Here is a 115,343-nt window from a genome sequence, read left to right as displayed (position 1 = left end):
CGTCATCTTCACCGCGGCCACCGCCGGCATCCTCGGTGCCTCGTTACTGGCGGAACGGTTGGCCGACAGGCATTCACAGCGCGCTCTCATCATGAGCGGCTTCGTCGTCACCCTCGCCGGCATCGTGGTACTGCTCCTGTTGGTGCGTGCGTGGACCAGCGCATGGGCGTTCGCTCCTGGCCTGTTACTCATCGGCGTCGGGCTGGGTGCGATGCTCACTCCCTCCGTCAACGTCGTGCAGTCGGCGTTCCCGGAGGAACAGCAGGGTGAGATCTCGGGTCTGTCGCGCTGCGTGTCCAATCTGGGTTCGTCCCTGGGCACTGCCGTGGCAGGTACCGTCCTCGTCGTCGGCCTGGCCACGCCGAACCGTTCGTATGCGGCCGCGATGATCGTGCTGGCATGCGTCGGGCTCGTCGGACTCGTCGCGTCCGCTCTCCTTCCCGCGACCTCGAGTGCCACGCCTTCCGCCTCCGGAGCACAGTGACGACCGTGTCGCGAGGAGATGGCCGGAAGCATACGGAATACATTCTCTCTCAATACATTCAATGCATGACCGGTACGAGCTCAGGTCGACGGCGGCCGGCGGGTCGACCAGTTCTCCGGCTCGACCTCCCCGACGTCCACGTCGTGCCCGAAGAGCTCACGGGCGAGCGCACGCGCACGATCCCGTACCTCCGCCGAGGTGAGTTCGTCCGCGAGCACCAACGACAGCCTCGCCAGACGGTCGGCCGGCTCGCCGATCCTGTGTACCGTGCACCTCCAGTCGCCCACGAGCCCGGTCCCATCGCATCGATCGTCGCGTCGGAACGGTCGTAGTCACTCGAACCGGATGCCGCACTCGTATTTCAGGATGCGAGAATTCGCGCCTTCTCCCTCTCGAACTCGGCCTCGGTGAGCACGCCCTGCGCCTTCAGTTCGGCGAGGTCCTTCAGCGCGGCGATGCGGTCCGTTCCACCCGGAGGTGGGGCGGCCGGAGGAGGCGTGGGCACGGGTTCGGGTTCGGGCGCGTACTGCGCCGGACGACCGTAGACGGCCTGCCCCTGCGATGCCCATCGCTCTCCCTGCCGACGGGAGACGCGGTTGGAGACGGCCGTCGCCGTCCCCGCTACCACTGCGGTGCGAGCCACCCCGCGGAGTAATCCTGGCATGTCGATCTCCTCCTGTATTTCGTTCGCTGGAATCACATTTCGACGTCTAGCTTCTCCAGCGAAGCCAGGATGCTCTGAACCGGGATACGCCCGGACGCGACGAGTTCGGCGCCGTTGCGACGCAGTGCCCGCGCCAGCGGAGCAGCCCAGGTGTTCTCGTAGACGAGCACGGCCGCCGAGCAGCCCGGCTCGAGCGCCGCCCCCGCTTCGTCGAAATCGGCGTCGCCGAGCAGGCCCGACGACGCCTCCGCGAACAACGTCACGTCGACTTCTCCTTCGAGTCCGACCTCGGAGATGTCGATCCCGGCGACCGAACCGTCGGTGTCCTTGCGGACGAACGCGAGATCGAGCACCCGGATGATGCCTCGCTCGACGAGGTCGAGCAGCAGCGGTAGAGCAGAACCGTTCGGTGGTCGGTCGGCAGGGAATTCGATGACGAGATAGTCGACCGGGCCCATCTCGTCGATATCCGAATCGGTCACCTGAAGCCTCGTTTCGATGAAAGATCGTTCACGGAAGCCGGGAGCCGACTTCCGTCGGTGTCGTCGAGAACAGATCCCCCTTCCCGTCGAGTATGACCGCCCGACGGCCACTTCTGAAGCAAATAGAGTCCAAATTCCTGCCGGACCGATCCCATCGGCGCATACTGGATCCGGCCCCGAAAGGGGGCGATGCAGGGATGACCACGAACATCGGCGCGGGCGATGACGAGCCCCGACCGGGCCGGCTGGACGACGACGAACGCGCCGAACTCGATCGGTTGCGTGCGGAGGTCGCCACGCTTCGGGAGCGAGCCGCCGTCGAGGGCGAGCCCGCTCCCGAGCCGCGGCCCGCGAGACACGGATGGCGCTGGGCTGCGGTTGCGCTACTCACCGTGCTGGTCGCGGTTCTGGCCGTCCTCTCGGTCACCGCACGCTTCGTGCGCAGCGAGATCCTCGACACCGACCGGTACGTGACCACCGTCGCCCCACTGGGCTCGAACCCCGCGATCCAGACGCAGATCGCGAATTCCGTCACCGACGAGATCTTCACACGCGTCGACGTCGAAGGTCTGACGACCGACGCTCTGGTCGCTCTCACCGACGCCGTTCCGGCCACGGAGAACGCGCCGCGCGTCGACCGCGCCGTCGAGGGACTGGCACCGGTGATCACCGGACAGGCGCGGAACTTCGTCAACGAGACGGTGTTGTCACTGGTGCAGAGCGAGCAGTTCGAGGATCTGTGGATCCAGGCCCACCGCGCCGCCCACAACGCATTGGTCGCGGTGGTGACCGGCAACGTCGGGCCGTCGTCGGTGACGGTCGACGATTCGGGCACGGTGAGCATTTCGCTCGGCACGGTGATCGACAACGTGAGAGGCCGTCTCCTCGACCGCGGTTTCACGTTCGCGGAGAAGATCCCGAGTGTCGACAAGCAGTTGGTCCTGTTCCGATCACCGGAACTGGTCCGGGCGCAGCGAGCCGTGAACGCTCTCGACAACATTTCGGATGTGCTGCCCTGGATCACCCTCGCCGCGGCTGCCGGCGCAGTCGCCGTCGCGCCGCCGGGCCGTCGCCTACGCGCACTCGCCTTCGTCGGCCTCGCACTGGTCGTAGGAATGTTCGTTCTGGCGGTCGCGCTCATCATCGTCCGGTCGCTGTATCTCGACGATGTCCCGCCCGACGTCCTGTCGCCGGAGGCGGCAGCAGCCATCATCGATGCCGTGCTGATGCCGCTGCGGACCAGCCTTCGGGCGGTCGCGGTGCTCGGACTGGTGATCGCTCTCGGTGCCTACCTCACCGGTGGCTCGTCCTCCGCCCGGACTGTTCGGCGTGGGTTCGGCCGCAGCCTCGATGCCGTCCAGCGGCTACGTCGGCCCCGCCCGCCGAATGCGTTCGAAGAAGCGGCCTTCCGTGCCCGCGTCGCGATCCGGGCGGTCGTCATCGGAGTGGCTGCACTACTCGTGATGTTCTGGCGCTACCCGACCGGTCTGGTGGTCGCGTTCATCGTGCTGGGTGCTGTTCTGGTACTGCTCGCCCTCGAGTTGGTGATCAGGCCGGCCCGCACCGTCGAGGACCGACCGGCGACCGAGGATCAACCGACGACCTGATCGTTGCCGCGACCGGTCCTGCCGATGAAGGCGTCCACCGCGTCCTCGAGGGTGGGATGGAACCGGCTCGGGTCGAATCTGTCGCCCACCCCGAATCTGATGAGCCGGTCCTTGATCGGCCCTTTCATCTCGGCGAACACAAGGCGGATGCCGTTGCCTTCCAGATAGGCGTCGAGGTCGACGAGTTCGTCGACGGCGGTCGTGTCGAGTCCCGTGATCGGTTCGGCCGCGATGACCACCCATTCGACAGGCGCTTCGGTTCGGGCCACCACCGATCGCACGTACTGATCGAAGATCTCCCCGTTGGCGAAGAACAGCGGGGCGTCGAACCGGACGATCACCAGACCCGGGATACGACTGCCCTCGGGATGACGTTCTACGTCGTGGAATCCCGGACGATCAGCGGTCCGCACGAGCTCGGTGCGGTACGGCTGCCAGGCGCGCGCGACCACCGAGACGAAGGACAGACCGATCGCGACGAGGATGCCCTGCAGCACGCCCACCAGAGCGACCCCGAGGAAGGCCGCGACGGCCAGCCCGAACTCGACCGTGCTCATCTGCCACATCCGGACCATTCCCCGGATATCGACCAGGGCGGTGGCGGCGACGATCACCACGGCGCCGAGCGTCGCATCGGGTAGATAGGTGGTCAACCCCGGAGCGGCGAGAACGAAGACGAGAACTGCCACCGCTCCCACGACACACGCGAATTGGGTTCGCGCGCCGCTCTGCTCGGCGACCGGCGTCCGAGATCCGCTTGCGGAGATCGGGAACCCTCCGAACAGTCCCCCGGCGATGTTCGCGACGCCCACCGCTTTCATCTCCGTACTCCCGTTCACGTTCTCACCCCGTCGCGCGGCGAAGGTGCGGGAGAGCACTCCGGTGTCGGCGAAAGCGATCAGCGCGATACCGGCTGCAGGTCCGACGAGACGGGCGACGTCCGACCACTCGACCCCGCCGAACGACGGGAGCGGGAGCCCCGCGGGCAGTGCACCGACCATCCCGATGTCGTCGGTGAGATCGAGTGCAGCGGAGGCGATGATCGCTGCGACGACCGCGACCAGGACGCCCGGGATCCTCGGCAACCACAAGCGGAAGCCCACGATGACCGCGAGGGAGGCGAGCCCGATAGCCGCTGCGACGGGGTCGATCCCACCGTTCACGACGGCCTCTGCGATCTCCCGGATCTCTCCGAGGAGACCGGGCGCGTCGACCGAGAAGCCCAGCAGTTTCGGAAGCTGTCCTACGATGACGACGAGGGCGATGGCGTTCAGGTAACCCAGCCGGATCGGTTTGGACAGCAGTTCGGTGACGAAGCCGAGGCGCAGGAAACCTCCGACGAGCAGGATCACGCCGACGAGTACGCCGAGTACCCCGGCGAAGACCAGCGCGCTCTCCGGATCGTCCGCAACGGCGAGCGGAAGGACGGCCGCAGCGATGAGCGGTGCGAGTGAGGAATCCGGGCCCAGGACGAGGATCTTCGACGGGCCGACCACCGCATAGGCCAGGAGCGGAACGATGGTCGCGTAGAGCCCGGCATAGGCGGGCAATCCAGCCGCCTCGGCATAGCCCATCCCGGCCGGGATGAGCAGTGCGGTGAGCACGAGGCCGGCGGTGATGTCCGGTCTCAACCACTCGCGACGGTAGGCACGAGCCGTGACAATTCCGGGAAGCGTCCCCAGGCCCTCGATCCGTGACATGACCGGCCTCAGTGAGCACGAACAGGAGCAACCGCCGCCGGAGCGGGAATCGACAGATCCGGTGTGCGTCGGCGACGTCGAATCGCCTTCTCCGCTTCCACCACGACGGGAATGATCACCGACCAGCCGATGCAGACCAGCCATTGAGCACCTGTCAGTGACGTCGTCATGAGGAGGTCCTGAAGGAAGTCCAACTCCACGGCGAGCACCGTGACCACCACCGGAATCGACAGGATCCGGAGGGCACGCACGATCGGCGCGGAGAATCCGGATTCCGGATCGCGTCGCATGGACAGTCCTGCGAGAACGGATCCGAACGACAACACGACGAACGCGGTCGTCATCGCCACGGTCGGCTCCGTCGTGCTCATCCCACCCGGGGCGAGGAGCATCGCCGCGAGTGCAACGGCGAACTGGAGGGTTCCGTAGACCGACCATTGTACGAAGGCTGCCCTGTTGGCGATAGGCGTGTTCGGGTCGCGAGGCGGTTTGCTCATCAGATCCGGCGAGGGCGGGTCGAGCATGATGACGGCCACCGGGAACAACGTGATGAAGAAGTGCTGGAACAGCACCATCAACGGGGTCAGGGCGACGCCGTCGTTGATGTCGAAGATGCTCGCGACGAGGAAGAGCAGGACGAGCGACAACAGCTTCGACATCTGGTACCGGATGTAGGACACGATCTTCTCGTAGATGTTGCGTCCCAGGCGGATCGCAGTGACCAGCGTCCCGAAGTTGTCGTCGGTCAGCACGATTCTTCCGGCCTGCTTCGTCACTTCGCTGCCCGACCCCATCGCAACTCCGATGTCGGCCTTCTTCAGAGCTGCGGCGTCGTTGACGGCGTCCCCGGTCATCGCGACGACCGCACCGCCCTTCTGCATGAGATCGACGAGTCGGAGTTTGTCCTGGGGAGTGACCCGACCGAACACGTGCAGGTTCGGAAGTTTCGCCGCCAGAGCCTCGTCGGGCATCGCACGTAGGTCGGGTCCGTTGACGACGCCCGGTCCGAGACCGAGTTCGGCGCCGATCGCGGAGGCGGTGATCGCATGATCGCCGGTGATCATGCGGACATCGATACCTGCCGCGTGCGCGGTGCGCACCGCCTCGATCGCTTCGGGTCGAAGCGGATCGATGATGCCGACCATCCCGACGAAGGTGAGATCGTCCACGAACGACATCGGATCGATCCGCACCGCTTCCTCCTGCCCGTCGACGAGACGGGCCGCGAACGCCAGGACCCGCAGTCCCTTCTCGGACAGGGCTCGGTTCGCCGCGACGATGTCGTCACGAACCTCGTCGAGTGGCGCCGCTCGTCGTCCCGGACGGAAGGCGCTGCCGCACTGTGCCAGAACCACGTCCGGGGCGCCTTTGACGAGCTCGACGAATCGTAGGGCGCCGTCGACCGGCAGGTGATGGAACGACGCCATGAACTTGTACGCCGAGTCGAACGGCACTTCGGCGACGCGGGGATACGACCGGCGGGTGAGCGGGGCGTCGATGCCGAGTTTGGCGGCCAGCACGACCAGAGCCGCCTCGGTGGGATCTCCGACGACCACTCCGCTGTCGGACACCGTGGCATCGCTGTCGAGGCATAGTCCGTATGCGAGAAGAGTGAAGTCGGGCAGCTCGTCGCCGGCGGCACGCGTGATCCGCCCGGTCTTGCTGTATCCCTCACCGTCCACGGTGTACCACCGGGTGTGGAAATACAACGAGCGCACGGTCATCTGGTTCATCGTGAGCGTACCGGTCTTGTCCGAGTTGACCGCGTTCGTGGCACCGAGGGTCTCGACATCGGAGAGGTTCTTGACGACGGCCTTCGCTTCGGCGAGCTGCCGGGCACCGAAAGCGAGCATCGCCTGCACGAAGGTCGGCAGGCCGGTCGGGATCGCCGACACCCCCATGGCGATGCCCAGCAACAGCACCGTGGTCAGATCCTGCCCGCGGATCACGCCGATGACGACGATGACGGCAACCGCGGTCCAGGCGATGACCCCGAGCAGCCGGGTCAGCGAGTCGAGTTCGCGTTGCAGCGGTGACTTGCTCGGAGCAACGGCCGAGAGCATCGATGCGATCCGGCCCATTTCGGTGTCCATGCCCGTCTCCGTCACCACCATCCTGGCGGTACCACGAGTGACGGATGTGTTCTGGAACAGCATGTCGGAGCGATCGCCCAGGGGCACGTCACCGACGGGAAGGGCCGCGGGGTCCTTCGGAACGGGTGCACTTTCTCCCGTGAGCGCTGCTTCCTGCGTCTCGAGCGTCGCCGACGTGATCACACGTCCGTCCGCGGGCACGAGGTCGCCGGCTTCGAGTTGCACGATGTCGCCGGGCACCAGGTCGGTGGCTCCGATCTCGCTCAACACTCCGTCGCGGATCGTTCGCGCCTGCGGAGTCTGCATTCTCGCGAGGGCGTCCACGCTCGCACGGGCCTTCACTTCCTGCCGCGTGCCCAGCACCACATTGAGCGCGACCAGGACGATGACGACGAGTGCGGTGGAGATCTCCCCGATCACGATGCTGACCGCCGTCACGGCGATCAGCATCAGGTTCATCGGATCCCGTACCTGCCGCAGTGCGATCGTCGACGTGGACGGTGCGGGTTCGGACACGATCGTATTGGGTCCGAAGCGTCGGCGACGTTCGTCCGCCTCTGCCGTCGTGAGACCGGATCGTTCGTCGGAGGACAGTGCTGCGATCACGTCGGCGGCGTCTGTGGCATACCAGGACGGTTCTTCCCGATCGGGGACGAAATTCTTCGCTCGGTCCGGTCCGGATCTCGTAGTGGCCATCGCGGTTCGTCCTTCCTTACCGGAAGAGCCTCAGTAGAGCGTGGGTATCCAGTGAAGAGGCTGGGTCGGTGCCGTGTACCCATCGGCGTCCTGCCGCTGCGGCAGAACCAGATCGGGGCGCTCGAGCGGCTCGTAGGGGATCCGGTCGAGCAGATGGGCGATGACGTTGAGCCGACCACGTTTCTTGTCGTCGTTGTCGACGACATACCAGGGAGCCCAACCGGTATCGGTGAAGTGGAACATCTCGTCCCGTGCCCGGGAGTAGTCGTACCAGCGTGTGTACGATTCCAGATCCAGATTCGACAGCTTCCAGGTCTTACGAGGATCGTCGATGCGACTCTGCAAGCGCAGCGTCTGTTGCTCCGCGCTCACTTCCAGCCAGTACTTCAGAAGGATGATGCCGGAGTCCACGATCGCGCGTTCGACCGTCGGGATCATCTGGAGGAAATGCTGTGCCTCCTCCTCCGTGCAGAAGTTCATCACTCGTTCGACGCCGGCGCGGTTGTACCAACTACGATCGAAGATCACGACCTCGCCTCCGGCCGGCAGGTGGGGTACGTAGCGCTGGATGTACATCTGAGACCGTTCACGCTCCGTGGGTGCGGGCAGCGCGACGACGCGGAAGACCCTGGGACTCAATCGTTCCGTGATCGCCTTGATGACACCACCCTTGCCTGCGGTGTCGCGGCCCTCGAACAGGATGCAGATACGAACTCCGGACGATCTCACCCATTCCTGCACGGCGACGAGTTCGGCGTGCAACGGACGGAGCAGGCGACGGTACTCCTTGTTCTTCATTGGTTCGCGGACCGGCGATGCGCCCTGCTGCGGTGGACCGGGGGGACGAAGGGCGCCGGAATCGGAACGCGCGGTGAGCGACTTCGCCGGCGATCTCTTCCGATGCTTCTCGTGCCCCGTCTTGTGTCCCACGGTTCTCCCTCGGACGTCCACCCATTGTCCGCCTCCGACCCCGCGTTCGTGGGAGAACGATCGGTTCGGGCGATGGACGCGGTCCGGCCACCACGTAGCTCAGGTGTTGCCGAATCGTGCTCGGAAGCGGTGCATTCGATACCGTTTCGAGTCTTGACGGATCTCGGAGCCGACGTCACGCTTGACCGATGAGCGGTGACGACGAGTTCCGTCAGATCCAGCAGGTGACCGAACGCCTGATCGTTCGATATCCGCTCGTTCCCCCGGAGGACATCACACGTGCGGTGCACGGCGTCTATAGCCGATTCGCCACGAGCAGGATCCGAGACTTCGTTCCGCTCCTCGTCGAGAAGGCGGTGAAACGTGAACTCTCCGAACCTACGATTCTCGATTCCGTTCTTCCGCCCGCGATTCCGGAAGTCGGAAGGTAGGACGTGAGCAAGCACGAGCACGACATGCTGCTTGTGAGCGCTGCAGCATACGACCGCGTCGACGATGCCGTGGCCGACTTCGAGCGCCTCGCCGACCTTCGCGCCCATCGAGCAGAATCCCTGACCTTGCCGGCGGAAGAGCTCTGTACGAACCGTTTTCATTCCATCCGAGCCGCGTCGCCCGACCGGGTCGTCGCGTCGTGACCGGTCGCGGCCGTCGACGGTCGCGACGAGAGATCCCGCCACCCGACGAGCACCTCGTGTATGTTCTCGGCACCCTTCAGCGGCTCGGGTGGAGGGGGCAGCGTGGCCGGGTAGAGGAGGAAGGGCGTGCTCTGCGGGCCACCCATGCCGCCGTGCGAACCGATCTGCTCCTCGAATGCCGCGACCTCGTCGGTCTCCGGCCAGTAGGCTCCACCGACCATGATGTCGGCGACGTTGCCGAAAGTGTCGGTGCGCCGGATCTTCGACAGTGCGTCGAGTCCCATCACCTCGAGGGGGTTCCGGCCGGTGACCTCGCCGGTCGTCACGTCCACCCGGCCGTGGGGTCCGAGCACGACGGATCCGCCCGGAGCGGCAACGAGAAGGAAGCCGATTCCGGGATGCTCCCGGAGCCCGGCGAGCAGTCCCGGATGCGCCGCCTCGATGGCGTCGATGTCGGCGCGACCGGGCAGGTGCGGGAAGTAGATCAGGCCGAGATTGCCCGAGCCGAGAACGATCGGCTCACCGGCGGCCGGGCGCGACTGCTCGTCGGCGGCAACGTGCATGCTGGCTGCGGCGTAGGCGCGGCCCTCCGCTCCGGGTTGGGCGGCTTCCTCTCCCCCGCGCTGGTGCCTGTGACCGTCCGGCGCGACCGAACCGGATCGTGTCGTCAGCCGGACCACCAACTCCCTCAGGCTTTCCCCGTAACGCTGCAGGAAGGTCGCACCCTGACTCTGTCCGTGATCCGAGAGCACGACGACGCGATAGGACCGGTCGGACTGTTCCGCCACGGCGAGGAGCATCTCGATGATGTCGTCGACCTTCGTGAGCACGGCCAGCGTTTCGGGCCGAGAGATCCCCGAGTGGTGCGAGACTTCGTCGTAGCCGATCAGATCGAGGTAGACGACGGTACGTCCCTCGATCAGATCACCGACCACGGCGGCGGCGGTGACGTCGGTGGCGAGAACGGTCGCGAAGGCGCGGACGAACGGATAGATTCCGCCTCGCGGTACTCGTGGCCGAATGTCCTTCCGCTTCTGGCGCAGTGACTGACGAAGTTCCCGTTGCAGTTCCGCGATCATCCGGATGAAGGTGCGCAGTGCGCTTGCCGGGTCGGCGAAGTAGGCGCTGTAGCCGGCGCCTCCACCGAGTCGGGCACCACGCATACGACTGACGACCAGCACGTTGTCCTGTGCGCCACCGGTGAACAGGTTGCCCCGGCTCGCACCGTCGTGCGCGAGCAACCCGGGCCGGTCTGCTCGTTCGAGTTCGCGTTGTTCGTTGTCGGCGGGGTTGCTGAACACGGAGATGCGCCCGGTCGTCTTGTCGTACCAGCGGAATGCGGGCACGTTGTGATTGGAACCGTGCAGTACACCCAGCTGTGTCGCACCGGTCTGGCTGCTCCAATCCGTGTACCACGGCACCAGCCGGTGGGTCTCACGCACCAGTTTCGCCAGGCCGGGCGTGACACCGTCGGCGATCGCCCGCCGCAGGACGTCGTATCCGAGTCCGTCGATCTGGATGCACAACAGCCCCGGAGTCGCGTCCACGAGCGTCGCTTTGCGCCGCAGGCGGAACCGGTTCCGTCGCACCTGCATCAACCGATAGGCGGTATCGGAGCGGGAGGCGATCGCGCTCGAGACGACCGAGGTGACCAATGAGACCGGTGCGGCGAGGACGATCGCGTCGAGCGGGCGGTCCACCGTGGCGACCGGTACCAGGTACAACGTCAGCAGCATGATCGCGCCACCGGCAAGGAACACCCCGGCGAACAACAGCACCGGGCCGACCCACGACATCAACCGCATCATCACCGGCCACAGGGCCGCGTTCAGCAGACCGAACACCAGCGCGAGTACCAGTGCAGCCGGGAGCGTCGGTATCGGAGCGAAGCCGGACCGATCCAGGGTGATGCCGCCGAGGATGCGGTCGAGCACGACGAGCACGAGCGTCGACGATCCCCACAACACGAGGAACTCGACGAGTATTCGCAACAAGCTGCCCATCGTACGCATCGCGGGCCCCTTCCCACGTCTGGAATCGTAAGGTCATGAGCACGCCACCGCGGGGGAATGCCCCGGCATCCGGTCTGCGCTGGCTCGGACATGCCACCACGCTGATCGAGGACCTCGGGACGGTCGTCCTGACCGATCCGGTGCTCACCGATCGCGTCGCGCACCTGCGTCGACGCCGGGGCCCCACCCCGGCCGGACCGCGCGTGCTCGACCCGGATGCGGTCCTGCTCTCACACCTGCACGCGGACCACACCCACCTGCGGTCGTTGGGAAGGCTCGATCCGGACGTTCCGATCGTGGTCCCACGGGGAGCGGTCGATGGATTACCGGCATTGCGTCGGTTCGACGACCGGTTGGTCCCGCTGCGTCCCGGCGAGGCGACACGGATCGGCACGGTCACAGTGCGTGCCGTGCCCGCCCGACACGACGGTCGCCGTTGGCGGCGCGGCCCGGAGTTCGCCCCAGCGGTCGGATATGTCGTCGAGGGAGACCGGCGGACCTATTTCGCCGGCGACACGGATCTCTACCCCGGTCTTGCCGAGCATGTCGGCCCGGTGGATATGGCGTTGCTCCCCGTGGGAGGTTGGGGACCCACGCTCGGCGACGGTCATCTCGATCCCGCTCGGGCCGCGGTCGTCGCCCGACTGGTGGAGGCAGGTCTGGCCGTACCGATCCACTACGGCACGCTGTGGCCGATCGGATTCGACGCCGTTCGGCCCCGGTTGTTCTTCGGACCGGGCGCCGAGTTCGTCCGCCGGGCCCACAACGCCGGGATCGCTGCCGTGGAGGCGGCTCCGGGCGATTCACTCGGCACATCGGGTCCCGGCCGGAACGAGCGGTGACACGGATTCCGGTCGTGAGGAATTCGTCGTGATCACATCGAGCGCACGGGCGAGATCGGCGCGAACGGCCGGAACTCCTGGTTGCTCCCCCGAACGACGCCCGCGCTGGACTCGGGAACCTCCAGCCAGGCCCCTTCGAGATCCCGAAGGGGTTCGGACACCACGAAGCGGGTGTCGTCCCCCAGCTGGTACAGCACTTCCACTTCGGGATGCTGCGCCCGTATCGCCTTGATGTCGGCCGAGTAGAACAACGAGCGCGTCTTCCGCTCCGTCGAATACCGGAACACCCAGACGCTGCTGCCGTCGGTTGTGGCGATCGTTCCCTGTATGGGATTCTCGATGCTCATGCGTGCTCCGACGTCCTCCACGAAACCGACGGCCTTCGCCACGCCGGTGAACGGGTCGTCGGCGAGGCCGAAGGTGAGCGCGAGGTAGAACAGCATCTCCGAATCCGTCGACCCCCGGATCGCGTCGTAGAGACTCGCATCGACGGCCATCGCCAGATCCCGCTTCATGAGGTGGAATCCGTGCACCGCCCCGTTGTGCATCCACAACCTGTTCTCGTAGCGGAAGGGGTGGCAATTGGTGCGCTGCACCGGAGTTCCCGTCGAGGCGCGGACATGCGCGAACATCAACGGCGTACGGATCTGCGTGGCGAGCTCGCGGAGGTTGCTCTCGTTCCAGGCGGGTTCGATGCACTTGAACAATGCCGGCCTCGGGCCTTCTCCGTACCATCCGATGCCGAAGCCGTCGCCGTTCGTGGTAGTTGCGCCCATCTTGGAATGCAGGCTCTGATCGATCAGGGAGTGCACCGGCCGGAAGAGCAGGTCGTCCATCAGGACGGGATCACCGGTATACGCCATCCATCTGCACATCCCTCCATTGAAGTCGTGGGATGCGCCGGAATGTGCAATCGGAAGAGTTCAATTCGGCCACAATATCTTCCGCAATCGGGCGGAATCGAGGTGCGGGGGCGGCACACGCACTCCCGGACGGTTTCGGGGAACACGAACTCGTAGCGCTCCGGTGGAGATCGTGCATCGTACCGGTGTCGACAGCATCACCGACTCGCCGTCGACTCCGACCGGAATTTCCGGTACGTCCGCATCGACGACCACTTCTGTCGCCGTGCGCTGCAACAGTCCTCGGTCGTGGGTGCGGCGGAACAGGCCGACCGCCTGGCGTGCGTTCGCAACCGAGATCGCGACGACGCCGAGCCGGCCGTTGTCCAGACGGGGACGTCGGCCCATACCTGCCAGGTCGTCGAAGGCGTACGGACCGTTGCTGACCAACACCGCCTGGGGCCCGTCGACGGCCTCCGTGTCGATGTGTGCCCGCAAGCCCGGCCGGCCCTGCTCACCGAGCAGATCGGGCAGCATCTGCAGCACCGTCGCCGTCTTGTCGGCACGGTACTGCGGACTCCGGACCACCTCCGCGTAGACACCGAAGGACGCATTGTTGACGAACGGCCGCCCGTTGATCCGGCCGAGATCGACGCGCAGTTCGACCCCGTCCCGGAGGGCGTCCAGACCCGCGGCGGGATCCTCCCGATCCAGTCCGAGGTCGAGAGCGAAATGATTCCGGGTTCCGGCGCTGATCACCACGAACGGAAGCCGGTGTTCCGCCGCGACCGCCGCGACGAGGGCCTGTGTTCCGTCGCCACCCGCGACGCCCAGCAGGTCCGCCCCTCGTTCGACGGCCTTCTCCGCCAGTTCGGTGACGTCGAGTTGCTGCGGTCCGCTCAGCAACACCACTTCGGCGCCGAGTTCCTCGGCCTTGCGCTGCAGGTCGTAACGGACAACCTTGCCCCCGCCCGAGCGTGGATTCATGACGAAGAACGGGTGCTGTACGGGAACGGCCGGGAACTCCGGCTGCGGGCTCACGCGATCGGCCCGCAGGGCACGGCGTCCGCACGCGACCGCCACAGCGACGAGCAGCACCGACACGATCGCAACCCACAGGTGACCCGACGCCGCGAAGACGACGATCACGACCACCGGCGCGAGGACGGTCACGACCAGAGCCGCCCCGCGGATCACGCCCCGGTGGGTGAGGAACCAGTAAGCCGCGGCAACGGCCAGGGCTGCACCGGCCGCCGCGACCAGCAGCAGCGCGACGACACCGCGCAGACCGGCCTCGGCGATCGGAAGCCCGATGGCAACGATCAGCACCACCACGGCGGTCCACGCCCACCGGCGGGAATCGCCGGGTACCGGGTCCCGATGCGATTCGTGTTCCTCGGCCATCGACTCGACCTCGCAATCGTTCCTGCGCGCCCGGGTAGCCGACCTCGCGGGCCGGACGGACTTCTCGGGTCGAGGACCGACCACCTCTTCCGAGCTTGGCACGATCGTGTGCGGGTGAGGAGTGTTTTGCCGTTGCAGAATTTTCTGCGACACCGCACGTTTCGCCGTGCCGGCAATACCGGGCACGGGCCGGTTCAGCTCAGTACGAGAACACCGACGAGGGTGATCAGCACCACCCACAGGGTGGAGGCCGCAGCGAGCACGAACGGTCGCAGCCCGATCGAGCGCAGCAGTCCGACCCGGACCCCGAGACCCAACCCGAACATGGCCGTGGTCAACAGCGCTGATTGCACGAGCGCGGCGTGCTCGAGCACGACGTCGGGAAGCAGTCCGGAGGACCGCACCGCCACCGCTGCCAGGAATCCGATCACGAACACCGGCACCAGAGGCGGCTGCCGGCCGACCGTGTCCTCGTGGACGCCCGTCTCGCGACTGCGCCGTCGGCGGACCACGCCCAGATATGCCATCACCGGGGCCAGCATCAGGACACGGGCAAGCTTGACCACGGTGGCGACGGCGAGGGCTCCGCCGCCGATCATGCCTCCGGCGGCGACCACCTGCGCGACCTCGTGGATCGATCCACCGGCGAGGATGCCGGACTGCAGGTCGTCCATCCCCAGAACTCCCACCAGCAGCGGAATCCCCGGGATCATCAGTGTGCCGAAGACGACGACCAACGCGATCGAGGTGATCACCTCCTTGCGCTTCGCGTCGACGACTCCGTCTGCGGCAGCCACCGCCGCGGCGCCGCAGATCGAGAATCCGCACGAGATGAGGACCCGCTGAGTCCACGAAAGTCCGAGGACCCGCCCCAGGTACATCGTCCCGGTGATCCCGGCCGCGACGATGACCACGACGAGCGCGATGACACCCCACCCGAGGGCGAGGATGTCGTGGAAGACCAGATGGAGGCCGAGCACGGCGATGCCGAGGCGCAGCAGCCGTTTGGTCGAGAAATCCACACCTGGGCCGATCCACGCCGGGACGGGGATCAGATTGGCCACCAGTGCTCCGAACGCGATCGCGATCAGCATCGGGTTCACGGCAGGGAACAGCCGACCGAACCCGATCGCGATCGCAGCGCCGGCCGCGCACACCGCGATACCTACGGCGAGGGCGGCCGCTCGGGAACGCGGACCCACCGACGTCGTTTCCGGGCGGACGACGTCCTGTGGCGCCGACGTCACCTCGACCTCAGCCGACATCCGACGAACCCCGACTCGTCGACACCGTGCCCGTCGATACCGTGCCCGTCCGTACCGTGGCGACGAGTTCGCGTTTGAGGATCTTGCCCGTCGCGGTCGTCGGAAGCGTCGTGACGATCTCGATCGAGCGCGGATACTTGTATCCCGCCATCCGGTCGCGGCACCAGGAGATCAATTCCTCTTCCGTGATCTGCGCCCCTGCCTCGAGGATGACGAAGGCGCCGACCTCCTCGCCGTACACCTCGTGGGGAACGCCGACGACCGTCGCGAGTGACACCGCTTCGTGGGTGATCAGTACTTCCTCGATCTCTCGGGGGTAGACGTTGAAGCCTCCGCGCACGATCAGATCCTTCGCGCGGTCGACGATGTAGTAGAAACCGTCCGCATCCATGCGAGCGAGGTCGCCGGTACGCAGCCAGCCGTCCCGCATCGCTTCGGCGGTGGCATCCGGCCGCCCGAGATATCCCGACATGACGTTGTGGCCGCGCAATGCCAGTTCTCCGACCGTGTCGACTTCGGTGACTGTGTTCCAGTCGGCATCGACGAGGCGGGCCTCGACTCCCCAGACCGGGACGCCGATCGATCCGGGCCGCGGGTCGCGTTCCGGATCGCTGAACAACGCGAGCGGAGACGTCTCGGACAGCCCATAGCCCTCGAGGATCCGGACACCGAAGCGCTCGGAGAACCGGGTGAGGATCTCGACGGGCAGGGCGGCGCCACCGGAGATCGCCCGGCGCATCGTGGCGGCGATCCGTTGCACGTCGACCGTCTCGTCCACCGCATCGAGCAGAGCCCAGTACATCGTCGGGACCCCGGCGAAAACGGTGACGTCCTCCTCGATCATCAGTGTCAGTGCGGTGAGGGCATCGAAACGTGGCAGGAGGACCAGCGTGGCCCCTACCGACAGTCCCGCGTTCATGGTCACGGTCTGGCCGAAGGAGTGGAACAGCGGCAAGGTCACCAGGTACGTGTCGGGACACATCGGACTGCTGTCGAACAGACGGTTCGCGGTGAGCGCGTTCGTCACCATGTTCGAGTGGGAAAGGCAGGCTCCCTTCGGTTTTCCTGTGGTTCCGCTGGTGTAGAGGATCACCGCCGTGTCCTGCGGATCACGTACCACCGACGAGCGGACATCCGATACTTCCCCCAGCGCAGTACCGAGACTGTCCGCACCATCGAGTCCGCCGACGACGAACATGTCGCGACACTTCGGTGCTGCGGCGAAACCGGCACGACCGTGTTCACCGATGGGCAGGTCGGGTCCACCTTCGGAGCAGAAGAACGCCCGGGCGCCGGAATCCTGCAGATGGTAGGCGATTTCATGTCCCTTGAGCATGATGTTCAACGGCACCACGACGGCGCCGGCCTTGAGGATGCCGTAGTAGACGATCACGAACTCCGGCACGTTGGGGATCGACATCGCCACGGTGTCGCCCGGCGCGATTCCACGCGCGATCAACAGGTTGGCCACCCGGTTCGCTCGGGCGTCGAGTTCGCCGTAGCCCATCCGGGTCTTCCCCAGCACCAAGGCGTCCCGGTCGGGATACCGTCGGGCGGAATCCTCCAGGAGAACGGACAGGTTGAGCATCGTGGGTTCGCTTTCAGGATTCGGACGGAACGGGGGCGGTCTCGCGCGTTGTTGCTCCGGACCGCTGGAGCAGTTCCTGTAGGAACAGATCGGCGGCGGGCCAGTCACCGAAGCCGGAGGCCGGATTCAGATGCCCGACCTCACCGAGGTCGACGAACCGGCTGCCCCACGCTTCGGCCAGCCCCGCGACCCGGCACCGGTCCCCGAGTGGATCGTTGCTGCTCGCTGCGAGGATGCTCGGAAAGGGAAGGCGGCGCCGTGACATCGGGAGCCAACCGCCTCGACCGAGGTCGTCCGTGGTCGGATAACCTTCGGGGAGCGGCTTTTCGATATCGGCCGGTGTTGCGAGCAGCGCGCCGAGGACCGGTCTGGTCGATGTGTGGGCCCAGTGAACGGCAATCAGGACGCCGGCGCTGTGCGCGACCAGCACGATCGGACCGTCGACGTCGCTGACGACCGCGTCGAGAGCGGCGATCCGTGCGTTCAGGCTCAGTCGGTCGTGGTCGAGCGGGGGTACGGTGCGGACCCGGTCGAGCCGATCGGCAAGCAGTGTCTGCCAGTGGTCGACGACGTGGTCGCGCAGGCCGGGCACGATGATCACGGTCGGTTCGGTGTCGTACATCCTTCTCCGAAACTTTCCTTGGTGCAGAGCATTTCCCATCGGACGGGAGCCGAGGGGTGTCAGCCGTGGTGGGTGAAGCCGACCTGTCCCGGGCGGCGGTTGGGGGCGTAGCCGAGTTCGGCGAGCGTTTCGTCGGCGTCGCGGTAGGTCTCGCCGATCCGGTAGATCTCACGGGCTTCCTTGCCGGTGGCGACCTCACGGCCGAGTTCGTCTGCGAGACGGACCAGTTGCCGGATCTGCTCGACCGAGGTCATCTTCTCGCCCTTGCGTCCCCAGAGGGTGTCCTCGTTGCCGCAGCGGGTGTGCAGCCCCATGGCGATGGCCATCGTGTTGACCGGCAGCACCGAACGCATGAGGGTTTCGAGCGTCAGGCACGCGCCGTCCGGCACACGCTGGACGAAGTTCATGATGTTGTACGGGTTCGGTCCGTCGAAACCGCCGCCGATCCCCACCCAGGTCAGATTCAGTGGACCGGTGTAGATGCCGCGCCGGATCAGGCGTTCGACGGTCTCGAGCTGCGGAACGGACGACAGCTGGAAGTGCGGCTGGATGCCGGCGGCCTGCAGGCGCCGCAGGTGCTCCTCGACCCATTCCGGCCCGGCGGGCACGGTCATCTCCCGGTAGGTCACCGCGAGTTCCGGACGCTCCATGGAGGTGCCGGCGATGTCGTCCGCGGTCATGAGCTCCATGATGTTCATCTGGCTGGTGTTGATGGCGATGGTCACCTGGTCCGGCTTGGGATCCAGTTCGGCGAGCATGTGCCGAACATCGTCCGAGAGCCACTTCGCTTCGGCACCTTCACCTTCCGGCGCGAAGGAAATCGATCCTCCGACCTGCAGGATCATGTCCGGCACCGCTTCGCGCAGGCGGGAGAGCAGTTCGTTGAACTTCGACAGACGCTTGCTGCCCTTGCCGTCGAGTTCGCGAACGTGGATGTGCAGCACCGTGGCTCCGGCCTCGTAGCAGTCCACCGCCTGCTGGACGTGCTCGTCCATCGTCAGCGGCAGGTCTTCCGGGAAATCCTCCGGCTCCCATTCGGGTCCGTACGGGGCCGCGGTGATGACCAGCTTCTCCTGGCATTCGGGGAACAAGGCATCGTCGTGGAAGTGCATCGTGGTCTCCTGTGGATCGGGTCGTGCGTGATGAGGGAAGGAAGTTCTCGAAGGTCAGAAGGGACGATCGCCGGCGATTCCGGCGCGCTCCATCCTCCGGACGGCAGGCCAGTAGTCCTGGACCGCGTAGTGCTGGGTGGACCGGTTGTCCCAGATCGCCACGCTGTTCGGCGTCCATCGCCACCGGACCTGGTACTCGGGGATCGTCGCCCGGCTCTGCAGGTACCGGAGCAGCTCGCCCGCCCCGGGGGCGTAGTCGATACCGCAGCGGACGTTTTGTGCCGTATGGAAATTCGTGAAGTGTGTGGTGAAGCTGTTGACGAAGAGGACCTTCTCCCCCGTTTCGGGATGGGTGCGGACGACGGGGTGCTCCGCGTCCGGGAACCGGTCCTTCAGCGCGAGTCGCTTGTCGATCGGCAGTCGCGCACCGAAAGATGCCTCGATACTGTGACGCGCGCGCAGCCCGGCGATCTGTTCCTTCACGTGCCCCGGGAGTTGCTCGTAGGCGAGTGCCATGTTCACCCAGATCGTGTCGCCACCGACGGCGGGACCTTCGACGCATCGGAGCACCGATCCCATGGGCGGGTTCTCCCGCCAGGTGGCATCGCAATGGAAGGAGTTCTCGAACGCCTCGGGTGGGCTGTCGAGGTCCTTGTAGATGCGGACCAGGCCGGGATGTTCCGGATCGCTGCCGAGTACCGGATGGTCCTCGAGCGAGCCGAAACGCTCGGCGAGCGCGACGTGCTCGGCCCTGCTCATCTCCTGGTTCCGGAAGAACAACACCTTGTGTTCGAGCAGCAGCGCCTTCAGTTCTGCGAACCGTTCGTCGTCGCGGGCCACCTCGGCGAGGTCTACGCCGTGCAGTTCTGCGCCGATGCTGCCGGTCAGCGGTCGTACGTCCATCGAGAATCGGCGACATGTCTCGTCCCGGACGTGGGCGTGGTCGAAGGTGGTCATGACGGTCTCCTGAGCGTGAGGGGGTGGATCGGGCCGAAGGTCAGAGCGAGAACACCGACGAGCCGACGCTGATGCTGGCTTCGAGGTCGCGGTGCGCTCGTTCGGCGTCGACGAGTGCGTATCGCTGGTTGATCTCGATCTCGATATTTCCGGCGGCGACCTGTGCGAACAGCTCGTTCGCCAGTTCGGCTCGCTCGATCGGATCGGAGATGTAGTCCGCGAGCGCGGGCCGGGTGACGAACAGTGAGCCCTTGACCGCGAGGTCCATGGCGCTGATCGGTGGGATGGGGCCGGAGGCCGTTCCGAACGCGACGAGCAGGCCTCGGCGGGCGAGGGAATCGAGCGAGGAACGATGGGTCGAGGCTCCGACGCTGTCGAACACGACCGGCACACCGGCTCCGTCGGTCAGCTCGCGCACACGTTCCGCGATGTCCTCACGGGTGTGGACGATGACCTCGGTACAACCGTAGGACCGAGCGACCTCCGCCTTCTCGTCAGTGGACGTGGTTCCGATGACGTTGATTCCCAACCGTTTCGCCCACTGGCAGAAGATCAGGCCGACGCCCCCGGCTGCGGCGTGCAGCAGGACCGTGTCGCCGGCTTCGAGCGGGTGGATGCAGCGCAGGAGGTACGCCGCGGTCAGGCCGCGCATGGTCATCGCGGCCGCGGTGTCGAAGGGAATCGCGTCCGGCAGTGCGATGAGGTGTGCAGCGTCCATCACTCGTTCGGTGCTGTATGCACCGAGCGGGCTTCCCGTGTAGGTGACGCGGTCGCCTTCGTGGAAATCGGTGACGCCGGGGCCGACCGCCTCGATCACGCCGGCGGCCTCGACGCCCATTCCCGCCGGCAACGGCGCCGGGTACAGCCCGGTACGGAAGTAGGTGTCTGCGAAGTTCAGGCCGACGGCTTCGTGTCGGATCCGCACTTCGCCGGGGCCGGGATCGCCGACCTCGACGGCTTCCCATTCGAGGACGTCGGGGCCGCCCGTCTCGTGGAAGCGGATCGCGTGTGCCATCTGTGTTCTCCTTGGATGTCGGGCGTTCCGCTACCGCGGAGGGGGTGTGACGCCGATAACACGACACTAACGAGCGGACATCCGGAATACTTATCCCTGCGGGACATATTCTTTGTCATTCGGGGACAACCCCTTCATCGGTCGACGGGACATCGAGGAGACGCGCGATGACGCTGCCGAAGCCGTTGGCGCGCTACGCAACACTGACGGGATTCGTCGAACTGGCCCGCTCGCTCTCGGCCGATCCGATCGAACTGTTGCGCAGCGTCGAACTGGACCCGTCCGGACTCGACCTGCAGGACCGGTGGGTACCGGCGGCGTCGATCGTCCGCCTGCTGGAACTGTCCGCTGCCGTCACCGCCCACCAGGATTTCGCGCTGAGACTCGCCGAACGGCGACGCCTGTCGACCCTCGGCCCCTTGAGCGTGGCCATCCGCGACGAACCGAACGCCCGCAGCGCCCTGCGCATGTTGATCCGTTTCCAGCACACGTACAACGAGGCGCTGTTCATCGACATCGCCGAGCGTGACGGACTGTCGACGATCGTCCTCCGCGTCGAACCGGGCGAACCCATGCCCGTGCGTCAGGCCACGGAACTTGCGGTCGCCGTCATCCACCAACTTCTGCAGTACCTGCTCGGCGACCGCTGGCGGCCCGTGTCGGTGTGTTTCGACCACGGCCGGCCCGGCGACGACAGCACGCACCGTCGCGTCTTCGACGCTCCCCTCGTCTTCGACGGCAAGTATTCCGGAATCGTCGTGTACACCGGCGATCTGGATCTACCCAATCGCCTCTCCGATCCTGTCCTCCGCAGTTATTCGCAACAGGTCCTCGACGACCTCTCCGCATCCGAGACCCCCACGCTCGAGCGGCGGGTCCGGGAACTCGTCGAACTGTTGTTACCGACCGGGCGCTGTTCGGTCGACCAGGTGGCAGCGAGTCTCGGTGTGGATCGACGCACCGTTCACCGGCACCTGACCAGATCGGGACAGACCTTCACCCGGGTCGTCGACGACACCCGGGCCGAACTCGCCCAGCGGCTGGTGACGAGCGGACGCCACACCTTCGCCGAGATCTCGGAGATGTTGTCGTTCTCGGCCCCGAGCGGGTTCTCGCGCTGGTTCACGCGCCGATTCGGCATGACTCCCCGGGAGTGGCGCACGCGCTCCGAAGCCTGAGTGTCCCGAAATGGACAGAGCTGTGTCCCCTCGGGATAAGTGAGTACGACGCATCCCGACTACTGTGATGTGCACCACGGCAATCACGGACCGGCGCAGGCCCCGCCGTCCTCCCCCATCCCCGCGCGAGACCCGTGGAACTGCTCGGGTTCCGACCCGCCCCGTTTCTATCGAGGAGCTCCTATGGGAATTCTCCCCACCCCGATCGGCACCTCTGCCGAACTCACCCTCGAATCTCCGGACGAGGTAACGAATTCCGGTGGTTCGGCACCCGAGAAGAACCGACGCCGGCGCGTCGCATACCCCTGGTTGGTCTTCGCGCTGACGTTCGCACTGCTGCTCTCGGACTATATGTCGCGTCAGGTGCTCAGCGCGGTCTTCCCGTTCCTGAAAGCGGATTGGGCACTGACGGATTCGCAACTCGCATCGCTCACCAGCATCGTCGCACTGATGGTGGGCCTGTTGACCTTTCCGCTGTCGCTCCTCGCCGATCGGTGGGGCCGGGTACGGAGCCTCACCCTGATGGCGGTGATCTGGAGTATCGCGACACTGTTCTGTGCCGTGGCGGCCAACTACGAACAGCTCCTCATCGCCCGCTTCCTGGTCGGAGTCGGCGAAGCCGCCTACGGCAGTGTCGGAATCGCCGTGATCCTGAGCGTTTTCGTCCCGCGCGTTCATTCCGCACTCAGCGGTGCCTTCATGGCCGGCGGCTCGTTCGGTTCGGTCATCGGCGTCGCGCTCGGTGGCGTCATCGCGGTGCACCTGAGCTGGCGGTGGTCGTTCGCAGCCATGGCGGTGCTGGGCCTGATCCTCGTCGCCCTGTTCCGCGCCCTGGTCACCGAAGACAGGTTGTCAGCGCACAAGGTCGGTCAGGACTCAGTGCCGTCCGAACCATCCGTTCGTCCCGATGGGCCGAACGTCCGGGTACCGATCTCGACGCTGTTCACCAGCCCCGCCGTGTGGTGCGCTTACCTCGGTGGCGGCCTGCAGATGTTCACCGCCGCCGTGTTGCTGGCCTGGACGCCCAGCTTCTTCAATCGCGAGTACGGTCTCGCCCCCGACAAGGCGGGGATGGTCGCGTCGATCTTCGTCCTGCTGATCGGCACCGGCATGGTGGTGTGCGGGATGATCACCGACCGGGTCAGCCGCACGAACCCGTCGGCGAAGTGGACCAGCGCGATTGCGTTCTGCGTCGTCTCGCTCGTGTCCCTCGGCATCGGATTCCAGCTGGCGCCCGGCCCGGCGCAATTGATCCTCATCGGGATCGGTGCATTCTTCGCCGCCGGCTCCTCGGGTCCCACTGCAGCCATGGTGGCACGACTGACGCACGAGTCGGTGCGCGCTTCCGCGCTCGGTACCCTCACGGTCGCCAACAACGTCCTGGGGCTGGCGACCGGACCGTTCGTCGTCGGGATCCTCGCCGACCGTCTGGGTCTGCTCGCCGCGCTGCAACTGACCCCGCTGGTGTACGCACTCGCGATCGTGGCGCTGATCTTCGGTAAGCGTTGGTACGCAAGCGGCGTGGAACGACTTCACCGTCGGAGCGCGGCCGCTTCGGATCATGTTCCTGCTCGATGAGACCGAGCGTCGTGTCGCGCTGCGCCGGGCGTCAGTTCCCGCCGTAGCGGCGTGCGAAGGTGTCGAGCGACGACTGCAGGTCGCCGTGCAAGGCGCGCGCAACCCCCGATCCGATCGGACCGAACAGGGGCGCACCGCCGAGGTCGATCTTCATCGACAGCGTCGAACCGTCCCCGCGAGCTGCAACGGCGAGTCGCATGGAGAACTTCGTACCTCCCTTGCCGGTCCCCTTCAGCACCACGTGGTGCGGCGCGTCCAGCTCGACGATGGTCCACGTGACGCGGTTGCGCATGCCCTTGACGGATACCACCGACTGCAGGGTGGTGCCCTCGGCGAGGGTGTCCGGCAGGTCGCTGCGCCACCCGTCGTGGATGCTCAGCCACTCCCCGAACGACTCGAGGCGGGAGGCGTGCTCCCACGCTGTGTGCGGGTCGAGCGGAAGGTCGGTGGACACTTCGAGTTTCGCCATGGTCCGCAACAGTAGACGGTCCGTTCCGCCGGCGGGGCGCCCCGACACGACGGTGGCCCACCCCCGGCTCGGGAGCGGGCCACGCGGCGCAGAGGATCAGTGGGAGACGGCCTTCTCCACACCGACGCCGGTGAGCGAGCGGACCTCCATCTCCGCCTGCTTGTACCGGTCCTCTTGCTTGCGGCGTCCGACGTAGGTGCCGACGATGCCGAGCGCGAACGCGAGCGGGATGGACACGATGCCCGGGTTCGACAGAGGGAACCAGGAGAAGTCCACGTTCGGGAACATCGCCGAGGGTGCACCGGACACCGCCGGGGAGAACACGATGAGCACGAGGCAGCTGATCAGACCGCCGTAGATGCTGAACAGGGCGCCGGTCGTGTTGAACTTCCGCCAGAACAGCGAGTACAGCAGGGTGGGCAGGTTCGCCGAGGCGGCGACCGCGAAGGCCAGGGCCACCAGGAAGGCGATGTTCTGTCCCATGGCGAGGATACCGAGGACGATCGCCACCAGACCGATCACGACGACCGTGATCCGCGAGACCCGCACCTGCTCGTCCTCGGTGGCGTTGCCACGCTTGATGACACTGGCGTAGATGTCGTGGGCGAAGGATGCCGAGGCGGTGATGGCCAGGCCGGCGACGACCGCGAGGATCGTGGCGAAGGCGACGGCCGAGATGATCGCCAGGAACAGAGTGCCGCCGAGTTCGAAGGCCAGCAACGGAGCCGCAGAGTTCTCCTTGCCGGGAGCGCCGAGGATCGCGTCGGGGCCGACCATCTTCGCGGCACCGTAACCGAGCACCAGGGTGAACAGGTAGAAGGCGCCGATGAGGGCGATGGCCCAGGTGACCGAACGACGTGCTTCCTTGGCGGTGGGCACGGTGTAGAAGCGCATCAGCACGTGCGGCAGGCCCGCGGTGCCGAGGACCAGCGCGAGACCGAGCGAGAGGAAGTCGATCTGCGTCATGTTGCTGATGCCGTACTTGGCACCGGGAGCGAGCACGTCACGCTGCGCGACGGCCTCGTTCGACGAGCTCGACACCATCGCCTGAGCGTCGGCGAGCAGCTGCGAGAAGTTGCCCCGCACCGCGAACAGGACGAGCACGAACATCAGGCCCGCCCCGGCGACGAGCAGCACGGCCTTGACCATCTGCACGTAGGTCGTGCCCTTCATGCCGCCGATGAGCACGTACACGATCATGAGCACACCGACGACCGCGACGACGATCGCCTGGCCGGCCTTGCCCTCGATGTCGAGCAGCAGCGCGACGAGTCCGCCGGCGCCGGCCATCTGTGCGAGCAGATAGAACAGCGACACCGCGAGGGTCGAGAGCGCCGCCGCCATGCGGACGGGGCGTTCCTTGAGCCGGAAGCTCAGCACGTCGGCCATCGTGAACCGGCCGGTGTTGCGGAGCAGTTCGGCGACGAGCAGCAGGGCGACGAGCCATGCGACGAGGAAGCCGATCGAGTACAGGAAGCCGTCGTATCCGTAGACGGCGATCGCACCGGCGATACCGAGGAACGACGCGGCCGACAGGTAATCGCCGGCGATGGCGAAGCCGTTCTGCGGCCCGGAGAACTGGCCACCGCCGGTGTAGAAGTCGGAGGCCTTCTTCGTCGTGCGGCTGGCCTTGATGACCAGGCCCATCGTCACGACGACGAACGCGACGAAGATGGCGATGTTGAGGATCGGGTTACCGACGTCGGCCCCACTCTGCGCGAGAACGGTCACTGCTGCGGTCCTTCCAGTTCCTCGCGGATCGCGGCGGAACGCGGATCCAGCTCACGGCCGGCGAACTTCACGTAGACGGCGGTGATCACGAAGGTCGTGACGAACTGGCCGAGACCCAGGATCAGCCCGACGTTGATGTTGCCGATGACCTTCGTCGCCATGAACTCGTCCGCGTAGGTGGCGAGCAGGACGTACAGGGCGTACCAGGCCAGGAAGAACGCCGTCACCGGGAACACGAAGCGGCGCAGACGGCTGCGCAGTTCCTGGAACTCCGGGCTCTCCTGCATCGTGACGAACTCCTGCGGCGTCGGTATCCGTCGCTGCTGGGGTACGCCACTCTCGCTGAGTGGTGCTGTGGTCACTACCGACTCCTTGGTCGTCGTGTGAGGTGAGGATGATCACAACGCTAAATGAGACGGCTGTCACACGAACAGGGGAGACAAGAGATGGAACGACGAGGGGTGTCCTCGTGCGACGAACGGTCGCGTCACCGCGACGAACGGCGACTCTTCCCAGGGACACGGCCCCGTTCACCGAACGCGCCGAGTTCGCGGTCGCGGCCCATGCCGAGCCGCTCGGGCACGTGCATGCGAGAGAACGTCCGGCCCACGTCGCGAGGGATCTGCCGACGCGTCAGCACGCTCACCGCGATCATCGTGACGAACGCCAGCGGCACGCTCAACGCCGCAGGATAGGCAGAGAGCACCGTCGGCCACCCTGCGGCCACCGACGGATCGATCGGCAGCAGCACGGTGGCCAGGGCGGCGCCCCCCGCAACGAGACCACCGACGACCATCCCCGCCGCGGCGCCGATCGCGGTGAGGCCGCGCCACCAGATCCCCAGGACCAGCAGCGGACACAGCGTCGACGCGGCGATCGCGAAGACCTGTCCCACCGAACGCGACAGGTCGAGCGAGGTCACCGACAGCGCCAGCACGAGCGGCACCACGCCCGCGAGCACCGCGGCGATCCGGAAGTCGCGCACCCGTCCGCGCAGCACGTCCGTGGACAGCACGCCCGCGACACTGACCAGCAATCCGGAGGACGTCGACAGGAAGGCCGCGATCGCGCCCGAGGCTACGAGGGCCGCGAGCAACTGCCCTCCCCAGCCGGACAGCACCGATCCCGGCAGCAAGAGCACCGCGGCGTCCGACCGTCCCGTGATGAGCAACTGTGGGACGTACAGGCGCGCGAACACTCCGAGCAGCGTCGGGAACAGATAGAACAGCCCGAGCAGCCCGATCACGGCAAAGGACGTCATGCGCGCCGCGCGACCGTCCGGGTTCGTGTAGAAGCGCACCAGCACGTGCGGCAGACCCATGGTTCCGAGGAAGGTCGCAAGCATCAGCGAGTAGACCTGGAACAACGGATGTTCGCTGCTCGCCCCCAATCCGGCCCCCGGCGACGCCCAGCTGTCGTTGTCGGTCGGCGCACCGGCCACCACCGGCACCGGAGAACCGGCATCGAGGACGAGTTCGGTGCCTGCCCCGAGGACGTGCTCTCCCGGCTCGAGTTCGAAGTCACCTGCGACCGATCGGCCGTCGATCTCCCCGGTCACCACGACCGGCAACGGCTCGGCGACCTGCACGACCACGTCGATCGTCACGTCGACGGTCGTGATCTCCGCGACGGTGGGCGGCACGGGTTCGTCGACGGCCCGGTGGTCGCCGACGAAGTGCAACGTGAGGACCAGTGCGGGCAGGGCGACCGCGGTGAGCTTGAGCCAGTACTGGAAGGCCTGCACGAACGTGATCGAGCGCATCCCACCACCGACCACGTTGGCCACGACGATCACCCCGACCACGGCGACGCCCACCCAGTCGGGCACTCCTAGAAGGATGTTGAGCGTGAGTCCCGCGCCCTGGAACTGCGGCACCAGATACAGGATGCAGATGATCGCCACGACCATCATCGACAGCGTGCGCAGCCACTTCTCCCCCAGCCGGAACTCCGCGAAGTCCGGGACGGTGTAGGCACCCGAACGTCGCAGCGGCGCAGCGACGAACAGCAGCAGACCCAGATAGCCGGCCGTGAAACCGACGGGATACCACAGGGCATCGGCACCGAACTTCGCGACGAGCCCGGCCACCCCGAGAAAGGATGCCGCCGAGAGGTATTCACCGGAGATGGCTGCGGCGTTCCAGCGTGGCCCGACGCTGCGGGAGGCGACGAGGAAGTCCGAGGTGGTGCGCGCCATCCGCACGCCGTACACACCGATCGCGACGGTGGCGATCGCCGCGGCGACGAGACCGACGACGGTGACGACGGGAATCGATCCGCTCACGGGGTCGTCAATCGTCGGTGAGGTCGGTGAAATCCTGCTCGTTGCGTTCGGCGAGGCGCAGATACACCCACGCGATACCGAGCAGGATCGGATAACCGACCACACCGAGCAACACCCACGGCAGGCGGATCCCGAGGACCGTCACCACGGCGAGACCGGGAGCGACATGGAACAGCACCGGAATGGCGCCCAGCAGGCACGCGGTGAACAGCGCGACCCGCAGGGCGAGCCCGAGCTGTGCCCGGACCAGCCCGCGGACCATCGCGTCGCCCACCTCGGTCTGTTGCTGCACCTCGACCCGGGTGCGGACCATGCGCGCCCCGCGCCGTTCGGCGAGGACAACACGCTGCCGCTGCGGGGGCGATCCGCCGGTGGTGCTCATCGCGACGTCCACGACTGCATCGGACCGCGGATGAGCCGGTCCTTGAGTTCCCGCGTGTGCCGGCGGCTGACCGGCAGTTCGACGGGCGGGGAGTTGCTGTCGCTGCGCAGGCACACGACGAGACCCGAACCCACACTGCGGATACCGGTGACGAGCGGCAGCGCCACGAGAAAGGAGCGGTGCACGCGCAGGAAGCCGGCATCGGCCCAGCGGCTCTCGAGCGTCGATATCGGGATCCGCACCAGGTGCGAACCGGTCGCGGTGTGCAGTCGCGCATAGTCGCCCTCGGCTTCGACCCAGTGGACCGACGAGCGCGGCACGAGCGTGGTCACGCCGCCGAGCTCGACGGGAATCACATCGTCGCCCGGACCGGTATCGGATGTCGCCTGCGCGGTGGGTCGGCTGCGCTCGGCGATCCGCCGGACCGCTTCGGCGAGCCGTTCCTCACGGAGCGGTTTGAGGACGTAGTCGACGGCACCGAGATCGAATGCCGAGACCGCACGGTCGTCGTGCGCGGTCACGAACACCACGGCCGGGGACACCGCGAAATTGCGCAGGATGCCTGCGAGTTCCAGCCCGTCGAGTCCGGGCATGTTGATGTCGAGGAAGACCGCGTCGATGCCTCCGTCGCGCAGCACGCGCAGAGCGGTCGTCGCGTCTCCCGCGGTGTGGACGACGCCGATCTCCTCCTGCGCGCGCAGTAGGTAGGCCAGCTCGTCGAGGGCGGGCGGTTCGTCGTCGACCGCCAGCACGGTCAGGTTGTCTGTGATCTCGTTCACGGCGAATCCATCGTGCCATGCCCGGTGTTCCTCACGGCCGGATACCCGCCCTGAACTTCGGCACGCGCATGCTCACCCGGGTGCCGGCACCGGGCGCGGTCTCGACGACGAGGCCGTAGTCGTTACCGAAGGCCGCACGCAGCCGGTCGTCGACGTTGGCGAGACCCACGTGCGCGGACTCGCGGACACCGCTGCCGTGCTCGCTCTCGGCGATCGCGTCGAGCGTGCCCGATCGCAGCAGGTCCGGGTCCATGCCGATCCCGTCGTCCTCGACGCTGATGACGCAGTCGGTGCCTTCGTCCGCCGCGGTGATGGTGATCGTGCCCGTGCGGGTTTCCTTGCCCGCGATCCCGTGCCGCACGGCGTTCTCGACGAGCGGCTGCAGAGCGAGGAAGGGCAGCGTCACGTTGAGCACCTCGGGCGCGATCTGCAGGCGCACCTCGAGGGCGTTGCCGAAGCGGGCACGTTCGAGCGTCAGGTACCGGTCGATGTTGCGCAGTTCGTCGGCGAGCAGGGTGTACTCACCGGCCGCGCGGAACGAGTAGCGGGTGAAGTCGGCGAAATCCAGCAGCAGTTCGCGGGCCCGGTCGGGGTCGGTCCGGACGAACGACGCCACCGTGTTGAGCGCGTTGTAGATGAAGTGCGGACTGATCTGGGCGCGCAGCGCGCGGACCTCCGCGCGGTCGAGCCGGGCGCGGGAGGCATCGAGTTCGGCCAGCTCGATCTGACTGCACGCGTACCGCGCCACCTCGGTGATCGCGCCGAGCAGCGCCGGGCCGGGTTCGACGGTCGTCACGACGCCGAGCACCCCCGCGACACCCATGTCCTCCACGACGAGCGGCTGGGCGATCAGTGCGCGGGCCGCGAGGTCGCCGTGGTCTCGTCGCAGGTCGTGGTGCCCGACGAGCACGCGACGCTTGTCGGCGACGGCACGGCCCGCGGCGGTGATCATCGCGTCCGTCAGTTCCTCGAACGGGCCGTCCCAGGCGAGCAGGGCGCCGTTCTCGTCCAGCAGCGCCACTGCGCGCGCTTCGGCCAGCAGCATCCGCAGGTGCGGAGCGGCCTCCTTCGCGGACGACGCGTCGAGCCCGGCGCGCAGGGGGCGCGCCGCGAGGGACGCTGTGTGCAGGGTCGCGTGGACCGCGCGTTCGGCGGGTGTGGTGACCACCCGCCGGGTCCACAGCACCACCGAGACCACGACCAGCAGCAGGAGCAGTACCACCGCGGCGAGCTCGATCGCGATCATGCGCTCACGTTACGTCGAATCGACCTGACGTCGAGTTGCGCCTCGACAACGGCGGCCTGCTCCCGGGATGCGCAGTCAGTTCTCCCCACCGAGTCGGCCGGACAACCGGCGGAGGCGTTCTAGGCTCGCGCCGTCCAGTCCGACGATGGTGACCGTCTTGCCCTTGGCCGCGTACTTCTGCTGGATCGCATCGAAGGTGGCAACGGTGGACGCGTCCCAGATGTCGGCGGCGGTGAGGTCGACGACGACGTTCTCCGGGTCGCCGATGTAGTCGAACTGGAAGACGAGATCGTTGCTCGACGCCCAGAACAGTTCCCCCGTGACCCGGTAGGTGCACGTGTCGTCGCTCGTGAGGGTCCTCTCGACCGTGGTCATGTGCGCGACCCGGCGGGCGAACAGCACCATCGCGGTGAGCACTCCGAGCGACACCCCGATCGCGAGGTTGTCGGTGCTCACCGTGGCCACGACGGTGACGACCATGACGACGGTCTCGCTGAGCGGCATCAACCGCAGCGTCCGCGGGTGGACGCTGTGCCAGTCGACCGTCGCGATCGACACCATGATCATCACGGCGACGAGGGCGGCCATCGGAACCAGACCGACGATGTCGCCGAGCGCGACCACGAGGATCAGCAGGAACACGCCGGCCGCCAGGGTGGACAGACGGGTCCGTGCCCCGGAGACCTTGACGTTCATCATGGTTTGGCCGACGACGGCGCAGCCGCCCATGCCACCGAAGAATCCGGTCACGATGTTGGCGACGCCCTGGCCCCAGCCCTCGCGGGTCTTGTCCGACCGGGTGTCGGTGATGTCGTCGACGAGCTTGGCCGTCATCAGCGATTCCATGAGGCCGACGAGGGCCATCGCGAGCGCATACGGCGCGAGGATCCGGAGGGTCTCGAAGGTCAGCGGCACGTCCGGGAAGAAGAGGGTGGGCAGGCTCTCGGGAAGTTCACCCTGGTCCGCGACGTCCGGCACGTTCAGCGAGAAGGTCACGGTCACGACGGTGAGGAGCACGATCGTGACGAGCGGAGCCGGCACGGCCTCGGTGATCTTCGGGAGGAACACCAGCACCAGCAGGCCTGCCGCCACCAGCGGGTAGACCATCCACGGCACGTCCACGAGGTGCGGGATCTGGGCGACGAAGACGAGGATCGCGAGCGAGTTGACGAAGCCGACCATGACGCTGCGCGGCACGAAACGCATGAGCTTGGCGACGCCGAGGAAGCTGAGCAGCACCTGGAAGATGCCGCCGAGGATCACGGTCGCGATGAGATGGTCCACACCGTACTGCTCGGACACCGGAGCGATCACGAGTGCCACCGCCGCCGTCGCTGCCGAGATCATCGCAGGCCGTCCCCCGACGATCGCGATGGTGATCGCCATGGTCACCGAGGCGAACAGGCCCACCCGGGGATCGACACCCGCGATCACGGAGAACGCGATCGCCTCCGGAATCAGGGCGAGCGCCACGACCAGACCGGCCAGGAGTTCGGTCTTCAGCCGAGCAGGCGACCGGAGAGCGAAGCGGACGGAGACGTCGGCGCGGGGATCGTGCGGCACCTGTTCCGGGCCGTGCGGGGTGTTCACTTGCGGAAAGTCTACCGTTGCGCCCGGTTGTCCCACCGTTGCGCACTGTCGTCCTACCGTTGTGCACCGTCGTCCTACCGTTGTGCACCGTCGTCCCAACGACGGCGGCGGATGCGCTCCTCCACCGCCGCTTCGTCGATGTCCAGGCTCTCGAGCACGTCGCGGAGGATCTCGTCGTCGAGTTCACCCCGATCGCGAGCGTCGATGAGGGCCTGGCGTCGCGCCTGCAGGGATGCCCGCCGGATGTCGTCGAACAACGCGGCCAGTCGTGTTCCGGCGTCCTCCGCGGTGTCCTCGACGGTCTCCGCCTCCTGCCGGGATCGGAGTGACTTGCGTGCCTTGGCCAGAAGTCTGTCGTAGATCTCCGGGTCCACGCCGTCAGGTGGATGCGCGGCGAGTTCGGTGAGAACCCGGTCGCTCGACTCGGCCGAGATCCTGCGGGCCACGGTCATCTGTTCCTCGGTCCGCAGCCGCTCGTAGGGGTCGGTGACGTCGAGTCTGCGGATGAGCCACGGCATCGTCGCGCCCTGGATGAGGAGTGTGCCGATGGCGACGACCAGCGCGGAGATCTGGATCATCTCGCGGCCGGGGAAGGCAGCACCCGATGCGATCACCACGGGCACCCCACCGGCTGCGGCGAGGGTGACGACCCCGCGCATGCCCGCCCACGACACCACGACATGTTCCCGGAAGTTGAGTTGGTCGCGGCCGAGGCGTTCGGATCCGGCGCGCCGCACGAGCGCGCGTCGCCCCCAGTGCAGCAGACCCCATGCGGGTCGCACGATCATGACGACGAGCAGGATCACCACCGCGCCGAGCAACGCGAGGCGCAGGTCGGCGCCGCTGTCGCGGACCTCGTCGAGGACGAACCGCAGTTGCAGGCCCATGTAGGCGAAGACGAAAGTCTCGAGCACCACGTCGACGCTCTTCCACACCGCGCGTTCCTGCAGTCGCGTGCTCACCGAGACCTCGGTGGCGCGGTGCCCGAGGAACAGTCCGGCGGCGACCACGGCGAGCACTCCCGAGGCGTGGACCTCCTCGGCGGCGAGATAGGCCGCGAACGGCAGGACCAGCCCCAGGACGGTCTCGAGCGGCGAGTCGTACATCCGGGCGCGGATCAGGTGGACGGCGTACGCGAGCGCCAGACCGACAGCGACCCCACCCGCGACCTCGTAGAGGAAGAACAGGACCGGCGAATCAGCGAGGATGTGCGTTCCCGTGACGGCCGAGATCGCAACGGTGAACAGGGTCAGGGCGGTGGCGTCGTTGACCAGACCTTCCCCGGTCAGCACCGCGATGACCCGTTTCGGCAGTCCGAGTCGCTGTCCCACGGCGACGGCACTGACCGCGTCGGTCGGTGCGACGACCGCGCCGAGAGCGAGTGCCGCACCGAAAGACAGCGTCGCCATCATCGCGGACGCCGTCCACGCTACGACGAACGCCGTGACGAGCACCGTGTAGATCCCGAGCCGCAGGATCGACGGCAGATACTGTCGGAAGGTAGGAACCGAGAACCGCAGGGCCGACGAATACAGCAGCGGCGGCAGGACGACCCCGAGGATGACGTCCGGATCCAGTTCGAGCCGCGGCAGACCCGGCGCGAACGACACCAGTGCTCCGACGGTGACGAGCACGAGCGGGGCCTGCAGGTCGCGTCGCGACGCGACGGCCGTCACCGCGATCCCGGCGATGACGACCAGCAGGATCCACGCGCCGTTCATCGCGACGGCACCGTGCCAGGTGTCCGGTTCACGGTGTGATGGTGACACAGCCGGCGGCCGGCCGTCGCGAACCTGCAGGTCGTTTGCACCGATCCGGCCGGGGTATGCAACCGATCGACCGCCGTGTACCCGGCCCAGCGAGGAGTGCGTGTGATCCCAGCCCGCGACGACGACGGCTATGCGGACCTGCGCACCTATGCCGCGCTGGGTGACGGTGACACCGTCGCCCTCGTCGCCGAGGACGGGTCGGTGGACTGGTATCCGGTACCGCTCCTCGATTCGCACCCGGTCTTCGCACGACTGCTCGACGCACCGGCGGGCGGTTCCATCGAGTTGCAGCCGGTCGACGAGTTCACCGTCGAACGCGCATACGTGCCGGGTACGAACGTGCTGAGCACCGTCTTCACCACCGCACAGGGCGGGGTCCGGGTGACCGCTTCGATCGATACGGGTGTCGCCGGGCGGTTGCCGTGGGGTGAGCTCGCCCGCCGCTCGATCGGCGGCGGCTTCGTCCGTTCCGGAAAGCCCGGACGGCGAGAAGAACTGGGACTACCGTTTCGCCTGGGTGCGCGACGCCGCCTACACCCTGCACGCGCTGATCCGTCTCGGCGATCGCGAGGAGGTGCACACCGTGATGAGCTGGTTGCTCCGCGTGGTGCGCGATCAGGGCGCCGACGCGAAGGTGTTCACCCGGGCCTGTACTCGGAGATGATTGCCGAGGACGGCACCTTCCTCGGCAATGTCCCCCAGGGACTGAGCCATCTCGCGCTCATGACGGCTGCACCGACTCTCATCGAGAAGTATTGATCGCCGATCGACCGGAGGAGCGGACAGGTATGACGCTGATAGGTTTTCACGCCTCACACGAACAGGCGTCCCCATCCCGCCTGCTCGAGGACGTCCGGCTCGCGGAAGCGGCCGGTTTCGGGGCGGCCATGTGCTCGGACCACATCGAACCGTGGTCGCGTCGCCAGGGGCACTCGGGGTTCGCGTGGTCGTGGCTCGGAGCGGCCCTGGCCACCACAGACCTACGTTTCGGCGTCGTCACCGCGACCGGCTTCCGCTACCACCCGGTCGTCACCGCCCAGGCCACCGCCACTCTGGCATCGATGTTCCCGCAGCGCTTCTGGTTCGCCCTCGGCAGCGGTGAGCACTGCAACGAACGCATGTCCGGAGTTGCCTGGCCGCCCAAGGAGGAACGGCAGCAACTCCTCGGCGAGAACCTCGACATCGTGCGACGCCTGCACGCGGGCGAAGTCGTCGACCACGACGGCGCCGTGAAGGTCGACCGCGGACGGGTCTGGGACCGGCCGGAGACTCCTCCCGACATTCTGCTGCCCGCACTGACTCCCGAGACGGCCGGTCGTTTCGCCGACCGGGTCGACGGTCTCGTCACCGTGAACGCCCCGCTCGAGGACCTGCGGCGGATCCTCGGCGCCTACCGCGACGGAGGCGGACACGGACGGACCGTGCTGCAGGTCCATCTGAGTTGGGCGCCCACGCGGGAGCGCGCTCGGGAGATCGCGCGGGAACAGTGGGCGACGAACGCCCTACCGCCGGAACTCATGGCAGAACTCGCCACGCCCGAGGAATTCGAGTCCCACGCCGCCGAACTCGACGACGGCGCCCTCGAGGGCGCGGTGATCGTGTCCGACGATCCCGCCGAACACGTCGACCGCTTGTGCGAATTCGCCGAACTCGGTTTCGACGAGATCTATCTGCACCATGTGGGGCCGGATCAGCGCCCGTTCATCGACACCTTCGGCGACGCCGTACTGCCATACCTGCCGTGAACGGGGCTGCCGCCCCTGCCTCGATCAGGGCTGACGCGGACCCGGTTGCGCTTCGGGTCCGGGACCACCCTCCGGACCGGGCTCCCCGCCGGGTCCGGGCTGCGCGCCCGGTGCGGGATTGTCGGTGGTACCCAGATGCTGACGGGCGGCGTCCTGCGCCTTGTCGACGTGCTGGGTGTACTTCCCGCCGGTACGTCCGTCCACCTGGTCTCCGACCTTCTCGATGAACTGATCGGCCTTGTCGGGGTTCTTCGAGGCGTAGTCCTTGCCCTTGTTCACAAGGCCCTTCACCGAATCCATGAAACCCATCGTTCGGTCCTTCCCTCGTCGGATCGCTGTGAGGTTCGGGCGCACCGATCCGTGCGCTGCGGGTCAGTGTACGCCCGGGAGCAGATCGCCGGAGGCGGCGAACAGGCGGCGATGCTCCCCGTGGAGACGCCCCGACACCCACCACAGGGCCTCGACGAGGACGACTCCGATCAGCCCACACGTCACCGCGATCGTCGAGTACGCGACGTTCGACGGATCGAGCGCGAAGAACTCCCGGGTGAACGGCACGGAGAACAGGATCACGTAGCCGAGCACCGAACCGGCGAGCAGCACGATCTTCCACCACTGGTACGGGCGGGCGACCACGGCGAGCACCCACAGCGCGATGATCAGCAGGGTGATCAGGGCCGAGGTGCCGGCCTGGATCTTCTGCTGCTCGGTCTGCTCCGGGCCGCCGTAGACGAGCACGTAACAGACGAAGGTCGCCACACCGACGACCACGCCCGAGGGGATCGCCAGTCGCATCACGCGGGAGACGAAGCCCGAGCGTGCCCGCTCGTTGTTCGGTGCCAGCGACAGCAGGAAGGCGGGGATGCCGATGGTGAACCACGCCGCGATCGTCACGTGCCGGGGCAGGAACGGATAGGGCAACGGCTCGAAGTCGAACACCTGCGACAGCACACCCGACACGCCCACCAGGAAGGCGAGCAGCACCGAGTACACCGTCTTGGTGAGGAACAGGTTGGAGACGCGTTCGATGTTGCCGATGACCCGGCGACCCTCGGCCACCACGTAGGGCAGCGTCGCGAACTTGTTGTCGAGAAGGACGATCTGTGCGACCGCGCGGGTCGCGGGACTGCCCGACCCCATCGCGACTCCGATGTCGGCGTCCTTGAGGGCGAGCACGTCGTTGACGCCGTCGCCGGTCATCGCGACGGTGTGACCGCGCGACTGCAGCGCGCCGACCATCGAGCGCTTCTGATCGGGACGGACCCGGCCGAAGGTCGTCGAGCCTTCGACGACGTCGGCGAGTTCGTTCTCACCCTCCGGCAGGGAACGCGCGTCGATGGGAGACGCGCTGCCCGGCAGGCCGAGCGACGAGGCGACCGCACCGACGGCGATCGCGTTGTCGCCGGAGATGACCTTGACGTCGACCTGCTGGCCGGCGAAGTACTCGAGGGTCGGCTTCGCGTCCGGGCGCACCCGCTGTTCGAGGACGACGAGCGCGACGGGCGTGACCGTGCCGGGGGCGAGTTCGTCGTCGACCGGGCGGTCGCTGCATGCGAGGAGCAGCACCCGCAGCCCGCTCGAGCCGAGTTCCTCGGCGCGTCGCGCCGCCTCGGTGCCGGGGTCGAGCAGCACGTCGGGTGCGCCGAGCAGCCAGTTGCCGTGGGGGCCGTACGACTGGCCGCTCCACTTCTTCGCCGACGAGAACGGCGCGACCGCCGTCGGCTCGCCCCAGCCGGGGGCGGTGGGGAACGCCTCGGCGATCGCGAGGACGCTGGCGTTCGGACGCGGGTCGTCGGCCGCGAGCGCGGCCAGGGCGGCGCGGGCCTCGTCGAGGCCGCTGCCGTCGAGGGACTCGAGATCGGACAGGCGCATGCCGTTCTCGGTGAGCGTGCCGGTCTTGTCGGCACACACCACGTCGACGCGCGCGAGGCCTTCGATCGCCGGCAGCTCCTGCACGAGGCACTGACGACGTCCGAGGCGGACGACTCCGACCGCGAACGCGATGGACGTCATGAGCACGAGCCCCTCGGGCACCATCGGCACGAGGGCGGCGACCATGCCGCTCAGCGCGGGGCCGAGCGACTCGCCGCTGGAGAAGAGCTGGTTGTAGATGATGAGCAGACCTGCGGGGATCATCAGGTAGGTGATGAAACGCAGGATCTTGTTGATGCCCGCGTTCAGCTCCGACTTCACGAGCGTGAACTTGCTCGCCTCTTCCGCGAGTCGCGCCGCGTAGGCGTCGCGGCCGACCTTCGTCGCACGGTAGGAGCCGGAGCCGGAGGCGACGAAGCTGCCCGACATCACCGTCGAGCCGGGCACCTTGTGCACGGCATCCGACTCACCCGTCAGCAGCGACTCGTCGAGTTCGAGACCCTGGGCCTCGACCACCTCGCCGTCGACGACCAGCTGGTCGCCGGGGCCGAGCTCGATGATGTCGTCGAGCACCACCTCGCGCGGAGCGATCGGTGCGGCGATGCCGTCCCGGCGCACGACGGGTTTCGTCTGGCTGACGATGGCCAGCTTGTCGAGGGTGCGCTTGGCACGCACCTCCTGGATGATGCCGATGCCGCTGTTCGCGATGATCAGCAGACCGAACATGCCGTCGATGATCGAGCCGGTGGCCAGCACGATCAGCAGCAGCACCACGAGGATCGCGTTGATCCGGGTGAACACGTTGGCCCGGACGATGTCCTTGACCGATCGGGACGCGCGGTCGGGGACATCGTTGGTGAGGCCACGTGCCACACGCTCGGCGACCTGCTCGGTGGACAGCCCCGTGGCTGCATGGTCGGATGCGAGGACCGGCGCCTCGCCCGTTCCCACCACCGTCGTGGGCTCTTCTACTGCCATGACGAACCAGATTAGGGCACGAAAGCGAACAACCGGTGCCGTGGCAGGGGGATCAGCTCGACGTGAGCCACCACGGATCGACCGCGACGGACTTCGACGCATCGGACTTCGACACGTCGATCCGCTGACCCGGCATCGGCACCGCGGTGGTCACCTCCGACTCCCGCGCGGCGGGCAGCAGCCGGGTGATGGGCTCCGACCAGGCGTGGAAGGCGAGGTCGAAGGTTCCCCAGTGCACGGGGACCAACAGACTGTCGTGACGGTCGACGCCACCGAGGTCGAGATGCGTGCGCACCGCCTCCTCGGGGTTCATGTGCACGTCGGGCCATCGCTTGTCGTAGGCGCCCACGGGCAGCAATGTCAGGTCGAACGGGCCGTAGGCCTCGCCGACGTCGGCGAACCGCGGGGTGTACCCGCTGTCGCCGCCGAAGAACACCCGGCGCGTCGGCCCGGTGAACACCCACGACGACCACAACGTGATGTTGCGCTGCAGGCCGCGCCCGGAGAAGTGCCGGGCCTCGGTGCACGTGATGCGCAGGCCGTCCACCTCGACGTGTTCGTCCCAGTCGAGTTCGACGATGCGTTCCTCGGCGATCCGCCAGCGGCGCAGGTGCGCGCCCACCCCGAGCGGCACGACGAACCGGACGGTCGGCTGCAGCACGGCGAGGCTCTCGACCGTGAATCGGTCGAGATGGTCGTAGTGGTCGTGCGAGATCACCACCGTGTCGAGGCGCGGCAGGGTCTGCAGTTCGACCGGCGCCGGATGCAGACGTGCCGGGCCGACAGTCGGTGAGGGTGACACGCGCTCGCTCCACACCGGGTCGCACAGCACCCGGTAGCCGTCGACCTCGACGAGGGCGGTCGAGTGCCCGAACCACGTCACGGCGAGTTCCGCCGCGTCGACCGGCGCGAGATAGGTCGACAACGGCACCTCGGTGCGAGGTCTCCCCCGCGACCCGCGGGTGAGCAGGTCTTTCGCGAAACCGCCCGCCGCCTCGGCGCCGAGCACGGACGCAGGGTCGGTGTTGTGGAAACGACCGTCGCGGTAGCGGGGCGACGCGGCGGCGTAGGGACGGATGTCGGAGACCGAGGCGCCGATGGAACCGGGCAGGCCGTTCACGGCGCGCGCGACCCACAGCGTGCCTGCTCCGGCGAGCGCTGCCGAGACGGCGGACCGGATGTTCATCGTCCGCGGAAGGTCGGGTCGCGGCGCTCGGCACGAGCGAGCCTGGCCTCCTGGGCGTCCTCGCTGAGCCACGCCGCGGCGAGTGCGGCGGTCTGCTCGGGTGTGGCCTCGTCGCGGGTGCCGTCGTCGTTGAGGAACAACTTCATCGCGTTCAGCGACAGCGGCGCGAGCTTCGCGATCTCGTGCGCCCAGGCCTGCGCGTCGGCGAGGTCGCCGATGCGATTGGCGAGCCCACGCGCGAGAGCTTCCTCGGCGGGGACGGGTTCGGCGGCGAGGAAGACCGCGCGTGCGGGACCGCCGCCGATGAGTGAGGCGAGTCGCCGGACCGTCCAGCGGTCCACCGAGATGCCCAGGCGCGCAGCAGGAACCGCGAAACGCGCAGTGGGCGCCACGACCCTCAGATCCGCCGCGAGCGTCAGTTGGGTGCCGGCACCGATGGCCGGGCCGTTGACGGCCGCGATCACCGGGATCGGGGCGTCCACGATGGTGCGCAGCATCTCGGCGAGGCTGTCGGTGAATCCTTCGGCGTAGACGTCGCCGGAGAGATCGGCCCCGGCGCAGAAGCTCGTGCCCCGCCCGGTGATCACCACGACACGCGCGTCGTCCGCCACGGCCTTGTCCACCGCTTCGCGGATCTCCACGCACAGCTGCGTGTTGAGCGCGTTACGACGCTCTTCGCGTTGCAGTTCCACGGTCACGACGTCGCCGTCGCGGCTGATCCCGATCATGTGTCGCCCCATCCCTTCGTCACCGAACACCACGCATCATTCCACCAGGGCGGCCGACGTGTTCCGATGGCGACCGGATGCGTGCGGATCCGAAGCGGAACCGGAGGTCAGAGGGCCACCTGAACGCTGGGCCGCCCTGACTGCGACGCCAGGATCGAACGATGGATCGCGCGGATATCCGAGCCCGGTTCGACTCCGAATCCGTCACTCAGGTCTTCGCGCAACTTGCTGTACACCTCGAGAGCCTCGATCTGGCGACCCGACCGGAACAGTGCCCGCATCAACTGCCCGTGGAGAGTCTCGTGCACCGGGTATTCGAATACCAGGGCCTGAAGCTCCGAGACCACCGTGTGCAACTCACCCATATCGAGCATCACTTCGTTCCGCAGTTCGATGAGCGCCAGCTCGACTTCCTCCATCTTCTGCACGAAGGCGCCGAGCTTCGTACCCCCCTGCGCACCGCCGAGGATCGGCTTGTGGAAATCGGCGGCAGCCTTGTCGAGGGCTGCGATCGACTCCGGAAGACTGCTCTTCCGGTGGAGTTCGCGCGCCGTGTCGTATTCCACGAGGACCCGACACCAGTCCACCACGTGACGGTCCACCGCCAACCGGTAACCACGGTTCTTCGTTTCGATCAGACCCGGATCCACTCCGCACCTCTGCGCGAACATACGCAGCTGCGAGATGTACACATGTATCGATTCGCGGGCGCGACGTGGCGGCTCGGATCCCCAGACCGCGTCGATGAGAACATCGACCGGTACGGTCCGTTGCGGTTCCAGCACGAGGCACACCCACAGGGCACGTATCCGGTTCCCCGAGGGCAACTCGTGACGCGCCCCGCCCACGGTGATCTCCAGTTCACCGAGCACGGCCACATCGCTCACCCGATCCGACGCAACAGCCACAACAGTCCCCCCGTCCCGGCACAATGTCATACCACTCGAATGCTTTATGGCCGAATGCAATACGGCACACAGGGGCAGATGCCCACGCGGGAGAACTCTACAGCCGGACATACGGCGGGAAAACCGGCGATCGCGACTGTGAGCGGATTCACAGGCGTAACAGATCCCAGCTTGAACAGGGTTCCGAACCGTACCGAATTCTACACCAGGACTTCATCTTCAGGAAATCAAAGGGTCAAACCGATGTGTGCCACTCACCGCTTTCGATGCGCGACCCGGCCTGTGACCGGATCACCTCCCACAGCCCCAACGGGGTATCGCACCGACCGTCGAACAACGCCTCGTCGGGTACCGTCACCGCGTAATGCGCCTCGACCGTTCCGAGGAGATGGACCAGCGCGAGCGAATCGATGCCGAGCGCCTGCAGCGTCTCGTGCGGCGTGATCTCGGCTGCCGCGTCGAGCCTCGGCAGTACCGAACGGAGCATCGTCTCGTAGTGTTCGTCCCAATTCCGCACCTTCTCCTGGTCCGACTTGTTCTCCTGCACGAAAGACACTTCCTCCCTGGCGAATACAACACGTGATGCAGCAACGACCCGCTGGCCACGGGTGACGACCTCGACCGGCGCCGGGCGCGAGAGAAAACCCATGAGACTGGCGGACAGGCCGTACGCCCCCACATTGGGGACGGAGATGATCCGACCCGGTGCGATGTCGCCGAATTCGATATGACGATTCAGGACGTCGGCCGGGGTACACAACGGACCGACGACAGCACCGGCCGCCGGGGCTCCATCGGAGGCCGAAGGGCCGAGCGCCGCGCTCGCACGCATCGGCAGCACACGTCCGATTCCGGACAAACCGCCCACGTGGTGGATACCGGTGTCCGTCACCACGAAATCCTTGTCACGGCTACGTTTCACGTCGAGCACACGCGCCACGAGCGTACCGCTGTCACACGTGAGATACCGACCGGACTCGAAGACCACCGTCGGATTGCCCTCACGCCATCCGGGTAGGCGACGGTCGAGTTCGAACTCGACGGACTCCCGCAGGGAGGGATACAGCGGGCGGGAGCCCTCCACTCCGTACGGGGCGGCGAAGCCACCGCCGAGATCCAGGACTTCGAGCGGGATCTCCCACCTCTCCGACAGTTCCACCGCGTACCGGATGCTGTTGACGATTTCCTCGATCAGGGCGTCCTCGTCGGTGGCGTTGCTCATCGGATAGAAATGGAAACCGTGAACGCGTGCGCCCGCGATCACGAGGTCCATGGGGAGCACCTCCACACTGTCGAGGTCGATCCCGAACTGCGAGGGGGTTCCCGTCATCCGCATCGCACCCTGCCCCGGGGCCGACGGTGCGTTCACGCGCAGAAGGCAGTCGGCCACGGAACTTCTCCGTTCCGCGGCAGAGGCGACACGACGCAAGTCGCGCACGGATTCGCAGGAGAAATTACGTACGCCGGCATCGAGCGCGGTACCGATCTCGCCTTCCGTCTTACCCGGGCCCGTATACAGCGCTTCTGCAGGATCGAAACCCGCCGCGAGCGCCGCCGCGAGTTCGCCGACGGAGCTGATCTCCGCCCGGCAACCGGCCGCTCTCAGTATCGCTCCGACATCGCTGTTGGGATTCGCCTTGAGCGAGAAGTAGATCTCGCTTCCGCCGGGAAGAGCCGCACGCAGGTCGGCTACCGCCTGCTCGATCGACTCTGCACGGAAGATGTACACCGGCGTCCCGAACTCGGCCGCGATGCCTTCGTACAGGTCGCCGGTACTCGTCGAGTGGTTTGTCACTGGTTCTCCTCGAATTCGCGGATCACACGCCGTGTGTCGATCTTTCCGTTGGCAGTCAGAGGCATTCGGTCGACAACGACACACAGTCCCGGAACTTTCTGGGGCTCGAGCCTTCGGTGCAGGTCGTCGACAACGTCACTCGCGGATACGCTTCCGGTCACCACGACCGCCAGTTCACGATCGCCGCGCGGTGGGATCACGACGACCTCGCGTATCCCGGGAACCCGCTCCACTGCAGCGGCGATCTCGGTGACGCTGGCACGCACACCCTTCGTCTTGAAAATGTCGTCACGCCGCCCTCGGAAGTACAGGTAACCGTCGTCGTCGACATATCCGTAGTCACCGGTGCGAAGGAATGCGGTGCCGTCCGGCCACCGTCCGAACCTCTCCGTTGTCATCTCGGGCTGCTCCCAGTACCCGTCCATCACGTTCGGTCCGGACACGACGATCTGTCCGACCGAACCGGGTTCGACGGGCCTGCCGTTCTCGTCCAGGATCGTCACCGCGGTACCGGGCAGGGGGCGACCGACGCTTCCGGGACGGATCCGGTCGAGATCCGGTTCGGCCACGGTCACCCGCTTGCACTCGGTGATGCCGTACATGGCCACGATCGCGGCGCACGGCAACACCTCCCGTAACTCGGCGATACGGGACTCCGACAGGTCGGCTCCGGTACTGGTGACCATGCGAACCGAGCATGCGGGACCGGACCGTCGTAGCAATGCGTACAACATGTGGGCGACCGGCGGTACGACGGGCAGAACCGTGACGTCGATGCGTCGGATCACGGCGAGCATCTCGGTGGCGCGCGCAGCATCGGCGAGCACGACCTGCGCGCCTACCGAGAATGCGAGCAAGAGCTGGTACAGCCCGTAGTCGAACGACAGCGGCGACAGCAGGGCGATCGTGTCGTCGGCACGATAGTTCAGCCGCTGTTGTATCGCGTGCACGCCGAACTCCATCGCGGACGCCGGGCACCGCACTCCTTTGGGCGCAGCCGTACTTCCGGAGGTGTACATCAATGCGGCGAGTGCCGACGGCTCGTGCGCCACGAGGTGCGGTGGATCGAGTGGGTCCGACGGATCGGTGAGGGCGCCGTCCACCACCAGTACCGGTCGGCAGTCCTCGACGATTCCTTCCAACTGGGTGTCGGTCAGTTGTGGGTGGAGCGGCACATAGGTCGCTCCCAGCCCCCACACTGCGAACGCAACGGCGACGGCATCGGGGGTGGCGGACATGCGCACAACGACCCGTTCTCCAGGGCCGACCCCGAGACGCGCCAGTTGGGCCGCGACCTCGACCGTGCGGTCCCACAGCCGGTCGTAGGAGAACATTGTGCCGTCCACCGTGCGAAGAGCGACAGCGTCGGGTGTTTCGGTACGGGCAACGGCGAGTAGTGCGAACGGGCCGCGGAAAGCGACCGCGGCGGTTGCACTCAGGTCTGTCATGGCAGTCCTCTCATGTCGTACTCGGGTTGATGGTGCGACGGGGCGGAAGAAGGCGGAATGCGACCACGGCTCCGATCCCGACGACGAGCGCTGCTGCGGAGAACGCCCATTGTGTGGCCGTCCGGAACTCCGCAACGGCCTCGGCGAGAGCGACCGCATCGCCTGCCGCGCGAGCGTCGACGATGACGAGACCCGCCGCAGCAGCGTCCCCCGAACCGGTCCCGGCGAATCGGTACGCCAGGGCGAGGGCTCCCCCGACCACGGCCACCCCGGCGGAGAATCCGATCTCCTGCATCGTGTCGTTCACCGCGGCGGCGTCCCCCACTCGAGAAGGTGGTGCACTCGCCACCATCGACTCGGTCACCAGAGGCAGAGCGACACCCACACCCGTTCCTGCGACGGTCACCGCCGCGATCGTGACGCCCACGGGTGCGGCGGGTAGGAGCGCGATCGACAGCGCCGCCGACGCAACGACGAGCAACCCGCCGACCGCGCCTGCACGGACCCCCCAGGCGCTCGCCAGCGGTCCGGACAGGATCGTTCCGACGATCATGGCGATGGTGACCGGTGTGACCGCCAGGCCGGCTGCGAAGGGCGAGAACCCGAAGGCGTACTGCAACAGCTGCGTGAGCACGAACAGCGAGCCTGCAACGGCGAAGAACATCAGCATGTTCGCCACCGATGCACCGAGGAAGCTTCTCGTCTCCCATCCGGCCGGCGCCGACCCCCCATGAGGACGTCGTCGCCGCCGCCACGCGAGGGTCACCCAGGCGGAGGCCGACACCACGACACACACCAGCGCGATGACGGGAAGATCGGACAGGACCGTGAGGGCGACGAGAAGCGGTGCTGTGCCGAGTATCCGGAGGAACGTGGTGAATACTGCGAATCCGTCCGTGCGTTGTGGCGCGAGAGGCGGAACACCGACCGTCACCGTCACCGCCACCGCGGCGGCACTGCAGGTGACGGCGACAAAGATCGACACCCATCCGAAGGTATCCACCAGTGCACCGCCGAGAACCGGCCCTCCCGCGGCGCCGGCCACCGACACCGCCGTCCAGACCGCGATGGCCCGCGATCGACGCTCCGGTGGCGACGTCTCGACCGCGACCGCGAGAGTTGCAGGCATGACGAACGCCGCGCCCGCCCCGATGAGGGTGCGACCGGCGATCACCCCGATCTCGGTGGGGACGGCCCAGGCCGCACAGGCGCCGAGTGACGCCACCCACAGCCCCGTCACGAGGGCCCGGCGCGCACCCCACCGTCCGCACACATATCCTGCCGGGAGCAGCAATGCTGCGAACGTCACGGAGTAGGAGACCACGACGAGCCGCATCGCGGCATCGGACAGGGTCAATTCCGCAGCCATCGCGGGCAGGGCGACATTCACGGCCGTGTTGTTGAAGATGACGACGGTGACCGCGAGTGATACCAGTACGAGCACGGAGGTGTTCGCCCGGGGGCGCCCGGGAAGATGAACGTCTGCCGAAGCGGTCACCGCATTGCCTCTTCTCCGTGACGGCGATCGGTGCGGCCCACGCAGAACATCGCCACCCCGCCCACGACGATGGTGAGACCCGCGAACCGGAAAAGAGATCCGTAGGAACCCGTCGATTCCAGCAGACGGACCGCGGCCAACGGCGCCACGAGCTGGGGTAGCACCACGGCCATGTTGAAAATGCCGAGATCCCTTCCGTGACGCCGAGGGGAGCGCAAACGTGCTGTGATGACCCCGAATCCGGCGCCGAGGCAGATTCCGAGGCCGGTACCGAAGCCGATGGCCGCAACGAACGTCCATGACAACGAAGTCGTGGCGTCGAAGGCGAACAACGCGACTCCGGCGCACAGTGCCCCCGCCAAAGACACCGCCCGACCGTCACCGAGCCGTGCCGCGACTCGTCCGGACATCACCGAACACAACGCCGAGGTCACCACGAATCCGAGGGTGAGTACGAGCACTGCACGGTCCGGGCGGTCCGCCCCGAGGTGGTCGGTCACGAAGTAGAGGAGGAACTGCGTCACGCAACCGAGTCCGAACATCACGCACAATCGCCCCACCCAGGCGAGGACGAGATCGACCCGGACTCCGCTCGCATCCTCTCCGGCCTCGTCCGGATCCGGCCCGGACCCCGTGTACTCCGCATGCTCCGCTGAGACGGAACCCGCGTTCCCGAAAAACGGGCCCACTGTGAGCACGGTGGCCGCTGCGACGAGGAGGTAGCCGGTGGAGGCGTCGGGCGCGGCCGTTGCGATGACCGATCCGATCAATGCCCCGCCCATCTGCGCAGCGGAGAGCACGCCCGCCATCCGAGATCGGCGCGAAGGGTGGGTCCTGTCGGCGAACGTCGCTTCGATACTGCACTGCAGGGCGCCCAGCCCCACCTGTGCACAGGCCCAGGCGAGCACGAGGGCGGCGGGGTCCCGAACCATCGAACACCAGATCAGGGCACCCACCGAAACACCGGTACCGATGATCGCGAACGGTCTTCTCCCCCATCGGTATCGGAACCTGTCCGACACGACACCCCAAGCCGGGTACGCACACAGGAGAACGAGACTTCCCACCGCCGTGACCGTTCCGAACAACCGCGCCTTCGAGTCCGGAGCGATCTCTGCGGCCGTCAGCGCCAGGAGCACCTGCGTCGGCGCGAAGAATGCGAGCCAGAAGCCGACGGCAGCCACGACGAGTGCACGTTGCCCCCGCGGGTCATGCCGGATGTCGTCGCGGGTGCCGGACGGGAATCGTTCGACAGTGCTCACAGCACACCCACCCGGGTACGGTCGACGACCGCGGCTACCAACGCGGTCACTTCCGAACGATTCTCCGTCACGAGGAAATGGCCGGCGCCGTCGAGGATCGAGAGGGAGAAGTCCCGACCGGCGTGGAGGCGCCAGGTCGCCAGTCGCTCCGGGGGCGCGAGCCGGTCACGGCTTCCCCCGATCACGTGGAGCGACACCGGCAGCGGCGCCAGCTCGGCATCACCGACCACTCGCGCGCTACGACACAACCGCAGATCGTCCTTGACCGGGCGCATGAGCGGCCCGAGCCATTCGGGCCTCTCGAGCAGTATCGGCGGGATACCACCGAGTTCGGTGAGCGAACGCGCGATCTCGAGATCGGTCATCTCGTCGAGTGGGAGACCCGCGGGCTGCAGATGCGGCGGATTCGACGCCACCACGATCATCGCGAGCGGCAACCGGGCGTTGCGGCGCATTCGCCGCAACGCCAACTCGTAAGCGATCGTCCCACCCATGCTGTGCCCGAAGAGGACATGCTCGGTGGCGAGTAGCTCACCGAGCTCGTCGTCGAGTTGCTCGACCAGCGAGTCCATGGACGTCGGCGACGGTTCGTTCCGCCGTCCGTCCCGCCCGGGCAGGCACACCGCATGGATACGGAGGTCGTGCTCGGATCCCCAGTCCCGGTATGCGGCAGCGCTTCCTCCGGCGTGATGGAAACACACCACCGTCGGGGTCATGCCGGCACCCTCCTGCCCAGATCGACGGGCGATACGAGCGAAACCCGTTCACCTGCCATCAGCACTGCAGACAACGTCCGGGCAGACAGGGAGCCGGGACGGATCATCTCGAGCAGCGCGGACAACGAGCGCATCCTCACCGCGTCGGCGTGATGGGGCGATCCGTGCACATCGTCGAAATCGACGACCGCTGCCCGAGCGAGATGGGCGATCAGCACATTCGCGTCCGCTGTCGGCACGATCTCGTCCCGCAGACTTCGGATGTAGTGGACCGGAATCATCAAACGGCCGAGGTGCTGCCGATCGAGCGCAAGTTCCGGCAACAGCGACGGGAGGTCCTGTGCGCCGGTGACCGACTCGAGCGTACGACGGGTGATCGCCGGCATCGCCTTCTGCACCCAGGGATCGACGAAGGTGTACTGCGTGGGAGATCCGACCGCAACAACCCCTCGGATTCTCGGGTCGGCCGCCGCCGCACGAAGCATCACCGTGCCCCCGAAACTCATGGCCAGGCCGTAGACACCGGACAGTCGCATGCGGGTCGCCGCGGCATCGACGACAGCCGAAACGTAGCCTTCGGAGTCCGGTCCGTAGAGCGCGCTCCGGTGTGCGCCCACCCCCGGCAGATCGATCACGACGGCTGCGATGCCGAGTTTCCGGAAATGAGGAAGCAATCGCCCCCACTGCTCTTTGGGACTGACGATGCCCCCGAGTACGACCACCAGAGGGGCCGGTCCGTCGGTGTCCACGGAGCCGAACCATGCGGTCGTCCGGGAGCCGTTGTACTCCACCGCGAGGTTCTCCGCGACCCCGGACGAACGTGCCCATTTCCCGAACTCGAATACTGCACGGGCCGATGCGTTCTCCTGCATTTCCGTCGCTGCGAACGGAAATCGTGCCAGATTGTCGCGAGCGATCGCATCCAGCGCACGTCCCCGCTCACGATACTTCGAGGCCTCGGCCGTCCACCGTGATGCCCAGCCGTGTTCGTCGTCCTCGAGCGTTCGGATCGTACCGAGGACCCTGCGACATTCCGCCGCATCGATACCCTGCGCGCGACCGTGGAGCAGGACGTGCGTTTTCACTTCGTCGAGGTAATTCATCATCACACTTCCGATCGGGTGTGGGAGGCGGGTACCGTGCACCGCTCCAAATGCCGAACGAGGTCTCCCAGAATGTCGGCCGCGAGCGCGCCGTCGATGACCCTGTGATCGAAGGTCATCGACAGTGGAAGAACGCTCCGAATCTCGATGCTGTCGTCCTGCACGGTGGGACGCCGATGCGCATGCCCCACCCCCACGGTCACTGTCGTGCCACCATCAGAGAAGAACGTACCGACGCGACGGTGTGCCAGCGACGTCACCGCAATCGTGCCCAGGAAACGATGTCGCACAGGCGCAATCATCATCGACGCGAACACACTGCGGCCGACGGACCTCGGTAGGGCCGACAGGAGGCGTGTACGCCCACGGCCGTTCTGCATCCGACTGCGCGTGTGCTGCATCCATTCGTGGATCTCGCTCGGCGTCCGCCGATCGGCTCGCATCAGCACGTCGGACTGCACTGTCCGCACACCGTCGACCTCCACGTCGAATGCGACCTTCACCGAGACGTCGCGAGGGCGCGACAGCATGGGGAACGGCAGCCGGTGGAATGTGCAGTTGGCGTCCGGATGCTGCGCCACGGTCTCGGCGATCGCTCGTATCACGTGCGCGGTCGCCGAAGCGGCAGGACGGCGACCGGACCGGTCGAGCAGTCCGCTCACGTCGGCTTCTGTTCCGAGGTGAACGAGAGGCCGCCCTGCCATGGCGGTCGAGAAGTACTCGGTGTGCCTGCGCGGTTTCGGAAAAGGCAGGAGATCCACGCTGTTCATGCGCCCACGAGGTTTCGCAGCTGCCCCAGTGATGCGCATTCGAGCGCGTCCGCCACGTTCAACGAACGACCGGTGCGCGCCTCGACAGCAGTCGCAACCGTGAGCAGATACATCGAGTCCCAGGCAGGAAGGGCGTCGAACGGCAGATCGAGATGATCCGTGCCGACGTGCATTCCGGTTTGTGCGCATACGAGTTCGACGAATTCTTCGGCGTTCATGACGGACTGTCCTCTCGCGTCAGACGGACGTAGGGGGAAGGGGGGACGGAGTCGCCGGCCGTCAGCACGAAGTGCTGCCGGCCCTCGGCATCGGCATCGGCCGAGCAAAACCCGTTCTCGGAGTACAACGTCGCCACGATGCCGTTCTTCGGGGAGGGTCGATACCATCCGACAACGCTGTGCGCGCCCTCCGACCATGCCGCGTCCACCACGGATCCGAGAATCGCCGTTTCGACACCTCGGGCGAGCACCCGGCACGACAATGCGAAGTTGCGGATGTGCAGCTCCGCTCCGTCGCGCTCGAGGAACAGGCATCCGACCATCCCGTGATCACCGAATCGGTCCGAACACCACACCGCAGCAACAGATGTCGACGGACCGTTCATCCATACCGTCACCGCAGCCTCGTCCATCCGCACCGTGGTCAGGTTGAACTGGTTGGTCCGCTGCGTGATCTGGGAAACCCGCGGGATCTCCGTGATGCGCGGCGCCCTGACGACCACGGCGGTGTCGAGCGCAGCGAGGTAGTCCTCGACGCTCCCGGCTGTGGCGCGTAGTTCGTGCCTGCCGATTTCGCGGCGGTACCGGACCGGACGCGCACGGTCTTCCTCGGTCACGTGCGCCGTGGTGAACCAACCGTCGCGGAGTATCCGCGGCACGTGCAGGGCCGGTTCGTCCGCGTCCACCCGAATCACCTCGACCTCCGGTCGGGCGGTACGCATCGACCCGCACTCGGACGCGGAGTCGTCGACGAACACGAACGAATCCGTGCCGATGTTGAGCCGTCCGGCCAATTCACCGAGGTTGAGAGGCTTCGGATCCCAGTTCGCGATTATCGCAACGAAGTCGTCCTCCGTCAGACCCATGGCGTCGTTCGTGGCGAACACTTCGCGGACCGCCGCGTCGTCGTTCTTGCTCAGCGCCGCAACGAGGACGCCCTGGGCAGCCAACTGTCGCACCACGTCGTGGACGGCGTTGAAGGCCGCTCCGCGAGGCCCGTCGCGCAGCACGATGCCGTGTGGTCCCGCCTCGGCGAGAATGCCACCCCAGAGAGTGCCGTCGAGGTCGAGGGCGAGGCACTTTCGCGTCATGCCCCGGGTGCTCCGTACGATGTGCCCGACCTGCCGGGCGACCTCCGCAAGGAACGCGTCACCGAGTTCGACCCGGGCATAGGCTGCCATGCGCTCGTCGGACAACGGACCAGTGACACACAGGATCGACTCCGAATCGACGACGTGCAGTCGAGACCTGTCGAGAGCGAGTTCCGCGAGTGCGGTGTTGAAGCGACGCCATGCCGCGGCCGCACGTCCCCGCGACTCGAGATCGACCAGCATCGCGAGGATTCGTGGTGGGAGCGGCACCGTGTTGACGACCAGAGTCCGGGCGTCGCCGTGCGTGTCGACAGCGACCACCAGGTCCGCATATGCGTCGTCGAGGGCCTCGAGGAGATCGTCGACCGTCCACGGTGCCCGGAGCCGATCGGTGACGATCGACGCGTCCAACAGGCACAGAGTCAGGTGCGGGCCGTGCTCGAAGACCGTTGCGGAGGGATCGCGCAGTTCGAGGCTCCAGCGGCCGAATCCTCCCACCCTCACCGCGGGAACCAGGCCATGGCGGAGCATTTCTGCCGTCAAGGCTCCCGTCACGCCGCGGACCGTCGTACTGCCGAGCACTGCGACACCGACGACGCGGTGCGCCGAGCCTGCGTCGACGGATCGGCCCTCGAACGACGACAACAACCGAGATGCGGCCGGACGGTCGGTCTCAGGAAGAGCCGCGAGGACGGACTGCAGTTCGACGACCTCACTCTCGAGCCGTCCGTCGCGCTTCAGTTCGACAATGCGCTCGAGGCCCGATACATCCGGCGAGGATGGTCGGATGTCGCCGTTCACGTTCTCGTCGGCGATCGGTGTCGACACCAGGTCGGTCACGGATTGACTCCTTCCACTGCGAAGCCACCCTTGATCCAGCGACTCGATTCGATCGCGACCGCAATTGCGCGCTGCCCGGGTTCGATGCACCGGGCGAGACGGTCGAGCTGAAGGAAGGAGAGGGCGTTGCCGCTGTTGCCCGTCTCGGCCACGCAGCTGATCTCTGTTGCACGATCGGCACCCAGCGCAGCCCGGATACGAGGGGACATCTTCCCCGAGAGTTGCGGGGGCAGAACGTAGTCGACCTCTTCGACCTTCCACCTCGCGAGGCGCAGCAGATCGGTGAACATCTCGCCGGCCATGTGCGGCACATACAGTTCGATTGCCTTGTAGTCCTCGGTGACGGCCTGCCGGTCCGTACCTGTCTCGGTGCGAATCCACCGAGACAGGTCCGCATCGCCGAACCACTCGATGACCTGACCGGGCAGACGGTTCCGTCCCTCGAATCGGGAGACGACCCGCCCCAGTCGCATGAGCGCGCCGTCCGGGTCGGCCGAGATGACCACGGCGCCGGCCCCGTCGCCGAAGAGCATGTAGTTGACCAGTTTCGAAGGCGGCATGGCTCCGGCCCCACGATCGAGGACCATGTGCTTGGCACACACATCGGCCCCGATGACGAGACCTGTTCGATGATCGTCGTCGAGCAACCGGCGCCCCACGTCCAACGCCTGGACTGCGCCGGCGCAACCGGATTGCACCTGGTATGCGGGGATGAGGTCGAGACCGAGCCGATCGGCGACCCCGGTGGCGGCGGTCGGCATGAGCGTGTCGGGCGTGGCCGTCGCAAGAACGATGAAGTCCAGATCCACCCGGTCGATCCCGGCCGCACCGATCGCAGCCTCCGCTGCCTCGGTACCGAGGTCGACGACACCGTGGGTCTGCTCACCGGAGTCGAGATCGACACCGAAGTAGCGGGTCCGTGTACCCACGAAATGGTCGACCCACTGCGCATTGATCCCGAAGGTCTCGTGGAGGAGAGTGTTGTCGACGGGATCGTTCGGGAGCGCCGTGCCGGTTCCGAGTATGAACGTATTCATCGTTTCCCTTCCGACCGGCGAACCGCGAACTCGATGAGGGTGTCGACGGTGACCAGACTTTCGACGAACTCGGTGATCTCGGGCGGTTCGTCGAATCGCACACGCTCCGCCAGCCGATCGGCGAGCTGCATCGCGAGGATCGAGTCGAATCCGAGATCCTCGCGCAGTCGCGCGCCCTCCTCGATCACGCTCGTCGCGTATCCGCTGATCTCCCCGATGGTTTCGCGCACGATCAGCGCAATGTCGCGGGTGTCGATCGATACGACACCGACCGGTTCCGGAGAGTCGTCACGAGAGATCCCGGTGGCGGACGGTGGGACTACCTGTTCCACCGAAGTGTCCCGAGCGGAACGATCGTCCTCGGACACCTCCGGTCCGCGGGACTGCGGCAACCGGCCCCCGGGGTAGAGCGGCAGAACGTGCTGGTCGTGGTCGAACTCGTAGACGGGCATGCGCACCGGCACCACATCTTCGGGCCGGTACAGGCCGTCCCATCGAACATCTGCGCCGTCCTCGTAGAGACGTGCAACCGAGTAAGCGAATTCGATGCCGGTCGATCGTTCTCCGTCCAGCGGTGCCAGTCGGGTGATTCTCGCACCGCCTTGTTCGGCGGCAAGCGATGTCAGCACGGCCCGTGGCCCGATCTCGAGCAGATGGGTGGGCTCTGTCGCAAGCAGTTCCGCGAGCGCGGTCCGGAATTGCACCGGCGCGGAGATCTGCTCGCTCCAGTACACGAGGTCGAGTGCCTCCGCGATCTTCGCACCCCGCAACGTCGAGAAGAACGGAATCCCCGGAACCCCTCGGCCGATCCTTCCTTCCATGGAGCGAGCGAACGCAGCCCCTGCCCCCGCCACGAGAGGCGAGTGGAACGCATGGGTGACCGCGAGCCGCCTCGGCGACCTGCCGTCCAGTGCGCGTTCGGCCTCTTCGATCGCGGCCCCCGTCCCGGCCAGCACGACCCGAGCGGGACCGTTGTCTGCGGCGATCACGACGTCGGTGCGCGAACCGATCCACTCCCGGGCGGCATCGACCGACATCTCGACGCTCGACATCGCCCCGGTTTCGGGCAGGTCACGCATCGCGCGTCCGCGGGCCAGGACCAATTCCGCTGCGGCCTCCGGGGGGAGGGCGCCGGTGATCGTCGCGGCGGCGATCTCTCCGATGCTGTGCCCGAGCACAGCGGCGGGCCGGATCCCGAGATCCGAGTACGCCCCGGTCAGGGCATACTGCAGAACGAACATCGCCGGCTGGCTCGACGCGGAATCCGTCTCGACGACACGAACGGTCTCCTCCGTGGGCGGACCGAGGAGAAGTTGCTCGACGGTCGCTGCAACGTCGTCGGGGAACAAGGTCAGTGCTCGGTCCACATGCGTGCGGACGGCGGGAATCGACGATGCGAGGCGCCGGGCGACCCCTGCGGTGAGCGACCCCTGGCCGGTGAACAGGAAGGCGACGCGGGGACGCACCCGATTCGGTGGAAGGCCGGACGCCACATGGTCTCTGAGCCGGGTCCGAAGCTGCGCGACCGCCGTCCGCCGATCCGGAGCAGCCACCGCGAGCCGCACGCGGCGATCCGACTTGACGAGATTCGTGCCTCGGGAAACACGCGCGAAGTCGCTGTCCGACACCCCGTCGAGGTACTCCGCGACACGCGCGATATTCACGGACAGCGCGGCGGGGGTGGCGGCGGAGACGGTGACCACCCCTATCGACGACCCACTCGGTCGTAGTCGCGGGGTGGGCACCCCCCGCAACAGCATGTGCACATCGGTGCCGCCCATGCCGAAGCTGCTCACACCGGCGATCGCACGTGCAGGCAGCCGGGTGGGGCCGGTGGCAAGCGAGAGGCCTTTGTCGGCAAGCCCCAACTTCGGATTCTCGTCGACGGCGAACAGGGACGGGGGCAGAATCCGATGCTCGAGGGCGAGACACGCCTTGATGGCGCCGGCGATGCCGGCGGCGCCTTCGAGGTGCCCCACGTTGCCTTTGACCGAACCCATGAGGCAGGGGGCCGCTCTGCCGGAGAACACTTCGCCCAAGGCATTGGCCTCGATCATGTCACCGAGCGTCGTTCCGGTACCGTGCGCTTCCAGGAAGTCCACGTCGCCTGCACAAACGTCTCCGGCGTCGAGTGCACGACGGAGAACATCGACCTGCGCCCACTTGCTGGGGGCCGTCAGACCGTTGCTGCGACCGTCGTGGCCGACCCGGCCTCCGAGTACTTCCGCATACACCGTCCCGGAGGCCTCGACCTGGTCGTCGAGGACACGGAGCACGACGACACCCACTCCCTCCCCGCGCCCGATCCCGTTCGCGCCGGCCGAGAACGGTTTCGATCGCCCGTCCGGTGCCGACAATCCGGTAGAGCTGTAGAAGGCGGGGAGTGCGGGCGACAGCATGACGTTGACCCCGGCCACCAACGCGACGTCGCAGTCGCCCGCCCGGATCGCCTGCGCGGCCAGGTAGAAGGCCACGAGCGAGGACGAGCACGCGGTATCGACGGACATGCTGGGCCCGCGCAGATCCAGGTGGTAGGACACCCGGTTCGCGATCATGCACTGCCCGCTTCCCGCGCCGAGATGCGGTGACATCGCGGCGGGATCCGCGACGTTCAGGGCCGTCCAATCACTGGACATCACACCGGCATACACGCCGGTGGAGGTTCCGGCGAGACTCGCCGGAGCGATCCCGGCATCCTCGCACGCGCGCCACGCTGCTTCGAGAACGAGTCGCTGCTGCACATCCATTCCCGAAGCTTCGGTGGGGTTGATTCCGAAGAACGAGCAATCGAATCCGGCCGGATCGTCGATGTAACCCGCAGGCGGCACGCTGCCGGGTGCGTCCGGCACCAGCCAGCGCGTGGAGGGGATCTCGGAGATACCGTGTTCGCCTCGGACGAGCAACTCCCAGAACTGTTCCCGCCCGGAAGCCCCGGGGAATACACAGTCGATGCCGACCACACCGACCCGACGATGCCTCGAATGTGTGTCCATCGCGGTCACGATGCCGACGTCCGTGTGGTCTGTGTCTCGAGGAATCGGGCCATCGCGGCGATCGTCGGGTGGTCCCATGCCAGCGTCGGCTCGACCTCGATCTCGAAGGTGTCCTCGATCTCGCCGCAGAGGGTCAGCGCGTAGACGGAATCCAATCCGTACTCGGCCAGGGGTCGGTCGATGTCGATCGAATCGATGTGTCGGTCGAGGAATCCGGCCACCCGCGAGGAGAGCCAGTCGGCGATCTCGACGTGTCCGATGTTGTCCATTGTGTCCTCCGCTGATCGGTGGAGTCGGCTTCAGGTGTTACGGAAGGCGGCGAGCGACCGGCCTGGCGGCCAGGTCGAAAGCCCGGCCGTGTTCGGCACGTCCGAGGAGTTCGGTGAGCACGGTCCCGTCGTCCGGGGCCGGTATGCGCTGTCTGTACAGCCTGGCCACGAGGCGACGTTTCGCACGACGCGCCCACGCGTCCTTCCCGTCGGATGCGAGCGTCACCGCGCCCGCGGCGACGAGCAGCGCGTAGCGCTCGGTCAGGCGCAGAGCGGAAGGGGTGGTGGCGACTCCTGTCGCGGCAGGTCCCAGGGCCCGGGCGCCGTGAGAAAGCTCACCGAGCGCATGTGCGAGAGCTCGATCGATGTCGTCGACCGGATCGAGTCGTGCCCGCAAGCCGAGCAGCATCGGATCCGCCGATCGCCCGACGAGGGCCAACTCGTCGAACCTCACAGGGGGTAGGACATCTGCCGTGTCGGAATCAGGCAGATCCGCACCGTCCAATCTGGTGATCCGTGCCAGTTGTGAGAGGATCGTGAGCTGACAGCTGACGCCTCCGGCGTGTCCGATCGCCAGTGCGGGGATGTCACGGAAGTGCTTGCCGAACATCGCGTACGGTCCGCGGCGCAGATAGAAGCGTGCGCCGAGGAGCACCGACAGCGATCGCATGGTGTCCTCGAGCATGCGCGGGACGAGATACTTCGTCGCTGCGCACAGCGCTCCCGCCCCGGCAGGCGAAGTATGGAGGGCACGTGCCGTTTCGCGAACCATCGCCTCGGCGACGAGCAGATCGACGAAGGCGTCGCCCAGGACGGCGCGGGCATGTGGAAGTTCCACGAGCCGTCGGCCGTAGAGACACCGTTCCCGGGCGAACTTCAGTACGAGGAACAACGCTTCGTCGACGGGTCCCAGTGCAGCGCCCGCTGCGATGCATCGGCTCACCTGGAAGGAACGCAGTGCAATCTCGACCGCCGCCCCACGCGCACCGATGCGGTCGGTATCGAGGAGCGAGACTCCGCCGAAATCGACACCCCCGAGCCGGCAGCCCCTCAAGCCCAGCGTGCGGTAGCGCGTGGTCCGGTCGATCACCGGATCGTCCAGCGGCACGAGGAAGAGCGAGTGTGCACGCGGCCCCTCGACCCGATCGGTCCGAGCGAACACCACAGCGCTGTGTGCGCGCTCGATGTTGTTGATCAACTGCTTTCCACCTCGTAGGCGGAGGATGTCCTCGTCCTGGACGGCGGCGCATTCGTTGGACGTGAAGTCGTTGCCGTGATCGAGTTCGTGATATGCGACCGAAATCTTGTTCCCGGCGAGTACCGAATCAGCGATTTCTCTCTTCTGCCGCCCATCTCCGGCTGCGTAGACGTTGAGCGCCGCCATGAAGGTGGTGATTCCGTAGCCCAGTCCGAGAGCTGCGTCGCGCGCGAACACCGGCCGGAGCGTGTCGACGAGGGCCGGGACCGATTCGAACCTGCCACCCAGGTCCGCCGGAACGAAGTGTGCATCGAAACCGGCTCCGAGAAGAGCATTTTCGGCATCAACGAGTATCTCGTCCCGCTCGTCCGCTTCGACGATGCGGTGGGCACCGAGCGGATTGTCGATGTCGTAGGGATCGCCGAACAGCGATTCGATGTCGCTCGTGGGGTGGGCAATCGTCATGATGCCTCCGCATCCGTCGAGTTCGTGTTCACCCCGTGCCCCGACCCGCCGGGAAGCAGTGTGATCTTGTGTCCGAAGGCCGTCGCGTCCGCGAACACCATGACCGCCTCGTCGGTGAGGTGATCCGGCCTGTCCGTCGGCATGCCGAGTGCGTCCGCCACCGCATGCAGCGCGAGTCGCAACCACAACGCGTTCTGCCACAGCGGGTTGCCGTCCCCTGCCCGGGTATCGCAACCGTGCACCCATACCGCGACCGCTGCAGCGCCGGCGATGCACGCGGCAAGGCGTTCGGCCGCATCGAACGCCTCGACCGAGGTCTCCACCGAGGCGCGTGGCTGCGAATGCACCTGTGCGGTCAATCGGTCCAGCTCGGCGGCGAGTCCGGTGACACCGGTGCGCACTTCGTCGGCGACAGGGCCACTCAGCCCGCGGCCGGCAGAGCCGTCCGTTGCCACCCGGCGCAGGAATCGCAGCACCGACAGCCCGCGTTTCGGCAACAGGGACAGACGTTCCGGACGGAACTCGGGTAGCTCGGCGTTCGGATCGGCCGCGACCCGGAGGGCGTCGTCCTCGCCGGCACCGGCCTCACCTCTCCGCCCCAGCAGAACGGGGAACTGACTCACGAGAGTCGTGAGGTTGACGATGGTGTTGCCGTCGAACAACGAGACGATGCGGTGGTCACGTTCGATCTTCGAGAACGTCCCGTGGTCGGTGGAACCGACGACGAGCGATCGCGCCCCCACCAGACGGCGGACGGAAACCATCGAATTTTCGACGAGCGTCGGCACGAGGTACTTCGCGGCCGCGGCGATCGCGGAGTGCTCCTGCGGCAGCGCGTGGACACTGCGCGCAGCGAAGGTGGTGAAGGCCTCGGCCAGCACGTGGGCTGCCACTGCATCGGCGACGACCGCGCGGGCTGCGGGCAGCTCGAGGAGCGCACGTCCGTAGAGTTCCCTGCCCAGTACGAAACCACCCGCGATCGCCAGCGCATGGTCGGACGCCCCGAGTGAAAGATAGCAGCACATGGTGCGGGTGAGCTGCATGGCCGAGAGCACGATCTCGAGGCCGCGCCCCACACCGCCGACGATCGCGTCGGCGGGGACGGATGCCTGGTCGAAGCGGATCCCGCTGATGTCCGCGCCACGAATACCGTGAGTGAGTTCCTTCGGGAGGGTCTGCCAGCTGTCCGGGGTCAGCTCCGCCTTCTCGACCAGCACCAGGCTGTACGCTCTCGGCCCGGCATCGGACGACGTGCGTGCCAGGACGCAGAGTGCGGCGCCTCGCGTCGCATTGTTGATCAGCCATTTCTCCCCGGTGAGCCGGAAGCGGGTGACGGCGTCGACGTCCGTCGCTTCCGCGACGACCTCTCCGGCGAGGAGATCGCTGCCGTGGCCTCGCTCGGTCAGCGCCCAGGAGACCGCACCGCCCGCGCCCACGATCTCGGCCAGACGGGCCCGTTGGGCGGGAGAACCGGCGATCCACACACAGACCGCGCCGAGATAGGTCTTGCCGTGTGCCACCGCGAGGGTCACGTCGAACGACGCGACTTCGCGCATCAACCTGCCGGTGCGCTCGTAGTCGACGAGCTCACCGCCGTCGGCGACCGGAATGTAGTGGCGCTGCAGGCCGATCGCGTCGAACGCTGCGATGGTCCGCTCGGGGAAGGCATCCCGCGCGTCGAGAGTCTCGCATGCTGCCGGAGACAGTCCGTCGAGCACGGCGCGCAGCGCGACCTCGACGGGAACATCGTTCGACGATCGTGGACTCATGCGTTCACGCGCCCGAGTACCGATCCGATCGCGATCTCGTCGAATGCTCCGTCGAGGAATCGCGTCCGCATCTCTGCGCGGCGGATCTTGCCGCTCGTGGTGCGCGACACAGTTTTCCGTGGCGTCAGGATTATCGCGGCCACGGCGGCTCCGTGGTCGAGTCGAATCCGCTCGCGTATGCAGGACCGGACGTCGGCCCAGTTCGCGTCGCCGCCACCGTCTGCGACTTCCTGCACGACGACGATGCGACCGTCGTTCTCCCCCGTGCCGAACGCGGCTGCCAGTCCCCCGGCCAGGGCCGGGTGCGCTTCCCGCGACGAATGCTCGATGTCCTGGGGGTAGAGGTTGCGCCCGTTGACGATGATGACGTCCTTCGCGCGGCCCGTGACGTACAGCCGTCCGTCCACGAAGGCACCGAGATCACCTGTGCAGAGATAACCTCCCAGACCGTCCACGGTCCGCTCGAAGGTCTCGGCGGTGGCGGCAGCGTTGTTCCAGTATCCGGCAGCGACGCTTGCTCCTCTCACACGGATCTCCCCGATCCGGCCGTCGACCATTCGCGCCTCGGTCCGTGGATCGACGATCGCGACGTCGAGACCCTCCGCGCGGCCACAGCTCACGAGGCTTCTGAGACCATCTGCGACCGCTGGTACCACGCGGTTCTCCGCCAACGCATCCTCGTCCACCTCGAGGACATGGAACGGCTCCGGGTCGTCGGAGGTCACCATGAGCGTGCTCTCCGCCAACCCGTAACAGGGACACAGTGCTTCGACCGCGAGCCCGGCACCGGCGAAACGGTCCGCGAACGCGCGAAGCGTCTGGGCTCGGATCGGTTCCGACCCGTTGAGGACCGTCCGGATCTTGCTCAGATCGAGGTCGCGGATCTGCTCCTCGGTCACCCGCCGCACACACATGTCGAAAGCGAAATTCGGTGCGACCGTGCCGGCCGCACGGAAATCGCTGAGCATCTTCAACCACAGATGGGGACGCTTCAGGAAGGTCGCGGGTGACATGTGCACGCCGCGGTGACCGCCGAACAGCGGGTACAGGATCTGCCCGATCAGACCCATGTCGTGGAAGTGAGGCAGCCAGCCGGCCACCGTCGAGCTGTCGGGCAGACGGCTGGCCCGGTCGATCACGGCAAGGTTGTGGGCCAGGTTGCGACGGGTGACCATCACACCTTTGGGGTCGCTCGTGGAACCGGAGGTGTACTGGAGGAAGGCGATGGCGTCCGGGGAATGGAAGGGCTGGGCATGGGACGGGGATCCCAACGTTTCGTCGGGCACGGCGGTCTCGATCACTCCCACCGACGGGCAGTTGTCGGACATCGACTCGCCGAGCCATCCTTCGACCACAGGAGCGAGATCCGTAGTGGTGATGATCTCGGAGACTCCAGCGTCCGTCACGATGCGGGCGAGCCGGCTCATCCCCTTCTCGTCAGTAGGGAGCGGTGCCGGAACCGCGATCATTCCCGCGTAGAGACATCCGAGGAAGGCGTTGAGGAAGCCGAGCCCGGGGGCCGTCAGGATCAGCACACGATCGCGCGGGTCGTGTCGGGCGAGCAGGTCCGATCCGGTCGCCGACGCCGTGCGATGCAGTTGCGACCAGGTCCGCGTCTGTTCCTCGATCACATGTCCGCGATCGTCGACGTACTCCACGGCGATCGCGTCGGGACGCGTGGTCGCGAAGTACTCCAGCCGCGCGACGAGATCCGGTGTCGTCGGTGCGGCCGCGTGAGTGTCGGGCATATCTCTCCCACCAATCCGGTCATCGATCGAGACGGGGCGCAGCGCTGGCGAAGACCCTGTTCGCGCAACCCCTACGGAACCGAAACTGTACTTCTCGCAGCTTTTTTCGAACTTCGCTGCCGCTAAAGAACCGCCATATGACGGGGCGCACAGTCGGTGCGGCGAATGCACGGGTCACCGTTGCCGTAATGCAGCGTTCTGTCCATGTCGCCGTAACCGACTGCATGTAGCCTCGACGACTCCTGCCCTCGGTGATCGCACCGCGCAGGCGGCCGGATCCGGCGGCCCGACAATCACGGGCAGGTACCTCGGAACAGAAAGGGCACGACATATGACGGCCGGTTCCCTCATGACCACCCGACGGGGGCGCGTACTCAAATGGGTCGGGATAACACTCGCAGTAGTCTTCGTTCCGCTCGCGGTCTACGCGGCATGGGCGTCCACCAAGGAATACACGCTCGTCGCACGCACCGAGATCGACGGTACGGCCGACGAGGTGTGGGCCGTGCTCACCGACCGTGAGTCGTATCCGTCGTGGAATCCGTTCATCGTGTCCTCGGTGGGCGAGCTCGCAGTCGACGGCACGATCACCAACGTCCTCGTCGGAGCCGGCGGCGGAGAATCCACCTTCACGCCGAAGCTCCTCACCGTCGATCCAGGCGAAGAGCTGCGATGGAAGGGAACCGTGGGCGTTCCGGGAATCTTCGACGGCGAGCACTACTTCAGGATCGAGGACACCGGCAACGGCCGCGTCGTGCTCGAGCACGGTGAGATCTTCTCGGGGATCGCGGTACCGCCGATGATGGGTTACCTGCGCGACGACACCTATCCTCAGTTCGTTCTCATGAACGAGGCTCTGGCCGAGCAGGTTTCACTACGGCGCTAGAAGTCGGCGGCACACAGGTGCGGCCCGGACGGAATGTCCGGGCCGCAACCGTTCGTTCCTCTTCTCAACCTCGGAATTCGAGGACCGCAGATGTGCACGTGAAGCCTGCACCGCCCCCGACGAGCAGGATCCGGTCCCCCGGCTCGAGACCGCCCTCGGCGCACATGCGCTCGAGGCCCACGAATTGGTCTCCGGCCCCCAGATGCCCCATCTGCCTGGCGAACCGCCAGTTCGTACGATTGATGTCGACAGGTATGAGAGCCTGAAGTTGCCAGTCCAGCTTGGTTTTCCCCACCGCAGGGACGATCACCCGAGTCATATCGCCGATCTCCGATTCGGCGTCCGCCAGGGCCCGGCCGACGGAAGTCGTCACCGCGTCGACGAGTCTGCCTGCCGCCGCACGCATCCCACCCGTCGAGATGAAGTAGTCGAAGCGCGCACCGATGTCGATCGTCGTCGTGCTCGGACACGTCGCGAACTGCGGTCCGCGCACCACCTTCTCGAGATCGTTGGCTGCTTCCGTGTGCGTCGAGACGAGTTCGAACTTCCCACCGGTCGACGACAGCACCACAGCACCTGCACCGTCCCCGTAGACGACACCGGATTCGGTTCGCCACCGGTCGACGGGGCCACCATCGAAGCGGTCGGCCGTCGTGAGCAGGATGTGGCCGTTCACAGAGGGCAACAGAGCGGCGGCGAGTTCGAGCCCACTCAGTCCGACATTGCACTGCTGTTGCAGGTCGAAGGCACGTGCACCCGGACGGGCGGCGTGCGCTGCCACGTAGGAGGCCGCGGGCCACATGTCGACACCCTGGAACCAGATACCGCTGTGGAAGACGATGTCGATGTCGTTCGAATCGATCCCGGCATCGGTGACAGCCTTCCCGGCGGCCTCGACTGCCATCTGCGGCGGGACCAGCTCGCGCTCGATGCTCGCACCCTCGAAACCGTCGGCCTCACGCGATTCCTCGCTGTAGAGCCCCTGGTCGACCGCAGAGGAGGTCGTCACGGAGCTCGGCACGTACGCTCCGACACCGGCGACGAACGTGTTGTTCCATTTCATGGGGCTTCTCCTGAAGTCGAACGGGTGGATTCCGATAGCGGTCGGGAGGGCACTGCTCGGGCAGCATCGGCATCCCAGGTCACCGGAAGAGACGACACGCCGTTGACGAGCAGCCCTTCCGGTCGGGGCACGTCGGCCGCGGGGATCGCGAGCGCCAGTCCGGGAAGACGACGCAGGATCTCGTTGAAGGACACCCGAAGCTCGGCGCGGGCAAGCGCCGCGCCGATGCAGAAGTGCGGACCGTGGCTGAAGGACAGATGCGGGACGTCCTTTCTTTCCAGATCGAGGTGTTCCGCTCCGGGATATCGATTCTCATCGCGGTTCGCTGCGATGAGGCTCGGCAGAACAGCACTTCCCGCAGGGATCCTCACGCCCGAGAGTTCCACATCCTCCGCCGCGATCCGGAGCAACCCTTCCGTTCCCGGACCGAACAAGCGGAGGAGTTCCTCGACCGCGGTGTCGACGATTTCGGGTCGGGAACGGAGCAGTTCCGCAGCGGCAGGATCCAACATGAGCGCGAACACACCGTTGGCGATCATGTTGACGGTGGTCTCGTGTCCGGCGACCAGGAGACTGACCCCGAGGAAGGTCAGTTCAAGTTCCGAGATCGCACCTTTCGCGTCGTTCTGCACGACCAGGTCGCTGAGGATGTCGTCCTGCGGGTTTGCACGCTTGCTCGCGATGAGCTCGGTGAGGTAGACGAACAACGCCCCCTGCGCTTGTTGAACTTGCTCTGCGGTGTATTCGGCGGTTGTGGTGGCGAGGAATGCGCGCGACCATGCTCCGAACTGTTCCCGATCGCTCATCGGCACACCGAGCAGTTCGCAGATTACCTGGACGGGCAGTCGACTTGCGAACATCTCGACGAGATCCGCGGTCGGACCGGCTTCGATCATCTCGTCGAGGTACTGCTCGACGAGACCGGTGACGTGCGGCTCGAGTACGGCGACGCGGCGGGAGGTGAACGTCCCCGAAATCATCTTGCGTACCCGGTTGTGGTCGGGAGGGTCCATATTGAGGAGGGTCGGGAAGTTCTGCGGGGCCGGCCCGAGGCGAGGCGCTCCTTCGGCCAGGGTGGCGGCACGTGAGAAGCGGGGATCGGACAGAACCGTCCTCACGTCGTCGTATCGCGTGACGAGGTAGGCGCGATCACCCGACGGCATCTGCACCCGTCCGACCGCCTCATGTTCCTGGATCTCGCGGTATTCACGCGCGACACCCATCGCCGACGGGCGATCGAACGGATAGCTGTACGGACATCGCCCCGTATGCTCGCTCGTGTCGCCGGTCGATTCTGCTGCTGTCGAAGTCACTGGTTCCCTTTCCTGCATGCTGCGGCGATCGGAACTCGACGGTAAAGAGAGACAGTCTGTGGGACAACCGGATTCAGCAATACTTTAGGAATTCCCACAGCGGTTCGAAACGGTCGCTTCAGACGCGTGCCCCCCAGGAGTTTCGGGCGTATTCCTAGGCTTCTCACCGAACGTGTCGATCACACCGAAAGAGCAGCCGATGACGGAAATCTCCGAACGCCCCGAGCAGTACGACGTGGTCGTCGCCGGTGCAGGTCCGGCCGGAATGATGACAGGATTGTGCCTGGCGCTCCAAGGCGTCGCGGTTGCGGTTCTCGAGACAGCTCCCTCTGCCGCCCGCACGTTCCGTGGTGAGTCGATCTCCCCCGACTCGGTGACCGCGCTCCGGCGCCTCGGGGTACTCGATCAGCTGCCGGCCGATCGCACGATGCCGGTGTCGGGCATACGAATTGTCGATGCCGGCCAGGAGGTACTCACCGTCCGCTTCTCCGAACTCGCAGACGCTGAGGAGAGCCCTCTGGAGATCCCGCAGGATTCGCTACTCGACGCCATCGACGCTGCCGCTGCACGGTTTCCGTCATTTCGGCTGATTCGAGGCGCATCGGTTCAGGAGCTGATTCGTCGCGGACCACGCATCGTGGGGGTGCGCTACCGGATCGGAGAGGACGAGAACACGATCACCGCACGGGTGGTGGTCGCCGCGGACGGACGGTACGGCAAGCTGGGTGCTGCGGCCGGCCTCGTATCCCGTAAGCAGCCGATGCGCCGGGATTTCTTGTGGTTCAAGGTGGACCCACCTGCGGGATGGGATCTGACCCGCTACCAGGTCCACCTCGCCGACGACGCCCACGTGATGTGCATACCGACAGTTCCGGGGATCCTCCGGCTCGGCGTGAACATCCCTCCCGGAGGCCTGAGCAGGATCCGCAAGGCCGGTCTGCCGTCCTTGTACAGCAGCGTCGCCCGGATAGTCCCGGACCTCGGCGAGGCAACAGAACACTCCGTCCGAACGTGGCGTGATACGTCGATGCTCGAGATCTTCAGCAGCCGATGCCCCCGATGGAGCATCCCCGGCCTGGTCCTCGTCGGCGACGCGGCGCACACCCTCACACCGGTCCTGGCCCAGGGGGTCAATCACGCGATTCTCGATGCGGTCGTTCTGGGGGATCAGCTCGGGCCGGCACTCCGCGCCGAGGAGTCCGACATCTTCGTCGACGAGCGGTGCAGAATCTTCCAGGAACTGCGCGAACCCCACGTGGATCAGGCACGAGCACTGCAGTTCCGGCAGGAGAGTGCGTTCGCGCAGTCCGGCGCATTACCCACACTTGCCCGGCGTTCGCTGTACCGCACGATCGACCGGCTACCCGTCACGAAGAATGCCATCTGGGGTCGCTTGTACTACAGCCTGGCCGGCGGCCGAAATCCCGCCGCAGAGGCCTTGGACCGCCTGGTCGCGCGGATACCGCAAACGGTGTGACGCCGCACCGCCGAACGGCGTTCGCGGCATACGAATCGGCGGCACCACAAGAATCAGGGGAACCAATCGAGCATCCGTCCCCGCGACCAGCAGCGGCCGACTGCATCCACGTGCTGCTCGGATCCGCGGTATACGGCCACGCCCACGATGCTGTGGCCGGAGGCCGGACGGTCACCGAGCGTCGGGACCGACGGTGCGGCGCCGACCCCCTCGGCCGACACCCACGCGACCGTCCGTCCCGCGGCCGCCTCGCGAAGACTGTCGACGAACGACGGGCGCCGCGGAATTGCCAGGCGCGACAACGCCCAGGTCGTCGTCACGACGGGCAGAGCACCCTCGGGTACCGCCGCGATCCCCTCGGGCAGCAGTTCCACGACGTCGCCGCAGAACCGGACGGGCGGATCCTCGGCGAGCAGGGCGTCCTCGACGTCGGGCCGGCGCCGCGTCACGGCGACGCGCGCGACCACCGGAGGCATCGCCCGGTCGGGAACCGTCCCGCCGTGGACGATCGAACAGCTCTCCTGCACAGGAGAATCCGGGTCACCCAGGAACACCCCGTCGCTGTAGGTGATGCCCACGCGGTCGACGCACAGGTTCAGCGCCGCGGGGCGCCCCACGTCGATCAGGCCGATCGCGGTCGCCCCCGCGCGGTGGGCCGCTTCGGCGATCGCCGGGTGGAGCACTGCGTAGCGTCCCGCCTCGTCGACGGCGGCCCTCCTCGGAGGATCTGCCATGTCAGCTCACTCCTCGTCGTCGGCATCGGCGCGCGGACGACCGGGCCCGCGTATGCGCCCCACCTCGCGCGGCATCCGGCCGGCCTCGGTGAGGGCCCGCCGGAGCAGGAACTCGATCTGGGCGTTGGTGCTGCGCAACTCGTCGGCAGCCCACCGCGCGAGCGCGTCGTGGACTGCCGGGTCGAGGCGCAGCAGCACCTTCTTACGTTCGGCCATGCCGCATGATCCCTACTGGTACAGCGATCCCGTGTTGAGGACGGGCTGAGCACTCTGGTCTCCACACAACACGACGAGGAGATTCGAGACCATCGCGGCCTTGCGTTCCTCGTCGAGTTCGACGGTGTGTTCGGCCTCGAGGCGGGCCAGAGCGGTGCCGACCATCGAGACGGCACCTTTGACGATCTGTTCGCGGGCGGCGATGACAGCGCCGGCCTGCTGACGTCGCAGCATCGCCTGGGCGATCTCGGGTGCGTAGGCGAGCTGGTTGATGCGGGTCTCGATGACGCGGATACCGGCGGACTGCACGCGGTCGTGGACCTCGGCCGAGAGCTTGGTGGTGATCTCGTCGGCATTCTGACGCAGCGACATCACTTCCGGCGCAGCGTCGTATGGGTACGAACCGGCGATGTGGCGGACCGCGGCCTCGGTTTGCACGGCGACGAACTCCTCGAAGTCGTCGACGTCGAAGACGGCGCGCGCGGTGTCCTCGACCTGCCACACGATGACCGCCGAGATCTCGATGGGGTTGCCGTCGGCGTCGTTGACCTTGGCTCTGCCCGTCTCGTGGTTGCGGATGCGGGTGGAGATCTTGCGGCGGGTGTTGAGCGGGTTCATCCAGCGCAGACCGGGTTCGCGCAGGGTGCCGGTGTACGAGCTGCCGAGGAGTTGGAGGACACGGGCCTCGTTCGGTTCGACGAGGACGAGTCCGGCGAGCGGCACGAGGGCGAGCACCACGATGACGGCGCCGGTGACGATCAGCGGAACGGTGACATCCACTGCTCCCCAGCCGATCAGACCGGCGCCGACGGCGATTGCGACCAGAGCGGCGATCAGTACCGACCAGCCGTTGGACGAGGCACCCGGCCGCTCGACGGTCACGGGCGACTGCACGACATCCATGTTCCTACCTCCCAGGATCAAAGCGATATTAAAGTGATATCACATCTCTACGGCTGCGGACAGCGTTCCTTCCGCGCACCGGCCGCGATCGCGGCATGATGAAGGACAACGATCCGAGAGGGAGGCTCGCGATGCTCGCCGACGAGGCACTCGATGCGGCCGAGGTACAGACCGTCGATGCGGCGCCGGTCGACATCGTCGTGATCGGCGCCGGGCAGGCCGGCCTGTCGACCGCCTACTTCCTCACCCGCTTCGGAGTCGCACCCGAAACAGGATTCGTCGTCCTCGACCGCTCGTTCGGCCCCGGCGGGGCATGGCAGGACCGCTGGCCATCACTGACACTGAGCACCGTCAACGGCGTCCACGACCTGCCCGGCCTCGCGTTCGCGGACGTCGTCGACACCTCCGCGGGCGAGGTTCCGGCAGCCTCTGCGGTACCGCAGTACTACGCCGCCTACGAGAAGGAGTTCGACCTTCCCGTCCACCGCCCCACCACCGTGCGGGTCGTGTGCGACCGCGGCGAGCGACTGCGGGTCGAGACCGAGTCGGCCGTCTACGCGGCACGCGGCATCATCAACGCGACCGGCACCTGGGAGCGCCCCTTCGTCCCCTGGTATCCCGGCGCCGCGCGGTTCACCGGACGGCAGCTGCACACCAAGGACTACCGAACGGCCGAGGAGTTCACCGGGCAGCACGTGCTCGTCGTCGGTGGCGGCATCTCCGCGGTCCAGCTCCTCGACGAGATCTCCCGCGTCACGGAGACCACCTGGGTGACGCGACGCGAACCTGCTTGGAGCGAGGAACCTTTCACGGCCGAGCGCGGTCACGCCGCCGTCGCTCTCGTGGAGGATCGGGTACGACGCGGACTGCCACCCGGATCGGTCGTCTCCGTCACCGCGCTCCCGCTCACCCCGGCGCTTCGGGCCGCGCGCGAACGCGGCGCGCTGGAGCGGTCCCCGATGTTCTCCGAGATCACCGAGACCGGCGTCCGCTGGAGCGACGGCCGGACACTCGACGTCGATGTCATCCTGTGGTGCACCGGATTCCGGAGTTCCCTCGACCATCTCGCACCGCTGTCGTTGCGCAACGCCGGTGGCGGCATCACGATGGACGGCCGGCTCGCGACCCGCGTCGCGAAGGATCCGCGCATCCATCTCGTCGGCTACGGCCCGTCGGCGTCCACGATCGGAGCGAACCGCGCCGGTCGCGCCGCGGCCCGGGAACTGGTCGACCATCTCACCGGCGAGGTGCCGCAGCAGTGAGCGGGCGGGGCGGATCGGTGCTGCTGGTCGCGCTCGCGACCACCGCCAGTCTCGTCGCATCGGCACCGGCCCTGGTCGACGTCGCGCTCCCTCCCCCACCGCCGGCGCCGGTCGCTCCTCCCCCGACACCGCTGACCGCCGACGAACTCACCGCGCGCACCCTGCCGGTCGTCGTGACGATCGACGCGAGTGCGGGATGGACGGGCATGACGGGCACCGGGATCGTGATCACCCCCGACGGCACGGTCGTCACGAACCATCATGTGGTGAGCGGAGCCACCGATATCAGCGCGGTGAGTGGCGCGGACGGTCTGATCTACGACGCGGAGGTCCTCGGCTACGACCGCGAGCGCGATCTCGCCGTCCTGCGGCTCGGCACCGCGAGCGATCTTCCGGCCGCCGCGATCGCCGAGGACCTGCCGCCGGTGGGCAGCCGGGTCACGGCCTTCGGCAATTCCCAGGGCGGTGGGGTCGTCGTGGCGACCCCCGGCACCATCGTCGAGTTCGACCGCAATGTGGTGGTGCGCGACGCCACGGACGGTTCACGTCACCGCCTCACCGGGATGATCCGCACCGATGCCCCGATCCGGCCGGGTGATTCCGGCGGGCCGCTCGTCGACGAGTACGGAACGGTCGTGGGGATCAACACCGCGGGTGCGGTGCAGCGGAACGTCGACACCTCGCCCGATACGACCCCCGAGGCGTACGCCGTGCCCATCACCGAGGCGATCACCGTCGTCGAGCAGGTGCGGACGGGAGTGAGCGAAGGGTCGGTGCACGTGGGCCCGACGCCCCGGCTGGGCGCGAACGTCACCACCGCCCGCAAGGACGGGCAGGATCTCGGGGCCGAGGTGCTGTGGGTGTCCTACGACAGTCCCGCCTATCACGCCGGTCTCGACGCCGGCGACGTCGTGGTGTCGTTCGACGGGGAGCGCGTCTCGTCGACCGGAGAACTCGAGGAACGTCTGCTCCGTCACCGTCCCGGCGACGTCGTGTCGATCGAGTGGACCACCGAGAACGACGAAAGACGTTCCGCAGACATCGTTCTCGAAGTCGGACCCGCACGCTGACGGCGACGCTCACGGAAAAATCGGTTGATCGGTCACCCGGGGGGCGAAGACACTTGACCTCGAGTCGCCTCGAGGTCGCAAGATCTCATCGGACCGTCCGACGACCGGGGGAACGCGATGAGCAACCACACCGCATCACCGACGCACCGGCGTCCGCGCCTGGCGCGCGGACCCGTGCGGCCGTTCGCTCATCCGCAGTACCGCCTGCTGATCCTGGCGCTCGCCGCGGGACTGCTGTCCGTGGGCACCTGGCTCATCGCGGTGGTGTGGCAGGTCGTCGAGATGGGTGGCGGTCCGGCCGAACTGTCCTCGGTCGCAGTGGGGCCTGCCGTGGGCATGCTCCTCGTCGCACTTCTCGGGGGTGTGCTCGCCGATCGGATCCCGCAGCGCACCCTGCTCCTCGCGACGTACATCGTCCGGGCGGTGCTGGTCGCGGTGACGGCTGCGCTCGCCGTGAACGGATCGATCGCCTTCTGGCATCTCACCGTCGTGGGTTTCGCACTCGGGCTCGCCAACGGTGTCCAGTTCCCGGCCTATTCGGCACTGTTGCCGTCCATCGTCCCGCCGCAGGACCTGCTCGCCGCCAACGGTGTCGAGGGTGTGCTCCGGCCGACGCTCGTGCAGGCGGCCGGTCCGGCGGCGGCGAGCGCCGTCGTCGCGGCCTCGTCCCCCGCCGTCGCCATGTGCACCGTCGCGCTCCTCGAGGTGGTCGGGGCATTGTGCATCCTCGCGATGCACCCGACCGTGGTCCGCTGCGACGACACGCGGACCGGAGGGTCGAGCGGATTCCGTTCCGTGCTCGACGATCTCGCGGAGGGTGTGCGGTTCACCGTGCGCACGCGGTGGTTGCTCGGAACGCTCCTGTTCGGGTCCGTCGCGGTCTTCTGCGTGCTGGGACCGATCGAGGTGCTGATCCCGTTCGCGATCCGCGAGGCGACCGGGGGCGGGCCGTTGCAGCACGCGATGGTGATGGCCGGTTTCGGTGTCGGTGGGGCAGTCGGGTCGATGCTCGTGGCGTCGCTGCGGCTGCCGAGGCGCTATCTCACCGTCCCGCTTCTGATGTGGGGGGCTGGGCTGCGTCCCCCTCGCCGTCATCGGGGTCTCCGGGTCGGTACCGATCATGATCGCCGCGGTGTTCGTCGTCGGCGCGCTGTTCAACGCCGGATCCGTCGTGTGGGGAACGCTGCTGCAACGGCGGGTGCCCGCGCACCTGCTCGGTCGGGTCTCGAGTCTCGACTTCTTCGTCTCGATCGTGTTCATGCCGCTGTCCATGGCCGTGGCCGGGCCGCTGGCCCTCACGGTCGGGCTCGCGCCGACCTTCGCGATCGCCGGGTTGGTGCCGGCCGTCGCCGCGGTGATCGTGATCGTCGCGGCCCGGACGCGGCGCGACGAGATCGACAATCCACTCGACGCCGTCCCGGTGGGCGACGATGGGATCGTGCCCGCGGAGTGCGGTGGCTGAGGGGCCGCTCGTGGCCGGTACCGACCCGCGCCGGACCTCGGATTCGTCGCACCCGGGATACTCGGAGCGTGAGCGCAACACTTCGTATCGACGGCCTGTCGGCCTCTCGCGGGGAACGTGTCCTGTTCGACGGACTCGATCTCACCGTCGCACCCGGCGATGTGATCGGCCTGGTGGGGGCGAACGGCGCCGGGAAATCGACGCTGCTCACGACCCTCGCGGGGGTCGGTGACGCCGATGTCACCGGCTCGGTGGTCCTCAGCCCGCCCGACGCCACGATCGGCTATCTCGCGCAGGAACCCGAACGGGTGCCGGGCGAGACTATCCTCGGCTTCCTCTCCCGGCGCACCGGTGTCACCGAGGCCGAACGCGTCATGAACGCCGCCGCCGAGCGACTCGGCGACTCCGACGAGGACGAGTACACCCCGGCGCTCGAACGGTGGCTGGCGCTCGGCGGGGCCGACCTCGCCGAGCGCGCCGAGAAGGTGATCGACGACCTCGGCCTGGAAGCGGGCCTCGACGCTCCGATGACGGCGCTCTCCGGTGGCCAGGCCGCCCGCGCCGGGCTGGCGGCACTGCTGCTGTCGCGCTACGACGTGCTGCTGCTCGACGAACCGACGAACGACCTGGATCTGCCCGGGCTCGAACGACTCGAACGCTTCGTGGACGAGACACGCACGGCATTGGTGGTCGTCAGCCACGACCGCGAATTCCTCGCGCGCACAGTGACGGGCATCGTCGAACTCGATCCCGTGCAGCAGCAGATCTCGGTCTACGAGGGCGGGTACGAGGCGTATCTCGTCGAGCGCGAGGTGGCGCGCCGACACGCGCGCGAACAGTACGAGGAGTTCGCCGACACCAAGTCGCAGCTCGAGGAACGCGCCCGGATGCAACGCAACTGGCTCGAACACGGCGTCCGCAACGCGCGCCGCAAGTCCAAGGACAACGACAAGATCGGACGCAAGCACCGCGCGGAGGCCACCGAGAAGCAGGCGGCGAAGGCGCGTCAGACGCAGCGGCGCATCGAGCGGCTCGACGTCGTCGAGGAGCCGCGCAAGGAATGGGAACTGCGCATGTGCATCGCCGCCGCCCCGCGCAGCGGCACGGTGGTCGCGACCCTCGGCGAGGCCGTCGTCCAGCGGGGCGACTTCGTCCTCGGGCCGATCACCACGCAGGTCGAGTGGGGCGACCGCATCGTCGTCACCGGCCCGAACGGCGCCGGGAAGTCTACGCTGCTCCGGTTGCTGCTCGGCACGATCGAACCGGATACCGGTCGCGCGTCGCTGGGGTCGGGTGTTCTCGTCGGCGAGATCGATCAGGCCCGCAGCCTGTTCGAGGGGGACGAACCGCTGGTCGAGGCGTTCGGGCGCAACGTGCCCGACTGGCCGGACGCCGACGTGCGGACACTGCTGGCGAAGTTCGCCCTCAAAGGGCACCACGTCCTGCGGACGGCGTCGTCGCTGTCGCCGGGCGAACGCACCCGCGCGGGACTCGCACTGCTGCAGGCACGCGGCGTCAATCTGCTGGTGCTCGACGAACCCACCAACCACCTGGATCTGCCGGCGATCGAGCAACTCGAGCAGGCCGTCGACAGTTTCGAGGGAACCCTACTGCTGATCACGCACGATCGCCGCATGCTGGAGACCACACGGACGACACGTCGGTGGATGCTCGACGACGGGAAGCTGAGCGAGGAGTTGATGTAGATGGGTGGAAGCGTGCGCGTGGACAGCTGGACGTGGTCGGTCCGGCTGTTCAAGACCCGGTCCGCCGCGGCGAGCGCGTGCCGCGCCGGGCACGTCCGCGTCGACGGTGTGACGGCCAAGCCGTCGACGCCGGTGACGATCGGAGCCGAGGTCCGCGTACGCGCGCACGGAACGGAGAAGATCGTCGAGGTCACCCAGCTCGTGAACAAGCGCGTGGGTGCACCGATCGCCGCGACCGCCTACATCGATCACAGTCCCCCGCCTCCACCGAAGGAGATCCTCGCGGCGCTCCCCCGCCGCGACCGCGGGGCGGGCCGTCCGACGAAGAAGGAACGTCGCGAACTCGACCGTCTCCGCGGTTTCGCCGACGACGACTGACAACACTACGACATATCGATCCATCCTCACCCATTGACAAAGCGTTGGGTTTTCACAACACTTTGTTCCATGAGTCCGGTACGTCGTGGGGAAGCTCTCCCCATCTACAACCGCATCCGCGTCCTGCGCGCGGAGCGTGGCATGAGCCGCGCACAACTGGCCGCGCTCATCGATGTGAACCCGCAGACCGTCGGAGCACTCGAACGCGGCGACCACTATCCGAGCCTCGATCTCGCCTTCCGCATCTGCGATGTCTTCGGACTACCGGTCGAAGCCGTCTTCTCCCGTACCGAGTTCACGCCGTTGTCGACCGAGCTGTACAAGCCCCGGAAGGAGGCCTGAGATGACCACAGAATCCCTGCTCGATCGCTACGAGGAGTACCGCACCCGCAGGTTCCTGAAGAACGAGGAGATCACCGGGGGGTGGATGCCGAACTGGCGTACCCGCCGTCGCCGCCGCATCCTCGCCGTCGCCGTCATGGTGCTGATCGCGCTGATGTTCGTCGCGTCGATCGCGTCGTACTTCACGATGGCGGCGGCGATCGCCTGGCTGCCGGTGACGCTGGTGTTCCTGCCCACTTGGACGTGTCTGCAGATCGTGTCGGGAAGGCAGTCCGATGCACCCCGTCGCGCCCTCGATGAACGCGAGATCGCCGAGCGCAACAGCGCCCGCTCGATCGGCCTGTCCGTGGCGCAGGGCCTGCTGATGATCCCGATCTTCGCGTTGCTGTGGAGCCCGGCGATCGACTCGATCGACCATCGGGCACTCGCCTATTCCGCAGGCGGATTCGCTCTCGCCTCGATCCTGTTCAGCGGTTGCCTGCCCGCTGTTCTGCTCGCCTGGACCCGCCCCGACGACGATCCGGAGGACCTGCTGTGACACTGACGATCGACAATCTCTCGAAGCGCTACGGCGACACGGTCGCTCTCGACGGCGTGAGTTTCGAAGTCCGCCCCGGCGAATTGTTCGGTTTCGTCGGCAGCAACGGCGCCGGCAAGACCACCACCATGCGGATCACCCTCGGCGTCCTGGCCGCCGACTCCGGCGAGGTCCGCATCGACGGGAAGCCGGTCGACCTCGAGATGCGCCGCAACATCGGGTACATGCCCGAGGAACGCGGCCTGTATCCGAAGATGAAGGTCGGCAAGCAACTGTCCTATCTCGCTCGGCTGCACGGCCTTTCGAAGTCGGAGGCGTCGGAGGCGGTGCAACGGTGGACCGAACGGCTCGGCATCGCCGAACGTCTCGGCGACACCGTCGACGCCCTGTCGCTCGGCAACCAGCAGCGCGTGCAGCTCGCCGCGGCTCTCGTGCACGACCCGAAGGTCCTCGTCCTCGACGAGCCGTTCTCCGGCCTCGACCCGGTAGCCGTCGACGTCATGAGCGACGTCCTGCTCGAGAAGGCGAAAGATGGCGTGCCGGTGGTGTTCTCGAGCCACCAGCTCGACCTCGTCCAGCGCCTGTGCGACCGCGTGGGCATCATCGGCGCAGGTCGGATGCGCGCCGTGGGCACCGTCGACGACCTGCGGTCCAAGGGCGACGCGCTCCTCGTCGTCCACGCGCCGCAGGCACCCCGAGGCTGGGCGCACGGTCTGCCGGGCGTCACGCACGCCGAGTACGAGGACGAGGACGAGCGCACCGTGCTCACCGTCACCCCCGGCGCCGACGACCAGCTGATCCTCAAGGCGGCCCTGGCCACCGGCCCGGTCCACGAGTTCTCGCTCCGACGCCCATCCCTGACCGAGCTGTTCCGAGAGGTGGTTTCCGCATGAGCGCCCCGTTGAGCAACGCCCGCGCGGTCGGTCTCGTCGCGTCGCGCGAGTTCGTCACGCAGGTTCAGAAGAAGAGCTTCCTGATCAGCAACGCGATCATCCTCGTCGCGATCGTCGTCGGTATCGTCGCCACCTCGATCCTGTCCGGCGGCGGCGACGACCGGCCCACCGTCGGAGTCGTGGGGGCGCCCGCGCTGCAGACGACGATCGAGTCGCTCGGCGAGACCGTCGGCACTCCGCTCGAGGTCTCCGACGTTCCCGACGCCGCCACCGCCCGCGAGCAGGTGTCCTCCGGCGATCTCGACGTCGCGCTCGTTCCCGGCGACGGCGCATCCGTCACAGCGATCACCGAATCGGAGCTCGACACCGACGTCCGCGCGGTCGTCGAGGCCGCTGTCGTGCAGCAGGCCCAGGTCGCCGCGCTGACCGACCGCGGCGTCGATCCCGCCGCGGTCGCGGCCGACGTCTCGGCGGCGACCGTGACCGTCGACGCCCTCGACCCGCCGGACCCCGAACAGGGACAACGCATCATCCTCTCGATCATCGCGGTGATCCTGCTGTACATGCAGATCCTGATGTTCGGCATGTACGTCGCGATGGGTGTCGTCGAGGAGAAGTCCTCGCGTGTCGTCGAACTGCTGCTGTCCACGCTGCGTCCGCTGCAACTGCTGTGGGGCAAGATCCTCGGCATCGGCGCGGTCGGGCTCCTGCAACTCACCGCCTACGGCGCGGTCGGTGTCGGCACGGCGCTCGCCACCGACACCCTCACGATCACCGGCACCGCCCTCGGCGTGCTCGCCGGCACCCTCGGCTGGTTCGTCCTCGGCTTCGCGTTCTTCGCCGTCCTCTACGCGGCGGCGGGGTCGATGGTGTCGCGGCAGGAGGACGTCAATTCCACCTCGGGTCCGCTGGTGATGCTGATTCTCGCGATGTTCTTCGCGGCGTTCTCGTCGGTCGACGACCCCGAGGCCGGATGGAGCACCACGCTGAGCTGGATCCCGCCGTTCTCCGTGATCCTCATGCCGCTGCGCATCGCGGCGGGCGTGGCCACGCCGGTGCAGATCGTCGGCACCATCGTGCTGATGGTCGCCGCGATCGCGGTGCTCAGTGTGATCGCCGCGCGCATCTACCAGCGGTCGATCCTGCGCATCGGCCGGACGGTCACGTGGAAGGAAGCGCTCGGCCGATAGCCGATCCCACAACGAGGGGGAGGACATATGCGGTGTGTCGCAAGAACACGCACATGTCCTCCCCCTCGTTCGCGCCGGTATAGGTTGACCGCGACGGACGAGGACAGGTGGAGGCGACGTGGCCGGTAGCAGGATCTCGGCGCAGGAGTTCATCGACAAGGTGCTCGACCCGGGAAGCTTCGTCTCCTGGGACGTTCCGCCGATCGATGTCGGGGCGGGCGAGAAGTACCTCGCCGATCTGGACAGGGCCGCCGAGAAGTCCGGGGTCGACGAATCCGTGCTCACCGGTTCGGGCACCGTCCACGGCCGCCGGGTCGCTCTGATCGTGTGCGAATTCTCCTTCCTCGCAGGCTCGATCGGTGTCGCCGCCGCCGAACGCATCGTCACCGCCGTCGAACGCGCGACCGCCGAGGGACTGCCCCTGCTCGCGTCGCCCACCTCGGGTGGCACCCGCATGCAGGAGGGCACCCTCGCCTTCGTGCAGATGGTGAAGATCGCCGCCGCCGTCGCTGCGCACAAGGCCGCACATCTCGGTTATCTCGTGTACCTGCGCAATCCGACGACGGGCGGGGTGTTCGCGTCGTGGGGGTCGCTCGGGCACGTCACTGCCGCCGAACCGGGCGCGCTCGTCGGGTTCCTCGGTCCGCGCGTCTACAAGGCGCTCTACCAGGAGAACTTCCCCGAGGACGTCCAGACCGCGGAGAACCTGTACCGCAAGGGCGTGATCGACGGGGTCGTGCCCCTCGGCGGTGTGCGTCAGGTCGTGCACCGGCTGCTGCGCGTACTCGTCGAGGGCAACCGGCCCGAGGTGACGTCGAGTCCGGCGATCACCACCGTCGACGACGTGCCCGACATCCCGGCCTGGCATTCGGTGATGCTCAGCCGACGGACCGAACGGCCCGGTATCCGGCAGTTGCTGCGTCACGCCGCCTCCGCGCAGGTCCCCCTGTCCGGGACCGGTGAGGGCGAATCCGATCGCACCGTCCTGCTCTCCCTCGCCCGATTCCGCGGCGTGTCGTGCGTGATGTTCGGCCAGGACCGCGCGGGACAGTCACCCGAACGCACGATGGGGCCGGGAGCACTGCGCGAGGCCCGCCGCGCGATGCGTCTCGCCGACGAACTGCGCCTGCCGCTCGTGCTCGTCATCGACACCCTCGGCGCGTCGCTGTCGAAGGAGGCAGAGGAACGCGGACTCGCACCCGAGATCGCCCGCTGCCTCGCCGATCTCGTCACTCTGCCCACCCCGACGGTGTCGGTGCTGCTCGGTCAGGGAACCGGAGGCGGCGCGCTCGCCCTGCTGCCCGCCGACCGCGTGTTGTGCGCGCAGCACGGCTGGCTCGCCCCGCTCCCGCCCGAAGGCGCGAGTGCGATCGTGCACCGCGACACCACCCACGCACCGGCCATGGCGCAGGATCAGGGGATCCGCTCCCGCGACCTGCTGCGCAACGGCGTCGTCGACGCGATCGTCCCCGAGCATCCCGATGCCACCGAGGAACCCGTCTCGTTCGTCAAGCGGGTCGGTGCTGCGGTCGCCCGCGAACTCGCGATCCTCACCGACGAGCCCGCGGAGGACCGCTACCGGCGACGGATCGAGCGGTACCGCAAGCTCGGCGTGCACTCCTGACCCGGCGCGATCCGGATCAGCTCGAACCCGCCACCGCCCCGCCGGCCGCGACGGCGGCCATCATGGCCGCGTTGACGGATGCGACGGCGTCGCGCACCGCCTCGGCCGCCCACTCGCCCTGCGCGATCTCCTTCGCTCGTTTCTTCACTGCCCGCTTGTCGGCGTCCGGGAACACCTTCGGCGCCGCATCCGCCGCCGACAGCAGCGCGATCAGCGCCGTGGTGCGCGGCTCCGGGGTCAGGCCGTCGATCAACGCCGCGCGGATCAGGTCGCGGACGCGCTGCTCGTGGGTGGAATCGATCGCGGGCCACTTCTTCGTCGGGAACACGCCGAGGATCCTCCCGCGCTCCTCCGAGACCCAGCCCTGCTCGACGACCCGCGCGAGAAGCTTCTCCTGCAGGTCCTTCTGCAGTTTCTCGATGGCCGACGTCGGCTTCAGCGGCCTGCCCGAGCCGAGACGCTCGACTGCCTCGGCAAGGATCGGATCGGCGGGTCGTGCCTCGGTGCGTATCGCGATGCGCCCCTTCTTCACCTGCTCCCCCTCGGTGTCGACCGCCACCACGTCGTCGAGGGCGAGTTCGAGGAGCACCGCACCCGCGAGAACGCGGGGCAGTTTCACCCCGTCGACGAGAGGCTTTCCCGATTCGTCGTCCAGAAGCAGGAGCAGCAGGTCTTCCGCGATCGAGGTCATGCGGCTCAGGGTAGGCACTTCGTCCGTTCGTCGCCTGGTCGTGTCCGTCCGACGCAGACCTGCAGCCACCCCCTTGCAGGTCACATAGAGTGGTTCGGGCCACAACCGCCGTCGAGGAAGGACACGAACGATGGGCTCGTACGAGGAGGCGTTCCGTCGGAGCACCGAGGATCCGGAGGGATTCTGGCTCGAGGCCGCCCGCGCGGTCGAGTGGGAGAGCGCGCCGACGCGAGCTCTCGACGACTCGGCGGCACCGTCGTACAAGTGGTTCCCGGACGGCACCCTGAACACCAGCGTCAACGCACTCGACCGGCACGTGGACGCCGGCAACGGCGACCGCCCGGCCCTGATCTGGGATTCGGCGATGGTTCCGGCCAAGCGCACCTACACCTACGCCGAACTGCTCGACGAGGTCGCGAAGTTCGCCGGTGTGCTGCGCGACCAGGGTGTCGCCGCCGGCGACCGCGTCATCGTCTACATGCCGATGATCCCCGAGGCCGCCATCGCGATGCTCGCCTGCGCCCGCATCGGGGCGGTGCACTCGGTGGTGTTCGGCGGGTTCGCCGCGAAGGAACTCGCGACCCGCATCGACGACGCCACGCCGGTCGTGCTCGTCACCGCCTCCGGTGGTCTCGAACCCGGCCGCACCGTCGAGTACCTGCCGATCGTCGAGCAGGCGATCGGCCTGTCGCCGACCCCGCCGCACACCGTGATCGTGAAGAACCGCGAGCAGATCCCCGGATCGGCGGCCGACTACCAGACGTCCTCGGCGGCGTGGTTCGACTGGGACGAGCTGTGCGCCGACGCGTCCCCTGCGGAGCCCGTGACGGTCGCGGCGACCGACCCGCTCTACATCCTCTACACCTCCGGCACGACCGGGAAGCCCAAGGGCGTGGTCCGCGACAACGGTGGGCACGCCGTGGCCCTGACGTGGTCGATGCGCAACATCTACGACATCGATCCGGGCGACGTGTGGTGGACCGCGTCCGATGTGGGCTGGGTGGTCGGCCACTCCTACATCGTCTACGGCCCGCTGCTGGTCGGAGCAACGACGGTGATGTACGAGGGAAAGCCCGTCGGCACCCCCGATGCGGGTGCGTTCTGGCGGATCATCGCCGAGAACGGCGTCAAGGCACTGTTCACCGCTCCCACGGCGATTCGCGCTGTGCGCAAGGCGGATCCGAACGCCGAGGAACTGAAGAAGTACCCCATCGACTCGCTGCAGACGCTCTTCGCCGCCGGTGAGCGCCTCGACCCCGACACCTACCACTGGACGACGAAGGTGCTCGACCGCCCGGTGGTCGACCACTGGTGGCAGACCGAGACGGGCTGGGCGATCGCGGCGAATCTGCGCGGGCTCGAGGCGATGCCGCTCAAGGCCGGCTCCCCCACCGTCCCCGTGCCGGGCTACCGGGTCGAGATCGTCGACGGAGAGGGCAAGCGCGTCGATCCGAACACCGAGGGCAACATCGTCATCCGCCTGCCGTTGCCGCCGGGCACACTGGCCGGCCTGTGGCAGGACGACGACCGGTACCGTCGGTCGTACCTCGACACCTTCCCCGGTTACTACCTCACCGGCGACTCGGGCTATGTCGACGAGGACGGCTACGTCTTCGTCCTCGGCCGGTCCGACGACGTGATCAACGTTGCCGGGCACCGGCTCTCGACCGGCAGCATGGAGGCCGTGGTGGCCTCGCATCCCGCTGTCGCCGAATGCGCCGTGGTGGGCATCCGCGACGAATTGAAGGGCCAGCGCCCCTCGGGTTACGTGGTGCTCAAGGCCGGTGTGGAGATCGAGCCCGAGACCCTGCGTCAGGAACTCGTCACGATGGTCCGCGACCAGATCGGTGCGGTCGCGACCTTCCGCGACGTGACCGTGGTCCAGGCCCTGCCGAAGACGCGCTCCGGCAAGATCCTCCGCAAGACCATGCGGCAGATTGCCGACCACGAGGAGTACACCGTGCCGTCGACGATCGAGGACCCGGCCGTGCTCGACGCGCTGAAGGAACAGCTCGGCGGCTGACGGCACGCCCCGCTGAGCCTGCACACAGCAGCGGACGGATACTCGGTGCAGAACACGAGTATCCGTCCGCTCGAGTACGCCTACGTCACTTCTTCCGTCTGCGCCTCACAAGCACCAGCACGAGCACGGCCGCGATGACCCCGCCGGCCACCGCGATCAGATCGGGCCGGTTGCGGACCTCCTGGGCCCGTTCGGCCGCGGACTGCTTGACCCGGGTGGGCACGTCGAGTCTGTCGGTGAGTTCGCCGACGGTCGCGGCGAGTTCGGCCCGTTGACGTTCGATGTCGGCCACCTCGTCCGGACGACCACCGTTGTCGGATGCGGTCACTTCGTTGCTCCCTTCGCGGCGTCGATGTCGGCGCGGACACTGGCGACCGTGCGTTCCGGCACGGGCGGTGCGGCGTTCTTCGCCTTCGAGGCACCGACCGCGGCGAGGATGCCACCGACCGCGAGCACCACGAGCGCGACGATGAGGGCCGCGAGCCACGGTTCGACGGCGGTGGCGAGGCCGAGTACGGCCGTCGCGATCAGGGTCGCCAGACCGAGGAACAACAGGATCGCTCCCGCACCCGAGATCCCCACGCCCACACCGATGCGGGTGCCTTTGGACTTGACTTCCTCGAGCGCGTGCGAGACCTCGGTCCGCACCAGGGTCGAGACCTGTTCGGTGAGCCGCTCGGTGAGTTCGACAGTGGACAGGTTCTTCGGTTGCTCGGCTACGGGGCGCGCATTGCCGGGTGTCGTCATCGCGGATTCCTTTCCGTCGTGGGCCCGGTAGGGCCCACGGGGTCGGCCGCCTCTCCGGAGGAGCCGTCGGCGCTGTGGGCTTCGCGCAGCTTCCGCCCGTGCTCGACGAGTTCCTCCAGCTTGGCGGCGTTCTTCTCGCTCGCGCGCGAATCACGTTCGGGCAGTTGCAATGTCCTCTCGGCAGGCATACCGGCCTGCAGCTGGCGGCCACGTTCCATCTCGGCGTCGAACTCGGCACCGAACAACAAGGCCAGATTGGTGATCCACAACCACAACAGGAAGATCACCGCACCGGCGAGTGAGCCGTAGGTCTTGTTGTAGCTGCCGAAATTCGAGACATAGAAGGCGAATGCCACCGAAGCCACGATCCACACGACGATCGCGATGAGCGATCCGAGGCTGACCCAGCGGAACTTCGGCTGGGACACGTTGGGCGTCGCGTAGTACAGCACCGCGACGATCATGACCACCAGCGCAAGCATCACGGGCCACTTGACGATGTTCCACACCGTCACGGCGGTGTCGCCGAGGCCGATGACGTCGCCGATCGTGCGTGCGACCGGGCCGCTGATCACAAGCATCAGGGCGGTCGTCCCGGCGGCCACCAGGGCCACAGCGGTGATCAGCAGCATCAGCGGACGCAGCTTCCAGACGGGCCGGCCCTCTTCGATCTCGTAGATCCGGTTCATGGCGCGGCCGAAGGCGCCGACATATCCCGAGGCCGACCACAGCGCGCCGAGAATACCGACGATCAGGGCGAATCCGGCTGTCGGTGCGGACACGAGCTGTTCGATCGGCCCTCGCAGGGTGTCGACGGCGGAGGACGGGCCGAGGTCCTCGACCATGCCGAGCACGGTGTCGACCGTCGTCTGTCCCTGGCCGAACACGCCGAGCAACGAGACCACGACGAGCAGCGCAGGGAACAGCGACAGGACGGCGTAGTACGTCAGTGCGGCTGCGAGATCGGTGCACTGGTCCCGACTGAACTCCCGAATCGTCCTGCGCAGCAGATATTTCCACGACGGCGTGGACAGATCGGTCGGTGAGTCGGGTTTGCGCGGGTCATCGGGGGCGAGGGTGGCACCCGACGATCCATCACCTCTGTGCTCGGCGTCCATACTGCGGCGGGTACCCCACCTCGCACACCGACCAAACTCACAGCCGCACCGCGGCCGAACCACAGCCGCATCGGTGTGACGGCCGTACGATTCCGCTCATGGCCGACACCCCACTCGAAGGATCCGCCGACGGTTTCGCGGACATCGCCTCGCAGCTCGACTACCCGATGTTCATCGTCACCGCATTCGACGGCGAGGAACGCAGCGGTTGCCTGATCGGTTTCGCGACCCAGTCCGCGATCGATCCGGCCCGCTTCCTGGTGGCGCTGTCGAACAAGAACCGGACCTACCGGGTGGCGTCGAAGGCGAAGCACCTCGCCGTGCACGTCCTGACCCCGGCAGACCGTGAACTGGCAGCGCTGTTCGGCGAGCACCGGCGACGACATCGACAAGTTCGACCGCTGCTCGTGGCACGAGGGACCCCACGCACTACCCGTGCTGGACGGCCCGCGCGCGTGGTTCGTCGGCCGGATCCTCGAGACCTTCACGACCGGCGACCACGGCGGTTTCCTCCTCGAACCCGAACGCGGTGAGCTCCGTGGCGACCTGGACCGCCTCATGACCTTCAGGTCCGTGGGTGATCTCGACGCCGGGCACGGCGCGTGACGTGCATCCGGCGGGCGGGAGTGGTCTGATCGGCGTCATGCGACGACTCGACGGCACCGATGCGACGCAGCACGTGGACGACACGGCGCTGCGCGCTCTCTACGCCTATCCCGACGACCTGTCCCGGCCGTGGATGCGGATCAACTTCGTGTCCTCCCTCGACGGAGCCGTGGCGGTGGAGGGACGATCGGGCGCCCTCGGCTCGCCCGCCGACAAGAAGGTCTTCGGGCTGCTGCGCGAACTCGCCGATGTGATCCTCGTGGGCGCAGGCACCGTGCGGGCCGAGAACTACGGCGGCGCGAGGACCAGCGAGGCCCTGCGCGTGCGCCGCGAGGAGGCCGGACTCGCTCCGATACCGCCGGTCGCGGTGGTGACCGCCTCGTGCGACCTGCCGCCCGACCTGCGTCTGTTCACCGACACGACGATCCCGCCCGTGGTCTTCACGACCGCACGGGCCCCCGAGACCGCCCGGCGCGCGGTGGAGGCCGCCGGAGGCGACGTCCGCGTCATCGCCGACGCAGTGATCGACGGCCCCTCCCTGCTCGCGGCGATCGGCGAGGCGGGATGGCTCCGGGTGCTGTGCGAGGGCGGACCGAATCTGTTCGGCCGCATGATCGAGGACGGCGTCGTCGACGAGCTGTGCCTGACCTGGGCTCCGGTCCTGGCCGCCGGCAGCGCCGCGCGTATCGCGCATTCGCCGACGGCCGCTCTGACACCCCTGCAACGTGCGCACCTGGTGTGCGACGACGACGGCACCCTGCTCACCCGCTGGGTGCGACCCGATGCGCTGGAAGGAGACACGCATGGCCGATGACGACGTGGTGGAGGGGACGGACACCTCCGACGAGTTGATCGAGCAGCTGGCACAGCTCGCCTCCGACAAGAAGCTGACGCTCGGCTGCTCGGAGTCGCTCACCGCGGGCACGCTCGCAGCCCGCCTGGGTGCCGCGAAGGGCAGCTCCGACTGGTTCCGCGGCGGCATCGTCGCGTACTCGCGCGAGGTCAAGTACGGCCTGCTCGAGGTTCCGGAGGGCCCCGTCGTGTCCGAGAGCGCGGCCCGCACGATGGCGGAGAGCACCTCCCGCCTCCTGGGCGCGGACATCGTCGTCGCCGTGAGCGGAGCCGGTGGGCCCGACCCGCAGGACGGCCGCCCGCCGGGCACGGTGTGCTTCGCGACGACCGGTCCGGACGGCACCCGCAGCGAGGAGCAGCGCTTCGACGGTGATCCCCAGGACGTGCTCGCGAGGACGGTGCGTCACGCCCTGTCGTTGCTCGTCGAGCGCGCATCCGCCTGAAAATCGGATGCCATCTTCTACCCGCGGGGCCTAACGTGACGAACATGCGCGTCGTCTTCACGAAGGGTCCCGGGATCGGGTACGAGATCGCGGTGCACCGCGACATCGGTCCGGAGCTCGCTCCGCGCAACGGCCCGGGCGGTCACCCCTATCTCCCCCACGACCTCGTGCACCTGCTGGTCGAGAACGAGGCGGGTATCGAACTCGGTGTCTTCGGGCAGTTGGCCGCGGGCGACAACGGCATGTTCTGGCCCGTCGACAACGCGGAGCGGACCAGAGCGGGTCGGCGTCGGCGCTCGAAGAAGCATGCGATGCCGCCGCGCGCGGAGGCCGACATGATCAGGTCGGAGACACTGGCGCGCATCGCCGTTCCCGTCTGGGAGGCGCGACGCGGCCTGGCGTCGGGCCTTCCGGCATATGTGTCCGCGCACGATGTCACCCCGGTGGTCGACCGGATCGTCGACACCTTCGACGACTACGCCGACCGGTGGCATGCGCTACCGGTCGGCGGGTCGGTGACGGTCACCTGGAAGGTGTCGTTACAGAACCGACGGTGACACGTCGAGGGTCGTGCGGTCGAGGCTTGCGAGCAGATCGAACTGCGGACCGGTCCTGGGCAGTTCGAAACGGAAGAAATACCGTGCGGCGGCGCGCTTCCCGTCGAAGAAGTCGCCCTCGCGGTCGCCCACCGCGAGAAGCTGCTCGAGCCACATCCACGCCACCACCACGTGCCCGACGGCTTCGAGGTAGACCGACGAGTTGGCCAGGGCCACAGCGGGATCGCCGGTGGACCACAGCGTCGCGGTCGTCTCCGCGACGCGCGCCACGGCCGCGCCCAACTGCTGGGCGTAGGCGGCGGCGTCGCCCCCGGCCTGCGTCGCCCGCGCGATCGTCTCGCCCACCGCTTCGCCGAGCAGCGCGAGAGCGGCACCGCCCTGCATGATCACCTTGCGGCCGAGTAGGTCGAGGCCCTGGATGCCGTGCGTGCCTTCGTGAATGGGGTTGAGTCGGTTGTCGCGATAGAACTGCTCGACGTCGAACTCGCGGGTGTAGCCGTAGCCGCCGAGCACCTGGATCGCGAGGCTGTTGGCTTCGAGGCACCACTGCGACGGCCAGGACTTCGCGATGGGCGTGAGCAGGTCCAGCAGCAGACCGGCGCGGGTGCGCTCGTCGTCGCTCTCGGCGGTGCGCTGCACGTCGACGAGCTTCGAGCAGTACAACCCCAGCGCGAGAGCGCCTTCGACATAGGACTTCTGCGCCAACAACATTCGTCGCACATCGGCGTGTTCGACGAGCGGCACCTGCGGCGAGGCCGGATCCTTGGCGCCGAGCGGCCGGCCCTGCGTGCGGGTACGGGCGTAGTCGAGCGACTGCAGGTACCCGGCGTAGCCGAGGGAGGTGGCGAGGAAGCCGACGCCGATCCGGGCCTCGTTCATCATGTGGAACATGTACGACAGGCCCTTGTGCGGCTCACCGAGCAGGTAGCCGACCGCACCGGCCTCGCCGCCGGGGGTGTGGACGCCCTCGCCGAAGTTGAGCAGGGTGTTGGTGGTGCCGCGGTTGCCCATCTTGTGGTTGAGGCCGACGAGCGCGACGTCGTTGCGTTCGCCGAGCGTGCCGTCGGCCTCGACGAGGAATTTCGGGACGATGAACAGCGAGATGCCCTTCACCCCGTCCGGCCCGCCGGGGATCTTGGCGAGGACGAGGTGGACGATGTTCTCGGTGAGTTCGTGGTCGCCGCCGGAGATCCACATCTTGGTGCCGGTCAGCCGGTAGGTGCCGTCGGCGGCGGGCACGGCCCTGGTGGTGATGTCGGCGAGCGACGAACCGGCCTGCGGTTCGGACAGGCACATGGTGCCGAAGAAGCGGCCCTCGAGCATCGGCGGCACGAACGTCTCGATCTGCTCGTCGCTGCCGTGGGTGACCAGCAGGTTCGCGTTGGCTGCGGTGAGGAAGGGATACGCCGAGGTGCCGGCGTTCGCGGCCTGGAACCACGCCATCGAGGCACGTTGCACGGCGACCGGCAGTTGCATGCCGCCGTGCTCCTCGTCGAACCCGCCGGCGAGTAGTCCCGCCTTGCAGAACAGATCGAGCGCGTCCTTGACCTCGGGGATGATCTCGACGCGACCGTCCTCGCCGATGCGAGGCTCCTGAGCGTCGCCCTTCTTGTTGTGGGTAGCGAAGTGCTTGGTGGCGATGTCGGCGCTCAGGTCGAGTACGGCGTCGAAGGTCTCCCGTGAATGCTCGGCGAAGCGGTCGCGAGCGGTGAGGGACTCGATGTCGAGCCAGTCGTACAGGAGGAAGTCCAGGTCGCGGCGGGACAGGACTGGAGAAGGCATCGAGGATCCTTTCGGGCGACTCGGATATCGGCCGTAGCAGGAGCGAACTCAGCAGGAACGAACTCAGCAGAACGAACTAAGCGCTCACTCAGTAGACCAACGACGGTGCATGATGTCAACGACGCCTTCTCCGCGACCCGCAGGACGGACCCCGTGACCGACACACCCGAGCAGACCCCCGACGCCTCTCTTGTCGCAGCGCTCCCGAGCGGTGGATCCGAGGTCGCGCGCCGGCTGGTCGCCTCCGCGGTGGAGTCCTTCGCACGCCGCGGCTACCACGCGACCACCACCCGAGACATCTCCGTCGGCGCAGGATTGAGCCCCGCAGCGCTCTATGTGCACTTCCCGTCCAAGGAGGCCGTGCTCTTCGAGGCCGGCCGCAACGGGCACCTCCACGTCCTCGAGGAGGTCGAGAGCGCCGCCACGAGTTCCACCGACCCGATCGAGCGGATCCGCGCCATCGTCGACCGTTTCGTGCGGATCCACGCCGTGCACCACACCACCTGCCGGGTCGCGCAGTACGAACTGCATGCGCTGTCGGAGGAGCACTACCGCGAGATCGCGGAGATCCGCAGGCGCACCGACGCGGTGGTCCGTGAGGTCATCTCCTCGGGGGTCGACATCGGCGCGTTCCGGGTCGGCGACGTGCCCACCGCAGCACTGGCGATCCTGTCGCTGGGGATCGACGTCGCCCGCTGGTACCGGCCCGGCCGCGTGGACGTCGACGATCTGGCCCGCAACTACGTCGGCCTCGCATTGTCGATGCTCGGGGCGCCCCGGAACTGAACGAAGACGAGGCCCGCAACCCCGGTGGTCTCACCGGTGTTGCGGGCCTCGGATGTCGTTGCGGGTCCGGCTATCCGACGCCGAGCAGATCGATTACGAAGACCAGCGTCTTGCCTCCGAGCGGATGCCCGGAACCGGCCGGTCCGTACGCGAGCTGCGGGGGCACCGTGAGCTTGCGGCGTCCACCGACGCGCATGCCCGGAATACCTTCCTGCCAGCCCGGGATCAGTCGTCCGAGCGGGAAGCGGACGGAGTCGCCGCGAGCGAACGACGAGTCGAACACATCGTTGGTGTCGTACTCCACGCCGTGGTAGTGCACGTCGACCACGCCGCCGGGCTGCGCTTCGTCGCCGTCACCGATGGTGATGTCCTCGATGACGAGATCGGCGGGCGCCGGGCCGGTCGCCGGCTCGACCGTCGGAACCTCCGGCGGCACCTGCACGGCGAGCAGGTCGATGATGAACACGAGCGTCTTGCCCGACAGGCGGTGGCCCGACCCGGCGGGACCGTAGGCGAGCTCCGGCGGGATGGTCAGCTGGCGACGGCCGCCGACCTTCATGCCCGGGATGCCCTCCTGCCAGCCGGCGATCAGACCGGACAGCGGGAAGGTGATGGACTCACCACGGCTCCACGACGAGTCGAACTCTTCACCGGTATCGAACTCGACCCCGACGTAGTGGACTTCGACCTTCGATCCGGGCTCCGCTTCGGCACCTTCGCCGACCACCAGGTCCTTGATGACCAACTGGGTGGGGGCGGGACCCTCCTGGAACTCGATTTCAGGCTTTGTCATGCGTGTCTCCTCGTCGGGATTCGGTCGATCTTTCCGGTCGCTCCGAGGGTTCAGCGCTCCTCGAGGGACGTGTACGGGCGCTCGGTGTAACCGGTGTAGATCTGACGCGGACGGCCGATCTTCAGGGTCGGGTCCGAGTGCATCTCACGCCAGTGCGCGATCCAGCCGGGCAGGCGACCCAGGGCGAACAGCACGGTGAACATGCGGTCCGGGAAGCCCATCGCACGGTAGATCAGGCCCGTGTAGAAGTCGACGTTCGGGTACAGCTTGCGCTCGATGAAGTAGTCGTCCGTGAGGGCGGCCTCTTCGAGCTTCATGGCGATCTCGAGCAGTTCGTCGCCCGCACCGAGCTTCTTGAGGATGCGGTCGGCGGTCTTCTTGACGATCGCGGCCCGCGGGTCGTAGTTGCGGTAGACGCGGTGCCCGAAGCCCATGAGCTTCACGCCGTCTTCCTTGTTCTTGACCTTGCGGACGAAGTCCTTGACGTCGCCGTCGGACTTGTGGATGCCGTCGAGCATCTCGAGCACGGCCTGGTTGGCGCCGCCGTGCAGCGGGCCCCACAGTGCGTTGATGCCGCCCGAGATGGACGTGAAGAGATTCGCGTCCGAGGAACCGACGAGGCGCACCGTCGACGTCGAGCAGTTCTGCTCGTGATCGGCGTGCAGGATGAGCAGCATGTCGAGCGCCTGAGCGATCTCGGGATCGATCTCGTAGGGCTCGGCTGGGAAGCCGAAGGTCATGCGCAGGAAGTTCTCGACCAGCGACAGCGAGTTGTCGGGGTAGAGGAAGGGCTGACCGACCGACTTCTTGTAGGCGTAGGCCGCGATGGTCGGCAGCTTGGCGAGCAGACGGATCGTCGACAGCTCGACCTGCTCGGAGTCGTCCGGATCGAGGGAGTCGGGGTAGTACGCCGACAGGGCGTTGACCGCGCTCGACACGACGGGCATCGGGTGCGCGTTGCGCGGGAAGCCGTCGAAGAACCGCTTGAGATCCTCGTGCAGGAGGGTGTGGCGGCGGATCTTGTCGGTGAAGACCTCGAGCTGCTCCGCAGTCGGCAGCTCACCGTAGATCAGCAGGTAGCTGACCTCGATGAACGTCGACTTCTCGGCGAGCTGCTCGATCGGGTATCCGCGGTACCGCAGAATGCCCTTCTCGCCGTCGATGTACGTGATCGCCGACTTCGTGGAGGCGGTGTTGACGAAACCCGGGTCGAGGGTGGTGTACCCGGTCGCCGCGAGGAGCTTGCCCAGCTCGATACCGTCATTGCCTTCCGTCGCCTTGGCGATCGACATCGTGTGTTCGCCACCGGGGTAGCTGAGGGTGGGGTTGGTGTCATTCTCAGCGGGCACGAAGGATCCCTCTCAAGCTCAGACCTACGAGAAACTTCCGGACATTCACGTAGAACCTAGCCGTAGCGCGGGGTATGCGCTGCGGCAGGGTCCGCCGAAAGTCCCCGATCGGTATGTCGTCCATGTGGGTTCCGAACGCTCGCCCGCACCCTCCGCGACTGCGCCGCAAGGCCGGCACACGCCGATAACCTGCGGCAATACTACCCGGGTCTCACCAAGGTCGTTACGCGGGGATCTGCGCGTATCCGGCGCCCCACGCCGGTCACTGTACTCACGGCACGGCGAAGAGTGCGTCGACCAGCACGGCGGTGGTCTCCGCGACGGGCGCGCCCTCGAGGGGTGCGTCGGGGTCGCCGGTGGTCGAGTCCGACAGGATCGCCAGCAGCAGCGGTTGCCCGTCCGGCGACCACACCACCCCGGCGTCGTTCACCGTCCCGTGATTGCCCCCGCCCGTCTTGTCCGCCGACGTCCATCCCGGCGGCAATCCCCCGCGGATCCGAGTGTCCGAGGTGGTGGTGGCGCGCATCCAGCCGAGCAGTGTCCGCTGTTGCGGCGCGGGCAACCCCGAGCCGAGGAGCACCTCCCGGAAGCCGCGAGCGAGTCCGGCAGCGGTGGTGGTGTCGCGCTCGTCGCCCCGTGCCGCCTCGTTGAGTTCGGGTTCCCAGCGGTCGAGCCGGGTGGTCTCGTCCCCGACGGAACGGGCGAAGGCGGTGACGGCCCCGGGTCCGCCGATCCGTTGGAGCATCAGGTTTCCGGCAGTGTTGTCGCTGCGGGTGAGCGCGGCCTCGCACAGCCGGTCGATCGGCAGTACGCGCCCCTGATGTTCCGAGGTCACCGGCGAATTGACGACGATGTCCTCCGGGTCGATCGGGAGGGTCTCGTCGAGACGGAGGGATCCTTCCGCCTCGAGTCGCAGGATCGCGGCGGCGGCGTAAACCTTGAACGGAGAACAGATCGCGAACCGTTCGTCGGCCCGATAGGTGTGGACGCGCCCGGTCACCGGCGACTGCGCGACCACACCGAGCCGCACGGCGTAGCGGTCCTCGATCTCCCGGAGACGCTCGTCGACACCGGCGGCGAGCAGATGTGTGCCGGGTACCGAATCGGCCGTCGTCGACGGCCCCCTGGCGACCGGACCCTCCGGCGACCCGCAGGCCGCCGCGGCGGCGACGGAGGACAGGGCGAGGGTGGAGTGGAGAAAACCCCTGCGCGACAATCTTTTCCGGAGAAGTGAATCGGTGGAAGTCATGCCGACAGGACACCACCGACGGGAGTCGCCCCGCCAATACCCACCCGCCGTCCGCACGAGTCGGAAGAACTATCGCCGCTGTTGGAGGCGGGGACGACGGACGGGATCCGGCCGCGCGACACGCCGGGTCGGTGAATCGTCCGCCCGTGCTGATCGAATCCCCTGCCATGGACCTGATCCGCCACCTCCGGTTCTTCGTCACCGTCGCGGAGGAAGGACACTTCGGCCGGGCCGCGGCGGTGCTCGACATGACGCAACCTCCTCTGTCACAAGGACTTCGGAAACTCGAACAGCATCTCGGTTCCGAACTCGTGCATCGCACCAGGCAGGGAGCGGTCCTCACGCCCGCCGGAGCGGAGCTGCTCCCCCGCGCTCGTCTCCTCGTCGACGACGCCGATCGTTTCCTCGCCGAGGCCGGGCGCGTCGCCCGCGCCCGGGGTCTTCTGCACTGGGGTGCCACCCGCGTACTACCCGATCGCCTGGTCACCCTGTGCGTCACCGTTCTGAGCAGACGCGGTGAGGCGACGGTGGCGACGCGTTCCGCGAGCACGGTCGAACTCGTCGACGCCGTCCGCTCGGGCATGTGCGATCTCGCCGTCGTCGAGCATCCGGCTCTGACCGAAGGACTCGAGGCCGGCCCGGTGGTCAAACTCCGGCGATGGCTGATCGTGCCGGCCGACCACCGCAGCGCCCGCCGGTATCCACTTCGGGATGTCGACCTCACCGCCCGGCTCGGTGCCCGGCGTGGCCTGGCTGATCCCGTACTGCCGGTCGTCGATGCAGCGATCGGTGAGGCCGCGCGCATCGCCGTCACGGAGTTGCGTGCTCCCTTGCCGTGCGACTCCGCAGGCGCGTCATCCGAGAGTGCGTGAGACCCGGTAGCGCACGAAGGCCGGGAAGGCGACGACGCACACGAGCGTGCCGACGATGACGAGGACGCCGCCACCGGCAGCCGCGACGGCCGTGCCTGCGGCCGCTGCGGCGGCGCCGTGGAGCACGTCGCCGATGCGCGGTCCGCCCGCGACGACGACGATGAACACGCCCTGCAAGCGGCCACGCATCTCGTCGGTGGCGACGGTCTGCAGCATCGTCGAGCGGAAGGCCGCGGACACCATGTCGACCGCCCCGCCGAACGCCAGGAAGAACAGGGCGACCCACAGCAGCAGACCGCTGCCGTCGGGCTCGGCCCACCACACCGCGACACCGAAGCCGACCATCGCCACGCCCCACAGGACGATGCACACGATCACGGCGAGACCCTGGCGCTGCACCCGCGGCAGCCATCCGGAGAAGACGCCGCCGATCACCGCGCCGACCGACATGGCCGCGAACAGCAGACCGAGGGCGAAGCCGCCCTGCGCCGGATCGCCGAACGACTCGTGGGCGATCTGCGGGAACAGGGCGCGCGGCATCCCGAACACCATGGCGACGATGTCGACGACGAACGACGCCAGCAGGATCTTCTGGCCCGACAGGTACCGGAAACCGTCGAAGACCGCGCGCAATCCGGCCTTGGTGACCTCACCGAGCGGCGGGATCGCCGGTAGTCGGACCACCGCCCACAGCGTGGCGAGCAGGAAGATCGCGTCCAGCAGGTAGAGGGTGGACAGACCCACGACGGGAATGAGAGCGCCGGCGAACAACGGACCGGCGATCGCCCCGAACTGCACGACCGTCATGTTCAGCGAGGTGGCCGCCGCGATCTGGCCGACCGGCAGCAACCGCGGGATCACCGCCGCCCGGGTGGGCTGGTTGACGGCGAAGAACGCCTGCTGCACCGAGAAGAGACAGAGCAGCACCCACACGTTGTTCAGACCGATCGCAGCCTGCGCCCATAACAACAGCGACGTGACACCGAGACCGGTGGAAGTAACGATGAGCAATTTCCGGCGGTCCATCGCATCGGCGAGCGCTCCACCCCACAGGCCGAACACCACGAGCGGCACGAGCCCGAACACGCCGGTCAACCCCACATAAGCGGAGTTCCGGGTGATCTCGTAGATCTGCTGGGGTACGGCGACGACCGCCATCTGCGCACCGATGACGGTGACGATCCCGGCCCACCACAGCCGGGCGTAGTCCTTGTTGCGCAGCGGTGTGGTGTCGGCGAGCAGGCGCCTCACGGTTGCAGACGCTCGGTGATCCAGCGACCGTCCACCAGGCGGGTCCGGATCCGGTTGTGCAACCGGTTGGGCCGGCCCTGCCAGAACTCGACGGACTCGGGCACGATGCGGAATCCACCCCAGAACGGCGGCACCGGGATGTCGTCGTCGACCTCGTAGCGCTCGGCGGCCTCGACGAGGGCGTGCTCGAGATCGGCGCGTTCGGCCACGGGACGCGACTGCTGCGACGCCCATGCGCCCAGGCGAGATCCGCGCGGCCGCGTCTGCCAGTACGCGAGGGTCTCCTCGTCTGGCACGCGCACGACCGGTCCGCGGACGGTCACCTGCCGGTAGACCGGCAGCCAGAGGAAGGTCGCCGACGCGTAGGGGTGCCCGGCCAGATGGCGGCCCTTGTCGGACTCGAAGTTGGTGAAGAAGGTCAGGCCGTCGGCGGCGATCTTCTTGCACAGCACGGTGCGGGTCGCCGGGTGGCCGCGCTCGTCGACGGTCGCGAGCACCATCGCGTTCGGCTCGGGCACCGCGGTGGCGACCGCGTTCGCAAACCACGTACGCACCAGCGGAAGCCAGCCCTCGGCGACATCGCCGGGGGTGAGATCGCGGTCGGCCGAGGACTCGTCGGTCGGCCCGGACGGGCTGTAGTCGACACGCATACGCGCGAGGTCGTCACCCTCGGGGCGCGGCAACGGGAAATCGGACGGCACGAACGACGACGGTACTCCCGGCATCCGGGCAGCGACGCTCGGACCACGGGCGCTACAGTTCTCCGACGACCCGAGTGGGGCGCCGATCACACCTGACGGTGACCTCATTCCACCGGCAGCGCGGCTCGGACCGGGCCGTGCTCGAACGAGGAGAGCCCAACCGTCATGGCAGCGCGCGCGTCAGTTCCCGAGGATTTCGTCGCAGGACTCGAAGGCGTGGTCGCCTTCACGAGCGACATCGCCGAGCCCGACAAGGACGGTGGCGCACTGCGCTATCGCGGCGTCGACATCGAAGAGCTCGTCGAGAAGGGAGTGACCTTCGGCGACGTGTGGGCCCTGCTCGTCGACGGCGAGTTCGGTCGCGGCCTGTACCCGGCCGAGCCGTTCCCCCTGCCGATCCACACCGGCGACGTGCGTGTCGACGTCCAGGCCGGTCTGGCGATGCTCGCACCCATCTGGGGCTTCCGTCCGCTGCTCGACATCGACGACGCCACGGCCCGCGACAATCTCGCCCGCGCCGCGGTGATGGCCCTGTCCTATGTGGCGCAGTCCGCCCGCGGCATCTACCAGCCCGCCGTGCCGCAGCAGCGCATCGACGAGGCGAGCACCGTCACCGAGCGCTTCATGGTGCGGTGGAAGGGCGACCCGGATCCCAAGCACGTCGAGGCGATCGACGCCTACTGGGTCTCGGCGGCCGAGCACGGCATGAACGCCTCGACGTTCACTGCCCGGGTCATCGCCTCGACCGGCGCGGACGCGGCCGCCTCGCTTTCCGGCGCGGTCGGCGCGATGTCCGGCCCGCTGCACGGCGGTGCGCCGGCCCGCGTGCTGCCGATGATCGAGGAGACCGAACGCACCGGAGATCCGCGCGGTCTGGTCAAGGGCATCCTCGACCGCAAGGAGAAGCTCATGGGCTTCGGTCACCGCGTCTACCGCGCCGAGGACCCCCGCGCCCGGGTGCTGCGCAGCACCGCCCAGCGGCTCGACGCTCCTCGCTTCGAGGCGGCGGCCGCGCTCGAGCAGGCCGCCCTCACCGAGCTGCGCGAGCGTCGTCCCGACCGGGCGATCGAGACCAACGTCGAGTTCTGGGCTGCGGTGATCCTCGATTTCGCCGAGGTCCCCGCCGCGATGATGCCCGCGATGTTCACCTGCGGACGGACCGCCGGCTGGTGCGCCCACATCCTCGAGCAGAAGCGTCTGGGCAAGCTCGTGCGTCCCGCGGCGATCTACACCGGCCCCGATCCGCGCCCTGCCTCCGAGGTCACGGGCTGGGATTCGATCACGCATCGCTGATGCCTCTTCCTCGGCCGGGCCGACCAGCGCCCGGCGGAGGCTCCGAGGGGGCGGTCTAGACTGCCTGTGCACCATGTCCCTCGACTCTTAGGACACGCATTCCGATGGCAGACGCGTCACCGATCATTCCCGCCGACCTCAAGCCCGCAGACGGCCGCTTCGGCTGCGGCCCGTCCAAGGTTCGTCCCGAGCAGCTGCAATCGCTGGTCGATGTCGGCGCTTCGGTGTTCGGCACCAGCCACCGGCAGAAGCCGGTCAAGGACGTCGTCGCCCGTGTCCGCTCGGGTCTGCGCGACCTGTTCTCCCTGCCCGAGGGCTACGAGGTCGTCCTCGGCAACGGCGGCACCACCGCCTTCTGGGACGCTGCGGCCTTCGGTCTGATCCGGGAGCGCTCGCAGCACTTCACCTACGGCGAGTTCTCGTCGAAGTTCGCGACGGTCGCGAAGAAGAACCCGTTCATCGGCGATCCGATCGTCGTGGGTTCGGAGCCGGGCTCGGCTCCGGAGATCGTCGCCGACGCGTCGGCCGACCTCATCGGCTGGGCGCACAACGAGACCTCCACGGGTGTCGCGGTTCCGGTGCAGCGTCCCGCCGGTTCCGACAACACCCTGATCGCGATCGACGCGACCTCGGGTGCCGGCGGCCTGCCGGTGAACATCTCCGACACCGACGTGTACTACTTCGCCCCGCAGAAGTGCTTCGCCGCCGACGGTGGCCTGTGGATCGCGCTGATGAGCCCGGCCGCGCTCGAGCGTGTCGCCGAGATCAAGGAATCGGGTCGCTTCACCCCCGAGTTCCTGTCGCTGCCGATCGCCGTCGACAACAGCAGCAAGGACCAGACCTACAACACCCCGGCACTGGCCACCCTGCTGATGTTCGCCAACCAGATCGAGTGGCTCAACGGCAACGGCGGTCTCGACTGGGCCGTGGCGCGCACGAAGGATTCGTCCTCGCGCCTGTACGAGTGGGCCGAGGCCTCCGAGTACGCGACGCCGTTCGTCGCCGATCCGTCGCTGCGTTCGCAGGTCGTCGGCACCGTCGACTTCGCCGACTCCGTCGACGCGGCGAAAGTCGCGAAGATCCTGCGGGCCAACGGCATCGTCGACACCGAGCCGTACCGCAAGCTCGGCCGCAACCAGCTGCGCATCGGTATGTTCCCGGCCATCGATCCCGAGGACGTCACGCAGCTGACCAAGTGCATCGACTGGGTCGTCTCCCAGCTCTGAGTACGCCGCACAGCGGGGCCGGGTCCGATGTCGGATCCGGCCCCGTTGTCGTCATAGTCTCGACCTCGCATCGAGACATTTCGGCGAACCCTGGACGATAACGCGCCGCGTCGGATTTCTTGCGATGTCGCTCGGCGTGGCGCGGCGTGTCCGGCCACGAAAAATATCCAGGTCGGTTACAGTCGGGCGGGTCAATCGCGATCGGCGCGAGGAGGTCAAGGTGCGAGAGCTTCGAGTGGTCGGTCTCGAGCCCGATGCTAAGCATGTGGTGCTCGCCGATCCCACGACGGGGGACAAGTTCCGCATTCCCGTCGACGACACCCTGCGCGCGGCCGCTCGCGGAGATCTGGCCCGTCTCGGCCAGATCCAGATCGAGACGACCAGCCAGCTCCGCCCTCGCGAGATCCAGGCCCGCATCCGCGGCGGCGCCTCGGTCGAACAGGTGGCCGACGAGGCCGGCGTCCCGGTCGCCAAGGTCGAACGGTTCGCCTATCCCGTCCTGCTCGAGCGATCCCGGGCCGCCGACATGGCCAAGAAGGGCCATCCCGTCCGCCCCGACGGTCCCGCCGTCGAGACCCTCCACGAGATCGTCACGCAGGCCTTCCGCGCTCGCGGGCACAGCCTCGACGAAGCCGAGTGGGACGCCTGGCGCGACGACGAGGGCTTCTGGGTCGCGCAGTTGCGGTGGCACGCCGGTCGTTCCACGAACCGCGCGCACTGGCGCTACCAGCCCGACGCTCACGGCGGCACGATCACCGCGCTCGACGACATTGCCGCCGATCTCGTCGATCCCGATTGCGGCCGTCCCCTGCGCTACCTGACCCCGGTCTACTCGGCGCGCGACGTCGACGATTCCACTGAGGTGGAGAACGCCGACCGTCACGCCCCGATCGAGCTGGAGGCTCCCGCTTCCGACGAACCGGCTCCGGAGCCGGTCGCCGACGAGGAGACCACCGTCGCCGTCACGGTGCCCGACGACGCCGATGCATCGCGCGCGTCGCAGGCTCCCGCGAAGGACAAGCGCGGCAAGCCCGCGCTCCCCTCGTGGGACGACGTGCTGCTCGGTGTGCGCAGTAACGGACGCGTCTGAGGAAGTCGTCGACGATGTCGGCGACAGTGTCGACGCTCTGGTACGTCGACGCACCCGATCCCGTAGCGGTGCTGCGCGAGTTCTCTCCGGACCGCGATGCGGCGCGAGCACTTCTGTCGCGTCTGTTCCCGGAGTTCCAGGTCGATCCCGGCGCGCGGGTACCGCTCGCCGACGCCGGGGGCACCGGCGAGGACGATGGCGCCGAACAGTTCCGGGTCGGTAGCTATCCCGGTGTGACGGTGGTGTCGAGCCCCCGATTCGCACTACGCCACCCCTCGGAGCTGCCCACGATGTGGTTGCGCACGCCCGCCGCCGAACGCACGTGCCTGCTGGCATCCGATCCGGCCGGTGCGTGGGGATCGTTCGCCGTGTGGGAGTGCGGCCGGCTGCGCCGCGGCTTCGGAGCGAACACCGTCGAGTTCTTCGAGGACCAGGGAATCCCGTTCGTATGGGAGCGGCCGTTCTGGGCGGGCGAGCATCCGCTCCGCTGGCCGCCGAACGTACCCCCTCCCCCGGAGTCCCTGCCCTTCCACCCTCGCAAGCTCGTCGAGGAGGCCCACGGGGCGTGGCTCGGGTTCCGCTATGTCGGGCGCCGCGACGACGAACTCGACCCGCGGAACATCGACACCTGGAGTTTCACGCTGCGCACCCCGGTCCCGCAGATCTCCGTCCCCGCACCGAAGACCTCCTGGTGGCGGCGACTCGCGGCGCACTGACGTGCCGTCGAGCGACGCTCCCGGTCGGACTCGTCACTCCTCTGCTCCGACAATGAATTTCACCTCGTCGATGTCGTCGGGTGTGATCTCCGGGGATTGCAGGACGAGAGCCCAGGCGTCGACGTACTCGGTACTGTACTTGTGGCCGTGCCCGGCCGGGACACCCGTGGAGAAGGGCAGATCGGCCGTGACCTGCCAGAAGGTCACGAACGGGATCCACACCATGTCCTCGAGCACGTCGCGGCCGGGGGCTTCGCCGATCCAGTCCGGCTCACTCGTGATCAGGTGCGGACTCCACCAGACGATCGGGTCCGACGGGTGCATCAGATACAGCACCCGGCTCCCCTCCCACGGCTCGTCCGTCGGCGGGATCTCCGCCTGTGGGTCGTTCGTGAACCGCACCGTGCGGCCGTCCCGGAAGACCGGTTCGATCTCGGGGCTGCCGGCCTCCCGGCGATCGCTGAACTCCCGGAAGAGGACGTTGAAGTTCGGAGGTCCGGCGAAGACCGTGCCCGACGTGCGATTGCGCAGGTCGTACTCGCCGCTGAAGGCGGTCTCCCCGCCGAACGAACCGAGGCTCTCCCCAGCCACGAGCAGTCGGGGGCGGGCGTCCTGGGGAAGCTTCGACCAGACGTCGTAGACCGCGTCGAACAGGTCGCGTCCGGCTTCCCGCGCCTTCGACTGATCGACGAGATAGGAGATCCACGAGGGCAGATAGGAGTACTGGATCGCGACCGTCGCGACGTCGCCGCCGGTGAGGTACTCGACGGAGTCCACCAGGGCCGGGTCCACCCAGCCGCTCCCCGTCGTCGTCACGACGACCAGGTTGCTCCGCTCGAATCCTCCTGCCCGGGTGAGGTCCTCGACAGCGAGGGACGCGCGATCCTCGGTGTCGTCCGCCGATGCCAGGCCGGCGTAGATCCGGATCGGTTCGAGGGCAGGACCTTCGGTGAACTCACCGAGTTGTTCGGTGGTCGGCCCCTGCCCGACGAAGATCCGCCCCTGCCACCCGAGAGAATCCCACGGAACGACCGAATCCGGTCCACCGGAGCGGAGTGCGGTCGTCGGTTGCTGCACACCTTCCTCGGTTCTCGTGTCCCGCGCCGAGAACGCCGCATTGGCGGCGTCGATGAAGCCGGCGAGGAGCACTCCGGAGACGATCGCGTACACGAGTCCCGCGACGAGAACCCACCCCACGACGTTCGCGGCCCGCTGCCCGATCCACCGGTCGAGTGTCCGTGCCGCCCAGTGGTACAGGGCGCGGATACCACGTCCGATCGCCAGCAGCACAGCGAACATCACGACCGCGACGAGCGGGGAGAGAACCGCAAGTGCCAGGTTGTACTCGGAAACCCCCATCAGAGTACGGATCTCGTGCTGCCAGTACTGGCCGAGCCCGAAGAAGACCGCGAAGAGGACCGCCCCGCAGGTGCCGAAGATCCACCACGACGCAGCCTTGGGAGACCGAGGAGGCCGGTCGGCGAAGGCGCGCCACACGAACGCGAGGAGCACGCCGAGGCCGTATCCGATCGCGGCAGTGATCCCGCAGATCATCCCCTGCAGGATCCCGCCGCGCGGAAGCAACGACGGGGTGAACGACAGGCACGCGAAAAGCACTGCACCCCAACACCCGGGAAGTGTGAGGTGCAGTGCCCACCGCCGTGCCCGCGATCGGGGAACTTCGGTCGCGACGTTCGCGCCCGGATCACCCCGGACGTTGCGGCCGTTTTCTTGCACGGTCGCGTCAGTAGTAGTCGGAGCGTGGCTGCCAGGTCGAGATCGCCCAGATCACGACCGCGTCCAACGCGATGATCAGGATCGACCACCACGGGTAGTACGGCAACCACAGGAAGTTCGCGATGATCGACAACGCGGCGATGATGATGGCCGTGACGCGAGCCCACGTGGCACCGCTCATCAACGCGAGACCGGCGACCAGCATCACGACACCGAGGACGATGTGAATCCATCCCCACGTGGTGAAGTCGAACTTGAACGTGTATTCCACGCCCTGGACGAACACTTCGTCCTCGGCCACCGCAGCGATGCCCTGGAAGATCTGGACGATGCCGACAGTTGCCAGGATGATCGCTGCTCCGATCGAGGTGCCTGCGGCGATGCCCTGTTTGACACTGACCCCGCCCCGGTCGGGGCGTACATCCTGTGACATGACAATCCTCTCGTGTACGAAGGAGACATCGACCGTGCGCCGATCCTCGCGAGGAACGGTCACGGTCCGATTCTCAGGAACAAGGGTGCCTGCGGGTTATGCTGCCACCCTTACACTTTCGACCGCCTGCTCCTCGACGCGACGAGGCGTCGAACGCACGAGCCGACCACCACGGGAGGACTCCGTCCGCAGCGCCCTCCCCGCGACGACGATTCACGCGATGGGCACGCCGTCACGTCCGGTCGTGGCGTTGCCGAGCGCCTGCGCCTTGAGGTGTTCGTACTCCGCGGGCGTGATCGCACCGGAGTCGAGCAGGGCCTTGGCATCGGCGATCTGTTGAGCCGGGGATTTCCCGACCGCCACGGTCCGGATGTATTCGTCGGTGGCCTGCTTCGCCTCGGCCTGGGCCTGTTGTGCCCGCAGAGCCATTCCCCGACCGCGAACGATCAGGTAGACCAGCGCTGTCAGGTACGGAAGGAGCACCAGACCGATGACCCACATCGCTTTGACCCAACCGGACACGGAGTGATCCCGGAAGAGGTCGACGATGATTTGGAACAGGACGATCAGGTATGCCACGAAGGCGAATACGACGACGGTGTACCACACGTAGTCCCAGAATGAATCCATAGCCGAACCTCCTCGGCCGAACCGATGGCGGGACGATGCCCCCATGAAACCACCGGAGAATGAAGATCTCGAATCCTGTTTCCCCTTGCGTTGTGCCGCTACGGCACTGCCACTACTCGCGGCCCCCGGTCCACTCATCGATACCGGCGTCGAATCGTGACGACTGTCCGATTCGGGCTTCGGCAGGTCCATCTTCAGTCATGACGACCTCCGTCCCTCTGATCGGGGAGGGCCGGATATACCATACGCCCGTTCATGGGTGGAGGACATCGGTTTGCGCAATCGGCGCGATTCGGTACCGGCTCGAGTCGGTCAGGAGTACACCGCGCGGGGGTTCCAGGTCGCGATCGCCCAGATGACCACTACATCGAGGGCGATGATCGCAAGCGCCCACCCTGGGTAGTAGGGAAGCCACATGAAATTCACCAGGATCGACAGCGCGGCGATGACCATTGCGGAGACGCGCGCCCATGTCGCCCCGGAAATCAACGCGATGCCCACGATCACCATCACGACACCGACAACGATGTGGACCCACCCCCACGTGGTGAGATCGAACGTGAACAGATACTCCTGGCCGGCGACGAAGACTTCGTCCTCGGCGACCGCAGCAATTCCCTGCAACAGTTGCAGAGCACCGATCAAGGTCATGATGATTGCGGCACCGACCGACGTTCCCGCGGCGAGACCCTGCTTGACCGACATTTCCTCCCGCTCGGCAGGCACATTGCGTGACATGATGCTCCTTCCGGATGACCCGACATCTCGAGTGTGCGCTTCGTCGGAATTCTCCAATGGAGGTTGGGGGTTTTCCGCCGGCAATCGCACCCAGAACTCGTTCAGGACACGAGCAGCGCGAGCCAGCCGAACGGCACACCGGCCAGGAAACCGGCGGCGAGCCAGCGCAGTACCTGCACCCGGAGCCACGACCACACGGTCGGCGCGACTCCCGCGACCGTCACGACATTGACGACGACGGCGAGGGCCGGATGGATCCGGCCGAGCACCTGCCCGCAGGCGACGACGGTGATGACGGTGGCGACGAAGGATAAAGCCGTCAGCGTGAGCCCCGTCGCCCAGGGAGTGGGCGCGGGACCGCGAGCCTGGCTCATCGCGGAAGCCGCACCCGCTCGTAGAACGCCATCGCAGCCGCGGTGGCCACGTTCAGCGAATCCGTGCCGACAGCCATGGGAATCCGGGCACGCACGTCGGTCGCCCGCATCGCATGTTCGGTCAGGCCCGGCCCCTCGGCGCCGAGCAGGAGCGCGACTTTTTCCCCCGTCATCGCTTCGGCGAGCGGGATCGCCCGTGGGTCCGGGGTCAGGGAGATCAGTTGGAATCCTCTGCTGCGCAACAGATCCAGGTCGTACGGCCACCGGTCGACGTGCGCGAAGGGGACCCGGAGGACGTGCCCCATCGACACGCGCACCGCACGCCGGTACAGAGCGTCGGCGCATCCTTTCCCGAAGAGCACACCGTCGACGCCGAGTCCGGCGGCGTTGCGGAACATCGAGCCGACGTTCTCGTGGTCGTTGACCCCTTCGAGCACCGCGACCGTGGTCGCCTTGTCGAGGACGTCGTCGAGCGAGAGCGGTTCGGGCCGGTGCGCGACGGCGAGCACCCCGCGGTTGAGGTGGAAGCCGACGACCTCCGCCATGGTCGCCGCATCGGTGCGGTAGAACGGCACGTCGACGTCACGCAGGTCGTCGGCGAGTTCGTCCAGCCGCCGACTCACCCCGAGCAGGCTCGTCGCAGCGAACCGGGAGTCGAGCATGCGCTGGACCACCAGCACACCCTCTGCGATCACCAGACCCTTGCCACCGGGAAGGTCGGGCCGACGGTCCGCGGAGTTGAGATCGCGGAAGTCGTCCACCCGGGGGTCGGAAGGATCGTCGATATCGATGACGTGAACCACCGGGTCATTCTCCCAGCGGCCCTGCACCCTCCCGCACCGGGTCGGTCGTCACGACCGCGGTGCGGTCGGTCGTCATCGACCGCGGTGCGGTCGGTCGTGATCGACCGCGGTGCGGTCAGTCGTCCTCAGCGACGAGCGCCGTGAAGATTCCGACGGCGTCGCGCAGCGTGGCGAGCGAGTCGGGATCGAGTTTGTCGAGCCGTTCGGTCAGCCACACTTCGCGTGCCTGCGCCTCGTCGGCGAGCAATTCCCTCCCGGCTTCGGACAGCGTCACGATGATCTGTCGTCCGTCCGTCGGGTGCGGCGTCCGCTCGACGAGACCGAGTTCGTGCAGAGACGCGATGACCCTGGTCATCGAGGGTGGTTGGACGCGTTCGCGCGCTGCCAGTGCCCCCGGGGTCATCGCACCTTCCTGCGCGAGGGTGGCCATTGCCGAGATCTGGGTCAGAGAAACTCGGGAATCGGTGCGTCTCCCCCGCAGATGACGCGTCAGACGCACAACGGCGAGTGAGAGGTCACCGGCGAGTGCGCGTGTATCCGAGATCATGGCGTGCAGAATACGTCACATCGCCCGAAACACGCGTCGGCTGCCTAGGTGAGCAGTTCCGTGAGCGGATCGACCGAGAAGTACAGGGCGAACAGCACTGCGACGATCCACATCAGCGGATGGATGGTGCGGATTTTGCCGCTCGCGGCGTGCAGGATCACCCAGGTGATGAAGCCGACGCCGATGCCGTTGGCGATCGAGTAGGTGAACGGCATGACCATGATGGTCAGGAAGGCCGGCAGCGCCACAGCGAACACCGAGAAGTCGATGTCGCGGACCTGGCCGATCATCAGGGCACCGACCACTACGAGAGCCGGAGCGGCCGCTTCGATCGGGACCACCTCGTACAGCGGGGTCAGGAACATCGCGAGCAGGAACATCACACCGGTGACCACGTTGGCCAGGCCCGTGCGGGCTCCTTCCGCGATACCCGAGGCCGATTCGACGAACACCGTGTTCGACGAGGCGGAAGCGCCACCACCGACGATGGCGCCGGTGCCCTCGACGACGAGGGCCTTGCCGATGCCGGGCAGGGTGCCGTTCTTGTCGGCCAGGCCGGCTTCCTTGCCGAGGCCGGTCATGGTGCCCATGGCGTCGAAGAAGTTCGCGAGGACGAGCGTGAACACGAGCAGGGTCGCGGCGATCACGCCGATGCGGGTGAACGCGCCGAACAGGTCGACGTTGCCGACGAGGCTCAGGTTCGGGATGCCGAAGAAGGAGTCGGGGGCGTCGGGGGTGCTGAGGTTCCAGCCCTTGGGGTTGGTGCCCAGCGACGGGCCGACGTCGGCGATGGCCTCGATGATCATCGACAGGATCGTCGTGGCGACGATGCCGATCAGCAGTCCGCCGCGCACCTTGCGTGCGACGAGCACACCCATGAGCAGCACACCGACGACGAAGACGAAGGTCGGCCACGACGCGATGGAGCCGTCGATGCCCAGGCCGACAGGGACGGTGGTGCCGGCGGCGTCGGGGATGCGGCGGACGAAGCCGGCGTCGACGAGGCCGATCATGGCGATGAAGGCGCCGATACCGGCAGCGATGGCGGCCTTGAGTTCTGCCGGGATCGCGTTGAAGACCGCGGTGCGGAAACCGGTCAGGGCCAGCACGACGATGATGATGCCGTCGATGACCACCAGGCCCATCGCTTCGGGCCAGGTGACCTGCGGCGCGATGGTCACCGCCAGCAGGCTGTTGATGCCGAGGCCGGCGGCGATGGCGAACGGATAGTTGGCGACCACACCGAAGACGATGCTCATGAAGCCGGCGACCAGCGCGGTGACGGCGGCGACCTGGTTGATGGGCAGGATGTTGCCCATCACGTCGATCTTCGCGCTCGCGTCGTCGGCGGAGAAGCTACCGAGGATCAGCGGGTTGAGGACCACGATGTACGACATCGCGAAGAACGTGACGATGCCGCCACGAACCTCTCGGGACACGGTGGAACCGCGTTCGGTGATCTTGAAATAGGTGTCCAGGAAGGACGTTCGCTTGGAGTCGGTGCCTACGGCCATGTCCACAAATCCGCTCGTCGAGTACGGGGCGTCGCAACGGGAACCGATTATTGCAGCGCGAAGGAACTAATCTGCAAACCGTGGAACCCGCCCAGCTCGTCGCAGCCCGCATCCGACGCCTCGCCGACCCTCGCCCCGCGCTTGCCGTGGGAACCGGTCTGTGGGTGGTGGCGACCGTCGTCGTGGCGGTGGTGGGCGGCGAACTCCGGGACGATGTGCTTCCGGTCTGCGTGGCGGGAATCGTGGTGGGGCTGCTGGGAACTGCGCTCTTCCTGTTGCAGCGTCGCGCCGCCCGACGCGGTGACCGGGGTGCCCAGGCGGGGCTGGACTGACCCTCGCCCACGGCCGTCCGCGACAAGCCCACAGCGGTGTCAGCGACGGATCCGCACCCGAGTGATCAACCACACCCACAGCAGGGCCCATGTGATCCCGAAGATCCAGCCTGCGACGACATCGGTGAACCAGTGCGCCGCGAGGTAGACGCGAGAGAGCCCGATCACGAGGGTGTAACCGGCGAGCGCGATCGTCGCGGCGGTCCGGCGGCGATCGCCGCGCGGCCACGTGCGCACGACGACCGCGACGAGCACCGTGGCCAGAACTGCGCTGGTCATCGCGTGTCCGGACGGGAACGACTCGGTGTGCAGGGCCAGGAGCCGTTCGGGTTCCGGTGGCCGGACACGGCCGAACAGATTCTTGAGCAACACCATCAACGGCCAGCCCGTGAGGACCGCTCCGGCGACGAGGACGGCGTCGGACAGGCGATCGGCCCGCACCAGCAGCAGCGTCGTCGCCGCGGCGATCAGGCTCGTCGCGACTCCCCCGCCCGTGTGGGTGAGTGCGGTCACCGCGGTGGTCAGCCACGGCTCGCGGAGCGACACCATCCAGTCGAGCACCGCGGCATCGAGCGTCACGGTTCGGTTCTCACGTCCGGAGCCGTGAGCGCGGTGAGTGCCGCGGCCAGGCCGATCGGTGTGCTGTGGACGGTGCCGGTCGCGTCGACCCACCACGGGACCTCGACCTCACCGGTCAGGGCTCCGGAGCAGCGGAGGACGAGTCGGTCGTGCAGCGCGAGTACGCCGCGCGGAAGCGGCACCCCGGCGACGATTCCGGCCAGGACCGCGGCCGGTTCGCGCTCCCACGTCGAACTCCTCCCCTGCTCGACGGGTTCGGCGTCGACCACCGCGGACGCCACGGCGATGTCGAGCACGTCCGCGAGCGCGTGGGCGGTTCCCCTGCCGCCGGTGACGAGGCGGTCGTGCGGGATCGCGGCCGCGAACCACGGACGGTCGGGTACGAGAGCGTCGACTGCGTCGACGACGACACCCGACAGGCTGCGCACCCCGTCGGGCAGAGTGACCGACTCGGGATCGAGACCACCCGACGAGAACGCCGCGGCGAGCGCGTCGTGCGCGGCGACGATCGCGGCCGGCCCCGGCGACCTGCTGTCGTCCGCGAGCCGGTCGAGCAGTGTCTGTGCCAGTTCGATGTCGTCGATCCGCGTTCCGGCGAGGGCGCTGCGGAAGGCCGATGCGTCGGGGTGGGTACAGGGATCGAGCAGACCTTCGAAGAGGGTGTCGTCGGCGAACCGGTAGTGGCCCAGAGGTCGGCCGTCGAGCGACGCGCGGGTGCGCAGATACCACGCCGTATATCCGGCGGGGTCGGCGATCGCTTCGGCCGTCGTGGGCTCGGCGGCCAGCAGGGTCAACGCCCGCGACCAGCGGCGATCGTCGACGAGATCGAGGTCGCGCACCGCGACGAGCACCTCGGGATCGTCGTCGAGCCGCTCCCACCACAGGTGTTCGTCGGGCAGATCGTGGTCGGGGCCGGTCGGCAGTTCCGCACGCAGGACCGTGAATCCCCAGCCCACACCGATCGCCCGCAGGGCGTCGGCCCCGTACCGGTCGACGACGGACGCGTCGACGGTGCCGAAGGGCGCGTCCTCGACGAGTACTTCTGCGAGCGGTGCACCGGGAAGCAGGAGTTCGTCGGCGGGGACGAGGTCGCCGTGGGTGTCGGGCAGCAGCAGTGCCCCGAGTTCGCGGGGCACGGCCGCGGGCGACACGAGCGGCACCAGTCGCAGCACGACGTCGGCGAGCTCACCGGCCGGGAGGTCGCCCTCCGGGTGGAGGTCGTCGGGATCGGTGTCCTCGACGGCCGCGACGAGCGCCGGGTCGGCGAGCAGGTCCTCGACCGTCACGGTGCCGGCTCCGAGCCAGGCGAGCAGCGGATGCGCGGCGTCGGGATGGACGAGACGCACCCACGGCATGGACACCGGGCCGATATCCTGCAGTTGCGTTGCGAGAACGGCCGTACGCGGGCCGGTCACGGTCCGTCCGTCCGACAGCGGAACCGGCAGCGATGCGAGTTCCTCGGCCGCGACCGCGTCGACGACGAGCGGAGTGAGCGCCTCGTACAGGCGGTTCCACCACTTCGGATCGCGTTCGTGCCCGGAGAGCAGTTCGGCCAGTCGCGCGAGACCGAGCCGGTGCACGCCGACGGCGGACAGCGCGGACGCATGTCGCGGCCCGCACAACTCGGGGATCACGAGCCCCGGGACCACCTCGCCGAGGACGTCGGCGAGGTCGTCGGTGAGACCGGGAAGTGCGACGGCCCGGTCGGGCACCAGATCGGCGCTGCGGTCGGCGGCGGGAAGCCACGCGCCGGCAGCCAACTCGTCGAGGATCGCCTCGCGGATGCGTTCGTCGACCTCGCTGCGCGCGAAACCCGGCAGGGGCACGAGGTCGAGTCGCTGCTCGGCGGGCAGAGCCGCGACGAACCGCGCGTATCCGCGGGCGACGTTCTCGACGTGGGCTCCGGGAAGCACGCGCCTCCGGTCGGGTTGCATGGCGACGTCGGCGACGACGATCGCGGGAAGTGACAGCTCCTCGTCGGAGCGGGTGGGGGCACGCAGGACATCGCTGCGGACCGGGTCGACCCGCCCGTCGACGACGGGCACCAGCCATCGCGCCGACGCTCCGGTGAACTCCCACCAGGTGCGATCGCCGATCCGCACCTCCCACAGGCCGCTGTCGAGTTCGCGCCGGTGACGGGTGAATTCGTCGTCGGCGACGAGGACGGTGTGCAAGCCCGGGAGTTCGAGCAGGATGTCGTGGGCCTCGGATCGGAAGGCGTCGAGCAGTGCGACCGGGTCCACCCCGGGGCGCAGGGTCAGCACGACCTCGGTGTCGCTGCCGGTCGCCGGCGGGGCCTCCGTCGGCCACACCAGGCGCAGCGCCGGGACACCCGACTCCGGCTCGGGCAGGTTCCGCTCGGCCAGCACCGCGCGGGTGCGCTCGGCCGAGAAGTGGAGCGAACCGGTGCGCGAACGCACCTCGATGTCGTCGGAGACCGACAGCACCGCCGTGAAGCCGACACCGAACCGCCCCACGGTGGATCCGGCGCCGGTCTTGTTCGACGAGCGCAGTGCGGTCAGCGCGTGGACACCGCCCTCGTGGAGCGGCTCACCGATGTTCGCGACGTGGAGACGGCCGTCGGCGAACCAGACACGCAGCTCACCCGGTACATCGGCACGCGCGGCGGCGTCGGCGGCGTTCTGGGCGAGCTCGGTCAACACGCGGTCGCGGTAACCCGCGCGGACATGATCGGCCTCGGTCGCCGCGTCCTCGCGCAGACGGGTGGGCGACGACGACCAGGCCGCGAGGATCCCTTCGCGTAACGCCGCGGTCCCGAACGGATCCGCGGGGTCCGGCCGGGTCACGTCAGTCGGTCTGTTCCGACTCGGACGGGGACGGCTCGGACGCTGACGACTCGGGGGCAGACGACTCGGGGGCAGACGACTCGGGGGCGAGCTCGTCCGTGGAATCGGTCGGCGTGGACTCGGTGCTCACGACCTCTGTGCTCACGACCTCGGTGCTCACGACCTCGGTGGTCGCGGACTCCGCAGGCGCCGAGCAGGCCGGTCCGACCTCGACGACCTCCACTGCCGAATCGTCGAACGCCTCATAGATCGGCGAGCCGGCGCCGGTGGGCAAGGTCGTGTCGGAATGCGCGCCGCATCCGTACTCGGCGTGCACGACGTGACCGTCGGCGGCGAACTCGTTGCCGCAGACGCCGAAGGCCGCACGCAGCGATCCGGCGAGCGGAAGATAGAAACCACACAGGCGGCACGAGGACGGAGCGGCCTTCGCCATCTCCGAGTCGGGACCGTATTCGCTGTCGAACCAGCGCTGCGCTGCCTCGAGGCGACCTTCCAGACTCATGACCTGCTTGCGGCCCAGCCCGATCTCGAGGGCGGTCTCATCGACCTCGGGGTCGCCGGACAGCATGTAGCCGGGAACCAGGCGCACGTCGTCGGGAGCGGGAGCCAGCAGGTCGCCGGGACCCAGATCGCCGGGACGGATCCGCTCGCTCCACGGCACCCACGCGGGGGCGACGAGCGCGTCGGGACCGGGCAGGAGCACGAGTTCGCTCACAGTCACCCGATCCGAATCCGGGGCGGCGGCCACGACGACGGCCCACTGCCAACCGCGGTAACCCGGCAGCTCCGAGGCGAAACGATGGGTGGCCGAGCACTCGTCCTCGCGCGTCACGCCCAGATAGGCGCCGACTCCACCGTCTCCGAGTTCGTCGAGTGCGGCCCGAGCGAGGTCGACGGCGTCGGCGAGCACGGAACGCACCGCCGGATCGACCACGGGGTTCGTTCCTCGGGAAGTGGAAGCAGAGGCAACACTCACGACCCCCATTCTGCCTGACCTGTCTGCTCCGGCGCCTGCGGGTCGCGGAAGGTCGTACAGGCACCGTTCACACGCGAGGTGCAGGATGGGCGCGTGCCCCGTCTTCTCCTCTCGGCCGCGGTCGCGACGGTCGTCTGCGTCACCACCGCCGGATGCGGCGACGATCTCGTCGCCGAACCCGGTCCACCCGCCACCGAACTCGGTGTGGAAGTCGTCGCCACGCACCCCCACGATCCGGAGGCGTTCACCCAGGGCCTCGAGATCGATGAGGGCGAACTGCTCGAAGGCACCGGCCGGGCCGGGCGCTCGTGGGTGTCGGCCCGAGAGGTCGACCTCGACGGCGGGACCGTCACCCTCGCCGAGACCGAGCGCACCCGCGAACCCGTCCTCGACGACCTCTTCGGTGAGGGCATCACCGTGGTCGGCGACGAGGTGTGGCAGCTGACCTGGAAGGACGGCACGGCCGTCCTCCGCGATCGCGACACCCTGCTCGAGAAGCGCCGGGTCGACTACGACGGCGAGGGCTGGGGGCTGTGCGCGCAACCCGGCCGTCTGGTGATGAGCGACGGCTCGGCCGAGCTGATCTTCCGCGACCCCGTCACCTTCGACGAACTCGGGCGCGTCACCGTGCACCGGGACGGACGTGCCGTGTCGAAGCTCAACGAACTCGAGTGCGCCGAGGACGGCAGGGTCTGGGCGAACGTGTGGCAGACGGACGAGATCGTGCTGATCGATCCGGCCTCGGGCCGTGTGGAGGCCCGGGTCGACGCGGCTCCGCTGCGTGATCGGCTGCCCGCGGGAGCCGATGTGGACGTCCTCAACGGCATCGCACGGATCCCCGGGACCGATCGGTTCCTGGTGACGGGCAAGTACTGGCCGACGCTGTTCGAAGTGCGTTTCGTGGAGTGATCCGGGTGGCATACCGATCGCGGCACGCGTCACTCGGGCCACGTGCCGCCCTTGTGTTACAGCCGCTATCGCGTGGGGAAGAATCGAAGACGTGACCGAACCGGACGAGCGACCCGCCCCCGAGGGAGCGGACGGCCGTGTCCCGGGTTCGCAGCATCCGGGGTACAGCAACTATCCGCCTCCGCGCCGCGTCTCGGGCCGTCGCACTCCCCTGCCGCCCCTGCATCCCGTCGACCATCCGCGCCGACCGCCGGGTGCGTCGGCGGCCGGTCGGGCGGAGTCCTCGTCCGAGACCGACTCACCGCGCGCTCCGCGCATGCCGCGGAAACTGACGGTGACGCGGGTCGCGGCCCTGCGCAGCCGCGAACTCACCTCGAAGGGCATCGCGACCTTCCGCCGAGCGGCCACGGCCGACGGCGCCGACAAGTCGGGCCTGACGGCGCTCACCTACGCGACGATGGCGAACTTCGCCTCCGACGCGGCCATCGCCGTCGCGCTCGCGAACACCCTGTTCTTCTCGGCGGCCACCGGTGAGGACAGGACGAAGGTCGCGCTGTATCTGCTCATCACGATCGCGCCGTTCGCGATCATCGCCCCGCTCATCGGGCCGCTGCTCGACAGGTTGCAGCACGGTCGTCGCGTCGCGCTGGCGACGTCCTTCGCGCTGCGCACGGTGCTCGCGGTAGTGCTGGTGTTCAACTTCGACAGCTGGCTGTTGTATCCGGCGGCGCTCGGCATGATGGTGCTGAGCAAATCGTTCGCGGTGCTCAAATCCGCGGTGACACCCAGAGTCCTGCCACCGGAGATCGATCTGGTGCGGGTGAACTCCCGGTTGACGGTCTTCGGCCTGGTCGGCGGCACGATCGGTGCCGGCGCGATCGCGGCGGCCGCGGCATGGGCATTCGGTTCGTCGGGCGCACTGTGGCTGTGCGCCGGGATTACCGCATTCGGCGCCTACCTGAGCATGCGTATCCCCGCCTGGGTCGAGGTCACCGAGGGTGAGGTGCCGGCGACGCTGTCGTACCACCGCTCCGACGCGCGCACCGAGGTGCTGAACGCCGACACCGTGACCGAGGTGATCGTCACCAAGTCCGGGAAACGGAAGCAGCCGCTGGGACGGGCGGTGGTGACCGGACTGTGGGGCAACGGCACGATCCGCATCCTCACCGGCTTCCTGACCTTGTTCATGGCGTTCGTCGCGAAGAACACCACCGGACAGGATCCGCTCATGCAGGCCGCGATGCTCGGTGGTGTCGGTGCCGCCGCCGCGGTCGGCAACTTCGCGGGCAACGCGACCGGAGCGCGACTCGCGCTCGGACGGCCCGCTCTCATCGTCGTGCGGTGCACCGCCGCGGTCGTCGTCGTGTCCGCCGTCGTCGCTGCGACCGGCAACGTCCTGGCCGCCGCGCTGGCGGCGCTCGTGGCGGCGTGCGCCAGCGCGCTGGCCAAGGTCTCGCTCGACGCATCGCTCCAGCAGGACCTTCCCGAGGAGTCCATCGCGTCCGGATTCGGCAGGTCCGAGACGGTTCTCCAGCTCAGCTGGGTGTTCGGCGGAGCGATGGGTGTGCTGTTGCCGACCGAACTGTGGCTCGGGTTCGCTGTGGTCTCCGTCGTGCTGGTTCTCGGATTCGCGCAGACGGTGCTGACATACCGTGGGGGGACATTGCTGCCGGGATTCGGCGGCCGTCGACCCGAACGCGTCTCCACCGAGACGGCTGCCGGGCGGAGGCGCGCCGGTGGATCCCCCACCGAAGATTGGAACAGTTGAGTTGCAGGCCCGGACGAAGAAGACTCTCGCGCTGCTGCTGGTGGCCCTGGTGGTCGTGGTAGCGGGAGTCGCCGCCACGGTGTGGAAACTGGTCGATTCGGCCGAGCCCACGCTCCCCACCATCACCGCGTACGCACGGGGAAAGACCGTGACGGTCGATCCCGCGCAGCACTGCAATCTCTATCTCGAGGACTGCGTGGAGAACCCGATCGGTCAGCTCGACGTGCCGGCCGGCTACCCGCTGCAGCTGTCGCTTCCGAACGAGATCGCCGATGCTCCGTGGCGCATCCTCACCGTCTACGGCGACACGCAGACCGGGCAGACCTACATCGACGGCGCGATGTTCGAGGCCGGTGCACGCCGCACCCTCACCGTGGAGAGCTCCCCGGAGCTGCAGTTGCTCGGAGTGGAGATCCAGCTGCCGTCGGCCGTCGTCGACGAGGCCGGTGAACCGATCGCGCACGCCGTGTGGGCCGTCAAGACGTTCTGAGTCCCGACCCCGCATACGACGACGGGCCGTCCTCGCACACGGCGAGGACGGCCCGTCGTGGTTCGTCCCTAGTGATCGAGCTCGCGCGCGATCGCCCGCATGACCTCGGAGATGCGCTGCCCGGTCTTGCGGTCGGGGTAACGCCCGCGCCGCAGATCGGGCTGGACCGCTGCTTCGAGCAACTTGATCATGTCCTCGACCATGCCGTGCAGTTCGTCCGGCGCGCGGCGCTTCTGCTGGGCGGGAGCCTCGCGGCGACCCTGCCGCAACGTGGGCTGCTCGAGGAGCTCGACCTTCAGCGCCTGCGGACCCCGACGGCCCACCGCCATACCGAACTCGACGCGCTGACCGGGCTTGAGCGCTTCCACTCCCTCCGGCAGTGCCGAGGCGCGGACGTAGACGTCCTCACCCTCGTCCTGGGACAGGAAGCCGAAGCCCTTCTCGACGTCGTACCACTTCACCTTGCCGGTCGGCACCGCGCTCACCTGCTCCTCGAAAGCTGTGCCCCACAGCGGGGCAACCCGTTTACCATGCAAAACAACGCGCCCCGGCTCGGTCGAGCGGGACGCGTAGACACCTGTCAGTGTACCCGCAGAGGTGGGTCCGCTCCCGAATCGTCTTCCCGCTCCCGGACGTCACCGTCCGTCCTTGCGGCGACTACCGTGGTCACGTGGGTACTTCATCTTCGGATTCGTCTGCCGCCCCGCGTAACGGCCTCCTGAAAGCCGCGATCGCCTGCTTCGTCGTCGGTGTGGTGGCGGTCGTCGCCATCTTCCTCATTCCGGCGGTCACCGACGGCACGCCCGGACTCGCGCTGTATCTGTTGACCCTCGCATGGCCGTTGGGTTTCGCCCTCGCCATCGCCTTCGCGCTGCGCTCGGGCCGGCGCGCTCGGAACGGAGACCGGACATGAGGATCCTGCTCAACATCATCTGGTTGATCTTCGGCGGGCTGTGGCTCGCGCTCGGCTACTTCGCGGCAGGTCTGATCTGCTGCATCCTCATCATCACCATCCCGTTCGGCATCGCGTCGTTCCGGATCGGTATCTACGCGCTCTGGCCGTTCGGCAAGACGACGGTCGACAAGCCGACGGCCGGCACCATGTCGCTGATCGGCAACGTCATCTGGATCCTGGTGGCCGGTATCTGGCTGGCCCTCGGCCACATCGCCACCGCGCTCGCCATGGCCGTCACGATCATCGGCATCCCGCTCGCCGTCGCCAACCTGAAGATGATCCCGATCTCCCTGATGCCCCTGGGGAAGGAGATCGTTCCTGTGGATGCCCGCCCGAGTTACATGTGATCTTTCTCACATAACGAGCCGATAACGAGCAGGACTCGAAACGAAATTTCGGGTACCCGGACCCCACTACCTGGGACTTCATTCCCTGGTCCGCGCCACACACGTCTGTCGCCACACGAATCGGCGCGTTATCAATTGGTGACACTTCGCCCTCGGAACCGTTACCGTCATGTCCGGTCGAACCGCCTGGCTCGACCGGTCCGGAACCGCCGCGCCAAATTCCTGTCCCGTGGTTCCGGAAGTCCCGACGAACGATCCACAGGGGACAGGAAACGGGGGACCCACCGGTCTCCCAGGAACCGATCGGCCCACAGCCGGACGGTGTCCAGGAGGCCCGGGCCGACGCAAGCGCGACGGTCCTCGGGGTGAAGCCGAAGGCGCTCCCAACGGAGCGACACGGCCGGGCGACCTCTTCAGCCCGAACCCGACAGCTGACCTCGTAGGTGCGTACGGAGAGGAACACGGAACCGACATGAGCGGACGCCATCGCAAGCCCACCAATACCGGTCGTACCGTCGCGAAGTTCGCGCTGACGGGCGCAGTCCTCGGCGTCACGGGTGTCGCGTTCAGCGGCACGGCCGCTGCCGCCCCCGACTCCGACTGGGACCG

The 115,343-nt window shown here is 67.5% G+C and carries 108 protein-coding genes, 3 pseudogenes and 1 riboswitch (2 of these 112 running past the window's edge); of the genes and pseudogenes, 39 read left to right on the top strand and 72 right to left on the bottom strand.

Annotated features, from left to right (window positions below; translation table 11 throughout):
• A protein-coding gene (locus tag BO226_RS01120) for an MFS transporter (protein WP_071936315.1) crosses the window boundary here: on the top strand, positions 1 to 484 show its end. Its footprint begins 926 nt before the window's first position; the window shows 484 of its 1,410 coding nt (coding positions 927–1,410); its start codon lies beyond the left edge, outside the window; its stop codon occupies positions 482 to 484.
• 80 nt (positions 485 to 564) lie between these two features.
• Here the strand turns inward: BO226_RS01120 and BO226_RS01115 are convergent, their stop codons facing one another.
• The 3 genes from BO226_RS01115 to BO226_RS01105 all read right to left on the bottom strand — a co-directional run bounded on the left by BO226_RS01115 (position 565) and on the right by BO226_RS01105 (position 1,630).
• Positions 565 to 702: a hypothetical protein gene (locus tag BO226_RS01115; protein ID WP_232238029.1), complete on the bottom strand. Its 138-nt coding sequence runs from the start codon at positions 700 to 702 to the stop codon at positions 565 to 567.
• 143 nt (positions 703 to 845) lie between these two features.
• The gene (locus tag BO226_RS01110; protein WP_033096945.1) at positions 846 to 1,148 is read right to left on the bottom strand and encodes an SHOCT domain-containing protein; all 303 of its coding nucleotides are present in this window, start codon (positions 1,146 to 1,148) and stop codon (positions 846 to 848) included.
• Between the two features lie 32 nt (positions 1,149 to 1,180).
• Positions 1,181 to 1,630 (bottom strand): DUF6325 family protein, encoded by a 450-nt coding sequence (locus tag BO226_RS01105; protein WP_071934455.1) that lies wholly within the window; start codon positions 1,628 to 1,630, stop codon positions 1,181 to 1,183.
• Between the two features lie 197 nt (positions 1,631 to 1,827).
• Between BO226_RS01105 and BO226_RS01100 the strand changes: the two genes are divergently transcribed.
• Complete coding sequence (locus BO226_RS01100) at positions 1,828 to 3,237, top strand: hypothetical protein (protein WP_071934454.1); 1,410 nt, start codon at positions 1,828 to 1,830, stop codon at positions 3,235 to 3,237.
• On the opposite strand, the gene BO226_RS01095 is transcribed toward BO226_RS01100, so the two are convergent.
• The 3 genes from BO226_RS01095 to ppk2 are packed head-to-tail and all read right to left on the bottom strand — an operon-like array spanning position 3,222 to position 8,656.
• Positions 3,222 to 4,937 carry a SulP family inorganic anion transporter gene (locus BO226_RS01095; protein ID WP_071934453.1) on the bottom strand — a complete coding sequence of 572 codons (1,716 nt, stop codon included), beginning with the start codon at positions 4,935 to 4,937 and terminating at the stop codon, positions 3,222 to 3,224. The two genes, BO226_RS01100 and BO226_RS01095, sit on opposite strands and share 16 nt — an antisense overlap.
• Before the next feature lie 8 nt (positions 4,938 to 4,945).
• Positions 4,946 to 7,726 carry a cation-translocating P-type ATPase gene (locus BO226_RS01090; RefSeq protein WP_071934452.1) on the bottom strand — a complete coding sequence of 927 codons (2,781 nt, stop codon included), beginning with the start codon at positions 7,724 to 7,726 and terminating at the stop codon, positions 4,946 to 4,948.
• Positions 7,727 to 7,756: 30 nt separating this feature from the next.
• The gene (ppk2, locus tag BO226_RS01085; RefSeq protein ID WP_071934451.1) at positions 7,757 to 8,656 is read right to left on the bottom strand and encodes a polyphosphate kinase 2; all 900 of its coding nucleotides are present in this window, start codon (positions 8,654 to 8,656) and stop codon (positions 7,757 to 7,759) included.
• A gap of 188 nt (positions 8,657 to 8,844) precedes the next feature.
• On the opposite strand from ppk2, the gene BO226_RS28620 reads away from it, so the two are divergent.
• Both BO226_RS28620 and BO226_RS01075 read left to right on the top strand, forming a co-directional pair.
• Positions 8,845 to 9,087 (top strand): three-helix bundle dimerization domain-containing protein, encoded by a 243-nt coding sequence (locus tag BO226_RS28620; protein ID WP_071934450.1) that lies wholly within the window; start codon positions 8,845 to 8,847, stop codon positions 9,085 to 9,087.
• A gap of 3 nt (positions 9,088 to 9,090) precedes the next feature.
• Positions 9,091 to 9,291: a hypothetical protein gene (locus tag BO226_RS01075; protein WP_071934449.1), complete on the top strand. Its 201-nt coding sequence runs from the start codon at positions 9,091 to 9,093 to the stop codon at positions 9,289 to 9,291.
• On the opposite strand, the gene BO226_RS01070 is transcribed toward BO226_RS01075, so the two are convergent.
• Positions 9,246 to 11,303 carry a phage holin family protein gene (locus BO226_RS01070; RefSeq protein WP_071934448.1) on the bottom strand — a complete coding sequence of 686 codons (2,058 nt, stop codon included), beginning with the start codon at positions 11,301 to 11,303 and terminating at the stop codon, positions 9,246 to 9,248. The two genes, BO226_RS01075 and BO226_RS01070, sit on opposite strands and share 46 nt — an antisense overlap.
• 35 nt (positions 11,304 to 11,338) lie before the next feature.
• On the opposite strand from BO226_RS01070, the gene BO226_RS01065 reads away from it, so the two are divergent.
• Complete coding sequence (locus tag BO226_RS01065) at positions 11,339 to 12,145, top strand: MBL fold metallo-hydrolase (protein ID WP_071934447.1); 807 nt, start codon at positions 11,339 to 11,341, stop codon at positions 12,143 to 12,145.
• Positions 12,146 to 12,177: 32 nt separating this feature from the next.
• Here BO226_RS01065 and BO226_RS01060 read toward each other — a convergent pair whose 3' ends face one another.
• The 8 genes from BO226_RS01060 to BO226_RS01025 form a co-directional block, all read right to left on the bottom strand.
• The gene (locus tag BO226_RS01060; RefSeq protein ID WP_071934446.1) at positions 12,178 to 13,008 is read right to left on the bottom strand and encodes a class II glutamine amidotransferase; all 831 of its coding nucleotides are present in this window, start codon (positions 13,006 to 13,008) and stop codon (positions 12,178 to 12,180) included.
• A 60-nt stretch (positions 13,009 to 13,068) separates the two neighbouring features.
• Positions 13,069 to 14,391: a diacylglycerol/lipid kinase family protein gene (locus BO226_RS01055; protein WP_071934445.1), complete on the bottom strand. Its 1,323-nt coding sequence runs from the start codon at positions 14,389 to 14,391 to the stop codon at positions 13,069 to 13,071.
• Positions 14,392 to 14,585: 194 nt separating this feature from the next.
• Positions 14,586 to 15,656 carry a YeiH family protein gene (locus BO226_RS01050; protein ID WP_071934444.1) on the bottom strand — a complete coding sequence of 357 codons (1,071 nt, stop codon included), beginning with the start codon at positions 15,654 to 15,656 and terminating at the stop codon, positions 14,586 to 14,588.
• A complete protein-coding gene (locus BO226_RS01045) occupies positions 15,646 to 17,244 on the bottom strand; it encodes a long-chain-fatty-acid--CoA ligase (RefSeq protein WP_071934443.1) in 1,599 nt (532 codons plus the stop codon). The genes BO226_RS01050 and BO226_RS01045 overlap by 11 nt, the downstream gene beginning before the upstream one ends.
• Positions 17,245 to 17,257: 13 nt before the next feature.
• Positions 17,258 to 17,866: an RBBP9/YdeN family alpha/beta hydrolase gene (locus BO226_RS01040; RefSeq protein WP_071934442.1), complete on the bottom strand. Its 609-nt coding sequence runs from the start codon at positions 17,864 to 17,866 to the stop codon at positions 17,258 to 17,260.
• A 59-nt stretch (positions 17,867 to 17,925) separates the two neighbouring features.
• Entirely contained in the window at positions 17,926 to 18,978 is a 1,053-nt protein-coding gene (locus BO226_RS01035) for a 3-keto-5-aminohexanoate cleavage protein (protein ID WP_071934441.1), read from the bottom strand.
• Positions 18,979 to 19,032: 54 nt separating this feature from the next.
• Entirely contained in the window at positions 19,033 to 19,935 is a 903-nt protein-coding gene (locus tag BO226_RS01030) for a TauD/TfdA dioxygenase family protein (RefSeq protein WP_071934440.1), read from the bottom strand.
• 40 nt (positions 19,936 to 19,975) lie between these two features.
• A complete protein-coding gene (locus BO226_RS01025) occupies positions 19,976 to 20,950 on the bottom strand; it encodes a quinone oxidoreductase family protein (protein WP_071934439.1) in 975 nt (324 codons plus the stop codon).
• A 167-nt stretch (positions 20,951 to 21,117) separates the two neighbouring features.
• On the opposite strand from BO226_RS01025, the gene BO226_RS01020 reads away from it, so the two are divergent.
• Both BO226_RS01020 and BO226_RS01015 read left to right on the top strand, forming a co-directional pair.
• Entirely contained in the window at positions 21,118 to 22,128 is a 1,011-nt protein-coding gene (locus BO226_RS01020; protein WP_071934438.1) for an AraC family transcriptional regulator, read from the top strand.
• 183 nt (positions 22,129 to 22,311) lie between these two features.
• Positions 22,312 to 23,706: an MFS transporter gene (locus BO226_RS01015; RefSeq protein ID WP_071934437.1), complete on the top strand. Its 1,395-nt coding sequence runs from the start codon at positions 22,312 to 22,314 to the stop codon at positions 23,704 to 23,706.
• 31 nt (positions 23,707 to 23,737) lie between these two features.
• Here the strand turns inward: BO226_RS01015 and BO226_RS01010 are convergent, their stop codons facing one another.
• The 9 genes from BO226_RS01010 to BO226_RS00970 all read right to left on the bottom strand — a co-directional run bounded on the left by BO226_RS01010 (position 23,738) and on the right by BO226_RS00970 (position 33,908).
• Positions 23,738 to 24,175, bottom strand: a complete 438-nt coding sequence (locus BO226_RS01010) for a type II toxin-antitoxin system Rv0910 family toxin (RefSeq protein ID WP_071934436.1) — start codon at positions 24,173 to 24,175, stop codon at positions 23,738 to 23,740.
• Between the two features lie 96 nt (positions 24,176 to 24,271).
• A complete protein-coding gene (locus tag BO226_RS01005) occupies positions 24,272 to 25,906 on the bottom strand; it encodes a solute symporter family protein (protein ID WP_019289888.1) in 1,635 nt (544 codons plus the stop codon).
• The gene (locus BO226_RS01000; RefSeq protein ID WP_019289889.1) at positions 25,903 to 26,268 is read right to left on the bottom strand and encodes a DUF485 domain-containing protein; all 366 of its coding nucleotides are present in this window, start codon (positions 26,266 to 26,268) and stop codon (positions 25,903 to 25,905) included. The genes BO226_RS01005 and BO226_RS01000 overlap by 4 nt, the downstream gene beginning before the upstream one ends.
• Before the next feature lie 125 nt (positions 26,269 to 26,393).
• Positions 26,394 to 28,190, bottom strand: a complete 1,797-nt coding sequence (locus BO226_RS00995; RefSeq protein ID WP_071934435.1) for a sodium/solute symporter — start codon at positions 28,188 to 28,190, stop codon at positions 26,394 to 26,396.
• 7 nt (positions 28,191 to 28,197) lie between these two features.
• The gene (locus BO226_RS00990) at positions 28,198 to 28,572 is read right to left on the bottom strand and encodes a hypothetical protein (RefSeq protein WP_071936314.1); all 375 of its coding nucleotides are present in this window, start codon (positions 28,570 to 28,572) and stop codon (positions 28,198 to 28,200) included.
• Positions 28,569 to 29,351, bottom strand: a complete 783-nt coding sequence (locus BO226_RS00985) for a LytR/AlgR family response regulator transcription factor (protein ID WP_071934434.1) — start codon at positions 29,349 to 29,351, stop codon at positions 28,569 to 28,571. Before BO226_RS00985 ends, BO226_RS00990 begins: the two co-directional genes overlap by 4 nt.
• A 31-nt stretch (positions 29,352 to 29,382) precedes the next feature.
• Positions 29,383 to 30,597, bottom strand: a complete 1,215-nt coding sequence (locus BO226_RS00980) for a sensor histidine kinase (protein WP_071934433.1) — start codon at positions 30,595 to 30,597, stop codon at positions 29,383 to 29,385.
• A 75-nt stretch (positions 30,598 to 30,672) separates the two neighbouring features.
• Positions 30,673 to 32,187, bottom strand: a complete 1,515-nt coding sequence (locus BO226_RS00975; RefSeq protein ID WP_071934432.1) for a SulP family inorganic anion transporter — start codon at positions 32,185 to 32,187, stop codon at positions 30,673 to 30,675.
• Between the two features lie 74 nt (positions 32,188 to 32,261).
• Positions 32,262 to 33,908, bottom strand: coding sequence for a Na+/H+ antiporter (locus BO226_RS00970; RefSeq protein WP_071936313.1), 1,647 nt, complete (start codon positions 33,906 to 33,908; stop codon positions 32,262 to 32,264).
• Between the two features lie 150 nt (positions 33,909 to 34,058).
• On the opposite strand from BO226_RS00970, the gene BO226_RS28615 reads away from it, so the two are divergent.
• Positions 34,059 to 34,715, top strand: a complete 657-nt coding sequence (locus tag BO226_RS28615) for a trehalase-like domain-containing protein (RefSeq protein WP_442977168.1) — start codon at positions 34,059 to 34,061, stop codon at positions 34,713 to 34,715.
• A 29-nt stretch (positions 34,716 to 34,744) separates the two neighbouring features.
• Positions 34,745 to 35,701 (top strand): TIGR03885 family FMN-dependent LLM class oxidoreductase, encoded by a 957-nt coding sequence (locus BO226_RS00960; RefSeq protein ID WP_071934430.1) that lies wholly within the window; start codon positions 34,745 to 34,747, stop codon positions 35,699 to 35,701.
• A 24-nt stretch (positions 35,702 to 35,725) separates the two neighbouring features.
• Here the strand turns inward: BO226_RS00960 and BO226_RS00955 are convergent, their stop codons facing one another.
• The 20 genes from BO226_RS00955 to BO226_RS00855 all read right to left on the bottom strand — a co-directional run bounded on the left by BO226_RS00955 (position 35,726) and on the right by BO226_RS00855 (position 61,593).
• The gene (locus BO226_RS00955; RefSeq protein ID WP_006551618.1) at positions 35,726 to 36,010 is read right to left on the bottom strand and encodes an antitoxin; all 285 of its coding nucleotides are present in this window, start codon (positions 36,008 to 36,010) and stop codon (positions 35,726 to 35,728) included.
• Between the two features lie 63 nt (positions 36,011 to 36,073).
• Entirely contained in the window at positions 36,074 to 38,551 is a 2,478-nt protein-coding gene (locus tag BO226_RS00950; RefSeq protein WP_071934429.1) for an HAD-IC family P-type ATPase, read from the bottom strand.
• 52 nt (positions 38,552 to 38,603) lie between these two features.
• A complete protein-coding gene (locus BO226_RS00945; RefSeq protein ID WP_024103115.1) occupies positions 38,604 to 39,737 on the bottom strand; it encodes an MBL fold metallo-hydrolase in 1,134 nt (377 codons plus the stop codon).
• Complete coding sequence (locus tag BO226_RS00940) at positions 39,734 to 40,465, bottom strand: enoyl-CoA hydratase (RefSeq protein ID WP_064852131.1); 732 nt, start codon at positions 40,463 to 40,465, stop codon at positions 39,734 to 39,736. Before BO226_RS00940 ends, BO226_RS00945 begins: the two co-directional genes overlap by 4 nt.
• A 107-nt stretch (positions 40,466 to 40,572) precedes the next feature.
• Complete coding sequence (locus BO226_RS00935) at positions 40,573 to 41,373, bottom strand: AfsR/SARP family transcriptional regulator (protein ID WP_197483223.1); 801 nt, start codon at positions 41,371 to 41,373, stop codon at positions 40,573 to 40,575.
• A 235-nt stretch (positions 41,374 to 41,608) separates the two neighbouring features.
• The gene (locus BO226_RS00930; RefSeq protein WP_083543559.1) at positions 41,609 to 43,168 is read right to left on the bottom strand and encodes a phosphopantetheine-binding protein; all 1,560 of its coding nucleotides are present in this window, start codon (positions 43,166 to 43,168) and stop codon (positions 41,609 to 41,611) included.
• Entirely contained in the window at positions 43,165 to 44,616 is a 1,452-nt protein-coding gene (locus tag BO226_RS00925) for a class I adenylate-forming enzyme family protein (RefSeq protein ID WP_071934428.1), read from the bottom strand. Before BO226_RS00925 ends, BO226_RS00930 begins: the two co-directional genes overlap by 4 nt.
• 10 nt (positions 44,617 to 44,626) lie before the next feature.
• Positions 44,627 to 46,114: an MFS transporter gene (locus BO226_RS00920; protein WP_064852097.1), complete on the bottom strand. Its 1,488-nt coding sequence runs from the start codon at positions 46,112 to 46,114 to the stop codon at positions 44,627 to 44,629.
• Positions 46,111 to 47,376 carry an MFS transporter gene (locus BO226_RS00915; RefSeq protein ID WP_064852096.1) on the bottom strand — a complete coding sequence of 422 codons (1,266 nt, stop codon included), beginning with the start codon at positions 47,374 to 47,376 and terminating at the stop codon, positions 46,111 to 46,113. Before BO226_RS00915 ends, BO226_RS00920 begins: the two co-directional genes overlap by 4 nt.
• Positions 47,373 to 48,092 carry a thioesterase II family protein gene (locus BO226_RS00910; protein WP_083543557.1) on the bottom strand — a complete coding sequence of 240 codons (720 nt, stop codon included), beginning with the start codon at positions 48,090 to 48,092 and terminating at the stop codon, positions 47,373 to 47,375. The genes BO226_RS00915 and BO226_RS00910 overlap by 4 nt, the downstream gene beginning before the upstream one ends.
• The gene (locus BO226_RS00905) at positions 48,089 to 49,195 is read right to left on the bottom strand and encodes an alpha/beta fold hydrolase (RefSeq protein WP_198040595.1); all 1,107 of its coding nucleotides are present in this window, start codon (positions 49,193 to 49,195) and stop codon (positions 48,089 to 48,091) included. The genes BO226_RS00910 and BO226_RS00905 overlap by 4 nt, the downstream gene beginning before the upstream one ends.
• Positions 49,196 to 49,197: 2 nt before the next feature.
• Positions 49,198 to 49,857, bottom strand: coding sequence for a 2-oxo acid dehydrogenase subunit E2 (locus BO226_RS00900; protein ID WP_198040594.1), 660 nt, complete (start codon positions 49,855 to 49,857; stop codon positions 49,198 to 49,200).
• Between the two features lie 104 nt (positions 49,858 to 49,961).
• Positions 49,962 to 50,183 (bottom strand): phosphopantetheine-binding protein, encoded by a 222-nt coding sequence (locus BO226_RS27570; protein WP_064852729.1) that lies wholly within the window; start codon positions 50,181 to 50,183, stop codon positions 49,962 to 49,964.
• A complete protein-coding gene (locus BO226_RS00890) occupies positions 50,180 to 52,114 on the bottom strand; it encodes an HAD-IIIC family phosphatase (protein ID WP_082937727.1) in 1,935 nt (644 codons plus the stop codon). The genes BO226_RS27570 and BO226_RS00890 overlap by 4 nt, the downstream gene beginning before the upstream one ends.
• A complete protein-coding gene (locus BO226_RS00885; RefSeq protein ID WP_064852730.1) occupies positions 52,111 to 53,151 on the bottom strand; it encodes a 3-oxoacyl-ACP synthase III family protein in 1,041 nt (346 codons plus the stop codon). Before BO226_RS00885 ends, BO226_RS00890 begins: the two co-directional genes overlap by 4 nt.
• The gene (locus BO226_RS00880; protein ID WP_064852821.1) at positions 53,148 to 56,144 is read right to left on the bottom strand and encodes a type I polyketide synthase; all 2,997 of its coding nucleotides are present in this window, start codon (positions 56,142 to 56,144) and stop codon (positions 53,148 to 53,150) included. Before BO226_RS00880 ends, BO226_RS00885 begins: the two co-directional genes overlap by 4 nt.
• A gap of 5 nt (positions 56,145 to 56,149) precedes the next feature.
• Positions 56,150 to 56,413, bottom strand: a complete 264-nt coding sequence (locus BO226_RS00875; protein WP_064852731.1) for an acyl carrier protein — start codon at positions 56,411 to 56,413, stop codon at positions 56,150 to 56,152.
• A 37-nt stretch (positions 56,414 to 56,450) separates the two neighbouring features.
• Positions 56,451 to 58,076: an acyl-CoA dehydrogenase gene (locus BO226_RS00870; RefSeq protein WP_197483266.1), complete on the bottom strand. Its 1,626-nt coding sequence runs from the start codon at positions 58,074 to 58,076 to the stop codon at positions 56,451 to 56,453.
• Complete coding sequence (locus BO226_RS26530) at positions 58,073 to 59,845, bottom strand: acyl-CoA dehydrogenase family protein (RefSeq protein WP_083543555.1); 1,773 nt, start codon at positions 59,843 to 59,845, stop codon at positions 58,073 to 58,075. Before BO226_RS26530 ends, BO226_RS00870 begins: the two co-directional genes overlap by 4 nt.
• Positions 59,842 to 61,593, bottom strand: coding sequence for a fatty acyl-AMP ligase (locus tag BO226_RS00855; RefSeq protein WP_064852732.1), 1,752 nt, complete (start codon positions 61,591 to 61,593; stop codon positions 59,842 to 59,844). Before BO226_RS00855 ends, BO226_RS26530 begins: the two co-directional genes overlap by 4 nt.
• A 331-nt stretch (positions 61,594 to 61,924) precedes the next feature.
• Here BO226_RS00855 and BO226_RS00850 point away from each other — a divergent pair, with 331 nt between their 5' ends.
• A complete protein-coding gene (locus BO226_RS00850) occupies positions 61,925 to 62,479 on the top strand; it encodes an SRPBCC domain-containing protein (RefSeq protein ID WP_083543554.1) in 555 nt (184 codons plus the stop codon).
• Between the two features lie 64 nt (positions 62,480 to 62,543).
• On the opposite strand, the gene BO226_RS00845 is transcribed toward BO226_RS00850, so the two are convergent.
• Positions 62,544 to 63,542, bottom strand: a complete 999-nt coding sequence (locus BO226_RS00845) for a ketoacyl-ACP synthase III family protein (RefSeq protein WP_064852734.1) — start codon at positions 63,540 to 63,542, stop codon at positions 62,544 to 62,546.
• A complete protein-coding gene (locus BO226_RS00840; protein ID WP_230809775.1) occupies positions 63,539 to 64,855 on the bottom strand; it encodes a cytochrome P450 in 1,317 nt (438 codons plus the stop codon). The genes BO226_RS00845 and BO226_RS00840 overlap by 4 nt, the downstream gene beginning before the upstream one ends.
• Positions 64,856 to 65,054: 199 nt before the next feature.
• Here BO226_RS00840 and BO226_RS00835 point away from each other — a divergent pair, with 199 nt between their 5' ends.
• The gene (locus BO226_RS00835; protein ID WP_064852735.1) at positions 65,055 to 66,332 is read left to right on the top strand and encodes an FAD-dependent monooxygenase; all 1,278 of its coding nucleotides are present in this window, start codon (positions 65,055 to 65,057) and stop codon (positions 66,330 to 66,332) included.
• A gap of 53 nt (positions 66,333 to 66,385) precedes the next feature.
• Here the strand turns inward: BO226_RS00835 and BO226_RS00830 are convergent, their stop codons facing one another.
• Genes BO226_RS00830 through BO226_RS00820 form a run of 3 tightly spaced genes read right to left on the bottom strand, consistent with a single transcriptional unit; the run spans position 66,386 to position 68,185 of the window.
• Positions 66,386 to 67,066 (bottom strand): DUF2332 family protein, encoded by a 681-nt coding sequence (locus tag BO226_RS00830; RefSeq protein ID WP_064852736.1) that lies wholly within the window; start codon positions 67,064 to 67,066, stop codon positions 66,386 to 66,388.
• Between the two features lie 6 nt (positions 67,067 to 67,072).
• Positions 67,073 to 67,282 (bottom strand): hypothetical protein, encoded by a 210-nt coding sequence (locus BO226_RS00825; protein WP_060652022.1) that lies wholly within the window; start codon positions 67,280 to 67,282, stop codon positions 67,073 to 67,075.
• A 12-nt stretch (positions 67,283 to 67,294) separates the two neighbouring features.
• Positions 67,295 to 68,185, bottom strand: coding sequence for an SPFH domain-containing protein (locus tag BO226_RS00820; protein WP_071934425.1), 891 nt, complete (start codon positions 68,183 to 68,185; stop codon positions 67,295 to 67,297).
• Between the two features lie 131 nt (positions 68,186 to 68,316).
• Here BO226_RS00820 and BO226_RS00815 point away from each other — a divergent pair, with 131 nt between their 5' ends.
• From BO226_RS00815 to BO226_RS00770, 10 genes and pseudogenes are all read left to right on the top strand, one after another.
• The gene (locus tag BO226_RS00815) at positions 68,317 to 69,447 is read left to right on the top strand and encodes an NAD(P)-binding domain-containing protein (protein ID WP_071934424.1); all 1,131 of its coding nucleotides are present in this window, start codon (positions 68,317 to 68,319) and stop codon (positions 69,445 to 69,447) included.
• On the top strand, positions 69,444 to 70,517 hold the full coding sequence (locus tag BO226_RS00810) for a S1C family serine protease (RefSeq protein ID WP_071934423.1): 1,074 nt from the start codon (positions 69,444 to 69,446) through the stop codon (positions 70,515 to 70,517). Before BO226_RS00815 ends, BO226_RS00810 begins: the two co-directional genes overlap by 4 nt.
• A gap of 117 nt (positions 70,518 to 70,634) precedes the next feature.
• Positions 70,635 to 71,507, top strand: a pseudogene (locus BO226_RS27850) (MFS transporter); the annotation flags it as partial.
• Positions 71,508 to 72,047: 540 nt separating this feature from the next.
• A complete protein-coding gene (locus BO226_RS00800; RefSeq protein WP_071934422.1) occupies positions 72,048 to 73,685 on the top strand; it encodes an ABC-F family ATP-binding cassette domain-containing protein in 1,638 nt (545 codons plus the stop codon).
• Positions 73,686 to 74,063 carry an RNA-binding S4 domain-containing protein gene (locus BO226_RS00795; protein WP_006551630.1) on the top strand — a complete coding sequence of 126 codons (378 nt, stop codon included), beginning with the start codon at positions 73,686 to 73,688 and terminating at the stop codon, positions 74,061 to 74,063.
• Between the two features lie 69 nt (positions 74,064 to 74,132).
• Complete coding sequence (locus BO226_RS00790; protein ID WP_033096769.1) at positions 74,133 to 74,405, top strand: helix-turn-helix transcriptional regulator; 273 nt, start codon at positions 74,133 to 74,135, stop codon at positions 74,403 to 74,405.
• A 1-nt stretch (position 74,406) separates the two neighbouring features.
• Complete coding sequence (locus BO226_RS00785; RefSeq protein ID WP_006551632.1) at positions 74,407 to 74,943, top strand: hypothetical protein; 537 nt, start codon at positions 74,407 to 74,409, stop codon at positions 74,941 to 74,943.
• Positions 74,940 to 75,836, top strand: coding sequence for an ABC transporter ATP-binding protein (locus BO226_RS00780; protein WP_024103108.1), 897 nt, complete (start codon positions 74,940 to 74,942; stop codon positions 75,834 to 75,836). The genes BO226_RS00785 and BO226_RS00780 overlap by 4 nt, the downstream gene beginning before the upstream one ends.
• Positions 75,833 to 77,026 (top strand): ABC transporter permease, encoded by a 1,194-nt coding sequence (locus BO226_RS00775; protein ID WP_071934421.1) that lies wholly within the window; start codon positions 75,833 to 75,835, stop codon positions 77,024 to 77,026. The genes BO226_RS00780 and BO226_RS00775 overlap by 4 nt, the downstream gene beginning before the upstream one ends.
• Before the next feature lie 118 nt (positions 77,027 to 77,144).
• Complete coding sequence (locus BO226_RS00770; RefSeq protein ID WP_071934420.1) at positions 77,145 to 78,650, top strand: carboxyl transferase domain-containing protein; 1,506 nt, start codon at positions 77,145 to 77,147, stop codon at positions 78,648 to 78,650.
• 16 nt (positions 78,651 to 78,666) lie between these two features.
• Here BO226_RS00770 and BO226_RS00765 read toward each other — a convergent pair whose 3' ends face one another.
• Positions 78,667 to 79,341, bottom strand: coding sequence for a GOLPH3/VPS74 family protein (locus BO226_RS00765; RefSeq protein WP_033096774.1), 675 nt, complete (start codon positions 79,339 to 79,341; stop codon positions 78,667 to 78,669).
• Positions 79,342 to 79,471: 130 nt separating this feature from the next.
• Here BO226_RS00765 and BO226_RS00760 point away from each other — a divergent pair, with 130 nt between their 5' ends.
• Entirely contained in the window at positions 79,472 to 81,364 is a 1,893-nt protein-coding gene (locus tag BO226_RS00760; protein WP_071934419.1) for a propionyl-CoA synthetase, read from the top strand.
• Positions 81,365 to 81,449: 85 nt separating this feature from the next.
• On the opposite strand, the gene BO226_RS00755 is transcribed toward BO226_RS00760, so the two are convergent.
• Genes BO226_RS00755 through BO226_RS00745 form a run of 3 tightly spaced genes read right to left on the bottom strand, consistent with a single transcriptional unit; the run spans position 81,450 to position 83,229 of the window.
• Entirely contained in the window at positions 81,450 to 81,692 is a 243-nt protein-coding gene (locus tag BO226_RS00755) for a DUF3618 domain-containing protein (RefSeq protein WP_006551638.1), read from the bottom strand.
• On the bottom strand, positions 81,689 to 82,111 hold the full coding sequence (locus BO226_RS00750) for a phage holin family protein (RefSeq protein WP_006551639.1): 423 nt from the start codon (positions 82,109 to 82,111) through the stop codon (positions 81,689 to 81,691). The genes BO226_RS00755 and BO226_RS00750 overlap by 4 nt, the downstream gene beginning before the upstream one ends.
• The gene (locus BO226_RS00745; RefSeq protein ID WP_071934418.1) at positions 82,108 to 83,229 is read right to left on the bottom strand and encodes a YihY/virulence factor BrkB family protein; all 1,122 of its coding nucleotides are present in this window, start codon (positions 83,227 to 83,229) and stop codon (positions 82,108 to 82,110) included. Before BO226_RS00745 ends, BO226_RS00750 begins: the two co-directional genes overlap by 4 nt.
• Positions 83,230 to 83,441: 212 nt before the next feature.
• Here BO226_RS00745 and BO226_RS00740 point away from each other — a divergent pair.
• From BO226_RS00740 to BO226_RS00725, 4 genes and pseudogenes are all read left to right on the top strand, one after another.
• Positions 83,442 to 83,835, top strand: a pseudogene (locus BO226_RS00740) (flavin reductase).
• Positions 83,836 to 83,872: 37 nt separating this feature from the next.
• A complete protein-coding gene (locus tag BO226_RS00735; RefSeq protein ID WP_024103101.1) occupies positions 83,873 to 84,649 on the top strand; it encodes a pyrimidine reductase family protein in 777 nt (258 codons plus the stop codon).
• Positions 84,639 to 85,130: a CinA family protein gene (locus BO226_RS00730; protein WP_071934417.1), complete on the top strand. Its 492-nt coding sequence runs from the start codon at positions 84,639 to 84,641 to the stop codon at positions 85,128 to 85,130. The genes BO226_RS00735 and BO226_RS00730 overlap by 11 nt, the downstream gene beginning before the upstream one ends.
• A gap of 44 nt (positions 85,131 to 85,174) precedes the next feature.
• A complete protein-coding gene (locus BO226_RS00725) occupies positions 85,175 to 85,687 on the top strand; it encodes a hypothetical protein (RefSeq protein ID WP_019289913.1) in 513 nt (170 codons plus the stop codon).
• On the opposite strand, the gene BO226_RS00720 is transcribed toward BO226_RS00725, so the two are convergent.
• Positions 85,670 to 87,469, bottom strand: coding sequence for an acyl-CoA dehydrogenase (locus tag BO226_RS00720; protein WP_071934416.1), 1,800 nt, complete (start codon positions 87,467 to 87,469; stop codon positions 85,670 to 85,672). The two genes, BO226_RS00725 and BO226_RS00720, sit on opposite strands and share 18 nt — an antisense overlap.
• 153 nt (positions 87,470 to 87,622) lie before the next feature.
• On the opposite strand from BO226_RS00720, the gene BO226_RS00715 reads away from it, so the two are divergent.
• Positions 87,623 to 88,255, top strand: coding sequence for a TetR/AcrR family transcriptional regulator (locus BO226_RS00715; protein WP_037217077.1), 633 nt, complete (start codon positions 87,623 to 87,625; stop codon positions 88,253 to 88,255).
• Between the two features lie 70 nt (positions 88,256 to 88,325).
• On the opposite strand, the gene BO226_RS27845 is transcribed toward BO226_RS00715, so the two are convergent.
• The 4 genes and pseudogenes from BO226_RS27845 to bla all read right to left on the bottom strand — a co-directional run bounded on the left by BO226_RS27845 (position 88,326) and on the right by bla (position 91,646).
• Entirely contained in the window at positions 88,326 to 88,691 is a 366-nt protein-coding gene (locus BO226_RS27845; protein ID WP_039958015.1) for an FKBP-type peptidyl-prolyl cis-trans isomerase, read from the bottom strand.
• A 6-nt stretch (positions 88,692 to 88,697) separates the two neighbouring features.
• A pseudogene (locus BO226_RS27840) lies at positions 88,698 to 89,048 on the bottom strand (FKBP-type peptidyl-prolyl cis-trans isomerase); the annotation flags it as partial.
• Between the two features lie 50 nt (positions 89,049 to 89,098).
• On the bottom strand, positions 89,099 to 90,397 hold the full coding sequence (locus tag BO226_RS00705; RefSeq protein WP_006551650.1) for a citrate synthase: 1,299 nt from the start codon (positions 90,395 to 90,397) through the stop codon (positions 89,099 to 89,101).
• Between the two features lie 271 nt (positions 90,398 to 90,668).
• On the bottom strand, positions 90,669 to 91,646 hold the full coding sequence (gene bla, locus BO226_RS00700; RefSeq protein ID WP_232238028.1) for a class A beta-lactamase: 978 nt from the start codon (positions 91,644 to 91,646) through the stop codon (positions 90,669 to 90,671).
• A gap of 146 nt (positions 91,647 to 91,792) precedes the next feature.
• On the opposite strand from bla, the gene BO226_RS00695 reads away from it, so the two are divergent.
• Positions 91,793 to 92,518: a LysR family transcriptional regulator gene (locus BO226_RS00695; RefSeq protein ID WP_442977167.1), complete on the top strand. Its 726-nt coding sequence runs from the start codon at positions 91,793 to 91,795 to the stop codon at positions 92,516 to 92,518.
• Here BO226_RS00695 and BO226_RS00690 read toward each other — a convergent pair.
• Both BO226_RS00690 and pdxH read right to left on the bottom strand, forming a co-directional pair.
• On the bottom strand, positions 92,501 to 93,769 hold the full coding sequence (locus tag BO226_RS00690) for an MFS transporter (RefSeq protein WP_006551656.1): 1,269 nt from the start codon (positions 93,767 to 93,769) through the stop codon (positions 92,501 to 92,503). The genes BO226_RS00695 and BO226_RS00690 overlap by 18 nt on opposite strands.
• Positions 93,766 to 94,452 carry a pyridoxamine 5'-phosphate oxidase gene (gene pdxH / locus BO226_RS00685; RefSeq protein WP_198040643.1) on the bottom strand — a complete coding sequence of 229 codons (687 nt, stop codon included), beginning with the start codon at positions 94,450 to 94,452 and terminating at the stop codon, positions 93,766 to 93,768. The genes BO226_RS00690 and pdxH overlap by 4 nt, the downstream gene beginning before the upstream one ends.
• A gap of 183 nt (positions 94,453 to 94,635) precedes the next feature.
• Between pdxH and BO226_RS00680 the strand changes: the two genes are divergently transcribed.
• The 4 genes from BO226_RS00680 to BO226_RS00665 all read left to right on the top strand — a co-directional run bounded on the left by BO226_RS00680 (position 94,636) and on the right by BO226_RS00665 (position 98,795).
• A complete protein-coding gene (locus tag BO226_RS00680; protein ID WP_019289920.1) occupies positions 94,636 to 95,763 on the top strand; it encodes a citrate synthase 2 in 1,128 nt (375 codons plus the stop codon).
• A gap of 104 nt (positions 95,764 to 95,867) precedes the next feature.
• Positions 95,868 to 96,989 (top strand): phosphoserine transaminase, encoded by a 1,122-nt coding sequence (gene serC, locus BO226_RS00675; protein WP_006551659.1) that lies wholly within the window; start codon positions 95,868 to 95,870, stop codon positions 96,987 to 96,989.
• Between the two features lie 220 nt (positions 96,990 to 97,209).
• Entirely contained in the window at positions 97,210 to 98,079 is an 870-nt protein-coding gene (sepH, locus tag BO226_RS00670; protein ID WP_197481813.1) for a septation protein SepH, read from the top strand.
• 14 nt (positions 98,080 to 98,093) lie between these two features.
• Positions 98,094 to 98,795, top strand: a complete 702-nt coding sequence (locus BO226_RS00665) for a DUF6928 family protein (protein WP_006551661.1) — start codon at positions 98,094 to 98,096, stop codon at positions 98,793 to 98,795.
• Positions 98,796 to 98,828: 33 nt separating this feature from the next.
• On the opposite strand, the gene BO226_RS00660 is transcribed toward BO226_RS00665, so the two are convergent.
• From BO226_RS00660 to BO226_RS00625, 8 genes are all read right to left on the bottom strand, one after another.
• On the bottom strand, positions 98,829 to 100,412 hold the full coding sequence (locus BO226_RS00660) for an alpha/beta hydrolase (RefSeq protein ID WP_041803552.1): 1,584 nt from the start codon (positions 100,410 to 100,412) through the stop codon (positions 98,829 to 98,831).
• A 127-nt stretch (positions 100,413 to 100,539) separates the two neighbouring features.
• Entirely contained in the window at positions 100,540 to 100,965 is a 426-nt protein-coding gene (locus BO226_RS00655; protein WP_071934414.1) for a DUF7144 family membrane protein, read from the bottom strand.
• Between the two features lie 213 nt (positions 100,966 to 101,178).
• Positions 101,179 to 101,595 carry an SHOCT domain-containing protein gene (locus tag BO226_RS00650; protein WP_019289925.1) on the bottom strand — a complete coding sequence of 139 codons (417 nt, stop codon included), beginning with the start codon at positions 101,593 to 101,595 and terminating at the stop codon, positions 101,179 to 101,181.
• A 312-nt stretch (positions 101,596 to 101,907) separates the two neighbouring features.
• A complete protein-coding gene (locus BO226_RS00645; protein WP_071934413.1) occupies positions 101,908 to 102,333 on the bottom strand; it encodes a DUF7144 family membrane protein in 426 nt (141 codons plus the stop codon).
• A 101-nt stretch (positions 102,334 to 102,434) separates the two neighbouring features.
• On the bottom strand, positions 102,435 to 102,707 hold the full coding sequence (locus BO226_RS00640; protein WP_019289927.1) for a DUF2537 domain-containing protein: 273 nt from the start codon (positions 102,705 to 102,707) through the stop codon (positions 102,435 to 102,437).
• Entirely contained in the window at positions 102,704 to 103,510 is an 807-nt protein-coding gene (locus BO226_RS00635; protein WP_024103089.1) for a TrmH family RNA methyltransferase, read from the bottom strand. The genes BO226_RS00640 and BO226_RS00635 overlap by 4 nt, the downstream gene beginning before the upstream one ends.
• 115 nt (positions 103,511 to 103,625) lie before the next feature.
• Positions 103,626 to 104,057 (bottom strand): MarR family winged helix-turn-helix transcriptional regulator, encoded by a 432-nt coding sequence (locus BO226_RS00630; protein WP_071934412.1) that lies wholly within the window; start codon positions 104,055 to 104,057, stop codon positions 103,626 to 103,628.
• 44 nt (positions 104,058 to 104,101) lie between these two features.
• Positions 104,102 to 105,571, bottom strand: a complete 1,470-nt coding sequence (locus BO226_RS00625) for an NCS2 family permease (protein WP_064255988.1) — start codon at positions 105,569 to 105,571, stop codon at positions 104,102 to 104,104.
• 80 nt (positions 105,572 to 105,651) lie between these two features.
• On the opposite strand from BO226_RS00625, the gene BO226_RS00620 reads away from it, so the two are divergent.
• On the top strand, positions 105,652 to 105,903 hold the full coding sequence (locus BO226_RS00620) for a DUF2530 domain-containing protein (RefSeq protein ID WP_006551670.1): 252 nt from the start codon (positions 105,652 to 105,654) through the stop codon (positions 105,901 to 105,903).
• A gap of 39 nt (positions 105,904 to 105,942) precedes the next feature.
• Here the strand turns inward: BO226_RS00620 and BO226_RS00615 are convergent, their stop codons facing one another.
• From BO226_RS00615 to BO226_RS00605, 3 genes are read right to left on the bottom strand one after another with little or no spacing between them, the layout of a single operon-like run.
• Positions 105,943 to 106,482: a phosphatase PAP2 family protein gene (locus tag BO226_RS00615; protein ID WP_071934411.1), complete on the bottom strand. Its 540-nt coding sequence runs from the start codon at positions 106,480 to 106,482 to the stop codon at positions 105,943 to 105,945.
• Positions 106,479 to 109,289 carry a sacsin N-terminal ATP-binding-like domain-containing protein gene (locus BO226_RS00610; protein WP_071934410.1) on the bottom strand — a complete coding sequence of 937 codons (2,811 nt, stop codon included), beginning with the start codon at positions 109,287 to 109,289 and terminating at the stop codon, positions 106,479 to 106,481. Before BO226_RS00610 ends, BO226_RS00615 begins: the two co-directional genes overlap by 4 nt.
• A 1-nt stretch (position 109,290) precedes the next feature.
• The gene (locus BO226_RS00605; protein WP_442977166.1) at positions 109,291 to 110,274 is read right to left on the bottom strand and encodes a DUF3027 domain-containing protein; all 984 of its coding nucleotides are present in this window, start codon (positions 110,272 to 110,274) and stop codon (positions 109,291 to 109,293) included.
• Between the two features lie 84 nt (positions 110,275 to 110,358).
• Here BO226_RS00605 and BO226_RS00600 point away from each other — a divergent pair, with 84 nt between their 5' ends.
• The 3 genes from BO226_RS00600 (at position 110,359) to BO226_RS00590 (ending at position 113,432) form a co-directional block, all read left to right on the top strand.
• The gene (locus BO226_RS00600; RefSeq protein WP_006551674.1) at positions 110,359 to 111,174 is read left to right on the top strand and encodes a glutaminyl-peptide cyclotransferase; all 816 of its coding nucleotides are present in this window, start codon (positions 110,359 to 110,361) and stop codon (positions 111,172 to 111,174) included.
• A gap of 91 nt (positions 111,175 to 111,265) precedes the next feature.
• On the top strand, positions 111,266 to 112,942 hold the full coding sequence (locus tag BO226_RS00595) for an MFS transporter (protein WP_006551675.1): 1,677 nt from the start codon (positions 111,266 to 111,268) through the stop codon (positions 112,940 to 112,942).
• Positions 112,911 to 113,432 (top strand): DUF2771 domain-containing protein, encoded by a 522-nt coding sequence (locus tag BO226_RS00590; protein ID WP_231911977.1) that lies wholly within the window; start codon positions 112,911 to 112,913, stop codon positions 113,430 to 113,432. Before BO226_RS00595 ends, BO226_RS00590 begins: the two co-directional genes overlap by 32 nt.
• A 68-nt stretch (positions 113,433 to 113,500) precedes the next feature.
• On the opposite strand, the gene BO226_RS00585 is transcribed toward BO226_RS00590, so the two are convergent.
• Positions 113,501 to 113,908 carry a cold-shock protein gene (locus BO226_RS00585; RefSeq protein WP_006551677.1) on the bottom strand — a complete coding sequence of 136 codons (408 nt, stop codon included), beginning with the start codon at positions 113,906 to 113,908 and terminating at the stop codon, positions 113,501 to 113,503.
• A gap of 194 nt (positions 113,909 to 114,102) precedes the next feature.
• On the opposite strand from BO226_RS00585, the gene BO226_RS00580 reads away from it, so the two are divergent.
• From BO226_RS00580 to BO226_RS00570, 3 genes are all read left to right on the top strand, one after another.
• The gene (locus BO226_RS00580; RefSeq protein WP_024103084.1) at positions 114,103 to 114,345 is read left to right on the top strand and encodes a hypothetical protein; all 243 of its coding nucleotides are present in this window, start codon (positions 114,103 to 114,105) and stop codon (positions 114,343 to 114,345) included.
• The gene (locus BO226_RS00575; RefSeq protein ID WP_024103083.1) at positions 114,342 to 114,734 is read left to right on the top strand and encodes a YccF domain-containing protein; all 393 of its coding nucleotides are present in this window, start codon (positions 114,342 to 114,344) and stop codon (positions 114,732 to 114,734) included. The genes BO226_RS00580 and BO226_RS00575 overlap by 4 nt, the downstream gene beginning before the upstream one ends.
• 321 nt (positions 114,735 to 115,055) lie before the next feature.
• A riboswitch (cyclic di-AMP (ydaO/yuaA leader) is annotated at positions 115,056 to 115,196 on the top strand.
• 10 nt (positions 115,197 to 115,206) lie between these two features.
• Positions 115,207 to 115,343, top strand: partial view of a transglycosylase family protein gene (locus tag BO226_RS00570; protein ID WP_006551680.1) — the 5' portion only. 445 nt of this gene lie beyond the right edge of the window; 137 of the gene's 582 nt are visible here — the first part of the coding sequence; its start codon is at positions 115,207 to 115,209; its stop codon lies beyond the right edge, outside the window.

The sequence above is a fragment of the Rhodococcus sp. 2G genome, from assembly GCF_001886355.1.
Classification (GTDB): Bacteria; Actinomycetota; Actinomycetes; order Mycobacteriales; family Mycobacteriaceae; genus Rhodococcus; species Rhodococcus pyridinivorans.
Note: the sequence above shows the minus strand (reverse complement) of the source record. Positions and strands in the feature narration are given on the sequence as shown.

Bases quoted from the DNA above. Each gene is read 5' to 3' on its own strand.
- BO226_RS01110 (WP_033096945.1), bottom strand. From the start codon at position 1,148: ATGCCAGGATTACTCCGCGGGGTGGCTCGCACCGCAGTGGTAGCGGGG.
- BO226_RS01100 (WP_071934454.1), top strand. From the start codon at position 1,828: ATGACCACGAACATCGGCGCGGGCGATGACGAGCCCCGACCGGGCCGG.
- BO226_RS01095 (WP_071934453.1), bottom strand. From the start codon at position 4,937: ATGTCACGGATCGAGGGCCTGGGGACGCTTCCCGGAATTGTCACGGCT.
- BO226_RS01090 (WP_071934452.1), bottom strand. From the start codon at position 7,726: ATGGCCACTACGAGATCCGGACCGGACCGAGCGAAGAATTTCGTCCCC.
- BO226_RS28620 (WP_071934450.1), top strand. From the start codon at position 8,845: ATGAGCGGTGACGACGAGTTCCGTCAGATCCAGCAGGTGACCGAACGC.
- BO226_RS01070 (WP_071934448.1), bottom strand. From the start codon at position 11,303: ATGCGTACGATGGGCAGCTTGTTGCGAATACTCGTCGAGTTCCTCGTG.
- BO226_RS01065 (WP_071934447.1), top strand. From the start codon at position 11,339: ATGAGCACGCCACCGCGGGGGAATGCCCCGGCATCCGGTCTGCGCTGG.
- BO226_RS01060 (WP_071934446.1), bottom strand. From the start codon at position 13,008: ATGGCGTATACCGGTGATCCCGTCCTGATGGACGACCTGCTCTTCCGG.
- BO226_RS01055 (WP_071934445.1), bottom strand. From the start codon at position 14,391: ATGGCCGAGGAACACGAATCGCATCGGGACCCGGTACCCGGCGATTCC.
- BO226_RS01050 (WP_071934444.1), bottom strand. From the start codon at position 15,656: ATGTCGGCTGAGGTCGAGGTGACGTCGGCGCCACAGGACGTCGTCCGC.
- BO226_RS01045 (WP_071934443.1), bottom strand. From the start codon at position 17,244: ATGCTCAACCTGTCCGTTCTCCTGGAGGATTCCGCCCGACGGTATCCC.
- BO226_RS01040 (WP_071934442.1), bottom strand. From the start codon at position 17,866: ATGTACGACACCGAACCGACCGTGATCATCGTGCCCGGCCTGCGCGAC.
- BO226_RS01035 (WP_071934441.1), bottom strand. From the start codon at position 18,978: ATGCACTTCCACGACGATGCCTTGTTCCCCGAATGCCAGGAGAAGCTG.
- BO226_RS01030 (WP_071934440.1), bottom strand. From the start codon at position 19,935: ATGACCACCTTCGACCACGCCCACGTCCGGGACGAGACATGTCGCCGA.
- BO226_RS01025 (WP_071934439.1), bottom strand. From the start codon at position 20,950: ATGGCACACGCGATCCGCTTCCACGAGACGGGCGGCCCCGACGTCCTC.
- BO226_RS01020 (WP_071934438.1), top strand. From the start codon at position 21,118: ATGACGCTGCCGAAGCCGTTGGCGCGCTACGCAACACTGACGGGATTC.
- BO226_RS01015 (WP_071934437.1), top strand. From the start codon at position 22,312: ATGGGAATTCTCCCCACCCCGATCGGCACCTCTGCCGAACTCACCCTC.
- BO226_RS01010 (WP_071934436.1), bottom strand. From the start codon at position 24,175: ATGGCGAAACTCGAAGTGTCCACCGACCTTCCGCTCGACCCGCACACA.
- BO226_RS00990 (WP_071936314.1), bottom strand. From the start codon at position 28,572: ATGAGCACCACCGGCGGATCGCCCCCGCAGCGGCAGCGTGTTGTCCTC.
- BO226_RS00980 (WP_071934433.1), bottom strand. From the start codon at position 30,597: ATGATCGCGATCGAGCTCGCCGCGGTGGTACTGCTCCTGCTGCTGGTC.
- BO226_RS00970 (WP_071936313.1), bottom strand. From the start codon at position 33,908: ATGAACGGCGCGTGGATCCTGCTGGTCGTCATCGCCGGGATCGCGGTG.
- BO226_RS00960 (WP_071934430.1), top strand. From the start codon at position 34,745: ATGACGCTGATAGGTTTTCACGCCTCACACGAACAGGCGTCCCCATCC.
- BO226_RS00955 (WP_006551618.1), bottom strand. From the start codon at position 36,010: ATGGGTTTCATGGATTCGGTGAAGGGCCTTGTGAACAAGGGCAAGGAC.
- BO226_RS00950 (WP_071934429.1), bottom strand. From the start codon at position 38,551: ATGGCAGTAGAAGAGCCCACGACGGTGGTGGGAACGGGCGAGGCGCCG.
- BO226_RS00945 (WP_024103115.1), bottom strand. From the start codon at position 39,737: ATGAACATCCGGTCCGCCGTCTCGGCAGCGCTCGCCGGAGCAGGCACG.
- BO226_RS00940 (WP_064852131.1), bottom strand. From the start codon at position 40,465: ATGATCGGGATCAGCCGCGACGGCGACGTCGTGACCGTGGAACTGCAA.
- BO226_RS00925 (WP_071934428.1), bottom strand. From the start codon at position 44,616: ATGACAGACCTGAGTGCAACCGCCGCGGTCGCTTTCCGCGGCCCGTTC.
- BO226_RS00910 (WP_083543557.1), bottom strand. From the start codon at position 48,092: ATGACCCCGACGGTGGTGTGTTTCCATCACGCCGGAGGAAGCGCTGCC.
- BO226_RS00905 (WP_198040595.1), bottom strand. From the start codon at position 49,195: ATGAATTACCTCGACGAAGTGAAAACGCACGTCCTGCTCCACGGTCGC.
- BO226_RS27570 (WP_064852729.1), bottom strand. From the start codon at position 50,183: ATGAACGCCGAAGAATTCGTCGAACTCGTATGCGCACAAACCGGAATG.
- BO226_RS00885 (WP_064852730.1), bottom strand. From the start codon at position 53,151: ATGAATACGTTCATACTCGGAACCGGCACGGCGCTCCCGAACGATCCC.
- BO226_RS00880 (WP_064852821.1), bottom strand. From the start codon at position 56,144: ATGGACACACATTCGAGGCATCGTCGGGTCGGTGTGGTCGGCATCGAC.
- BO226_RS00875 (WP_064852731.1), bottom strand. From the start codon at position 56,413: ATGGACAACATCGGACACGTCGAGATCGCCGACTGGCTCTCCTCGCGG.
- BO226_RS00870 (WP_197483266.1), bottom strand. From the start codon at position 58,076: ATGACGATTGCCCACCCCACGAGCGACATCGAATCGCTGTTCGGCGAT.
- BO226_RS26530 (WP_083543555.1), bottom strand. From the start codon at position 59,845: ATGAGTCCACGATCGTCGAACGATGTTCCCGTCGAGGTCGCGCTGCGC.
- BO226_RS00855 (WP_064852732.1), bottom strand. From the start codon at position 61,593: ATGCCCGACACTCACGCGGCCGCACCGACGACACCGGATCTCGTCGCG.
- BO226_RS00850 (WP_083543554.1), top strand. From the start codon at position 61,925: ATGACGGCCGGTTCCCTCATGACCACCCGACGGGGGCGCGTACTCAAA.
- BO226_RS00845 (WP_064852734.1), bottom strand. From the start codon at position 63,542: ATGAAATGGAACAACACGTTCGTCGCCGGTGTCGGAGCGTACGTGCCG.
- BO226_RS00835 (WP_064852735.1), top strand. From the start codon at position 65,055: ATGACGGAAATCTCCGAACGCCCCGAGCAGTACGACGTGGTCGTCGCC.
- BO226_RS00830 (WP_064852736.1), bottom strand. From the start codon at position 67,066: ATGGCAGATCCTCCGAGGAGGGCCGCCGTCGACGAGGCGGGACGCTAC.
- BO226_RS00825 (WP_060652022.1), bottom strand. From the start codon at position 67,282: ATGGCCGAACGTAAGAAGGTGCTGCTGCGCCTCGACCCGGCAGTCCAC.
- BO226_RS00820 (WP_071934425.1), bottom strand. From the start codon at position 68,185: ATGGATGTCGTGCAGTCGCCCGTGACCGTCGAGCGGCCGGGTGCCTCG.
- BO226_RS00815 (WP_071934424.1), top strand. From the start codon at position 68,317: ATGCTCGCCGACGAGGCACTCGATGCGGCCGAGGTACAGACCGTCGAT.
- BO226_RS00795 (WP_006551630.1), top strand. From the start codon at position 73,686: ATGGGTGGAAGCGTGCGCGTGGACAGCTGGACGTGGTCGGTCCGGCTG.
- BO226_RS00790 (WP_033096769.1), top strand. From the start codon at position 74,133: ATGAGTCCGGTACGTCGTGGGGAAGCTCTCCCCATCTACAACCGCATC.
- BO226_RS00785 (WP_006551632.1), top strand. From the start codon at position 74,407: ATGACCACAGAATCCCTGCTCGATCGCTACGAGGAGTACCGCACCCGC.
- BO226_RS00775 (WP_071934421.1), top strand. From the start codon at position 75,833: ATGAGCGCCCCGTTGAGCAACGCCCGCGCGGTCGGTCTCGTCGCGTCG.
- BO226_RS00765 (WP_033096774.1), bottom strand. From the start codon at position 79,341: ATGACCTCGATCGCGGAAGACCTGCTGCTCCTGCTTCTGGACGACGAA.
- BO226_RS00760 (WP_071934419.1), top strand. From the start codon at position 79,472: ATGGGCTCGTACGAGGAGGCGTTCCGTCGGAGCACCGAGGATCCGGAG.
- BO226_RS00750 (WP_006551639.1), bottom strand. From the start codon at position 82,111: ATGACGACACCCGGCAATGCGCGCCCCGTAGCCGAGCAACCGAAGAAC.
- BO226_RS00745 (WP_071934418.1), bottom strand. From the start codon at position 83,229: ATGGACGCCGAGCACAGAGGTGATGGATCGTCGGGTGCCACCCTCGCC.
- BO226_RS00735 (WP_024103101.1), top strand. From the start codon at position 83,873: ATGCGACGACTCGACGGCACCGATGCGACGCAGCACGTGGACGACACG.
- BO226_RS00730 (WP_071934417.1), top strand. From the start codon at position 84,639: ATGGCCGATGACGACGTGGTGGAGGGGACGGACACCTCCGACGAGTTG.
- BO226_RS00725 (WP_019289913.1), top strand. From the start codon at position 85,175: ATGCGCGTCGTCTTCACGAAGGGTCCCGGGATCGGGTACGAGATCGCG.
- BO226_RS00720 (WP_071934416.1), bottom strand. From the start codon at position 87,469: ATGCCTTCTCCAGTCCTGTCCCGCCGCGACCTGGACTTCCTCCTGTAC.
- bla (WP_232238028.1), bottom strand. From the start codon at position 91,646: ATGACTTCCACCGATTCACTTCTCCGGAAAAGATTGTCGCGCAGGGGT.
- BO226_RS00680 (WP_019289920.1), top strand. From the start codon at position 94,636: ATGGCAGCGCGCGCGTCAGTTCCCGAGGATTTCGTCGCAGGACTCGAA.
- serC (WP_006551659.1), top strand. From the start codon at position 95,868: ATGGCAGACGCGTCACCGATCATTCCCGCCGACCTCAAGCCCGCAGAC.
- BO226_RS00665 (WP_006551661.1), top strand. From the start codon at position 98,094: ATGTCGGCGACAGTGTCGACGCTCTGGTACGTCGACGCACCCGATCCC.
- BO226_RS00655 (WP_071934414.1), bottom strand. From the start codon at position 100,965: ATGTCACAGGATGTACGCCCCGACCGGGGCGGGGTCAGTGTCAAACAG.
- BO226_RS00650 (WP_019289925.1), bottom strand. From the start codon at position 101,595: ATGGATTCATTCTGGGACTACGTGTGGTACACCGTCGTCGTATTCGCC.
- BO226_RS00645 (WP_071934413.1), bottom strand. From the start codon at position 102,333: ATGTCACGCAATGTGCCTGCCGAGCGGGAGGAAATGTCGGTCAAGCAG.
- BO226_RS00640 (WP_019289927.1), bottom strand. From the start codon at position 102,707: ATGAGCCAGGCTCGCGGTCCCGCGCCCACTCCCTGGGCGACGGGGCTC.
- BO226_RS00630 (WP_071934412.1), bottom strand. From the start codon at position 104,057: ATGATCTCGGATACACGCGCACTCGCCGGTGACCTCTCACTCGCCGTT.
- BO226_RS00625 (WP_064255988.1), bottom strand. From the start codon at position 105,571: ATGGCCGTAGGCACCGACTCCAAGCGAACGTCCTTCCTGGACACCTAT.
- BO226_RS00605 (WP_442977166.1), bottom strand. From the start codon at position 110,274: ATGGGGGTCGTGAGTGTTGCCTCTGCTTCCACTTCCCGAGGAACGAAC.
- BO226_RS00575 (WP_024103083.1), top strand. From the start codon at position 114,342: ATGAGGATCCTGCTCAACATCATCTGGTTGATCTTCGGCGGGCTGTGG.